This window comes from Streptomyces sp. NPDC088766 (assembly GCF_044750845.1).
Classification (GTDB): domain Bacteria; phylum Actinomycetota; class Actinomycetes; order Streptomycetales; family Streptomycetaceae; genus Streptomyces.
Genome location: NZ_JBIVKQ010000015.1, coordinates 1 through 112,960, shown reverse-complemented (window position 1 = coordinate 112,960; position 112,960 = coordinate 1). Strand labels below are relative to the sequence as shown.

Below are 112,960 nucleotides of genomic sequence, written 5' to 3'. Positions count from 1 at the left end.
CACCAGCGCCTGGGCGGCCCGCAGTCCGCCGTACGTGTCGCCGCGCCGGGCGGGGTTGACGCGGCCGACCAGGTCGACCACCTCCAGGTAACGGTCTATCAGCTCGGCCTCGGCGCGGGTCAGCGCCGGCAGCGGCGGCAGCTCGGGAAGCATCGGCGGCTCACCCCGCGTCCGGGATGTGGCGGGCGGGCGGTCGGGCCATGGGAACCCCCTCCTTCGGCATCGGTAAAAAATGTACAGGACGTACGTCACGTTAGAATGGGTTCATGGCCTACGAGATTCCGGTGACACAAGCCAGGGCTGAACTCGCCGACCTGATCAACCGGGTGGTGTACGGCGGCGAGCGCGTCGTCGTGACGCGGCACGGCAAGCCCCTCGTCGCCCTCGTCTCCGCCTCCGACCTGGAGCGGCTCGACGCGCTGGACGCGCCCGACGCCCCGGCCGGGGAGCGGGTGATCGGCTCGGTCCCGGCCGTCCGCGACGCGGCGTCCGCCTCCCGCGAGCGGCAGCGGTTCGGGATCGCGGCGGAACACCGCGGGCCCGATGCCTCCTAGTGCTGTGACCGGAAAGGTTTGCCGGAAAGCTCGCGGCGTCCGGTGCGGTGCCTCGCAAGGCGGAGCATGACCCGCGTACTGGATGTACTCGGGTCGTGCGACAACGCCGCGAGGTGGCGTGCCGGGCGTCGCGAGCCGGTGAACCTTTCCGGTCACAGCACTAGACACGCGCACCGCACGTGCTGACCGGACCCACGGACCGCAGCCACGCCGGCCCCGCGGACCCGAGGTGCACCCGGCCGCGCACCGGGCGCGCGGATCACGGCTCGGTTAACGTCCTCGAAACGCGGTCCCATTAGCCTGCCCCTCCACGCCACCAGGCACTTTGCCCGATGGCCGCGGCAACCGGACCCCGCACGGTCCGGAGCGAGGAGGTGAGGTGGGACGTGCAACTGACCCCGCACGAGCAGGAGAGACTGCTCATCCATGTGGCTGCCGACGTCGCCGAGAAGCGCAGGGCCCGGGGACTCAGGCTCAACCACCCCGAGGCCGTCGCCCTGATCACCGCACACATCCTCGAGGGGGCGCGGGACGGCCGTACCGTCGCCGAGCTGATGGCCTCCGGCCGCAGGCTGCTCACCCGTGACGACGTCATGGAGGGCATCCCCGAGATGATCCACGACGTGCAGGTCGAGGCGACCTTCCCGGACGGCACCAAGCTCGTCACCGTCCACGACCCGATCGTCTGAGGGGGGCCTCGATGATTCCCGGCGAGATCCTGTTCGCGTCCGGCCCGATCGTCTACAACGCGGGCCGCGAGATCACCCGGCTCACCGTCCTCAACGCCGCCGACCGGCCCGTCCAGGTCGGCTCCCACTACCACTTCGCCGAGGCGAACCCCGGACTGGAGTTCGACCGCGCCGCCGCGCGCGGCAAGCGGCTGAACGTCGCCGCCGGCACCGCCGTGCGCTTCGAACCCGGCATCCCCGTCGACGTCGAACTCGTACCGCTCGCCGGCGCCAGGGTCGTGCCCGGTCTGCGCGGGGAGACCGGAGGTGCCCTCGATGCCTGAGATCTCGCGTGCCGCGTACGCCGACCTGTTCGGGCCGACCACCGGGGACCGCATCCGGCTCGCCGACACCGACCTGATCGTCGAGATCGAGGAGGACCGCTGCGGCGGGCCGGGCCTCGCCGGTGACGAGGCCGTGTTCGGCGGTGGCAAGGTCATCCGGGAGTCCATGGGCCAGGCGCGCGCCACACGCGCGGACGGCACGCCGGACACCGTCGTCACCGGGGCCGTCGTCGTCGACCACTGGGGCATCGTCAAGGCCGACATCGGCATCCGCGACGGGCGCATCACCGGCATCGGCAAGGCCGGCAACCCCGACACCATGGACGGCGTCCACCCCGACCTGGTGATCGGGCCCGAGACCGAGATCATCGCCGGCAACGGACGGATCCTCACGGCCGGCGCGATCGACGCGCACGTCCACTTCATCTGCCCCCAGATCGCCGACGAGGCGCTGTCCGCGGGCGTGACCACCCTGGTCGGGGGCGGCACCGGGCCGGCCGAGGGTTCGAAGGCGACCACCGTGACGCCCGGCCCCTGGCACCTGGCCCGCATGCTGGAGGCGATGGAGCAGTATCCGCTCAACGTCGGTTTCCTCGGCAAGGGCAACACCGTCTCCCACGAGGCGATGCTCTCCCAGATCCGGGGCGGCGCGCTGGGCCTGAAGCTGCACGAGGACTGGGGCTCCACCCCGGCCGTCATCGACGCCTCCCTCACGGTCGCCGACCGCACCGGCATCCAGGTCGCCATCCACACGGACACGCTGAACGAGGCCGGATTCGTGGGCGACACGCTCGCGGCGATCGCCGGCCGCGGCATCCACGCGTACCACACCGAGGGTGCGGGCGGCGGGCACGCGCCCGACATCATGACCGTCGTCTCCGAGCCGCACGTGCTGCCGAGTTCGACGAACCCGACCCGGCCGTACACCGTCAACACCGCCGAGGAACACCTCGACATGCTGATGGTCTGCCACCACCTGAACCCCGCGGTGCCGGAGGACCTCGCCTTCGCCGAGTCCCGGATCAGGCCTTCCACGATCGGTGCGGAGGACATCCTCCACGACCTCGGCGCCATCTCGATCATCTCCTCCGACAGCCAGGCGATGGGCCGCGTCGGCGAGGTCGTCCTGCGGACCTGGCAGACGGCGCACGTGATGAAGCGACGCCGGGGCGCGCTGCCCGGGGACGGCAGCGCCGACAACCACCGCGTACGCCGCTACGTCGCCAAGTACACGATCAATCCCGCGCTCGCGCAGGGGCTGGCGAGGGAGATCGGCTCCGTCGAGACCGGCAAGCTGGCCGACCTCGTCCTGTGGGAACCGGCGTTCTTCGGTGTCAAGCCGCACCTCGTCATCAAGGGCGGGCAGATCGCGTACGCGCAGATGGGCGACGCCAACGCGTCCATCCCCACCCCGCAGCCGATCCTGCCGCGCCCCATGTACGGGGCGATCGGCCGGGCGCCGGCGTCCAACTCGTTCAACTTCGTCGCACCACTGGCGATCGAGGACGGGCTCCCGGAACGCCTGCAACTCGGCAAGAGGTTCGTCGCGATCGACTCCACGCGGGGCGTCACCAAGGCCGACATGCGGGAGAACGACGCCCGGCCGCGGGTCGAGGTCGACCCCGACAGCTTCGCCGTACGCATCGACGGCGAACTGGTCGAGGCGGCACCGGCAACCGAGCTGCCCATGTCCCAGCGCTACTTCCTCTTCTGATGAGCCCGCGATGAGCAGGGCGGCACTTCTCGTCCTCGCCGACGGGCGCTTCCCCGCCGGCGGGCACGCCCACTCCGGCGGAGCCGAGGAAGCGGTCAAGGCGGGCCGGATCACCGGCGCGGCGGACCTGGAGGACTTCTGCCGGGGCCGGCTGCACACGGCCGGGCTGGTGGCGGCGGCGCTGGCCGCGGCCGCGGCGGCCGGGGCCGACCCCGGCGAACTGGACGCCGCCGCCGACGCGCGGACACCGTCGCCCGCGCTGCGGGTGGCCGCCCGCCGACTCGGCCGGCAGTTGCTCCGGGCGGCGCGTGCCACCTGGCCCGACGCCGAACTGGACGCGTTGGCGAGGAAGTTCCCCAAGGGGGCGCACCAGCCGGTGGTGCTCGGGCTGACGGCCCGTGCGGCCGGGCTCGAGCCCCGGGACGCGGCGTACTGCGCGGCGTACGAGAGCGTGAGCGGTCCGGCTTCGGCGGTCGTGCGGCTGCTGGGCCTCGATCCGTTCGAGGCGACGGCTGTGCTGGCGCGGGTGGCCCGTGAGGTGGACGGGCTCGTCGACCGGGCGGTGGCGGCGGGCATGGCGGTGCCTGGCGAGGGGGTGGGGGTGCTGCCCGCGGTGTCCGCGCCGTTGCTCGAGATCGGGGCGCAGGCGCATGCGGGGTGGGGCGTGCGGTTGTTCGCGTCCTGAGGTTCCTCGCCCCCCGCCGCCCCTTCCCTTCCCGTCACCGGGCTGCGCCCCCGGACCCCCGGACCCCCATCGGCCCGAACGGCCCCGTCCTCACACTCCCCCGGGGAGGCACCCCGGACGGGGCTCGTGCAGCCCAGCCAGTCGAAAAAGGAGCCGTACATGCACCTCGACCACTCCCATCACGGTCCCGCCGCCGTCAGTGCCGACGCCCGGCGGCCCGACGGGGCCCGTCGCGCGCTGCGGATCGGGCTCGGCGGGCCCGTCGGGTCGGGGAAGACCGCCACCGTGGCCGCGCTCTGCCGGGCGCTGCGCGACGAGTTCTCCCTGGCGGTCGTCACCAACGACATCTACACCCGCGAGGATGCCGAGTTCCTGCTGCGGGAGGCCGTGCTGCCGCCCGAGCGGATCACGGCCGTCGAGACGGGGGCCTGCCCGCACACCGCGATCCGGGACGACATCTCCGCCAACCTCGAAGCGGTGGAGGACCTGGAGGACGAGGTGGGGCCGCTGGACCTCGTCCTGGTCGAGTCCGGCGGGGACAACCTCACCGCGACCTTCTCCAAGGGGCTCGTGGACGCCCAGATCTTCGTCATCGACGTCGCCGGAGGGGACGACATCCCCCGCAAGGGCGGACCCGGCGTCACCACCGCCGACCTCCTCGTCGTCAACAAGACCGACCTCGCGCCGTACGTCGGCTCCGACCTCACCCGGATGGCCGCCGACGCCAAGGCGCAGCGCGCCGAACTGCCCGTGGTGTTCCAGTCGTTGCGGAGCGAGGACGGCGTACGGCAGGTCGCCGCGTGGGTCCGGGAGCGGCTCGCCGCGTGGACGGCCTGACATGAGCGGTGTGCACGCCACCGCGCGGATCCGGGCCCGTGCGGACGGTCGTGGCGGCACCGCCCTGCCCGTGCTGGAGAGCGACGGGCCGCTCGCGCTGCGCCGGACCCGCGGCGAGGCCGGCGAGGCCCGCGTCGTGCTGGTCGGCGCGATGAGCGGACCGCTCGGCGGCGACCGCTTCGCCGTCACGGCGGAGGTCGGGAGCGATGCCCGGCTGCGCGTCGGCTCGGCCGCCGCCACCATCGCCCTGCCCGGCCAGGTCGAGGACGAGGCCCGTTACACGGTACGGCTGGACATCGCCGACGGCGGCGAACTGCACTGGCTCCCGGAGCCGTTGATCTCCGCGCGGGGCAGTGACCTGTACGTCACCACCCGCGCCGACCTCGCCCCGGGCGCCCGGCTCGTCCTGCGCGAGGAACAGGTGCTCGGCCGGGTCGGCGAGGAGCCCGGCCGGCTCACCAGCCGGCTCGCCGTCCGGGTCGGCGGGCGTGCCGTCCTCGTCCAGGAACTGGCCTGCGGGCCGGGAGCCCCCGGCGGCTGGGACGGACCCGCCGTCCTCGCAGGACATCGCGCCGTCGGCCAATTGGTCGTCGTGAGACCGGAGTTCGCCGACGATCCGGTCTCCGCCCGGATGCTGGGCGACAGTGCCACACTCGTGCCGTTGGCCGGGCCCGCCGCTCTGGTGACCGCGGTCGCGCCGGACGGCCTTCGACTGCGACGCGTCCTGGACGCGGCCCTCAAGTCCCTCACCTGACGGCGGCGTTCATCCGGTGAGCGGGACGTGTCTCTCCGGTTATCGGATTGGCAAAGAAGGTCAACGACACCTGTTCTCAGGTACCTCACAGCGGCAAGGATCCCGTACTGACGTTCTGAGAAGACGAACTGAGATACGGGGAGGGTCCACTTGAGGGACATACGACCGACCGGACGGACGGCGGCGCTCGGCTCGGCCGGCGCACTCGTCGCCGCGACGCTGGTGGCCGGCGCGGTCATGGCGCCGACCGCGAACGCGACCAGCTCCCGGCCGGGGCAGGACCGCGAGATGCGCGGCGCCGCGATCGCCGCGGAGCGGGCCGCGAAGGCCGGCATCGACTGGCAGGACTGTCCCGCCGACTGGGGGCTGGAGAAGCCCATCCAGTGCGGCTACGTGACCGTGCCGCTCGACTACGCCAGGCCCGACGGCAAGCAGATCAAGATCGCCGTCGACCGCATCGGCAACACCGGGACCGAGCAGGAGCGCCAGGGCGCCCTCGTCTACAACCCCGGCGGGCCCGGCGGCTCCGGCCTGCGCTTCCCGCGCCGGGTCACCACCAAGGCCCCGGTCTGGGCCAACATCGCCAAGGCCTACGACTTCGTGGGCTTCGACCCGCGCGGCGTCGGCCACTCCGCGCCCATCTCCTGCGTCGACCCGCAGGAGTTCGTCAAGGCGCCCAAGGCCGACCCCGTCCCGGACACCGAGGCCGACAAGCGCGCCCAGCGGAAGCTCGCCCGCGAGTACGCCGAGGGCTGCTACGAGCGCAGCGGCGACATGCTGCCGTACATGACCACGCCGAACACCGTGCGCGACCTCGACGTCATCCGCGCCGCCCTCGGCGAGAAGAAGCTGAACTTCCTCGGCGTCTCCTACGGCACCTACCTCGGCGCCGTCTACGGCACCCTGTTCCCGGGGCACGTGCGCCGCATGGTCGTCGACAGCGTGGTGAACCCCTCGCGGGAGAAGATCTGGTACGAGGCCAACCTCGACCAGGACGTCGCCTTCGAGGGCCGCTGGAAGGACTGGCAGGACTGGGTCGCCGCCAACGACGCGACCTTCCACCTCGGCACCACCCGTGCCGCCGTCCAGGACAAGTGGCTCGACCTGCGCGCCACGGCCAAGAAGAGCCCCCTCGGCGGCGTCGTCGGCCCCGCCGAGCTGATCTCCTTCTTCCAGAGCGCCCCGTACTACGACTCCTCCTGGGTCCCGGTCGCCACCGTCTTCAGCAAGTACGTCGCCGGTGACACCCAGGCCCTCGTCGACGCCGCCGCCCCCGACCTGTCGGACACGGCCGGCAACGCCGCCTCCGAGAACGGCAACGCCGTCTACACGGCCGTCGAGTGCACCGACGCCAAGTGGCCCACCAGCTGGACCAAGTGGGACCGCGACAACACGCGCCTGCACAAGGACCACCCGTTCATGACCTGGGCCAACGCCTGGATGAACCTGCCGTGCGCCACCTGGCCGGTCAAGCAGCAGACCCCGGTGGACGTCAAGACCCACAAGGGCCTTCCGCCGGTGCTCATCGTGCAGTCCGAGCGGGACGCGGCCACCCCCTACGAGGGCGCCGTCGAACTGCACCGGCGCTTCAAGGGCTCCCGCCTGATCACCGAGAAGGACGCGGGCTCCCACGGTGTCACCAGCCTGGCCAACTCCTGCATCAACACCCGGGTGGACACCTACCTCCTCACGGGCGAGCTGGACACCGCGGACGTGACCTGCGCCCCGCACGCCACGCCCAAGCCGTAGGCTCCACGACGGCTCGGCCGTGAGGGCCGCGACGGCTCCGTCGTAGCGGCTGACACGGCAGTGACGGTGAGGGGCGGCCGGATCATCCCGGCCGCCCCTCACCCGTACCGCCGTACCGTCCCGCCGGTGTCAACGTGTCGGCAGCCGGCGGAACCTGCGCGCCTTCTCCTTCGCCGCCGCCGCTTCCTCCGCCTTGACCTCGGCCGCGTACCGGTCGACGTACTCCTGCCCCGACAGCGTCAGGATCGCGTACATGATCTCGTCCGTGATGGCGCGCAGGACCGCTTTCTCGCCCTCCATGCCGGCGTAGCGGGAGAAGTCGAGGGGCTCGCCGAAGCGGATCGTCACGGGGCGGATGTTCGGGATCTTCTTGCCGGGCGGCTGCGCCTCGAACGTGCCGATCATCGCGCAGGGCACGACGGGCACCCCGGCCTTCAGGGCCATCACCGCGACACCGACCTTGCCCTTGTAGAGGCGGCCGTCGTGCGAGCGGGTGCCCTCCGGGTAGATGCCGAGCAGCTCGTCCTCGCCCAGGACGCCGAGGCCCTCACGGATGGCGGCCTGACCCGCGTCCTTGCCGGAGCGGTCGACCGGGATCTGCCCCGCACTGCGGAAGAACGCCGCGGTCAGCCGGCCCTTCACCCCGGAGCCCGTGAAGTACTCGGCCTTCGCGAGGAACGTGATGCGCCGCTTGAGGATCGCGGGCATCAGGAAGTGGTCCGAGAACGACAGGTGGTTGCCCGCGATGATCGCGGCTCCCGACGCCGGCACGTGCTCGAGCCCCTCGATACGGGGCCGGAACAGCAGGCGCAGGAGCGGTCCCAGCACCACGTACTTCAGGAGGTAGTAGAACAACGGGTGGCTCCTCAATCCGGCGGATCGGCTCAACCGCCGTGTCCCAGCAGGTCAACCGGCATGGTGTGGGGTGCAAGTCTAGGCGGGGCTGCGCACGGCCGTAACCCGCGCGCACCGACGTCACGAGCCGCGCGGCACAACGCTGTTGGCCGTCACAGCCGGACTATGACGAGGGCCGTGTCGTCGGTGGCGCCCCCGGGCGGCAGCAGCTCCAGCAGGACGGCGTCGGCGAGCTCCTCGGGGTCGGCGTGCCGGTGGCGGGTCATGGAGTCGGCGAGCCGGGCGAGACCGGTGTCGATGTCCTCGCGCCGTCGTTCCACCAGGCCGTCGGTGTACAGCGCCAGCAGTGCGCCCGGCGCGTAGGCGGTGGACGCCTGCGGCCGGGGCCGGGGGGCGGGGCGGGCGTCGAGCGGGGGATCGGTCGCCCGGTCGAGGAACTCCACGCGGCCGCCGGGGTGCACCAGCACCGGCGGGAGATGGCCCGCGCTGCTGTAGGTGATGGTGTGCTCGTCGCAGTCGATGAACGTCGTCACCGCCGTCGCCGACTCGGCGCCGTCCACGACGTGGGCGTAGCGGCCGAGCACGTCCAGCGCCTGGGCGGGACCCGACGCGACCCGGGAGGCGGCACTGAGCGCGCTGCGCAGCTGTCCCATCACGCCCGCGGCCGCCAGCCCGTGCCCGACGACGTCGCCCACCGACACTCCGATCCGGTTGCCGCCGACCAGGTCGACGAGGTCGTACCAGTCGCCGCAGACGTTGAGCGCGCCGGCCGCGGGACGGTAGCGGACCGCCGACCGGTGGCGACCGACCTGCCGGCGGGCGGGCAGCATCGCCTTCTGGAGAGCCAGTGCCACCTCGCGTTCGCGGGTGTGCGCCAGCCGCAGGCGCTCGTTCAGTTCCTGGAGTTCGCGCGCACGGGTGTACAGCTCGGCCTCCAGCACCTGGGACCGGTTCCCGTCGGGGCCCCCCGTGCGGCCGCCCCGGGCCCGGATCAGCTCGGTGACCTCCTCGACCCGGTGCACCAGCAGCACCACCGAGCCGTCCTCGCCGAGCACGGGCGCGTTGACGGGACTCCAGTACCGCTCCTCCCACTCGCCGGGCCGGTCCGGCGACTCCACGTCGTAGCGCTGCAGGGCCATCGCGTCGCGTTCGCCGGTCGCCAGCACCCGGTGCAGCGAGGCCTCCAGGTTGCGCATGCCGCTGGCGGCGGGGTCGTGCGGGTTGTCGGGGAAGACCTCGAAGAGGTGACGGCCGACCACCTGCTCGCGCCGACGGCCGGACATGCGCAGGAACTCCTCGTTGGCGTCGGCGTACACCAGGGCCGGGGTCAGCAGCGCCACCATGCCGGGCAGGGACTGGAACACCGCCGTGTAGTCGATCACCGTGTCGTCCATGGCAACGCCCCATCTGCCGATATTTGGGTTATTTTCGCACGGTGTGGCCGGAAGGCGGGGTGTGGCGGAGGACGTGTCAGACGCCGGGGCCGGAGAGCGACTGCTCGGCCCAGATGATCTTTCCGTCGGGGAGGAAGCGCGTGCCCCAGCGCCGGGTCATCTGGGAGACCAGCAGCAGGCCGCGACCGCCCTCGTCGGTGGTGCGGGGGTGGCGCAGATGGGGAGCGGTGGCGCCGCCGTCGTGCACCTCGCAGACCAGGGTGCGCTCGCGGATCAGGCGCAGCCGGATCGGACCGTCGGCGTACCGGATGGCATTGGTGACCAGCTCGCTGACGACCAGCTCGGTGGTGAACGACAGCTCCGCGAGGTCCCACTCCGCGAGCCGGCGGGCCGCGGCCTTGCGGGCCTTTGCGACCGCCGCCGGATCGGCGGGCAGTTCCCACTGTGCGACCCGGTCCGGGGGCAGCCGCCGGGTACGGGCCATCAGCAGGGCCACGTCGTCGTGCGGGTGGTCCGGGACCAGCAGGTCGACCACCGTCCGGCAGCGCAGGTCGAGCGACTCCGCCTGCGCCTTCAGGGCCCGCACCAGCTGCTCCCGGGCGGCGTCCGGCGTCTCCCGTCCGCCGTGGGCCAGCAGTCCGTCCGTGTGCAGCGCCAGCGTGCTGCCCTCCGGCAGCAGCAGCTCGGCCGACTCGAAGGGCGGCCCGCCCGCCCCGAGCGGCGGCCCCTGCGGCAGGTCGACGAACGCGGTCGTGCCGTCGGGCAGCGCGACCGCCGGGGCGGGGTGCCCGGCGGCGGCCATCACGCACCGCCCGTCGACGGGGTCGTACACCACGTACAGACACCCGGCCTCCACGGCCCGCGCCCCGCCCTCCGCCGCGGCCGCCGCGTCCTCTCCCGCGTCCCCTCCCGCGTCCTCCTGCGCCGTGCGCGCCACCTGGTCGTCGAGGTGGGCGAGGACCTCGTCGGGCGGCAGTTCCAGCGCGGCGAGGGTGCGGACGGCGGTGCGCAGCCGGCCCATGGCCGCGGCGGCGTCGATGCCGTGCCCCTGCACCTCGCCCACCACGAGGGCCACGCGGGCCCCCGAGAGCGGGATGAGGTCGTACCAGTCGCCGCCGAGGCCGGTCAGCTCGTCCGCCGGCCGGTAGCAGGCGGCCACCTCGACCGCCTCCTGTTCGGGCAGCCGGTGCGGGAGCAGGCTGCGCTGCAGCACCAGGGCGGCGTCCCGCTCGCGGGTGTAACGGCGGGCGTTGTCCACGCAGACGCCGGCGCGCGAGACGAGGTCCTCGGCCAGCGTCACGTCGTCCTCGCAGAAGGGCTCCTGCGTGGCGCGGCGCAGGAACGTGGCCACACCCAGGGTGGCGCCACGGGCCCGCACGGGCACGATCAGCACGCTCGCCGGCTCCCCGCCGGCCCCCGGCGCGGCGCCCAGCAGGGGGAGGTCCCGGCTCCAGTCCGCGGCGTCCGGCCAGAGCCGCTCAGCCCACCAGGCCCGCCCGGTGACCAGAGAGCGGACAGCGGGGGAACCGGCTCGGTGGGCCACGACGGCAGCGGGGCCGGACTCCGTCTCCCCGTCCGGCCGCGGGCCGTCCGCCGCCCGCCGGCCGGCCCTGCGCAGCACCATCGCCCCGTCCGGCCGCGCCGCTCCCCCCACCACGGGCTCGGCCCCCCGCAGCACCGACTCCAGGAGGTCCACGGCTACGGCGTCGGCGAAACCGGGGACCACCACCTCGGCGAGTTCCTGTGCGGTCCGGGCGATGTCCAGGCTGCGGCCGATGTGCCGGCCGGCCCGGTCCAGGAGGGCCAGACGCTGCCGGGCGCGGTGCCGGTCGGTGATGTCCACGACGGTGTAGTAGACGCCCATCGGCTGGCGGTGGTCGTCGTCCAGACGGGTGAAGGACAGCATGTGCGCCGTCTCACGGAGCGGAGCGGCCCGCAGCCGCCCGACGTGCTCGTAGCCGACGACGGGCTCGCCGGTCTCCAGCACCTGCCGCATCTGCGCCTCGACCGCCTCCGCGTCGAAGCCCGGCTGGACGTCCGCCAGCCGCAGCCCCAGCCGGCTGTCGGGCGCGCCGCCGCCGAACCGGGTCAGGGCCGTGTTCGACCACACGAACCGCAGGTCCGTGTCCACGATCGCGATACCGATCGGCGAACCGGCGACCATCTGCTCCAGCACGTCACGGCTCATGCTCCAGCCGTGCGCCTCGCCCATCTCGTTCACCAGGACCAGCCAGCGCCACGACCCGCCGGGCTCGTCCGCCGAGGTGATCCGCGCCATCACGGGCACCGGCTGCCGGTCCTTGCGGCGGGCCGACAGCAGCCCCGCCCAACCACCGGAGCGACGGCACCGCTCCAGCACGTCCGGTACCCGCGCGGCGTCCCCGACCGTCAGCAGCCCGGCCAGATTCCTGCCCACGGCCTCTGCGGCCCCGTAGCCGAACAACCGCTCGGCGTCCCTGGTCCAGCTGGTCACCACACCACGCGCATCGAGCAGCAGGGGTACGGCGTCCGCCACGTCGAACCGCCGGCGGGCAACATCGTCCAGGTCGTGACTGCCCACGGCCGACCTCTCTGTCGCTGAGAGTCCTGATGGTCCTGTGAGTCCTCTCCCGTCTCTCGACTCCATCTTCACCCCGCACCCCGCGGAAGGCCTCCGGCGGGGTGACCGTGCCACGGCCCCCGGACCCGACCGGAGCCACGACGGAAACAAGACCCCGGCCCCACGCCGGGCCCCACGCCGGGCCCCACGCCGGGCCCCACGCCGGGCCCCGCATACGGCCCCACGGGCCGGCCATACGCACGGCCCCGCACGCGGCCCGCTCCGGAGCCGGTCGGTCCGGCCCACCGCGGTCCGGCCCACCGCGGGCCGGACGCCGTACGCAGTCGCAGCACGCGCACACGGCCCTCGCCCCCGGTCCGGGTGCGGCTCCTGGGGCCTCGTGACCTCGGGGCCCCGAGAGCCCGGGGCCCCGAGAGCCCCGAGGGCCCGGGGCCCCGAGAGCCCCGAGGGCCCCGAGGGCCCCGGAGAACCAGCCGGCTACGCCCCCAGCACCCCCTCCAGCGTCCCCAGTGCCATCCGCAGCTCCTCCTCCGTGATCGTCAGGGGCGGGGCCAGCCGGATGGTGGAGCCGTGGGTGTCCTTCGCCAGGACGCCCTGCGCGAGCAGCCGTTCGCCGATCTCCCGGCCGGTGCCGATCGCCGGGTCCACGTCGACCCCCGCCCACAGCCCGCGCGCGCGGAACCCGACGACTCCCCGGCCGACCAGCCGGGTCAGACCGTCCCGCAGGACACTCCCCAGCGCGGCCGCCCGCGCCTGGAACTCCCCGGTCTCCAGCAGCGACACCACCGCCGTCCCCACCGCCGCCGCCAGCGGGTTCCCGCCGAACGTCGATCCGTGCTCACCCGGCCGCAGCACGGACAGCACGTCCCGCCGCGCCACGACGGCCGACACCGGCACGATCCCGCCGCCCAGCGCCTTGCCGAGCAGCAGCACGTCGGGGACGACCCCCTCGTGGTCGACGGCCAGCGTCCGGCCCGTGCGCCCGAGCCCGGACTGGATCTCGTCGGCGACGAAGAGGCAGCCGCGGCGCCGGGTCAGCTCCCGCACCCCGGCCAGGTAGCCGTCGTCCGGGACGATGACGCCCGCCTCGCCCTGGATGGGCTCGATCAGCACGGCCGCCGTCGTCTCGTCGACCGCCGCCTCCAGCGCCGCCAGGTCGTTGTACGGCACGATCCGGAACCCCGGCGTGAACGGCCCGAACCCGGCCCGCGCCGTCTCGTCCGTCGAGAAGCTGACGATCGTCGTCGTACGGCCGTGGAAGTTGTCCGCGGCGACCACGACGGTCGCCCGGTCGGCCGGCACCCCCTTCACGTCGTACGCCCACTTGCGGGCCACCTTGATCCCGCTCTCGACGGCCTCGGCGCCGGTGTTCATCGGCAGCACCATGTCCAGCCCGGTCAGCCGGGCGAGCCGTTCCGCGAACTCGGCGAGCCTGTCGTTGTGGAAGGCGCGGGAGGTGAGCGTGAGCCGGTCCAGCTGGCGGTGCGCGGCCTCGATCAGCACCGGGTGGCGGTGCCCGAAGTTCAGCGCCGAGTACCCGGCCAGCATGTCGAGGTAGCGGCGGCCCTCGACGTCCTCCACCCAGGCCCCCTCGGCACGCGCGACGACCACGGGCAGCGGATGGTAGTTGTGCGCGAGGACGGGCTCCTCGGCCCGGATCAGGTCGGCGGACGAACGCGTGCGGGCGGGTGCGGTCATGGACGGATCTCCTGGGTGCAGCACTTGATGCCACCTCCGGCCTTCTGGAACTCCGAGAGGTCGACGGGGACGGGGACGTAGCCGTGGTCGGCGAGGCGGCCGGCGAGCGCCTCGGCACGCGGCGCGATGAAGACGTTGCGGCCGTCGGAGACGGAGTTCAGCCCGAACGTCATCGCGTCGTCGCGGGTGGCGAGCACCGCGTCCGGGTAGAGCCGGGCGAGCACCTCACGGCTTCCCGGCGAGAAGGCCTCCGGGTAGTACGCGATGTTCCCGTCGGGCCCGCCGTCGAGCACGAACAGCGCCGTGTCCAGGTGGTAGAAGTGCGGGTCCACCAGCGTCAGGCTGACCACCGGGTGCCCGAAGAACTCCTGCACCTCCCGGTGCGCCTCCCGGGTGGTGCGGAACCCGGTACCGGCCAGCATGTACCGGCCGGTCCACACCAGGTCGCCCTCGCCCTCGCAGACGGACGCGGGCCGGTGGACGTCGAAGCCGGCCGTCCTGAACCACGTGTCGTAGTGGGTGGACTCGGCGCGCCGCTCCGGCGCGTGGAAGAGGGAGCCGAAGACGCGGCCGTCGACGACGACCGCCGAGTTCGCGGCGAAGACCATGTCGGGCAGCCCGGGGGCGGGCTCGACCGTGTCGACGGTGTGGCCGTGCGCACGATAGGCGCTGATCAGCGCCTGCCACTGCTCGTGCGCGAGGTCGACGTCGACGGGGGAGTCGGGGTGCATCCAGGGATTGATCGCGTACTGCACCGCGAAATGTCTGGGTTCACAGACGAGGAAGCGCCGAAGGCGCGGCACACGGCTGACGGTCACAGAGGGGTTCCTCCGCTTTTCCTGCGCGGTCGACTGGGGGTGACACCACGGTAGAAAGCGAGCGGGACGCCCGACAAGGAAGATGAGTTGCGTGTTCGCGCAGGAACGCTGCGTCTTCGCCCTGCTCAGCGCACGTCTGCTGCGTCGCCGGGTTCGGCGCGCGGGGCCTCGTGGGTCGCGCCCGCCTCCGGGCTCTCCGGCAGCAGGTGCGACAGCACCAGCACGCTGATCGTCTTGCGGATGAACGGCTCCACCCGGATGCGCTCCAGCACCTCCTCGAAGTGCTCCACGTCCCGCGCCCGCACGTGCAGCAGGGCGTCCGCGCCGCCCGTCACCGTCATCGCAGCGGTGATCTCCGGGTGGTTGCGCACCACCTCCGCGAGCCGCCGCGGCGGCGCCGCCCCCTCGCAGTACACCTCCACGTACGCCTCCGTGCGCCAGCCCAGCGCCGACGGCTGCACCGTCGCCGTGAACCCGGTGATCACCCCGCTGTCCCGCAGCCGGTCCACCCGGCGCTTGACCGCCGTGGCCGACAGCCCGATCGCCGTGCCGATCTCGGCGAAGCTCGTCCTGGCGTTCGCCATCAGCGCGGTGAGGATCTTCCGGTCGAGTCCGTCGAAAGGGGCGGGGCCGCTGTTCATGCGGGCACTGTATCCAGCGGACACGTCCGTCCCCCGGCACGTGTCCAGCCGTCCGGATCGCCCCTACACTCCACCTTCATGCTGCGCGCCCTCGCCGTCGACGACGAACGCCCCTCGCTGGAGGAGCTGCTCTACCTGCTCTCCGCGGATCCCCGGATCGGCAGCGCGGAGGGCGCCGGTGACGCGACGGAGGCGCTGCGCCGGATCAACCGGGCCCTGGAATCGGGCCCGGACGGCCCGGACGCCGTCGACGTCGTCTTCCTCGACATCCAGATGCCCGGCCTCGACGGCCTCGACCTGGCCCGGCTGCTCACCGGCTTCGCCCGCCCGCCCCTGGTCGTGTTCGTCACCGCCCACGAGGACTTCGCCGTCCAGGCCTTCGACCTCAAGGCCGTCGACTACGTCCTCAAGCCGGTCCGCAAGGAACGGCTCGCCGAGGCCGTCCGCCGCGCCGCCGAACTGCGCGGCACCGCCCCGCGCATCCCCGTGCACGAGCCCGACCCCGACCACATACCCGTCGAGCTGGGCGGCGTGACCCGGTTCGTGTCCGTCGACGACATCACCCACGTGGAGGCCCAGGGCGACTACGCCCGCCTGCACACCGACCGCGGCAGCCACCTCGTCCGCATCCCGCTGTCCACCCTGGAGGAGCGCTGGCGGGCCCGGGGCTTCGTCCGCATCCACCGCCGCCACCTCGTCGGCCTGCGCCACGTAGCCGAACTGCGCCTGGACGCCGGCACCGTCAGCGTCGTCGTCGGCGGCGAGGAACTCCAGGTCAGCCGCCGCCACGCCCGCGAACTGCGGGACCTGCTGATGAGGAGGCCGTGATCGTGCCCCAGCAGGACCCCGCCGAGCGCCGCGTGGTCGTCACCGGCCCGCCCCGACGCACCCTCCCGCACGCCCGGCCCCGCTCGCGCGGGCGCCACCCCCACGCCTCCGGCTACTACCGCCCGCGCACCGAGATCGACGAGCAGACGACCCTCGGCCACACCTACGTCCGCTCCCTGATGCGCACCCAGCTGCGGGCCGCGCTCACCGTGTTCGCCGTCCTCGTGCTGCTGGTGGGCCCGCTGCCGCTGCTGTTCGCGGCGATGCCCGACGCCCGCCGCCTGGAGTGGGCGGTCCTCGGCTTCGGCCTGTACGCCCCGCTGGTCCTGCTCGCCCGCTGGTACGTCCGCCGCGCCGAACGCAACGAACGCGACCTCGTACGCCTGGTCGAGGACCGGTGAACTCCGCGTTCGCCGTCCCCGCCGTCGCCCTGGTCGTCGTGGCGACCGTCCTCGTCGGCGCCTTCGGCCTGCGCATCTCCCGCACGACCTCCGACTTCTACGTCGCCTCCCGCACCGTGGGCCCCCGCCTCAACGCGGCCGCCATCAGCGGCGAGTACCTCTCCGCGGCCTCCTTCCTCGGCATCGCCGGACTGGTCCTCGTGCAGGGCCCGGACATGCTCTGGTACCCGGTCGGCTACACCGCCGGCTACCTGGTGCTGCTCCTGTTCGTCGCCGCCCCGCTGCGCCGCTCCGGCGCCTACACCCTCCCCGACTTCGCCGAGGCCCGCCTCGCCTCCCAGGCGGTACGGCGACTCGCGGGCGCCTTCGTCGTGGGCGTCGGCTGGCTCTACCTGCTGCCCCAGCTCCAGGGCGCCGGACTGACCCTGACCGTGCTCACCGGGGCGCCCGACTCGCTCGGCGGGCTGATCGTGGCCGTGGTCGTCACCGCGACCGTCGCCGCCGGAGGCATGCGCAGCATCACCTTCGTGCAGGCCTTCCAGTACTGGCTCAAGCTGACCGCCCTGCTCGTCCCCGCCCTGTTCCTGGTCCTCGCCTGGCAGGGCGACGGCGCACCCCGGCAGGTCTTCGAGGAGCCGCCCGCCTTCCGCGACCAGCGGGCCGTCCGGGTCGGCTCCACCCTCGACCTGACACTGGACCGGCCCCTGACCGTGACGGTGACCGGCACCGTCGACGGCCGACGGCACGAGCGGGCCGCACTGAGCCTGCCCGCCGGCACCCACCGCGTCGAGCGGGGCACCCGCCTCACCTTCACCCCGGGCACCCCCGTCCCCACCGCCGAGCGCGGCAGCAACGGCGGCATGTCCACCAGCCTCGCCGCCGGCCGCGAGGAACGCCCCCTGTACGCGACGTACGGCCTGATCCTCGCGACCTTCCTCGGCACGATGGGCCTGCCGCACGTCGTCGTCCGCTTCTACACCAGCCCGCACGGTGTCGCCGCCCGCCGCACCACCGTCGTCGTCCTCGTCCTGATCGGCGCCTTCTACCTGCTGCCGCCCGTCTACGGGGCCCTCGGCCGCCTGTACGCACCGGAACTGGCCCTCGTCGGCGACGCCGACGCGGCCGTCCTGCTGCTGCCCGACCGGGTCATCGGCGGCCTCGGCGGCGACCTGCTCGGCGCGCTGGTCGCGGGCGGCGCCTTCGCGGCGTTCCTGTCCACCGCGTCGGGCCTGACCATGGCCGTGGCGGGCGTTCTCACCCAGGACGTCCTGCCCACCCGCGGCGTACGGCACTTCCGGCTCGGCACCGGCCTCGCCATGGCCGTCCCGCTCGCCGCGAGCCTGCTGGTGGGCGGACTGCCGGTGGCCGACGCGGTGGGCCTGGCCTTCGCGGTGTCCGCGTCCTCGTTCTGCCCGCTGCTCGTCCTCGGCATCTGGTGGCGGCGGCTGACCCCGCCGGGCGCGGCCGCCGGGATGCTCGTGGGCGGTGGCTCGGCCTTCGCCGCCGTCGCCGCGACCATGGCGGGCCTGCCCGTGACGGGCGGGCTGCACGCCCTGCTGGCCTGGCCCGCCCTGTGGTCGGTCCCGCTGGGCTTCCTCACCATGGTCCTGGTCTCGCTGGCGACCCCGGGCCGCGTCCCGGCCGGTACGGCGTCCATCCTGGCCCGCTTCCACCTCCCCGAGGAGCTGCGGGCCGCGGAGGTCAAGGCATGAGCGGCTTCCTGGCGGGCCTGTGCATCGCGATCCTGCCCTTCCTCGCGGCCGGTTTCTGGCTGGGCCGCCGCACCGCCCGCCCCCAGAGCCTCGGCGACCTCGGCACCCCCGTCGAGCACGCCACCTTCCAGACCCTGCACACCGCCTCCCTCGCCGCCCCGCCCCTGCGCGCCGGCCTCACGGAGGAGACGGCCCGCAGGTCCGCCGGCCGGCTGCGCACCCTGCTCGGCACGGACGCCCTCTGCCTGACCGACCGCGAACACCTGCTGGCCTGGGACGGCTTGGGCGCCCACCACCGCACGGAGATCATGGCCCGGCTGGCCGGCCCGCTGGAAACCGGCCGCGGCGAGGCCTTCCCGCTCACCTGCGACGCCCCCGACTGTCCGGTCCGCTGGGCCGTCCTCACCCCGCTCACCGTCGACGACCGGGTGCACGGCGCCCTCGTCGTCTGCGCGCCCCGTGAGTCCGCCGTCCTGGTCCGGGCCGCGGGGGAGGTGGCCCGCTGGGTGAGCGTCCAGCTGGAGCTCGCCGACCTCGACGACTCCCGCACCCGCCTCATCGAGGCCGAGATCAAGGCCCTGCGCGCCCAGATCTCCCCGCACTTCGTCTTCAACTCGCTCGCGGTGATCGCCTCGTTCGTCCGGACCGACCCCGAGCGGGCCCGCGAGCTGCTCCTGGAGTTCGCCGACTTCACCCGCTACTCGTTCCGCCGGCACGGCGACTTCACCACCCTCGCCGACGAGCTGCACGCCATCGACCAGTACCTGGCGCTGGTGCGGGCCCGCTTCGGCGACCGCCTCTCCGTCACCCTCCAGATAGCCCCGGAGGTCCTTCCGGTGGCCCTGCCCTTCCTCTGCCTCCAGCCCCTGGTGGAGAACGCCGTCAAGCACGGCCTGGAGGGCAAGGCCGACAAATGCCACATCCAGATCACCGCGCGGGACGCCGGCGCCGAGGCCCTGGTCGTCATCGAGGACGACGGCGCGGGCATGGACCCCGTCCTGCTGAGCCGCATCCTGGCCGCCGGGGTCAGCCCGTCCGGCGGCATCGGGCTGTGCAACGTCGACGACCGTCTCCGCCAGGTGTACGGCGACGACCACGGCCTCGTGATCGAGACCGCGCCCGGCGCGGGCATGAAGGTCAGCGCCCGGCTGCCGAAGTACCAGCCGGGCGTCCACCAGGCCCTGCCGTCACCTTCCCGTCGTCCGCCCGCAGGGCAGGCGGGAAGGTGACGGCAGGGCCTGGCCCGCGCACCCCGGCGCGAGCCGTCCGGTGCTCACGTCGTGCGCGTGGCGACCATCGCGAGCGTGATCAGCCCCAGCACGACCCAGCCGAACCACAGCCAGCCGTTGCTGCCGAGCGCCACCGTGTAGGCCGTCACCACGACGAGGCCGCCGATGGTGAGCACCCCCATGGTCTTCGTGGAACCGTCCGCCGGACCGTTCATGGAACCGGGCATCGCGACACCCTCCTCCGGCACACCCCCACAGGGTGTGTCTGCCTCCATGGTGCCCCGGTTCTGGCCCTTCAGCCCCGGCGACGGCTCAACCGCGGCCGTTCAGCGAGGCCAGGTAGGCGTTGTACGCCTCCAGCTCCTTGTCACCGTCCCGGTCGGCCGCCCGGTCCTGGCGCTTGGCCTGCCGCTGCTCGGAGCCGTACCACTGGAACAGCAGCGCGATCAGCACCAGCACGGACGGGATCTCGCTGAACGCCCAGGCGATGCCGCCGGCCGCGTTCTGGTCGGCGAGGGCGTCGATGCCGAGGGAGGCGGGCGGGTTGCGGAACGTCCCGACCATCGGCGTGGACGCCATCATCAGCGCGATGCCGAAGAACGCGTGGAAGGGCATCCCGGCGAACAGCTCCAGCATGCGCATCAGATAGCCCGGCCGGTTCGGGCCCGGGTCGACGCCCATGATCGGCCAGAAGAACACCACGCCGACGGCGAGGAAGTGCACCATCATCGCGACGTGCCCCGTCCTCGACCCCATCAGGAAGTCGAAGAGCGGCGTGAAGTACAGCGCGTACAGGCTCGCGATGAACATCGGGATGGTGAACGCGGGATGCGTGACGATCCGCATGTACCGGCTGTGCAGCAGCATCAGCAGCAGCTCACGCGGCCCCTTGCGGCCCCTGCCCGCGGTGGGCAGGGCGCGCAGCGCCAGGGTGACCGGGGCGCCGAGCAGGATCAGGATCGGCGACAGCATGCTGATCACCATGTGCTGCACCATGTGCACGCTGAACATGACCATGCCGTAGTCGTTCAGCCCGGTGCACATCACCAGCATGATCGTCAGCACACCGGTGACGTACGCCACCGTCCGCCCCGCGGACCACGTGTCCCCGCGCCGCCGCAGCCGGACGACCCCCCAGGCGTACAGCCCGAGGGCGGCCAGACAGGCGACGAGGAAGAACGGGTCCGCCGACCACTGGAGACCCCGCCCCAGCGTGAACGGCGGCAGATCCATCGTCATGCCGTGCCCGCTGTGATCCATCCGCCGGCTCCTGATTCGTGGGGGGTTGTACGTTTCCTGCCGCCCCAAGAGTAGAACTGCCCCCGGTCACGATCGCGACCGGGGGCAGGACAGCAGGCTCGGGAGGGGCGTGAACCCCCGCGGGACGGCTACAGCACGCACTCCGCTTCGGCGTACCGGTCCGAGGGGACCGTCTTCAGCGTCTCGACGGCCTCCGACAGCGCCACCATCACGATGTCCGTCCCCCGCAGGGCCGTCATCATGCCGAACTCGCCCCGGTGCACGGCCTCCACGGCGTGCCATCCGAACCGGGTGGCCAGGACGCGGTCGTACGCGGTGGGCGTGCCGCCCCGCTGCACGTGCCCGAGGATCACCGGCCGGGCCTCCTTGCCGAGGCGCTGTTCCAGCTCGACGGACAGCTGGCGTGCGATCCCGGCGAACCGCTCGTGCCCGTAGATGTCCTTGCCGCCCTCGTCGAAGGCCATGGAGCCGGGCGCGGGCTTGGCGCCCTCCGCGGCCACGACGATCGCGAACCGCTTCCCCGCCGCGAACCGCTCGCCGACCCGCCGGGCCAGCTCCTCGATGTCGAAGGGGCGTTCCGGTACGACGATGGCGTGGGCGCCGGCCGCCATGCCGGAGTGCAGCGCTATCCAGCCGGTGTGCCGCCCCATGACCTCGACGACCAGGACCCGCTGGTGGGACTCGGCGGTGGTCTTGAGCCGGTCGAGCGCCTCGGTGGCGACGCCCACCGCCGTGTCGAAGCCGAAGGTGACGTCGGTGACGGCGATGTCGTTGTCGATGGTCTTCGGCACGCCGACGACGGGCAGGCCGCTGTCCGACATCAGGCGGGCGGCCTTGAGCGTGCCCTCACCGCCGATCGGGATGACGGCGTCGAGGCCGAGCTCCTCGACGTGTCCGCGGGCCCGCTCCACGCCGTCCCTGAGCTGCGAGGGCTGGACGCGGGAGGAGCCGAGGATGGTGCCGCCGCGGGCGAGGATGCCGCCCACCGCGTCGAGGTCGAGCTTGAGGTAGTCGCACTCCAGGAGGCCCTTCCAGCCGTCCCGGAAGCCGATGACCTCGTCGCCGTGGTCGACGACGGCACGGTGCACGACGGACCGGATGACGGCGTTCAGGCCGGGGCAGTCGCCGCCGGACGTGAGGACACCAATGCGCATAGCCCGAACAACCTTCTCCACGTGGGCCGGATCCGGACCGCGTCGTCCGGCTCGATCCCCGCCACCCTAGCGGCAGGAGGGGGCGGGGCCGAAGCACACGTCCGCCTGCTGGACGCACCCGCTCACCTGTGCGGACGTACCGTCATCCGGGCTGCTGACGGCACCCCGAAGATCGGGTGAACACACAGGTCACGCGGGCTCCCGCGGGCGCCTGCGGGAGCGCCCGCGGAGCGCTGCTAGGCGGGCTGCTGCGCGGCCGCGATGCGCTCGTTGCGCAGGGCCTCGTACCAGCGGTCGTCGGTCGGCGGGAGCGCGTTCACGTCGAGCGCCAGCTTCAGCAGCAGGTCCGCGATGAGCGGATTGCGGGCCAGCACCGGACCGTGCATGTAGGTGCCGAAGACGGTGTCGTTGTACGCGCCCTCGGTGCCGTCGCCGGTGCCGTTGCCCTTGCCGATCTGGACGCGGGCGAGCGGGCGGGCGGTCGGGCCGAGGTGGGTGATGCCCTGGTGGTTCTCGAAGCCGGTGAGCGGGGGCAGTCCGAGGCGCGGGTCGATGTCCGCGAGGACGTCGCCGACGCACCGCTCGCCCTCACCACGGGTGGTGGTGACGTCCAGCAGACCGAGACCCGGCTCGCGCTGACCGAGGTCGTTGATGAACTCGTGGCCCAGGATCTGGTAGCCGGCGCACACCGCGAACACGATCGCGCCGTTCTGCACCGCCTGGTACAGGTGCCCGTCACGGCGCAGCCGCTCGGCCGCGAGCCGCTGCGGCCGGTCCTCACCGCCGCCGATGAGGTAGATGTCGCCGGAGGTGGGGATCGGCTGGTCGCTGCGCACGTCCAGTCGCGCCACGTCCAGGCCGCGTTGCCGCGCCCGCCGCTCCACGACCAGGGCGTTGCCCTGGTCGCCGTAGGTGCTGAGCAGGTCCGGGTACACCCAGACGACCCGCAGTTGATTGTCGCTCATCACGATGATGTATCCCTCGGGGCTCAGTTGCCGACGCGGCGGCGCAGGTCCTGGAACGCGGTGTAGTTCGCGATGACCTCGATACGGCCGGGCGGCGCCAGCTGCACGGCCTGGTCGACGTTCTCGCACACCTGGAAGTGCTGGTTGGCCACCTCCAGACGTACCGCGAGGTCCAGCTTGCGGTCACCGACGACGAAGATCGGGTGGCCGGTGAGGCGGGTGTAGTCGACGTCCCACAGCCAGGACGTGTCGGTGCCGTCGGCGCCGCGCGCGTTCACCGAGAGGATGACCGGCGTGGGCGGCGGGTCGATCAGGCTGAACGTCTCGAGCCAGCCCGCCGGGTTCTTCGCCAGCAGCAGGCGCAGGTCGCGCTGCATGAACTGGACGACGTCGTAGCGCCCGGCGACGGCCTGCACCTGGTACATCCGCTCCAGCGCGACCTGCGGCGGCACGCCGAAGACGGCGGCGACGGCGGCCGAGGAGGCTGCGTTGGCCTTGTTGGCGCGGCCCGGCAGCTGGAGGTGGATCGGCCAGGCGGAACCGTGCGGGTCGAGGACGTGGTCGCCGGAGAGCGCCCAGCTCGGCGTCGGCCGCCGGAACCCGCACTCGCCGCAGAACCAGTCGTCGCCCGGACGCTGCATCACGCCGCCGCAGGACGGGCACGACCAGGCGTCGTCCTTCCACATCTGCCCGGCGGCGACCCAGATCACGTTGGGGGAGGAGGACGCGGCCCACACCACCAGCGGGTCGTCGGCGTTGGCGACGACGACGGCCTTCGAACCGGCCAGCCCCTCGCGCCAGTTCTCCGCGAGCATGCGGGTCTCGGCGGCACGGTCCAGCTGGTCGCGGGAGAGGTTCAGCAGCGCGATGCACTTGGGCGCGGTGTCGCGGGCGACACCGGCCAGGTACTTCTCGTCGACCTCGATCACGCCGTACTTGGCGTCGGAACCGCCGGCGAGCGCCGAGGTGATGCCGGCCGGCATGTTCGCGCCCAGCGCGTTGGAGACGACCGGGCCCGCGGCCCGCAGGGCCTCCGCGATGAGCCGGGTGGTCGTGGTCTTGCCGTTGGTCGCCGAGACGAGGGTGACGTCCAGGTTCTGGGCGAGCCGTGCGAGGAGGTCGGGGTCGAGTTTCAGCGCCACCTTGCCGCCGATCACCGAACCACTGCCGCGCCCCGCGGCACGCGACGCCGCAGCGACCGCCTTGCCCGCGGTCACGGCGATCTTGGCCCGCGGCGTGAGCGGGTCCGAGTTGCCTGCCATCAGTTCTCGATCCTCCTTGCGTACGCGCCGCGCCTGAAGCCTGACGGCAACGTGGTAGGTGGTCAGCCTATCGAGATCCATTCACAGTCCCGAATCCCGGCACCGTCTCACGCTGCGCACGGCATGCGCGTGTCAGAAAGGACCGTACCCTTGCCGCCATGCGACAAGGTTCCATCCCGGGTGCCCGCGGGCGCGTCCGGCCCCTCACCCTGCTCGGCGATCCGGTCCTGCGGCAACCCTGCGCGGAGGTCACCGAGTTCGGTCCGGCCCTGGCCCGCCTGGTCGAGGACCTGTTCGCCACGATGTACGCGGCACAGGGCGTGGGCCTCGCCGCCAACCAGGTCGGCGAGTCCCTGCGGGTGTTCGTCTACGACTGCCCGGACGACGAGGACGTCCGCCACCTCGGCCACGTGGTGAACCCACGCCTGGTGGACGCGGACGGCGTGGTGATCCGCGGCCCCGAGGGCTGCCTGTCCCTGCCGGGCCTGGAGGCGGGGACGGAACGCCACGACCACGCGGTGGTCGAGGGTTTCACGGTGACGGGCGAGCCGGTCACCGTCCACGGCACGGGATTCTTCGCCAGATGCCTGCAGCACGAGTGCGACCACCTGGAGGGGCGGGTGTACGCGGACCGTGTGACGGGGTGGCGCAGGAGACGGCTGACGCGCCAGGTGGCGCGGGCCTCCTGGGGCGGGTGAGCGTGGCGTACGGCCGTCAGAACCCCGGTCCGCCGGCCCTGTCCCCGGCCGCCGCGAGGCGGCCCCACAGCAGGTCGGCGAGGCTGCGCACCAGCTCGGCCCGGGAGCACGGCCGCTCGCCCAGCCACCAGTCGCCCGCCGCGTGCATCATGCCGACGATCCCGTGTCCCCAGACGCGGGCGAGCTGCTGGGTCCCGGGCCCGAGGTCCAGCCGCTCCTCGATGACCTGGGCCAGTTCCTCGCCCATCCGCCGCAGCAGGGGAGCCGAGTGCTTGCCGACGTCGAAGCCCTGTTCGCCGGAGGCCCCGTCCGCAGGGTGCATCAGGAAGCGGTAGACCTGGGGGCGGGCCTCGATGGCCGCGAGGTAGGTCTCCAGCGTGGCCTCGACGCGCTCCCGGCGTTCGGCGGGGGCGTCCAGTGCGGCGCGCAGGGAGGCGAGCAGCGCGTCGGTGTGCCGCTTGGCGAGAGCGGCGTACAGGCCGCCCTTGTCGCCGAAGTGGCGGTAGAGGATGGGCTTGGTGATGCCGGCCTCCGCCGCGATGGCGTTCATGGAGGCCTGGGGGCCGTCCCGGAGCACCACTCGGTCGGCGGCCTCCAGCAGCTCGCGCCTTCGGCGGTCGGCGGACCGCTGCTGCTCGGTCCGCTGCGTGGTGTCCATGTGCTCTCCCCACCCGTGCTGATTCGGTGACGCCTGCGCAAACTAACACCTGAAGACGGCCTCGCATCGAACGGGCTGCCGGGCTGTCCTCGGGAGTTGACTTTTCCTACCGACCGGTAACAGACTCGCGTTACCGCTAGTAACACGCACGTTCCGCCGCTGGAGGGGACATGGCCGAGTTCACCATGGAGCTCAACGACGAACAGAAGGAGGTCCGGGACTGGCTGCACGGCTTCGCGGCCGACGTGATCCGCCCCGCGGCCGCCGAATGGGACGAGCGTGAGGAGACTCCCTGGCCGGTCATCCAGGAGGCCGCGAAGGTCGGCATCTACTCCCTCGACTTCTACGCCCAGCAGTACTTCGACGCCACCGGCCTCGGCATCCCCATGGCCATGGAGGAACTGTTCTGGGGGGACGCGGGCATCGCCCTGTCCATCGTCGGCACCGGCCTCGCCGCCGTGGGCGTCCTCGCCAACGGCACCGAGGAGCAGATCGGCACCTGGATCCCCCAGATGTACGGCGACGCCGATGACGTCAAGGTGGCCGCCTTCTGCTCGTCCGAGCCCGACGCGGGCTCCGACGTGGCCTCCCTGCGCACCCGCGCCGTGTACGACGAGGCCAAGGACGAGTGGGTGATCAACGGCACGAAGACCTGGGCCACCAACGGCGGCATCGCCAATGTCCACGTGGTCGTCGCCGTCGTCGACCCCGACCTGGGCTCCAAGGGACACGCCTCCTTCATCGTCCCGCCGGGCACGCCGGGTCTCGCCCAGGGCCAGAAGTTCAAGAAGCACGGCATCCGCGCCTCGCACACCGCCGAGGTGATCCTCGACGACGTGCGCGTCCCCGGCTCCTGCCTGCTCGGCGGCAAGGAGAAGCTCGACGAACGGCTGGCGCGGGCGCGCGAGCGGGCCGAGGCGGGCGGCGAGCGCGTGAAGAACGCGGCCATGGCGACCTTCGAGGCCTCCCGCCCGGCGGTCGGCGCGATGGCCGTCGGCACGGCCCGCGCGGCCTACGAGGTCGCCCTCGACTACGCGATGACGCGCGAGCAGTTCGGCCGCCCGATCATCGACAACCAGGGCGTCGCCTTCCAGCTCGCCGACATGCGCACGCAGATCGACGCGGCGCGGCTGCTGGTCTGGCGCGCCTCGTGGATGGCGGTCAACGGCAAGCCGTTCACGGCCGCCGAGGGCTCCATGTCGAAGCTGTACGCCAGCGAGACGGCGAAGAAGGTGACCGCGCAGGCCGTCCAGATCCTCGGCGGCAACGGCTACACGCGGGAGTACCCGGTGGAGCGGATGCACCGCGACAGCGCGATCTACACCATTTTTGAGGGGACGAGCGAGATCCAGCGGCTGGTGATCGCCCGCACCCTGTCCGGGATGCCGATCCGGTAGCCGTCGGCGGCGGGACCGCGCGACCGGCCACGACGCGCCGTCGCCCACGGCGGCGCACCGGCGTCCCAGGGCCTTTCGCCCGGATCGTGCCGGACCCGCGAGCCCGGCATGATCCACACGAGAGAGGCCCTACGGCGCCCCGCCGCTGCTGTGGGCGATGCACGCCACGTCGATCCGGTCGGCCAGCTTCGCCAGCTCGATCGTCAGCGCGGCGACGGTGTCCTCGTCCAGACCCTCCGCCCCGGCCTCGACGAGATGCAGCCACCGGCCTCCCAGCGTGCGGAGCAGCTTGCTCACGTCGGCCGCGGCCACCTGGAGGGTCCCGCGGTCATCGACGATCAGAGGCAGAGTCACTTCGCGGTTCACAACCGGGATCGTAGCCGCGCGGCGCTCACGCACCGTGCCAAACCGTGGTGATGTTGCAGAACTCGCGGATTCCGTGCCCGGACAGCTCACGCCCGTAACCGGACCGCTTGACCCCGCCGAACGGGAGCGCCGGATGGGAGGCGGTCATCCCGTTGACGAACACCCCGCCCGCCTCCAGATCCCGGACGAACCGGTCCACCTCGGCCTCCTGCCGGGTCCACACGTTGGAACTCAGCCCGAAGGGGGAGTCGTTGGCGATGAGGACCGCCTCGTCCAGGTCGGCCGCCCGGTAGAGCGTCGCCACCGGTCCGAAGGCCTCCTCGCGGTGGATGCGCATCTCGCGGTCGATGCCGGCCAGGACGGTCGGCGGGTAGTACCAGCCGGGCCGGTCCGGGCGTTCACCACCGCACAGCACCGTGGCGCCGCTGCGCCGGGCGTCGTCCACCAGCTCCTCCAGGTCGGCGCGGCCCTGCTCGCTGGCGAGGGGACCGACGTCCGTCTCCTCCTCCAGCGGGTCGCCGACCCGCAGTGCCCGCATGCCCTCGGTGAAGCGTTCGGCGAAGCGGTCGTACACGTCCGCGTGGACGATGAACCGCTTGGCGGCGATGCACGACTGCCCGTTGTTCTGCACCCTCGCGGTCACCGCCACCTCGGCGGCCCGGTCGACGTCCGCGGACGGCATGACGACGAAGGGATCGCTGCCGCCCAGCTCCAGCACCGTCTTCTTGACCATCTCGCCTGCGGTGGAGGCGACCGCGCGGCCCGCGGGCTCGCTGCCGGTCAGGGTGGCCGCCCTGATCCGCTCGTCCCGCAGGATCTCGTCGACCGCGGCGGAGCCGATCAGCAGGGTCTGGAAGCAGCCCTCGGTGAAGCCGGCCCGGTGGAAGAGGTCCTCCAGGTAGAGGGCGGTCTGCGGGACGTTCGAGGCGTGCTTGAGCAGGCCGACGTTGCCCGCCATCAGCGCGGGCGCGGCGAAGCGGACGACCTGCCACAGCGGGAAGTTCCACGGCATCACCGCGAGCACCGGGCCCAGCGGGCGGTACCGCACCAGGGCGTGGGAGGCGCCGGAGTCCCGCACGTCGGACTCGGCCGGCCGCTCGTCGGCGAGGAGCCCCGCCGCGTGCTCGGCGTACCAGCGCATGGCCTTCGCGCACTTGGCGGCCTCCGCGCGCGCCTGCTTCACCGGCTTGCCCATCTCGGTGGTCATCACACGGGCGATCTCCGCCCGGTCCTCGTCGAGGAGGTCGGCGGCCCGGTTCAGCAGCCGGGCGCGGTCGGCGAACGCCGTCGTGCGGTACGTGCGGAACGTGGCCCCGGCGAGCTGGAGCCGGCGCTCGAGCTCCTCCTCGTCCATGGCCTGGTACGTCTTGAGCGTCTCGCCGTTCGCCGGGTTCACCGTCGCGATGGGCATGACCGACCTCCCTCGGTGCTGGATGTGCTTCGACCTTCGCGCGTCCCGGAGGGCCCCGCAACGCGTGCGCGTCCGCTCAGCCCGAGTGCTCCGTCAGCCGGTCGAGAAACGCGGCCTGTGCCTTCACGATCACCTCGCGGGCCCGGTCCAGGCCGTACCAGGCGACCCGGTCCAGCTCGGGGAACTCCCGCATCCGCCCGGAGCGCGGCGGCCACTCCATGACGAAGGTGCCGGGTTCGACCGCGGCCGGGTCGAGGTCCGCCTCGATCGCCCAGGCCGTCACAATCTTGCCGTTCGTCTGCCGGACCTCCCCGAGCGGCAACGCCTCGCCGTCCGGCGGCGCCACCCCCAGTTCCTCCCGGAACTCGCGGCGGGCGGCCTCCCAGGCCGGCTCGCCCGGCTCGTACTCGCCTTTCACGACGGTCCAGGCACCGGCGTCCTTCTTCGCGAACCAGGGGCCGCCCATGTGTCCCAGCAGCACCTGCGGTCCGTCCCCGGTGCGCCGGAACAGCAGCAGACCGGCGCTGCGCCGCGCCGTCACGGCCGTACCCGCGGGTGCGCCGCCAGCAGGGTCTCCACCGTGTCCGCCTGCTCCGGGCGCTTGTCCTCGCGGTAGCGGACCACGCGGGCGAAGCGCAGGGTGACGCCGGCCGGGTAGCGGCTGGAGCGCTGGATGCCGTCGTACGCGATCTCGACGACGAGTTCGGGGCGTACGGTCACCACCTGGCCGTCGTCCTCGACGGCCAGGTTCCGCAGGCGGTCGGTCTGCCAGGTGAGCAGGGCGTCGGTCAGGCCCTTGAAGGTCTTGCCGAGCATCGCGAAGCCGCCGTCGGCGGTGCGGGCGCCGAGGTGGAGGTTGGAGAGCCTGCCGGTGCGCCGGCCGTGGCCCCACTCGGCGGCCAGCACCACCAGGTCGAGCGTGTGCACGGGCTTGACCTTCAGCCAGGACGCGCCGCGCCGGCCCGCGCCGTAGGGCGCGTCGAGGGACTTCACCACCACGCCCTCGTGGCCCCGGGCCAGCGTCTCCTCGAGGAAGTCCTCGGCCGCCCGCAGGTCCGCCTCGCCCGCCAGGACGGTCCGGCGCACCCGCATCGGCTCGGGCACCAGCCGGGCCAGCTCCGCGTGCCGCTCGAAGAAGGGCAGGTCGAGGAGGTCCCTGCCGTCGACCGACAGCGCGTCGAAGAAGACGGGGGAGACCGGGACCGCCGCGGCGGCCGTGGCCACGTCCACCCGGGAGCCGACGCGGCCCGCCGTCTCCTGGAAGGAGCGGGGCCGGCCGGTCTCGTCGAGGGCGATGACCTCACCGTCCAGGACGAACCGCTCACCGTGCAGCTCCAGCGCCGCGGCGGTGAGTTCGGGCAGCCGGTCGGTGATGTCGTCGAGGGTGCGGGTGTGCACCCGTACGGTGTCGCCGTCCCGGTGGACCTGGACACGGATGCCGTCCAGCTTCTCCTCCACCGCGCAGGCGCCCAGCCTGCCGACCGCCTCGGCCACGGAGGACGCGGTGTGCGCGAGCATCGGCAGCACCGGGCGGCCGACGGTGAGCCGGAACCGTTCCAGCGCCGCCGGCCCGTCCGTGAGCAGGGCGCGGGCCACCGTCCGGAGCGAACCTGCCAGCATCACCGCCCGCCGCACGTCCGCCGGGGGAGCGCCGGTCGCCTCCGCGAGTCCCTCCACCGCCACCGCGTCCAGGGCGCCCTGCCGGACCTCGCCGCTGATCAGGGCGATCAGGAAACGCTGCTCGTCCTCCGTGGCAGCGCCCATCAACTCCCCGACCAGCCGGACCCGTTCGGCCTGCGAGCCGGGGCCCGACACCTGGCCCAGGCCGGTGAGCCGGGCGTCCACCTCACGCACGGTCAGCGTCGGCGCGGCGGCCGGGGGCACCGGGCGGCCCAGCACCTTCCGGCCGACGCCGAGCCGCCCCTGGGGGAGCCGTCCGGCCAGATACGGGATCACCACCGGCACGTCCTTTGCCTCCGCCTCCCGGAACAGGGCGGCGAGCAGAGCGATCTTGCGGGAGCGCGCCGAGGCGGCGGCGACCTCCCGGGACACGTCGGCGAGCCGGATCAGCAGCATGCAGCCATGGTGCAACGCCGATGTGGCGACTACACCCGGACGGCGGCGTCGAGATCGCCCATCAGCAGCTCCCCGTTGATCGCGGCGCCCGCCCGGTAGCCGCGGCTCGCCGCGTTGACGACCTGCTCGGCGAAGCCGGAGGCGTTGCCCGCCGCCCACAGGCCCGGCACGGTGGTCAGGCCCCGGCCGTCGACCACGGGGTAGCGGCCGAACGGCGTCTCGGTCATCTCGGCGCCGAGCCGGGCCAGCAGGCCGGTCCGCGGGACCGCCCTGGGGGCGACGAACAGCGCCTCGCGGGCGTGCACGGTCCCTGCCCCGGTGACGTCGTCCCCGGCCAGGCGGACCCCGGTGAGCCGGTCGTCCTCGACGACCAGCCCGGCCACCTCGCCGGGGACGACGTCCACACCGGCCGCGGCGAGCCGCCGCAGGTCCTCGTCGGACAGTTCCGCCTCGCCGACGGTGTGCAGGAACAGCTTCACGTCCTTCGACCACTGGGTCACGATCAGCGCCTGGTGCACGCTCATCGGGCTGGTGGCGAGCACGCCGAAGGCCTGGTCGCGGACCTCCCAGCCGTGGCAGTACGGGCAGTGCAGCACGTCCCGCCCGAACCGCCCGGCGAGGCCCTCGACCGACGGCAGCTCGTCCTTCAGGCCGGTGGCGACGACGAGCTGCCGGGCCCGTACGGTCCGTCCGCCCGCCAGCGTCACGGCGAAGTCCCCCTCCCGCGTGGCGTCCACCGCCCGGTCCCGGACCAGCTCCACGCCGTACCGGGCGATCTCCTCGCGTCCGATCGCCAGGAACTCGGCCGGGGACATCCCGTCCCGCGACAGGTAGCCCTGCATGTGCGCGGCGGGCGCGTTGCGCGGCTCGCCCGCGTCCACGACCAGGGTGCGGCGCCGGGCCCGGCCCAGGACCAGGGCGGCGGACAGCCCCGCCGCGCCGCCGCCGATGACGACCACTTCGTAGGCGTCGGTGCTTCCCGGGGTGTTCCCGGGGCTCGCGGTGTGCCCGGTGTGCTCGGTGTGCCCGGTGTTCGTGATGTGCTCGGTCATGTGTGACCACCTCCACTGCCGACCGTCGCGCCACTGCTGCCGTATTGACAAACAAGTTTGCCGAAACTGCAATGGCCTCATGAGCGACGACAGAGATGACGGCAGGGACGGCGGCAGAGACGGCGACAGGGACGGCGGCGGCGCCGGGGCGGGTGGCGAGGGCGTCGACGCGGTGCTCGCCGAGGTCGGGCCGCGGCTGCGGCGGATCCGCAAGGAGCGGGGCGCGACGCTGGCGGGGCTGTCCGAGGCGACGGGCATCTCGGTGAGCACGCTGTCCCGGCTGGAGTCGGGGCTGCGCAAACCCAGCCTGGAACTGCTGCTGCCGATCGCGCGGGCCCACGAGGTGGCGCTGGACGAACTGGTCGGCGCCCCGGCGGTGCGTGACCCGCGGGTGCGGGCGCAGCCGATCGTCCGCTACGGCCGCACCCACTGGCCGCTGACCCGTCAGCCCGGCGGCCTCCAGGCGTTCAAGGTGCTGGAACCGCAGCGCAGGCTCGACCCGGACCCCCGTACGCACGAGGGGTACGAGTGGCTGTACGTGCTGTCCGGGCGGCTGCGGCTGGTGCTGGGCGAGCACGACGTGGTGCTGTCGGCGGGGGAGGCCGCCGAGTTCGACACGCGCGTGCCGCACTGGTTCGGGTCGACGGGGGAGGGGCCGGTGGAGTTCCTCAGCCTCTTCGGGCCGCAGGGGGAGCGGATGCACGTACGGGCGCGGGCCAAGGGAGCGTGACGCCAGGAGGCCCCCCGCGCGCGGCGCCTCCCGCGCGCTGTCGCCCGCCAGCTGTTCCCTGATCGGCAAGCGACCGCTTAGTATGCGATCGAACCCGGTCAGACGACGCAGTCCCGTGGAGGCTCCGCATGCAGGCATGGCAGGTGCACGAGAACGGCGAGCCGAGCGAGGTGATGCGGCTCGCGGACATCGAGCGGCCCACGCCCGGCGACGGCCAGGTCCTGCTCAGGGTGCGCGCCGCGAACATCAACTTCCCCGACGTGCTGATGGCCCGCGGCCACTACCAGGTCAGGCCGCCGCTGCCGTTCACCCCGGGCGTGGAGATCTGCGGCGAGACCGAGGACGGCCGCCGCGTCCTCGCCAACCCCGCGCCGCCGCACGGCGGCTTCGCCGAGTACGCCGTCGCGGACGCCGCCGCCCTGCTGCCCGCGCCGGACTCGCTGGACGACGCGGAGGCCGCCGCGCTGCACATCGGCTACCAGACCGGCTGGTTCGGCCTGCACCGCCGGGCCGGCCTCCAGGCCGGTGAGACGCTCCTCGTGCACGCCGCGGCGGGCGGGGTCGGCAGCGCGGCCGTACAGCTCGGCAAGGCGGCCGGCGCCACCGTCATCGGGGTCGTCGGCGGACCCGACAAGGCGGCCGTCGCCCGCGAGCTGGGCTGCGACGTGGTGATCGACCGGCGCGCCGAGGACGTGATCGCCGCCGTCAAGGAGGCCACCGGCGGCCGGGGCGCCGACGTCGTCTACGACCCGGTCGGCGGCGAGGCCTACGCCCAGTCCGCCAAGGTCGTCGCCTTCGAGGGCCGGATCGTGGTCGTGGGCTTCGCGAGCGGGACGATTCCCGGCCCCTCGCTCAACCACGCGCTGGTGAAGAACTACGCGATCCTCGGCCTGCACTGGGGCCTGTACAACACCAAGAACCCGAAGCTGGTCCAGCACTGCCACGAGCAGCTCACCGACCTGGCCGCCCGTGGCGCGATCAAGCCGCTGGTGAGCGAGCGCGTGCCGCTGGAGGAGGCCGCCGCCGCCGTCCAGCGGGTCGCCGACGGTGTCACCACCGGCCGGGTCGCCGTCGTCCCGCAGAACGGAGCCGCCGTATGACCGACGCAGCCGAACTCAGGCGCCGCACAGCCGAACTGCTGGCCGCGCACCCCCCGGCCGGCACCGACCGGCTCGACTTCCTCAAGGCCCGCTTCGACGCCGGTCTCGCCTGGGTGCACTACCCCGAGGGACTCGGCGGACTCGGTGCCCCGCGCTCCCTCCAGGCCGTCGTGGACGCCGAACTGGAGGCCGCGGGCGCCCCCGACAACGACCCGCGGCGCATCGGCATCGGCCTCGGCATGGCCGCGCCGACGATCCTCCAGTACGGCACCGAGGAGCAGAAGCGGCGCTTCCTGCGGCCCCTGTGGACCGGCGAGGAGGTCTGGTGCCAGCTGTTCAGCGAGCCCGGCGCCGGCTCCGACCTGGCCGCCCTCGGTACCCGGGCCGTCCGCGAGAGCGGGGGAGACTGGGTCGTCGACGGGCAGAAGGTGTGGACGTCCAGCGCCCATGTCGCCCGCTGGGCCATCCTCATCGCCCGCACCGACCCGGACGTGCCCAAGCACCGCGGCATCACGTACTTCGTGTGCGACATGACCGACCCCGGCGTCGAGGTCCGGCCGCTGCGGCAGATCACCGGCGAGGCCGAGTTCAACGAGGTCTTCCTCACCGGCGTCCGCATCCCCGACGCCCACCGCCTCGGCGAGGTCGGCGACGGCTGGCGGGTCGCGCAGACCACGCTGAACAACGAGCGGGTCGCGATCGGCGGCATGCGGCTGCCCCGCGAGGGCGGCATGATCGGGCCCGCCGCCAGGACCTGGCGCGAGCGCCCCGAACTGCGCACCCACGACCTGCACCAGCGGCTGCTGAAGCTGTGGGTGGAGGCCGAGGTCTCCCGGCTCACCGCCGAGCGGCTGCGCCAGCAGCTCGTCGCCGGCCAGCCCGGCCCCGAGGGCGCCGGGATGAAGCTCGCCTTCGCCCGCCTCAACCAGGAGATCAGCGGCCTGGAGGTGGAACTCCTCGGTGAAGAGGGCCTGTTGTACGACGACTGGACCATGCGCCGGCCCGAACACGTCGACTTCACCGGCCGCGGGGCGGGCTACCGCTACCTCCGCTCCAAGGGCAACAGCATCGAGGGCGGGACCACCGAGGTCCTGCTGAACATCGTCGCCGAGCGCGTCCTGGGCCTGCCCACCGAGCCGCGCACCGACAAGGACGTCGCCTGGAAGGACCTCGCACGATGACGGATCTGCTCTACACCGAGGAGGAGGAGGCGCTGCGCGCCGCGGTCCGCGATCTGCTCGGCGACCACTGCGACGCGGCCGGCGTGATCGCCCGCACCGAGTCGGACGCCCCGCACGACCTCCGGCTGTGGAAGGCGCTCGCCGGCACGATGGGTCTCGCGGGGCTGCTGGTGCCCGAGGAACTGGGCGGCCAGGGCGCCACCCACCGGGAGGCCGCCGTCGTCCTGGAGGAACTGGGGCGCGCCGTCGCCCCCGTCCCGTACCTCACGAGCGCGGTCGTCGCCACCGAGGCGCTGCTCGCCTTCCCCCACTCCCGGCTTCGCCCGAGCGGGGGCACCCCCGTCACCGCCGACCTGCTCGGCCGGCTGTCGCAGGCCACCACGGTCGCGGTGCTCGCCGTCGGGCTGCACACCGCACCGGGCGCCGCCTTCCCGGCCGTACGGCTGGAGAACGGCGCCCTGCACGGGGAGTTGACGGGCATCGCCGACGCCGCCTGTGCCGACCTGCTGCTCGTCCCCGCGGACGACGGCGGGCTGTACGCGGTCGACGCCGCCGCCGTCACCGTCACCCCCCAGGTGTCCCTCGACCTGACCCGCCCGCTCGCCACGGTCACCCTCGCCGGGGCCTCCGGCCGTCGGCTCGGGGACGCCGCCCCCGCCGTGCGGCGGGCCCTGCGCGCCGGTGCCGGGCTGCTGGCGTCCGAGCAGCTCGGGGTCGCCGATTGGGCGCTGAGCGAGACGGTGCGCCACCTCAAGGACCGCAGGCAGTTCAACCGGCCCGTCGGCGGCTTCCAGGCGCTCAAGCACCGGCTCGCCCAGCTGTGGCTGGAGGTCGTCAATCTGCGGGCCGCGGCCCGGGGCGCGGCGGACGCCCTGGCGACCGGCGAGGACGCCGAGGTGGCCGTCGCCGTGGCGCAGGCGTACGCGGCGTCCGTCGCCGTCCGTGCCGCCGAGGAGGCGGTCCAGTTGCACGGCGGCATCGGGATGACGTGGGAACACCCGGCCCATCTCCGCCTGAAGCGCGCGAAGGCCGACTCGATCGCCTACGGCACGGCGGGCGCCCACCGCGCCGCCCTGGCCGAACTCGTCGACCTGCCCACCCCCTGACGGTCCCTCGGTGAAGCCCGCCCCACCCGGGGCGGGCTTCTTCGTGCGCTCGTGCGGAAGGGGTGAACACCCGACGGCGGTCCGGCCAACTCCTGCCAGGTGCAGGTTCATTGCGGCCCGGCCGGGCCCATACTCCCTGTGGTCCGGACCGTCCCACAGGGAGGCAGAGCATGGCCCTCATCACCCGCCGCGGAGCCCTCACCACGTTCGGCGCCGCCCTCACGGCAGTGCTGGCGCCGCCCGCCGGCAGCGCCTTCGCCGCCGAACAGCGGCACCGGCCAAGCCCGTTGTGGCACGCCCACGCGCACAACGACTACGAGCACCCACGGCCCCTGCTCGACGCCCTCGACCACCGCTTCGGCAGCGTCGAGGCCGACGTCTTCCTCGTCGACGGCCAACTGCTCGTCGCCCACGACCCGGTGGACCTCGACCCGGGCCGCACGCTCGAATCCCTCTACCTCGCCCCGCTCGCCGCCCGCGTGGAGGCCAACCACGGCTCTGTCCACCGCGGCTCGCGCACCCCCCTGCAACTGCTCGTCGACATCAAGACCGAGGGCGCGTCGGCATACCTCGAACTCGACCGCCGACTGCGCCGTTACGGAAAGCTGTTCACCACCTACGACCACGGCCGGGTGCGGCGCGGCCCGGTCACCGCCGTCGTCTCGGGCGACCGCGCGGCCCGGGCACCGATGGCGGCACAGACGGTGCGCCGCGCCTTCTACGACGGCCGCCTCGCCGACCTGGGCGGCACCGACGCCTCCTTCGCCTCCCTGATCAGCGACAACTGGACGCTCCACTTCACCTGGCTCGGTGTCGGCGCCTTCCCCGACGCGGAGCGGCGCAAGCTGCGCGCCCTCGTCCGGGCCGCGCACGACCGCGGGCAGAAGGTGCGCTTCTGGGCGACGCCGGACCTGGCGGGACCCGCACGGCAGGCGCTGTGGGGCGAACTGCTCGACGCCGGCGTCGACTACCTGAACACCGACGACCTGGCCGGCCTGGAAGCCTTCCTCGACGCCCGCGGGAAGGCGTGACCCCGCACGGCTGGCCGGCCGGTCGCCCGGCCGCCCCGTGAACCACTCGTTCGGCGGACAGGTCAGCCGCACGGACGAACCCTCCGCTACGCCACACTTGCGGCCGAATGCCGCGAAAGCGGACGTAGTGGAGGAGGTCGGTGTGGTCGTTTCCCTTTCCGTGGTGGTGTTGTTGCTGATCCTGGCGGTGATCTTCCTGCGCAACGGCGGACTGAAGGTCTCGCACGGGCTGGTCTGCCTGCTGCTCGGCTTCTTCCTGGCCGGCACCAGCATGGCCCCCACCATCCACAGCGGCCTCACGGCGACCGCCGACATCATCGGCGGCATCCGGCCGTGAGGGCATGTGCGCGCACCGGCCGAACCGGCCCTCACGCGGGCCGGTTCACCGGGTGAACACCCCGATGCCGTTCGGCACGGGACGCTCCGCCCCGGCCGAGGGGTGGTTGCGCACCGACACCTTGGCCGCCCCCGGCTCCCGCGCCACCAGGGTCGAGGAACCGCCGCCGTCCAGGCTGAAACCCTCGGTCGCCCCGAGGCTCCTGAGGGCGGCCGCCACCTCGGCGATCGTCAGGCCCCCGCGGTACGCCGGCGCACCGTCGACCGCGAACAGCAGCACCCGCCGCCCGCCGTCCGCGATGCCCACCGCGGTGCGGACCGCCGAGGTCCGCGTGTCCAGGCCCGCCGACGGCCGCCCGCCGGTGAGCACCGGGTAACCGCCGAGGGCGAAGCGGTAGGCGCGCCGCGAGGCGGCCGCGAGACCGTACCGCACCGCCACCCGCTGTCCCGCGACCAGCGTCCTGAGACGCTCCGCGCCCGTCTCCCGGCCGACGAGCACCGTCGTGCCCGCCGCGATGGCGCCGCCGCCCGGCGTGGCCGAGGCGGACACCACCCGGCCCTGCCGCACCGTCACCTCGTAGGTGTCGGTGCCGCACGGCGCGGCCCGGTCGGTGTCGGTGCCGCAGGCGGCCCGCACCCGGGAGGCGCTGCCCCAGTCGGAGGTGTAGGCGCCGATGGAGTCCTCCGGCAGCGCGTACTGGTTGAGGCCGCCCAGCGGCCACCGCCGGCCGGGCGCGACGAGCGTGCCGTCGAGCGTCAGGCGGTCCAGCCGGGCCCGTCCGTCGCCGCTCACGCCGAGCACGTCGTCGGTGTCCGTGCCGGGCGGCAGCGCGGGGCCGAACCGCTGTCCCCTCGGCACGGCGGCCTTGAGCACCCTGCCGTTCGCGACGGCGGGGCCCACGCTCGCGCCGGTCGCGGCGACGCCCGGATGCTGCGTCTCGGTGATGTGGAAGAAGTCCCCGTTGATGCCGGCGACGGCCTTCTGGGCGGTGGCCTGCCGGGAGACGGTGGCGCGGGCCGCGACCTTCCCCGGGTGCAGCAGGCCCAGGCTCACACGGGTGTCGGTCAGGTCGACGCCGAGCACGTGCACGTGCGTCACGCCGGCTGCCGCCTCGAGGTCGTACTGCCGGTACACCACGCCGGCCGCGATGGTGGTCCCCGTCGCCGCGCCGGCCGGTGCCGCCCCCGTCAGTGCGGCACCGGCCAGCGTGCCGAGTGCCGTCAGGAGCGTCAGCGCGGTTCTGCGCGCGCGGGACCCGTTCTGACTGGATGTCACCCGACCTCCTGCCTCGTGTGGGCGGCAACCTTCTCATGAGGACGGGGTGTTGCCGCGGCAGCACGGACGTGAACGGCTCGGACGGGTGACACGAGGAGCGGGTCCGGGCGCCGTCCCCCTGCCCGGGCGCGGGTGGTGCGGGCGTTCCGTGCCGCACGCCGTCGTCACCTCTGCGATGCGGCGCGGCCCGGTCCCGGGGCGATGTCCGGGGTGACGGCCCCGAGGGGGAGTGGTGGGCTTCAGCCGGCCCGTTCCACGGGCGCCGGCGCCGCGTAACAGCGCAGGGGAACCACCTGGTCAGGGCCCCACCTCTGGTCCACGCGGCCGAGGTCCCGCCAGCCGAGCCGGGCGTAGAAGGCCGCCGCCGGGTCGGTGGCCACCACGTCGAGCACGGGGTGCAGGCCGCGGGAGCGCGCCTCCCCGACGGCCCGTTCCATCAGGGCCGCTCCCGCGCCGAGTCCGCGCGCCTCGGGCGCCACGAACAGCCGGTTCACACCGACCGCCGGCACCCCGTTCCCGTGCGCCGCCCACAACGCCGTTGCCGGATCGCCGTCGTCGCCCCGGCACAGCGCGATGTGCCCGACGGTCCGTCCGTCGTGCTCGGCCACCCAGGCGGCCAGGAGCGTGGCGGGGGTGAGCCAGGCGGCGGGCTCGGCGGGCCAGTTGACCGGGTACCGGCTGTGCGCGTGCACCAGTGCCAGCGCGCTCACGCAGTCGTCCAGGTCGGCCGGCGTCCGGGGCCGGACGGAGAGGGCCGGGGTTTCGACGGGGTCGGGGATCACCGCCGTATGCAAGCACGTCGACACGTCACGGGGCACGTGATCACGGGTGACGGGGGGGGGGCGGGCCGCTGCTGACGTCTCGTCATGTCATCCGCTCGTCAGCTCATCCGCGCGCGGAGGTACGCCTCCGGTTCGGCTGCCCCGGCCGCCATGGCCCGGCCGCGCGCGGACAGCCGGGCGCGCCAGTCGGCCGGCGGCCTCCAGCGGCTCGAGTCCGCCGGCCGACCGCACCTGGGCGATCAGCGGGGCGATCCGCTCCAGCGGGTAGCCACCGCGGCGGAGCTGGTGGGCCAGCCGCGCGTCGCGCACGTCGGCCTCGTCGCAGACGCGGTACCCGGTCCGCGGGTCGCGGCGGGGGCTCACCGGTCCCGCGCGCTCCCACTTGCGGAGGGTGGCGGAACGGATGCCGAGCCGGCCCGCCGGCGGCCCGATGAACGTGCCGCCGGCGCCGGACGGCCCGGACGGCGGGGTGCCGGGATCCAGGTCGCGGAGGGCTTTCTCCACGGCGCCGAGCGTCCGCCGGTCCTCGAGGAGCTCGGCGTGGCTCTCGTCGACGAGGCGGAACGCCTCGTCGGCCGCGCCCTGGTTCACCGCCCGCATGATCGACGCCGCCGTCCGGTGGCCGTGGCCGGGCACCAGGGCAAGGAACGCGCTCAACGCCCGCGCGTGGAGCGGCGTGTAGGTGCGGTGGCCGCCGGAGGAGCGGGACCGCGCCCGCCTGTGCGGCCGTACGGCGACCGGCCTGTTGCGCTACCACTTCTGGATGGCCGACACCTCGCCGGCCCGCATGACCCGGATGGTGGGCGTGCGGGACCTGATGATGGCCGACAACCTCCTCGCCCTCGCCGAACGGGGCCCGGTGCTGGTCCACGCCCACAACGGCCACCTCCAGCGGGAGAGCAGCACCATGCGCATGGACGGGCAGCCGCTGGAGTGGTGGAGCGCCGGTGCGCTGGTGGGCGCCCGGCTCGGCGAGGAGTACGCCTCCCTGCCCACGGCCCTCGGCACGATCCGGCACCAGGGGGTGGACACCCCGCCCCCGGACACCGTCGAAGGACTCCTGTACGCCCTCCCGGAGGACCGCTGCCTCGTCGACGCCGCCCGGCTGGTGGCCGCCCTGGCCGGCACGCGGCCCGCGCCTCGCGTGTCCTCCTGGTTCGGCTGCTCCCCCCTCGACCCCGCCCACCTGGCGGACAGCGACGGGATCGTGTTCGTCAAGGACGTCCCGCGCCGCTGGTGCTGTGACCGGAAAGGTTCACCGGCTCGTGACGCCCGGCACGGTACCTCGCCGCGTTGTCGCATCACCCGAGTGCACCCAGTACGCGGGCAATGCTCCGCCCTGCGATGCACCGCACCGGACGCCGCGAGCTTTCCGGCAAACCTTTCCGGCCACAGCACCAGCCGGAGCCCGCGGCCGGGTTTCAGGAACGCACGAGAGGCGTGTCCACCAGGTGCTCGGCCAGGAACCAGGCCTGGAGTTCGCCGGTGCGGACCACCTGGGAGACCAGGAGGTCGTTGGTGCCGTCGTCGCCCAGTTCGGCGGTGCGGGAGGCCGCGTCGTGGGCGTCGGTCAGAATCGTCTCGTGAGCCGCCAGCAGCCGCGACAGCATCGCGGGGACCTCCTCCACGCCGTCCGGAGGACGGGGGATCGAGGTGATCTCCGCGACGTGCCGGGTGTCGCCCACCGCGACCCCGCCCAGGGTCTGCACCCGTTCGGCGAGGGTGTCGACGAGGGCCAGTTGTTCGTCCGCGTGCTTGTCCAGCAGCAGATGCAGCTGGTAGAAGGTCGCACCGCGCAGCAGCCAGTGGTGCTTCTTGTAGAGGCCGTAGAGGATCTGCGTGTCCGCGAGGATGCGGTTCAGACGCTGGCAGGAATACATCCGCGCGTCGTGGGTCAGACCCAGCGGGAACTGCTTGACGGTCCCGAACTCCTGGATGACCTCCCCCTTCTGGTGCAGCCACGGCTGACTGCTCAGGGGATGCGACTCGGTGCTCATGGGTGCCTCCTGCGGTGCGGTGCCGAACGTACGCGCCGACGTTAGGCGGGCCGGGGACGCGTGAGTTGTCCGTCGGCGCACACACCGGCGTCCCTGAGCGCACCGCGCCGTGCGGTGCGCTCAGCCGCGCGCTGTGGGGCCGCCGTCCGTACCGGCCTCGGTGACCCGCGGCCGGTACGGCGCTCGTGGCCACGAAAGGGAGGGCGCGGGCGTGGAAAGGCGGTGGAACGCGGTCGTCGTCGGTCCGGTCAGCGCACCGGGTGCCCACTCAGGACGGAGACCCGGTTGAAGGCGTTGATGGCGACCGCCACCCAGATCACCGCTGAGATCTGGTCCTCGGTGAGAGCCTCCCGGGCGTCGGCGTGCGCGGCCTCCTGCAGCGCGGTGTCGGCCGGGAAGGTCGTCGCCTCCGCCAGCGCCAGGGCCGCGCGCTCCAGGGGGCTGAACAGTTCGGTGTCCCGCCATGCGGCCAGCACGCCGAGCCGCCGGGTCGACTCCCCGGCGCGCAGGGCGGCCCTGGTGTGCAGGTCGAGGCAGAAGGCGCAGCCGTTGAGCTGCGAGACGCGCAGGTTGACCAGTTCCACGACGGTGCGCTCCAGGCCCGCCTCGGCGGCGGCCGCCCGCACTGCCTCGGCGGTCTGGACGAGTGCGTGGTAGGCCTTGGGGCTCTGCTTGTCGATGAAGATCCGTCGAGTCATAGTTGAATATAGAACATTCTTGAGAGAGGCTGGGACGCCTCGGACGAGAGGTGGCGCACAGTGAGCAAGGTCGAGATCCTCACCCCGCGTGACGTGCCGCTGGGCGGCCCCCGGGCGATGACCGTACGGCGGACGCTGCCGCAGCGTACCCGGTCCCTGATCGGCGCCTGGTGCTTCGCCGACCACTACGGCCCCGACGACGTCGCCGAGTCCGGCGGCATGGACGTCGCCCCGCACCCGCACACCGGTCTCCAGACGGTGAGCTGGCTGTTCAGCGGCGAGATCGAGCACCGCGACAGCCTCGGCAGCCACGCCCTCGTACGCCCCGGCGAACTGAACCTCATGACCGGCGGCCTCGGCATCGCCCACTCCGAGGTCTCCACCCCGCGCACCACACTCCTGCACGGCGTCCAGCTGTGGGTGGCCCTGCCCGGTGAACACCGCGACACCGCGCGCGACTTCCAGCACCACGCCCCGTCCCCGGTCCGCATCGACGGCGCCGTGATCCGCGTCTTCCTGGGCTCCCTCGCAGGCTCCGCCTCACCGGTACGGACGTTTTCACCCCGCTGCTCGGCGCGGAGATCGTCCTGGACCCGGAGGCGGAGATCACCCTGACCGTCGACGCCGCCTTCGAGCACGGTCTGCTGGTCGACTCGGGCGAGGTGCGCTTCGCCGACACGCCCCTGCGCCCGGCGGAACTGGGGTACCTGGAGCCCGGCGCCACCCGGCTGACCCTGAGGAACGACTCCGACGCCCCGGCCCGGACGGTCCTGCTCGGCGGGCCTCCCTTCGAGGAGGAGATCGTCATGTGGTGGAACTTCATCGGCCGGACCCACCAGGACATCGCACGGGCCCGGCAGGACTGGACGGCGGAGCTTCAGGGGCCGGGAGGTTCCCGGTTCGGCGAGGTGCACGGATACGGCGGGGCTCCACTGCCTGCACCAGAGCTGCCGAACGTTCCTTTGAAGCCGCGCGGAGGGCTGCGCTGACCTGCGGAAACATGCGTTCTGAGGCAAGGGGCCCAAGATTGCTGCCGTACCTGCCGCGCCTGCCGTGCGACGTGGGGATCCCATGGCGCAGGCCTTCGGCTCCTGCCTCCCAGGTACCCCTGAAGCCGTCCGCGATTCGACGACCGGACTGTGCACGCCGTCCGCCAGGATGTGCAGACGGCCATGTCCACGCCACACACGTCGATGGACGACGAGGTGGTGACGTACCGATCTGGACATCGGGTGCAGCGGAGCGCCTGTGGGCGGAGGGCGGCTGCCGTTCATCGCGCCGACACCCGTCCTGCGCAGGCCCGCGCGGCGGACGAGGCCTCTGTCCGGGCCAGGCTCCGAAGCGGCGGGGTTTCGTAAGTGCGCCGTCGGTCTCTGGCGTGTACGCCGTGGCCCGGACAACCGTTGGCCCGCGAGTCCCCGGACTGTGCGGTCCCCGCACGTGATGCCGAGCTCGGGTCCCTGCGTCGCCGGTGAGTACCCGGCCGAAGACGTCGTGGACGCCGACGCGGGTCCGCTGCGGTTTTCACGCAGGGTGGTCGGTGGTCACCGAGGTTGGACCGGAGAGTGTGGCCGGAAGCGAGGGCCGGACGGGAGCTTCACCGCGGTCGGGCCCTTCCCCCGCCCGCGGACCGGCCCGAGGCGACGCCCCCGAAGAGCCGCGGGCACCGCCGCGGTCCTCGCCGCGAGGGGCGTTGTCAGTGGTGGGAGGCAGGATGACCGGCATGACGACACCTGCCGCACAGATCGTGGACGCCGCCGCCTACGCCCAGGCGGTCGAGGACGCCGTGAAGGCGTCCGCCGCCTACCACACCGGGGGCACCTCGGTGCTGGACGACGACACCTACGACCGGCTGGTGCGGGGCATCGAGGCCTGGGAGGCCGTCCACCCCGAGCAGATACTGCCCGACTCGCCGACCGGAAAGGTGGCCGGCGGCGCCGTCGAGGGCGACGTCCCGCACACGGTCGCGATGCTCAGCCTGGACAACGTGTTCTCGCCGGAGGAGTTCACCGCCTGGGCCGCCTCACTGGCGCGGCGCGTCGGCCACGAGAGCGAGCGGTACAGCGTCGAGCCCAAGCTGGACGGCCTGGCGATCGCGGCCCGTTACACCGAGGGCCGCCTGACACGGCTGATCACGCGGGGCGACGGGACGGCGGGCGAGGACGTCACGCACGCCGCCGGCACCGTCGAGGGCCTGCCCGAGCGCCTGACCGAGCCGGTCACCCTGGAGGTGCGCGGTGAAGTCCTGATGACGACGGCCCAGTTCGAGCACGCCAATGAGGTCCGCACCGCGCACGGCGGCCAGCCGTTCGCCAATCCGCGCAACGCCGCCGCCGGCACCCTGCGCGCCAGGGACCGCGCCTACACCGTGCCGATGACCTTCTTCGGCTACGGCCTGCTGCCCCTCGCCGGCACCGAGGCCGGCCTCGCCGCCGCCCTCGTCGAGGCCGCCCACAGCGACCTGATGGCCCGGGCCGCGACGCTCGGCGTGAACACGACGGCCACGACGGCCGTACCCGGCGTCACCGCGGACAGCGTGGAGGACGTCCTGGCCCGGGTGCGGGAGATCGCCGCCCTGCGGCCGGAACTGCCCTTCGGCATCGACGGGATCGTCGTCAAGGCCGACCTGGCCGCCGACCGGCGGGCCGCCGGGTCGGGCTCCAGAGCCCCGCGCTGGGCGATCGCCTACAAGCTGCCGGCCGTCGAGAAGATCACCCGCCTGCTGGAGGTGCAGTGGAACGTGGGCCGCACCGGCATCATCGCGCCCCGCGCCGTCCTCGCCCCGGTGGAGATCGACGGCTCCACCATCACCTACGCCACCCTCCACAACCCGGCCGACATCACCCGCCGCGACCTGCGCCTGGGCGACCATGTCATGGTCCACCGGGCGGGCGACGTCATCCCCCGCGTCGAGGCGCCCGTCGCCCACCTGCGCACCGGTGAGGAAAAGCCGATCGTCTTCCCCCGGGCGTGCCCGCGCTGCGGATCGGGCATCGACACGAGCGAGCAGCGCTGGCGCTGCGAGAACGGCCGCAACTGCCACCTGGTCGCCTCCCTCGCCTACGCCGCCGGACGCGACCAGCTCGACATCGAGGGCCTCGGCCACACCCGCGTCGTGCAGCTCGTCGAGGCGGGCCTGGTGGCCGATCTCGCCGACCTGTTCACCCTCACCCGCGAGCAGCTCCTCGGCCTGGACCGGATGGGCGGGACCAGCACCGACAACCTCCTCGCCGCCATCGCCACGGCCAAGGGCAGGACGCTGGCGCGGGTGCTGTGCGCCCTCGGCGTGCGCGGCACCGGACGCTCCATGTCCCGCCGTATCGCCCGGTACTTCGCCACCATGGACCAGCTGCGCGCCGCCGACGCGGAGACGATCCAGCGGGTGGAGGGCATCGGCACCGAGAAGGCCCCGTCCATCGTGGCCGAACTCGCCGAACTCGGCCCGCTCATCGACAAGCTCGCCGCGGCCGGCGTCAACATGACCGAGCCCGGCGCCACCCCGCCCGCCCCGCCGGCCGACGAGACCGACGGCGGCACCGGGACGCCGGACGCCGCGCACGCCACCGACACCACTGACGCCACCGACGTCACCGCGCCGGCCGGCGGGCCGCTGGCCGGTATGACGGTGGTGGTCACCGGCGCGATGACCGGCCCGCTGGAGAAGCTCAGCCGCAACGAGATGAACGAACTCGTGGAACGGGCCGGCGGTCGCTCCTCCTCCAGCGTCTCCAGGAGGACGAGCCTGGTCGTCGCCGGGGAGGGCGCCGGTTCCAAGCGGGCCAAGGCGGAGTCCCTGGGCGTGCGGCTGGCCACCCCCGACGAGTTCGCCGTCCTCGTCGCCGACCTCGTCGGCTGACCCCGACCGCCCCGGGCGGAGCCGGCCCCGCTCCGGTTCCGCCCGGCGGGATCAGTAGTTCTTCCACTCGTCGAGCACGTACTCCAGCACCGTCGGTTCCATCAGCGTGCTCGGCCGTACGTCCTCGCGGCGGCGGTCGACGGGGAACACCGTGGCCGCCTTCAGGACCGAGTCGTCCAGGTAGCGCAAGCGGGGGGCGTCCGGGGCCAGTCGCAGCGGCGGGGGAGTGGTGCCGCCGCGGGTGGCCAGCACGAATCCCCAGTTGCCGAAGCTCGGCACGTCGATCTGGAACTCGGTCGTGGCGTACCCGGCCGCCTCCACGGTCGCCGCGATCGACCAGAACGTCTTCGGCGCGAAGAACGGCGACCCGCTCTGCACCATGACCTGGCTCCGCGGCGTGAGGACCTGGCCGAGCAGGGTGTAGAACTCCACCGAGTACAGCTTGGCCAGCGCCGCCGTGTCCGGGTCCGGGAAGTCGATGACGACCGCGTCGTACCGCTGCCGGGCGCCGCGCAGCCAGGTGAAGGCGTCGGCGTTGACCACCTGGACCCTGGGATCGGCGAACGACTCGCCGTTCAGCTCGCGCAGCGGTGCGAAGTCACGGGCCAGCTTCGTCATCGCCGGGTCGAGCTCGACGAGCGTCACGTGCCGCACGTCGTCGTAGCGCAGCACCTCGCGCAGGGCGAGTCCGTCGCCACCGCCCAGGATCAGCACCTCGCCGCGTCCCCGCGACAGCACGGGGTGCACGAGCGACTCGTGGTAGCGGTACTCGTCGACGGAGCTGAACTGGAGGTCCCCGTTGAGGAAGAGGCGCATGTCCGCACCGCCGGTGAAGGCGGTGGAGCGGGTGACGACGATCTCCTGGTACGGCGTCGTCTCGGCGTGCACGATCGGGTCCTGGTACATCTGCTGACGCGCGGTGACCTCCAGGTCGTCCGCCAGCACGTACGCCGTACCGAGCACGGCCAGGACCGCCGTCACGCCGGAGAGGAGGCCGACCTGGACGAAACGCCGGGTCTGCCGGCGGAAGATGAACAGCACCACGACGACGCCGGCCACCGCGTTCACCGCGCCGACCACCAGCGCGCCCCGCAGCTGTCCGAACGTCGGCAGGAGCAGCAGCGGGAAGCACAGCCCGCCCACCAGCGCCCCGATGTAGTCGACGGCGAACATGTCGGCGACGGCGCTGCCCGCCTCCTGCCGCCGGATCCGCTGCAGCAGCGTCATCAGCAGCGGGATCTCGGCCCCGATGAGGAGGCCGACCACCAGCGTGATCACGATCATCGCCGGGGTGTACAGCTGGAGCCAGGCGAACGCCGCGTACAGCACGAGCACGGACAGCCCGCCGACCAGTGCCAGCGCCCCCTCGACGACGGCGAACGCGCCGACCGCGCGGCGGCGCAGCGGTTTGGCGGCGAGCGAGCCCAGACCCATCGCGAAGACCATCACGGAGATGACCACGGAGGTCTGGAGCACGGAGTTGCCGATGAGGTAGCTGCCCAGTGCGGTGAGCGCCAGCTCGTAGACGAGGCCGCAGGCGGCGCAGAGGAAGACGGCGAGCAGCAGGAGGAAGCGCGCCCCCCGGGTGTAGCGGACGGCCGGGGGGCGGGAGGGGGCCGCGGCGCCGCGGCCCCGAAGTGCGGTGGTGCTCACGGGTGCGGTGCCTATGACAGTGCCGCGCCGACCATGAAGGCGGTGCCGAGGTACATCCCCGCCTGGACCCAGGCGGCCGGGTGCGGACGGCCGTCGCTGCTGTCGTCGAGCGCGACCGCGCCCATCTGGCCCGGCGTGAGGTGGCCGATCACGATGCCGACCAGCGTCATCACCAGCACCCCGGCGAGGCCGTACAGGAGCGTGCTCAACAGGCCGTAGCCCAGGCCCTCCTCGGACTCGCTGGCCCGGATGGCCTCCATGATGACCAGACCCACGGCGATCGACTGACTGCCCAGCAGCACCGCCGCGCCGCGGTTGCGGTCCGTCCAGACCACGTGGAAGAGCTTGCCGGGCGTGACGAGGTCGAGGGCGATGAAGCCGACGGCCATCACCGCGAGGCCCACGACTCCGTAGAGCAGGGCCTGGCCCGTCGACTCGAAGATCTCGGTCACTGTGTTGCCTTTCTTGACGGCGTCGTCGGGGTCTGGTGGTGCGTCACGCGGGGAGCCGGTCCACCGGTGTCACTTGCCTTCGCCGGGGCCGCCGCCGCGGAAGCTGGCGCTGTCCGGGTTCGGCCAGTAGGTGAGGTGCGTGCTGTGCCGGTGGTAGCCGTTGCGGTAGTCCTCGATCTCGATCAGGCTGCCGCCGCTGTACGGCGACACGGTGACCATGTCGTCGCCGTAGCGCAGGAACTCCATGCTCCCGCCGGACGCGCGGTCGAGGGCCGCGCGGTGCCCGTGGATGGCGTCGGCCACCTGCGTCGGGGACTTGCTCGGAACGACCCAGTCCGCGCCGCTCTCGGTGTACGTGTCGCGTATCCAGCCGCGCGGCACCCCGTTGCCGCCGTCGGAGGAGCAGGCGGCCAGCAGGGCGACGGCCAGCACGGCCGCCACCGCTGCGCGGACGAGTCGGGCGCTCTTCATCGGGCCTCCAGCCGCGTGTACGTCGATACGATCTGGCCGTGCTGCGGATACGTGTGCCAGGTGCGCCAGACCAGCCCGCCGCCGGGCGGTCCGTCGGCCGCCTCGACGACGACGGCCGTCAGCGCCTCCGGCGACCCGGGGAAGATCCCGCACAGGCTGTCGGGGTTGCCGGCGACCCGGCGACGGATCCCCGCCACCCGGTCGCTGAAGCCCGCGGGGTCCAGCTGTCGGGTGTCGGCCGTGAAGTCATAGCTCCAGCCGGGCAGTTGACGGGTGTACGTCCCGGGCAGGCCCTTCACGGACCCCAACAGGCACGCCACGGTCTCCCGTACGGGACCGGCGAAGACCTGGTGCGAGGCGCCGAGCAGCCGCAGACGGACGTCGAGCCCGCCCACGGTCGTCTCGTGCTCGGCGAGGGCCGGCCGTTCGTCCAGGTCCAGCGAGAAGCAGAGCTGGTCCGCGTCCGTGTCCAGGTAGGGGGCGTCCAAGGCTATGGCGTGCAGGTGGACCCCCCCGGTCAGATCTTGCTATGAGCGGCGCCGAGTATGACACATATGGCGCAGGGGGTTTCACGTGCGGGGGAGGAACGATCGGTTCCCCGTCCCGGCGCTGCTCGCCGAGGCGCCCGCCGGTGTCCCCGCCCCACCCGCCCGGTGGGACGACGAACTTCCTTACCGGTGAGTGGAGTTCGAGCAGACGGCAGCCCGGTCCTCGGAGCGGCCGGTGCCGGTGCTCACCGAGGGGCCGGCCGGTCGCGGACCCAGCCGAGCAGCAGCACCGAGCACACCGCCGCGAAGGCGCACCAGGTGGAGACGAACTCCAGCCGCCACAGCGCCCAGCAGGCCGGCGCGCCCGCGGCGACGAAGATCCCCAGCACCAGCAGCCGCCGGTCGCCGGACAGCAGCAGGGAACCCACCGTGGCCAGCAGATAGCCGACGACGAGAAGGGTGGGGTGGGACAGATCGGTCGCATAGCCGATCGTGTGCCACCGGATCTCGGCCGTGACGGGGCCGACGGCCAGCCCGTACGCGAGGCCGGCGGCGGTCGCGACGCCGACCGCGAGGACGCAGCCGAGTCCGCGCCGGGTGCGCTGCGGGGCGGCGCACCACACTCCCGCGGGTACCCACACCGCCAGCACCGGCAGCGCGATGACGGCCCAGGCGACGGTGGCGGGTCCGTCGCCACCGCCCGCGTCCCAGACCATCGCCTCGACGATCTGATGGGCCCCGAGCAGGAGGGGCAGCGCGGCGAGCGGCAGGTCCCGCACCCGGCGCACCCGCGCCACACAGGCCACGCCGACGGCGGTGACCCCGGCGCCCGCCACCAGATCGGCCGTCGCACTCCAACACATGACGCCACCATCGAGTCGACCGTCGCGCGCCTCGGCACGCCCTGGTTGTGCGGGCCACGCTACGTCGCGTCCCGGCGAGGACGGGGCGGACCGCGCCGGGACGCCCGGGACGGCCGCGGGCCGGCCCGCGGCGGCCGCGGGACCGTCGGCGGACGGCTCCTCCTCGTGGTCCCGCAGTTCGGCGTCGTCGTCACCGCCGGGGCCGACGCAGAGGTCGCCGCCCGGCGTGACCTTCGTACCGGGTGGGGCCTGCGCGTCCGTCAGGGTGAACCCGCTCGCGGTCTTTGACGTCCCGTTCGTGATCTGACCTGCTCCGGCGTGTTTTGCCGTCCCGGCTCCCGCAGGGGCGTCCGGGCGGGGCCCGGGCGCGGTCGGCCGCCCCGCGACACGCCGCCCGCGACGCGCCGCCCCGCAACACGCCAACGTACGGCCGATACCGCCGGGCCACCGACCCGTCGAGCATATTGTCCGGAATATGAAGAAATACCATCTCGTGTACCTTGCGTGCACCGTCGCGGTCGTGGGGACGGGCCTCGGCGCCGCCCCGGCGTCCGCCGGCCACCTGACCCATGTGGTCCACCCGGGACAGTCGATCCAGAAGGCGGTGGGCGCCGCCGCGCCCGGTGACACGGTGCTGATCGCCCCGGGCACCTACCGGGAGAGCGTCACGGTGACCACCCCCGGACTGACCCTGCGCGGCATGGGCCGGGGCGTGGTGATCCAGCCGGCCGCCACCAAGACCGCCGCCAAGACGGCCGCCCGGACCACCGGCAAGTCCGCGGGCAGGGCCACCGGCAAGGACGCCGCCAAGGCCACGGACACCTGCGCCGCGGCCGGCAACGGCATCTGCGTGGTCGGGACGAAGGACCGCAAGCTCGAGGACGTCACCCTCGCCTCCCTGACCGTCACCGGCTTCACCCGCAGCGGCGTGTACGCCGTCGACACCGACAGGCTGACGGTGCGCAAGGTGACCGCGGTGAAGAACGGGGTGTGGGGCATCGCCCAGGAGGCCTCGGTGCGCGGTGTGTTCCGCGGCAACACCGCCCGGGACAACGGCGACGCGGGCCTCTTCCTCGCCAACTCGATCACCACCGAGCAGGGTGCCACCGACACCGGCGGCACGCTCGTCGAGCGCAACCGGCTGGAGGGCAACCGGATCGGCGTCACCGTCCGTCGGCTGCGTAACCTCACCGTCGCCGAGAACCACGTCACCGGCAACTGCGCGGGCGTGTTCGTCGTCGGCGACGAGAACAAGCCCAAGGCCGGGGCGGTGACCGTCGCCGCGAACCGCATCGTGCGCAACAACAAGTCCTGCCCGAAGACCGCGCGGCTGGACGCCCTGCAGGGCTCCGGCATCGTCATGACCGGCACCGAGGACACCCTGGTGACCCAGAACGTCATCCGGGACAACGCCGGGAAATCCCCGCTGTCCGGCGGCGTCGTCCTGTTCAAGAGCTTCGTCGGCACCACCAGCGAGCGGAACCGGATCAGCGACAACGAGCTGAGCGGCAACCTCCCGGCCGACCTCGTCGACCAGGAGACCGCCAAGGCCAACACCTTCGAGGCCAACTCCTGCCAGATCTCCAGGCCCGCCGGCCTGTGCTGACCGGCAGGCCGTGACCACCCGTGAACACGACGAAAAGGAAAGGCGGCACATGACGACCGCAGAAACTGCCCCGGCACCGTCCATGCGGCTGCGGGAGCTGGCGTTCGGGGCGGCCTGTGCCGCCGCCCTGCGCGCCACGGCCCGCCTGGGCGTCGCCGACGTCCTCGGCGACAGCCCCATGGCCGTGGAGGACCTCGCAGCCGCGGTGAAGACCGAACCCAAGCCCCTGCGAAGGCTGTTGCGGGCCGTCTCCTGCTACGGCGTCTTCGCCGAGCAGGGCGACGGGACCTTCGCGCACACCGAGATGTCCCGCCTGCTGCGCGAGGACGATCCGCACAGCCTGCGCTACATCACCCTGTGGTGCACCGAGCCGTGGACCTGGGACGCCTGGCCGAAGCTCGACGAGGCCGTGCGCACCGGCCACAACGTCGTCGAGGACCTGTACGGCAAGGAGTTCTTCACCTACCTCAACGAGGACGCTCCCGAATCCGCCCTCGTCTTCAACCGGGCCATGACGACCTCCAGCGCGCAGTCCGCACGGGAGGTCGCACAGCTCCTCGACCTGTCGGGGAGCGCCTCGGTCGCCGACATCGGGGGCGGCCAGGGGCATGTGGTGGCGAGCCTGCTGGAGAAGTACCCGGCACTGCACGGCACGCTCCTCGACCTGCCCCGCGTGGTGGAGAACGCCGACCCGCGGCTGCGTCCCGGCGGCGCGCTCGCGGACCGGATGCGCATCGTGCCCGGCGACTGCCGCGAGGCCGTCCCCGTCCAGGCCGATGTGTACATCATCAAGAACATCCTGGAGTGGGACGACGACAGCACCGCCCGCACCCTGCGCAACGTCATGGCGGCGGGCGGGCCGGGCGCACGGGTCGTCGTCATCGAGAACCTCGTCGACGACTCGCCCTCGATGCGCTTCAGCACCGCCATGGACCTGCTGCTGCTCCTCAACGTGGGCGGCGCGAAGCACACCACCGAGAGCATGGTGAGCCGGCTGACCGGGGCGGGCCTGGTCATCGACGACATCCGGCCGGTCAACCCCTACCTGCACGCGTTCGACTGCACCGTGCCCGCGTGACACCCCCCGGACCGACGGCGGCCGGCCCCGCGACGTGCGCGGGGCCGGCCGCCGTCGGTCACCGGCGTCTCACGCCGTGGAATCGCGCTCCCAGCGGTAGAAGCAGTGCGCCATCGCGTCCTTCGGCGAACGCCAGGTGGCGGGGTCGTAGGCGCTGACGTACGAGCTCAGCCGCTCACTGATGGCCCGGAACTCCGGGTGCCCGGCCAGCTCGGAGATGGCGGGCGTCGGGTCCTGCTCGGCCTCGACGAGATGCATGTACACGTCGTCGAACTGGAAGAGGCTTCGCCGCGAGACGCCGATGAGGTGCGGCAGCTCCCCGCGGTCCGACTCCGCGAACAGCTTGGCGATGTCCGGGGCGGACCCCGGGGCCATCCGGGCGACGATCAGGGTCTGGTGCGTCATCCTGTCCTCCGTCCGGTTCAGTCGGCCAGGCTGGGCACGGGCCGGTGCTCCGTGGCCGCCTGCTCGATGCGGTCCCGGATCAGCGCCATCTGCACCTTGGAGTTCCGGTTGATGTTGTCCGTCATCCAGGCGTCGTCGACGGGGGCCTCGGGCTTCATCTCGAAGTCCTGGGTCCACACCATCCGGGTGCCCTGCGGCACCTCCTCGTAGCGCCACCGGATGTTCATGTAGGCGAACGGTCCGGTCTCGACGCGGCGGGCCCGCACGGTGAGCGCGGGGCGGTCGGTCTCCCGCTCGGAGACCCAGCTCCACACCTTGCCGTTCTCGTCGGGGTGCATGGTGAGCCGGAAGGTGGTCTTCTCGCCCTCCTGCTTCAGGATCTCGGCCGAGGCGTACTCGCTGAACAGCTGCGGCCAGTTCGCCACGTCGTTGGTCATGTCCCAGACCAGGTCCAGCGGAGCGGCGATGACGATCTCGTTCTCGGTGTGTCCGGACATGTCACGCCCCCGCCGGCAGAGCACTGTTGACCTGGTCGAGGAACTGCCGGGGCGTCTTGCTGCGCTCCGCGTCCTGGGGCATCGGCGTGCCGTAGCGGTTCTCCAGCTCGCCCACGATGCCGAGCAGCCCGAGCGAGTCGATGCCGAGGGCGTCGAAGCCGACGTCGTACTGCCGCTGGAGGTCGTCCGGGGCGACCGTGACGCCGACGGACTTCTTCATCAGTTCGGCCAGTTCCTCGACCGTGATGCGGTCACTCATGCGGTTCCTCTCCTTCTGCTCTGTGCTTCCTGGACGCGCCTCGTCACGAGGCGCCGGTGGCGCCGTGCCGCAGCACCAGCGCCGAGTTCGACCCCATCAGGCCCCGGCTGAGCACCAGCGCCGTGCGCAGTTCGGCGGGGCGGGCCCGGCCGGTCACCAGGTCGAGGTCGTGACAGACGTCGAAGACGTGCGGGGTGGGCGGGATCAGGCCGTGCTCCATGGCGAGCACCGCCGCCGCGGTGTCCAGCACCGGCGCCGCGCAGTAGCCGCGGCCGGTCCCGGTCTTCGGCGCGGTGACCGGCACCCGCCTGCCGTGCGCGCCGAGGGCGTCGGCGATGGCCAGCGCCTCGGCACGGTCCGCCTCCGGCACGCCGAGCGCGTCGGCGAAGACCACGTCGATCTCCTCCGGCGCGCACCCGGCGTCCGCCAGGGCCGCACGGACGGCTTCCGCGAGACCCTCCCGGGACTGCGCCCACCGGGAGGCGCCGGTGAACGTCGCCGCGTGCCCCGCGAGGGTGGCCCGCACCCGCGCCCCGCGTTCCCGGGCAGCGGACTCCTCCTCGACGACGAACATGGCGCCGCCCTCGGCCGGCACGAACCCGCAGGCCCCCTCCGTGAACGGACGGTAGGCCCGCTCGGGGTCGTCGCCGGTGCTCAGCTCCTCGTAACCGAGCTGGCACACCACCGAGTACGGGGCGAGCGGCGCCTCGGTCGCGCCGGCCACGATCACCCCGGTGCCGCGTCGCACCGCCCGTGCCGCGTGCGCCAGGGCGTCCAGTCCGCCGGCCTCGTCGGAGGCGACGACCGAGCACGGCCCCTTGAAGCCGCGCCGGATGGAGACCTGGCCGGTGCTGGCGGCGTAGAACCAGGCGATCGACTGGTACGGCCCGACGAAGCGGCTGCCCTTGCCCCACAGCTGCTGGAGCTCCCGCTGGCCGAACTCACCGCCGCCGGAACCGGCCGCGGTGACCACGCCCACCGAGTACGGTGCGTCACCGGTGTCGGCCTGGCCGAGACGGGCGTCCTCCAGCGCGAGGTCGGCCGCGGCCAGCGCGAAGTGCGTGAACCGGTCGGTCTGGACGAGGTAGCGCTCCTCGACCGCCGCCGCCGGCTCGAACTCCCGCACCTCGCCCGCCACACGCAGCGGGAGGTGTTCACAGCCCTCGCGGGTGACCCGGCCGAGGGCGCTGATGCCCTCCTGGGTGGCTTTCCAGAAGGACTCGGTGCTGGCTCCGTTGGGCGCGACCACACCGATACCGGTGACGGCGGCACGCCGCGGACGGGGTTCGGTCATCGTTCCCTCTCCCTCGGCCGGTTGAGGACCACCGCCGACTGGAAACCGCCGAACCCGCTGCCCACGGAGAGCACGCTGTTCAGCTTCCGCTCGCGCGCCTCACGCGGCACGTAGTCCAGATCGCACTCGGGGTCCGGGGTCTCGTAGTTCGCGGTGGGAGGCACCACCTGGTGGGCCAGGGCCAGCACACAGGCGACGACCTCGATCGCGCCGATCGCGCCCAGGGAGTGCCCCACCATCGACTTGATGGAACTCATGGGCGTGCCGTAGGCGTGCTCGCCCAGGACCCGCTTCACGGCGGCGGTCTCGTGCCGGTCGTTCTGCTTGGTGCCCGAGCCGTGCGCGTTGACGTAGTCGACCTCCGTGGGGTCGACCCGGGCGTGGCCGAGGGCCTCCTCGATGGCCCGCGCCATCTCCAGGCCCTCGCTGGTCAGACCGGTCATGTGGTAGGCGTTGCCGAAGGTCGCGTAGCCGCCCAGCTCGCAGTAGACGTGCGCACCGCGGGCCCTGGCGTGCTCCAGCTCCTCCAGGACGAGCACCGCACCGCCCTCGCCCATGACGAAGCCGTCACGGTTGGCGTCGAAGGGACGCGAGGCGTGCGCCGGGTCGTCGTTGTTGCACGACGTGGCCTTGATGGCGTCGAAGCAGGCCATGGTGATCGGGGAGATCGGCGAGTCCGAGGCGCCGGCGATGCAGATGTCGGCCCGGCCCTCCTCGATCGTGTGGAAGGCGTACCCGACCGCGTCGAGCCCGGAGGTGCAGCCCGTCGACACCGTCTGCACCGGCCCGCGCGCCTCGAACCGCTCCGCCACCGTGGAGGCCAGCGTGCTGGGCGAGAACGCGCGGTGCAGGTGCGGCCGGGCCCGGCCGTGGTCCACGTCCCAGCGCTGTCCGCCGTGGCTGACCAGCACGTAGTCGTTTTCCAGGCGGGTGGTGCCGCCGACCGCGGTGCCCAGCGAGACCCCCACCCGCCAGGGGTTCTCCCGGCCCAGGTCGAGACCGGAGTCCCGCACCGCCTCCTCCCCGGCGACCAGGGCGAACTGGATGTACCGGTCGCACCGGGCGACCTGCTCCGCGTCCAGCCCGTGCGTCGCCGGGTCGAAGTCGCACTCGGCCGCGATGCGCGACCGCAGGCCCGCCGGGTCGAAGAAGGTGATGCCCCGCGTCGCGGTGCGTCCGTGGGACAGCAGGTCCCAGAACGCCGGCACCCCGATGCCGCCCGGAGCGACGACGCCTATGCCGGTGACCGCCACCCGCCTGTTCATGAACCGGCCTGCCGGCGTCCGGCCGTGCGGACCGCACCGCCGTGGGCGCCCTCCGCCGCCACGGCGACGGGCTCGGTCTCCTCCGTGTCGACGTGGCCGAGCGGCGGGCTCGGCGCCAGCGGGCCCAGGTGGAAGACCAGGCGCGCCTCGACCTTGCCCACATTGCGGAAGCGGTGCCGCATGTGCATCGGGATCATCAGCCCCTGCTCGGGCTGGAGCGGGTGCGGTTCGCCGTCGAGGTCGACCTCCAGCTGCCCGCACACCACGTACACGAACTCCTCGGAGTAGGGGTGGTAGTGCTCGCCGATGCGGTCACCCGGCTGGATGATGGCCACACCCATGAAACCGCTGGTGGCGCCGGAGGTGGTGGGCGTGAGCATGGCGCGCAGGTCACCGCCGCGCCGGGTGTTGGGCTCGACCTCGCTGAGGTCCACGATTCTGGGACGGGATGTGATCACGACGTTGCTCCGTTTCGTGTGCTGTGTCGGCGTGGGCGGCCTGCGCCCCGCCTGCCGGACGGCTCAGGCGTCGGGCGAGCGGCGGTCGGTGACGAGTTCCATGCGGGCGAGGGTGAGGAGACGGTCGGCGGCCCCGTCCCGCAGCGCGGAGGCGTCCACGCCGACCGCGGAGGCGTCCAGCAGGGCCGTCAGCTCCGCCGTCCGGGCCGGGTCCGTCAGACCGAGCACCTGACCGGCGTCGATGTCTCCGCCGCGTACGTCGACCAGGCGCACCACGACGTCGTCGCGCTGGAAGATCGTGCTGCGCAGCACCGGGCTGCGCGGGTCGTCCGCCGCCTCCTCGTCCTGCTGGGCGAGGAGTTCGGCCATCCGCAGACCGCCGCCTTCCCGCGCCGGGTAGTACAGCGCGTGCCGTACGGTGTCCTGCCGCTCCTCGCCCGCCGACACGTGGTGGACGGCCGGCAGCGCCGCACGGGTGAAGAAGACCCGGGCCGACTCGGGGTCGTCGAGGTCGCGGTCCTGCTCCAGGTAGGGGTTGATGGCCTCCTCGACGGCCCGCACCTCGGGCTGCCGGGCGACGTGCCGCAGCGCGGCGAGCAGGTCGCCCCGTACCTCGATGGCCCGCACCACCCGGTTGCCGTGCATGAAGAGGGAGGTGCGGATCAGGCGGGTGGTCTCGTCGACCTGCGGCTCCGGCGAGGCGTAGTCGCTGAGGATCTTCGCGACGGCCTCCTCGCTGCCCGGCTTCACCGTGAAGGTGAGCGCGTGCCGGATCACGCCGTCGCCGATCCGGGGCGACGACTGGAGCCGGCGCTCGCCGGGCTCGGCCAGTGCGGCCGGGCCGCCCGTCTCGCGCACGACGTGGAACCGCAGCGACCTGGTGTCCCGCACGCAGCTGTGCAGCGGCTGCACCATCCGGACGTGCTCCTCGCTGTTGACCCAGGTCAGGAACGGCGGGGCACTCTCCCACTCACTGGTGATGAGCCACTGGGAGGGGTTCTCGATCGACTGGCACAGCTGGTCGCTGACGTGGCCGGGGACCGCCGCGATCTGGTTGCAGAGCTGCTCGTACGCCTCCAGGAACTGCTGCTGGGCCCCGTCGTAGACGTCCACCAGCAGGATGACCCGCAGGTGGGAGCCGTCGAAGACGGACTGGGAGACGCGCTGCGACACCTGGCGCGTCAGCTGTTCGGAAGCGGGGGCGGACGTGGTGGTCATCGTGGGGATCTCCTTCGGGGAGCGAGGCGGAACCTCGGCCGCGGTGAGGCGACGTGAGCGTGTCTTGATCCTGTGGCGGTCCGGACCGGTGCGCGACCGGGAGGGACTGGGCGGGTGACCGGCTCCCCTCGTCCGTGTGAGGTTCCGTCACCTGAGGTGCGCGAAGACGACGAGGTTCTCCGTGTAGTCCTTGACCGTGCGGTCGTAGTCGCCCGCGCAGGTGATGAGCCGCACCTGGGCGTCGGCGGTGTCCCCGTAGACCCGCCGGCTGGGGAAGCGGTCCTTGTCGAACTTCTCGACGCTGTCGACCACGAAGACGGGCGTACGCCCGTCGGCCCGCCGCACGCGGAAGACGTCGCCCTTCTTGAGTTCGTCCAGTTCGGCGAAGACGGCCGCGGAGGTGGCGGTGTCGACGTGCCCGGCGATGATCGCGGTGCCCGTCTCACCGGGTGAGGCGCCCTTGGCGTACCACCCGACCAGGTTGGTGTCGTGCGGCGGTGGGGCCTGGAGCTGCCCGCCCGCGCCGATGGCGAGGTCGGTGAAGGGGGCGTCGACGGAGATCTTCGGGATGAGCAGCCGCACGGGGCTGGACCGCGGCAGGGGCTTTCCCACCGGCCCGGCGCCGGGTGAGGCCGGTGCGGCGGCCCGCGGGGCGGACTGCGGGTCGAACGGCGGACTGGGAGCGCCCGCCTGCGGGGTGTCGTCGCCGAGCAGGCGCACCGCCAGCAGCAGCAGCCCCCCGGCGCACAGCATGATCAGGCCCCGGCGGGGCTGACGGGCCGGTGCCGGCCCGTCGGAGGAGGCGGAGGAGTGGACAGCCATCCGAGGTGACCTCACTAGCTGGTTCGCGGCAGCGGGACGGGCGGGGGCGGAAAGCGAGCCGGGCCGCCACGTCCAGCTCAGGTGGCGGCCACGGCTGCTATGTCGCCCGGCACGGGTCAGGCCAGGCCGGCGGCCGACTTCTTACGGCGCGCGGCGTACAGGCCGGTCGCGGCGACGGCCAGCACGGCCATGCCGCCCGCGGTCGTGGCGGGCGTGTCGAGCGCGCCGCCGCCGGTGTGCATTCCGCCGCGCGGCTTCTCCTCGCCGTCCTTGGTCCAGGAGGAGTCCTTGCCGTGCTCGCTGTCCTTCTTGTACGTCTCCGGGTCCTGCTTGGGGTCGCGCGAGGTGCCCCAGTCGTCGGCCGTGACCGCGGTCAGCGCGCCGCCGCCGGTGTGCATCCCGCCGTGCGGCTTCTCCTCGCCTTCCTTGGTCCAGGACTCCTTCTCCTCGCCGTCCTTGGTCGAGGAGGAGTCCTTGCCGTGCTCGCTGTCCTTCTTCTGCGTCTCCGGGTCCTGCTTGGGGTCGCGCGAGGTGCCCCAGTCGTCGGCCGTGACCGCGGTCAGCGCGCCGCCACCCGTGTGCATGCCGCCGCGCGGCGCGTCGTGCTTGCTCCCGTGGTCCTGCTCCTTCTCCTTGCCGTACGAGGAGTCGTCCTTGCTCCCGTGGTCCTGCTCCTTGCTGTAGGAGGAGTCGTCGCTCTCCCAGTCACCACCCGCCGCGTACGCACCGGGCGCGGCGAGGGCGAGGGCGGCCGAGGCCGCCGCGGTGGCCAGGATCATGCGTGCTGAGCGCATATGAGGGTCCTTCCGTCGGCCGGGCAGCTGGCAGTTCGTCAGCTGAGAGAACCCGGCCCCGACGTGATCCACCGTCAGCCACTGCGCCGGGTCCCACCACTCGAGGCGCTCAGCCGGGTGAGGGCGGGCGGCATCCGGGGGAACGACGAAGGGCCTGGGCCGGCCTCCCCGGGGAGGCCGGCCCAGGCCCGCGGACGCCGCTACGGCATCCGACGACCGGTCAGGCGAGGGCGAGCACCGTGGTCAGGACGCGCCGCAGCACCGGTTCGGGCTCCGGGACCGGGCCGGGCGAGCGCCAGGCGACGAACCCGTCCGGCCGCACCAGGACGGCACCTCCGCCCGCCGTGCCGTGGCGCTCCCGCCAGTCCGCGCCGTCCTCGGGCACCAGCGCGGCGTCGGGTCCCGTTCCCACGCGGTACGACACGAGGGGGACGGACAGTTCATCGGCCAGCCGGACGGCGGCCTCGTGCCAGTCGTTCGGCCCGTCGGTCCCGGCGTCGCCGTCGCTCAGCAGGACCAGGGACCGCTCGTACAGGTCGAGCGTGGACAGCCGCCTGCCCTCGTGCCGGACCCACAGGTGGGGTGCCCGGGTGCCGGGGGCGCCGTCGAGGGCGAGCTTCTCCGGGACCACCGGCGAGGTGGGGTCGGTGCCGACGACGGCGCCCTGCGGGTAGCGGTAGCCGAGCGCCACGTTGAGGATGCCGCGCTGCGGCCCGCCCCCGCCTGCGCCCCCGCCTCCGCCCGCACCCGCCGGCGGGGCGAAACCGGGGTGGCTGTGCTCGGCCGACCGGACCGCGGCACGGGCACTGGTCGCCTCCGCCACGGGGCGGCGCTCGAGGTCGTAGGAGTCCAGCAGGCGGTGACCCGCCCAGCCGCCGAGCACCGCCGCCAGCTTCCAGGCCAGGTTGTGCGCGTCCTGGATACCGGTGTTGGAACCGAAGGCCCCGGTGGGGGACATCTCGTGGGCCGAGTCGCCCGCCAGCAGGACGCGGCCCGAGCGGTAGCCGCGGGCCACGCGCTGGGCGGCGTGCCAGGGCGCCCGCCCGGTGATCTCGATGTCGAGGTCCGCCCGGCCGACCGCGCGCCGGATGTGCTCGGCGCAGCGCTCGTCGGTGAAGTCCTCCAGCGTCTCGCCGCGTTCGGGGTGCCAGGGGGCGTGGAAGACCCAGTTCTCCCGGTTGTCCACCGGCAGCAGCGCGCCGTCGCCGTCCGGGCTGGTGAGGTAGCAGACGATGAACCGGCGCTCGCCCACCACGTCGGCGAGGAGACGGGACCGGAAGGTGATGCTGACGTTGCTGAACAGCTCGCCGGGGCCGCTCTGGCCGATGCCGAGCTGCTCGCGGACGGGGCTGCGGGGACCGTCGGCGGCGACCAGGTAGTCGGCGCGGATCCTGGTGTGCTCACCGGTCTCCCGGTTCTTGACCAGCGCGGTGACACCGTCGGAGTCGGCGTCGAACGACAGCAGTTCGGTGGAGTACCGCAGGTCGCCGCCGAGCGTCGTGGCGTGGTCGAGGAGGACCGGCTCCAGGTCGTTCTGGCTGCACAGGCACCAGGAGCTCGGGCTGAAGCGGGCCAGCCCGCCGCCCGGGTCGATGTCCTTGACCAGCCACTCGCCCGCGTCGTCGACCAGGTCGCGCGCCTGGAGGATGCCGTGGTTGTCGGCCAGGGTGGCCGCGGCCCGGTGGATCGCCGGCTCGACGCCGGCCACCCGGAACAGCTCCATCGTGCGGACGTTGTTGCCGCGTCCGCGGGGGTGGTGGGAGGTACCGGAATGGCGCTCCACCAGGGTGTGGCCCACCCCCAGTCGGCCCAGGAAGAGTGAGGTCGACAGGCCCACGAGGGAGCCGCCGACGATCAGGACGGGGACGCGGTGGATCGCGCCGCCCGGTTGGTCGGTTCTTTGGTTCATGATGTGTCTCCAGCACGTCGTGTCCGCCGACACGGCCGTTTGCGGCCGGACGGCCGGGACTGTCATGCATGCCCCGCCCGGCGAACGGCGGCCCAGGCTTCACCCGCCTGACGGTGCGTGACCGCGGTGGCCGGAGCCCCGGCGTGCGCGAGGGCCGCCGCGCGCGCCGGGGGAGACGGGCCCGGCGGCGGCGACGGCCCTCGCGGGGTCCGTCCGGGCCGTTCACGACGGCCCTCCGGAGACTGGTACAGGTCGCTCAGATGCCCGATCCGAGGGAGTTCGTCGTGTAGGCGCACTCCGTGTAGATGTAGCCGGACTCCAGCTTCGCGGTGTCCGTGGCGGGCGTGGAGGAGGTGGAGGAGCTGCTCGACGCCGACTTGTGCACGAAGTAGGTGGTGCCGGGTGGCAGGCTGATCGTGCGCTGCGGGTAGTTCTTGCCGCCGCTGCACGGCTCGAAGCCGGGGGTGAGGGTGCTGCCCAGGGAGTACGCCTTGCAGCTGCCGCAGGCCTTGAGGGTGAGGCTGCCCGTCACCGGGCCGGTGTAGAGGACGGTGACCTCGTCGGGGCTGTCGTTCTTCACCGTGACCGAGATGCTGCCGCCGGACCGTGTCGTGGGCAGGGTCCTGCCCGCGGCCGGCAGGGTCTGGGCGATCTCCGCCCCGATCGCGATCTTCTTCGCCCGGGCCGCGTTCTTGGCGGTCCTGTGCGCCGAGACGTACTCGTCCATCGTCGTCTGCGCGGCCTCGAAGTCGCCGTCCCGGTACTGGTCCACCCCGCAGGTGTACGTGCCCGAGTCGGCGCTGCTGGTGGCGCGTCCGGCGTCCTTGGTGAGGGCGGCCTCGATGCCCGCCTCGTCGCCCGGCAGGTCCGCGATGTCGGCGCCCAGGTCGCGCAGCCGCTCGACCGCCGTGCAGGGTTCGGCGCCGGAGAGGCCCTTGACCTCGCGGGTGACGGCGGCGGCCACGGCAGGCTGGACCTTGGCGGCCTGGTCGGAGTCGGGGAAGGTGGTCAGCAGTTCGCCGAACTGGGACGCCCAGGTGGACCGGTCGGAGGCCAGGCCCCGCGAGGCGCATTCGTACAGGGAGGTGGCCAGCCGGTCGTCGGGCCACTTCTCCAGGTTGCCGAGGTCGGTCGAGGGCATCGCCTCGGGGACCGTGCGCAGGTAGGTGAGGGGCGCTATCGCGGTGCAGTAGTCGGCGTCCTCGTACGGGGCGGCGACCGTGGTGTAGAAGGTCTTCATCCGGGTGGGCACCCGCTGGGCGGCGCGCGAGCCGGGGTGGCCGGATCCGAGGTCCTCGTAGGCCTCCAGCGCTTTGCGGTAGCCGGCCCGGCCGCTGCCGAAGTCCTTCTTGCCGGACGCCGTGACCAGTTCGTCGGCCTCGTCGAGGCGGTCGAGGAGCATCTGCTCCGTGGCCTCCTCCCGCGCGTCGTCGTACAGCACGACGCCACCGGCCGGTACGGCGAGCAGGACCAGGCCCACCAGCAGGGCGAGAGGTGCCCGCTGCACGATCGCCGCGCGGGAGCGCAGGCCGACGAGCGCGCCGTGCGCCGCGACCCCGGCGAGGAACACGGCGTACAGCAGGAGGGCCGCGACCGGGACGCCGTCCGGGTCGGCCGGGAGTGCCACGAGCAGCAGCACGGCGGTGGCGGTCCAGCACAGCAGCATGAGCACCCACCGGCGCAGCAGCGCGTATCCGAGGCCCAGGCCGCCGAGGTTGAGCACCGCGACCGCGACGGCCCGCGCGCCGTCCGGTGGCGCGGGCGGCGCCGGCGGCGGCGCCGACGGCATGGGTGGCACGTGGAAACCGCGGTCGTGCATGCCGTACTGATCTCCGGACATGGCTGTCCTCCCCCATCAACAGCGCCCGAACTTCGATGACTTGTCAGTCTACGGGTGCCGTTGCCCGGCTGACAGAGGTGACGGGCGCCCTCCGCGCCCGCAAAGACCGACGTGCTGCAGCGGATGGAGGGTCGTCCGCGCGACGCCCGGCTCGACGCGGGTGACCGGGCGTCGACAGGACTAGAAAATGAAAATGGTTATCGATAGCGTGTGGGTGCGCGCGGCTCGGCGTCCTCCCCTCCGGTGAGGCTTCGCCGGGCTGCCCCGACGTCCGAACCCGTCGCTGGAAAAGGGGAACTGTGGCTCATCTGCTGATGGTCGAGAGCTGGGTCGGATCGATGAGCAGGCTGTTGCCCCGGGCGATCGGGGAGGGCGGGCACACCTTCACCTTCCTCACCCGCGACCTGCACCACTACCTGCGCTCGGCCCCCGAGGGCACGGCGCACCCGCTGCTCGGCGCCCGCAACGTCATCACGGCGGACACCAACGACGTCGAGACCCTGCTCCCCGAGGCCGAACGGCTCCACGCGGCCCTGCGCTTCGACGGCGTCCTCACCTCCTGCGACTACTACCTGCCGGCCGTGGCCCGCATCGCCGACCGCCTCGGCCTGCCCGGCCCCGGCCCCGAAGCGGTCGGCAACGCCTGCCGCAAGGACGCCACCCGCCGCGTCCTCGCCGAGGCCGCGGTGCCCGGCCCGCGCTTCGCCCTGCACGAGGAGTGGGCCGACCTCGCCCGGTCGGCACGGCAGATCGGCTACCCGCTGGTCGTCAAACCGGTCGACCTGTGCGCCGGCATGTACGTGCGCCGCGTGGACGACGAGCGCGAACTCGCCGACGCCGTAAGGGCCCTGGCCGGATTCCCGGTGAACGCCCGCGGGCAGCGGCGGTCGCCAGCCGTCCTGCTGGAGGAACTGCTGGACGGACCCGAGGTGAGCGTCGAGACGGTGTCGTACGCGGGCGCGGTCCAGGTGGTCGGCGTCACCGACAAGAGCGTCGGCGGAGCACCCGCCTTCATCGAGACCGGCCACATGTTCCCCGCCGACCTGCCGCCCGCCGACACCGAGGCCGCCGAACAGACCGCCCTGGGCGCGCTCAAGGCCCTCGGCCTGACCGACGGGCTCGTGGCGCACACCGAGATCAAGCTGACCCCCGACGGACCCCGCGTGGTCGAGGTCAACCCCCGCCCGGCCGGCAACCGCATCACCGAACTCGTCCGCCACGTCACCGGCGTCGACCTCGCCGCCGCGTGCGTGGACGTAGCCCTCGGCCGCGCCCCCGACCTGCGGCCGCGCGACACCGGAGTGCGCAGCGCCGCCATCGGCTTCCTGGTGCCGGACCGCGCCGGCACCCTGGAGGCGCTCGACGCGACCGCCGTCCGGGACGCGGACGGCGTCCTCGAGGTGGAACTCGCCGAGCCCGGCCGGGCGGTGCGGGCGGCGGGCAGCAACAACGAGTACCTGGGGCACGTCATGGCCGCCGACACCCGCGGCCCCGGCGCCCGCGCCCGCGTCGAGGACCTGCTGACCGGGCTGCGCGTGGGACTGGTGGTCCGATGACCACCGCGGCCTTCCCCGCCTACGACGACCTCGTCGACCGCGTCCGCGGCGGCGTCCTCGGCCCCGACCCGGCCACGCTGCGGATCGCCGTCGCCTTCACCACCCGGCAGGCGGTACGCCACGACGGGCGCGGCACCGGCTACCGCAACGAGGTGCTCAGCCTCCGCCTCGACGAAGCCGTCGGCTCCTGCGCCGTCGAGCCGGGAGAACTGCCGGACGGCGTCCTCGACGACTGCGTCGGCGCCGACGTGGCCCGGCTCCTGCGTCACCCCCTGCCGCCGGTGCGGGTCGCCGCCCTCGACGCCTACCTCATGCGGGTCACCCCGCACACCCCCGAGCACGGCGCCCGGCCGGTCCCGCTGCCCGCCGGATCCTCCCTGGCGAAGTCCCGCGCCCGTGCCCGCGCCGTCGTCGACCTGCTCGACCTACCCGCCGGGGCGACGGTCCTCGTCGTCGGTGTCGTCAACTCCCTGCTCGAAGCGCTCCGTTCCCGCGGACTGCGGTACCTGCCGAGCGACCTCAAGGGCGGCACCACCGAGTGGGGCGAACCGGTCCTCACCGACGCGCTCGCCGCGGCCGGCCGCTGCGACGCCCTGCTGGTCTCCGGAATGACGCTCGGCAACGGCACCTTCGACCCCCTGCGCCGGCACGCGCTGGCGCACGGCAAGCAACTGGTGGCGTTCGCCCAGACCGGCAGCGCCGTCCTGCCCCGCTTCCTCGGCCACGGGGTGAGCGCGGTGTGCGCCGAGCCCTACCCCTTCTTCTGGCTCGACGGCGGGCCGGGCACCGTCCACCGCTACGGCTGTCCGGGAGGCGCGCGATGACGACGACCGCCGTCCTGCCCGATGCGCGCCGGGAACTCCTGGCGCTGCTCGGCCGTACGCCCGTGGTGCGCGTCACCGCCGACCTGCCCGGCGCCCACCCCGGCTTCTGGGCCAAACTGGAGGCGCTCTCGGCCGGCGGGATGAAGGCGCGGGCCGCGGTGTCCATGCTCCTCGGCGCCCGCGAACGCGGCGAACTGCGCCCCGGAGCACCGGTGGTGGAGTCCACCTCCGGCACGCTCGGCATCGGCCTCGCCTTCGCCGGACAGGCCCTCGGCCATCCCGTCGTCCTGGTCGGCGACCGCGAACTGGAGCCGTCCATGCGGCAGTTGCTGCGCGCCCACGGCGTCCGCCTGGAGATCGCCGACCGGCCCGCCCCTCGGGGCGGCTGGCAGGCCGCCCGCCTGGCCCGGCTGCGCGAACTCCTCACCGAACTGCCCGGCGCCTACTGGCCGGACCAGTACAACAACCCCGACAACACCGCCGGTTACGCCTCCCTCGCCGCCGAACTCGCCACCCAGCTCGACCATCTGGACATCCTGGTGTGCAGCGTCGGCACCGGCGGCCACAGCGCGGGCGTCGTCGGGCCGCTGCGCCGCCACTGGCCCGCGCTGCGGCTGATCGGCGTCGACGCCACCGGCTCCACCATCTTCGGCCAGCCCGCCCGCCCCCGCCTGATGCGCGGCCTCGGCAGCAGCATCCACCCGCGCAACGTCGCCTACGACGCCTTCGACGAGGTCCACTGGATCGGCCCCGCCGAGGCCGTCGACAGCTGCCGCAGACTCGCCCGCGGCAGCTTCGTCACCGGCGGCTGGAGCACCGGCGCGGTCGCCCGCGTCGCCGCCTGGGCGGCCCGCGTGCACCCCGGCGCGGTCGTCGCGACCGTCTTCCCCGACGGACCGCACCGCTACCTCGGCACCGTCTACGACGACGACTTCACCGCCGCGCACGGCCTCGACCCCGCCACCGCCGCCACCCGGCCCGTGGAGATACCGCACCCGCACACCGCCGAGGCGACCGGCTGGGCACGCTGCACCCGGGTCACCGACCCCCTCCACGCCCTCCCCGCCCAGGAGGGGAGCCGGTGAAGACCCACCTGCGGACCGTACGCCTCGTGCTCGCCGAGCCGCTGCGGATCTCCCGCTCCACCATGGCCGCCCGCGACGCCGTGTGGCTGACCGTGGAGCACGACGGAGTGCGCGGCCACGGCGAGGCCGTCACCAGCGTGTACTACGGTCTCGACACCGGCACCCTGCTGCGTCTCCTCTCCGCCGTCGACCTGGACCGCTTCGCCGACCCGGAGAGCGCCCTGGAGGCCCTGCCCCTCGTCGTACCCGACTCGCCGCCGGCGGTGACCGCCGCCGTCGAGGCCGCGCTCCTCGACCTCGTGGGCAAGCGCGCGGACACTCCCGTCCACCGGCTCCTCGGGACGCCCGCGCCACCCGTGGCCGCCACCGCCCGCACCCTCGGCATCACCTCCCTCCCGCACGCGGCGGCCGAGGCCCGGCGGCTCGCCGCGAGCGGCTTCGAGATCATCAAGGTCAAGGCCGGCGCCCCCGACCCCGAGGACGACATCGAACGCGTCCGCGTCGTCCGGGACGCGGCGCCCGGCGTGCGGCTGCTCCTCGACCCCAACGGGGCCTGGACGCTCGGCCAGGCCGAGGCGCTCCTGCCCCGCTTCGCCGACCTCGGCGTCGAGGCCGTCGAACAGCCCCTCGCCCCCGGCGACCCCGAGACACTGGCCGCCCTCGCCGAACGCTCGCCCCTGCCCGTCATCGCCGACGAGGACGCCGTCGGCATCGAGGACGCCCGCCGCCTCGCCGGACGCGTGCACGGCGTCAACGTCAAGCTCGCCAAGTGCGGCGGCGTCCGGGCGGCCCTGCGCGTCGCCGAGACCGTCGAGGGCAGCGGCACCGCGCTGATGCTGGGCTGCCTCACCGCCAGCAGCCTCGGCCTCGCGCCCGCCGTCCACCTCGCCGACCGGGCCCGCTGGGCCGACCTCGACGGACACCTGCTGCTCGCCCACGACCCGTGGAGCGGCATCGGCGGCACGGACGGCTTCGTCCGCGCGAGCGACCTGCCGGGACTGGGGGTGACCCGTGCGGACCTGGCGTGAGATACGTCGCTTCCCCTTCGCCGTCCGGCTCCTGCTGGTCAACCAGCTCGGCGTGAACACCGGCTTCTACCTCCTCGTCCCCTACCTCGCCGTCCACCTCGGCGAGAACCTGGGCCTGTCGGCGGCCGTCGTCGGCATCGTCCTGGGCATGCGCAACCTCAGCCAGCAGGGCCTGTTCCTCATCGGCGGCTCCGCAGCCGACCGGCTCGGCGCGCGGGGCGTCATCATCGCCGGCTGCGCCCTGCGCACGGTCGGGTTCGCGCTGTTCGCGCTGGGCGACGGGCTGCCGGTGCTGCTCGCCGCGTCGGTGCTCAGCGGACTCGCCGGCGCCCTGTTCAACCCGGCCGTGCGCACCTACCTCGCACAGGAGGCGGGGGAGCGCAAGGCGGAGGCGTTCGCCCTGTTCAACGTGTTCGCCACCACCGGCGCCCTGATCGGCCCACTGCTGGGCAGCGCGCTGCTCCTGGTCGACTTCCGCACCTGCGCGCTGACCGCCGCCGGCATCTTCGCCGTCCTCACCCTGGCGCAGGCGCTCGTACTGCCCGCGCGCACGGTGCCGCCCAGCGGGGGCGGCGTCCTCGCGGACTGGCGCGAGGCGGCCGGCAACCGGGCCTTCCTCGGCTTCGCCCTCGCCATGGTCGGCATGTTCACCCTGGAGAACCAGCTCTACCTGCTGCTGCCCGACGGCGCCCGGCAGGCCACCGGCTGGGACGGTGCCGCGGGCCTCGTCCTCCTCGTCGGCACGGTCACCGGCCTGACGCTCCAGCTGCGCGTCACCCGGACCCTCAAGTCGCGCGGCCACGGGGGCCGTTGGATCGCCGTCGGGCTGACCCTGATGGGCCTTGCGTTCCTGCCCCCGGCGGCGGTGTCCGGCCCCTCGTCCGACGGGTGGCTCGACGCCGTGCCCGTCCTGCTCGGCGCCCTCCTGCTCCACCTCGGCATCATGATCGCCTCGCCGTTCGTCATGGAGCTGATACCCGGCTTCGGCCGCCCCGAGCTGACCGGCACCTACTTCGGGATCTTCTACGTCGTCTCGGGCGTCGCCGCCGCCATCGGCAACACCGTCGTCGGCTGGGCCATGGACGCGGGTGAGCGGACCGGCGCCGGGTGGCTGCCGTGGATGTGCTGCGCCCTTCTCGGCCCGGCGTCGGCGGCCGGGGTGGCACGGCTGTACCGGCGCGGTGCGCTGCCCGGAAGCCCCGGAAGCCCCGGAGCCGTTGCCGCGGCGTCGGCTGCTCCGGCGGCGGCCCCGGCGGCCTCCGCGGATCCGGCGGGTCCGTCCGAGGAGAGGAGCAACGCGTGACGGTCCCCACGGACACGAACCTCCTCACCGACCGGCCCGCGCTCTACGAGGCCCGTTTCCCCGACCCCGACCGGCTGGCCGGGCGCTGGGCCGAGGACCGCCTGCGCCGCCACCACGCCGGTCCGCGGGTCCTCGACATCGGCTGCGGAACCGGCCGCGACGCCGCCCATCTGCACCGGGCCGGCCGCACCGTGACCGGCGCCGACCTCTCCGAGGCGATGCTCGGCCATGCCCGCGCCCACCACCCGGGTCCGGCCTACCGCCGGGCCGACCTGCACGGCTTCGACCTCGGCCGGGCCGCCTTCGACGCGGTGATCTGCCTGGACAGCTCCCTGCTGTACTGCCACACCAACGAGCAGCTCGACGGCTTCCTCGCCTCCTGCCGGCACGCCCTCGGGCCCGGCGGGCTGCTGGTCGCGGAGATGCGCAACGGCGCGTACCTCCTGGGCCGTACGGACCTCCTCGACACACCCAGGGCCGACGCTTTCACCTGGCGAGGCGTCACCCACCGCTCCGTCACGACCCTGTCCGTCGACCGTCGCGCCCAACTCCTGCGCCGGGTACGCGTGTGGGACGCCGACGACGGCACACCGCCCGTCGAGCAGCACTCCGCCTGGCGGCTCCTGTTCCCGCAGGAACTGCGGTACTTCCTCGCCGCGCACGGCTTCGAGGTCCTCGAACTCCACGACGGTCCGGGCCCGCGCACCGAACCCCCTTGGTGCGAGGGGGAGATGCCCGGCGCCACGGCCGACGGGGACCGTCTGCACCTCGTGGCCCGCCTGAGCAGCGCCTCCTGAGCCGCCCGCGTCCCGTTCGACGCCGCTCGATCCCACCCGACCCCACCCCAAGGAACAGCCATGCATGACGAACGTTTCCCCGGCCTGCACCGACGCGGCCTCCTCGCCGCCGGCACGGGGGCCGCCGCCCTCGCTCTCGTCGGCTGCGGCAACGGCGCCGGTGACGACCGGGCCGGCAGCGGTGACGGCAAACCCCGCAGGGGCGGGCGGCTGCGCGCCGCGTTCGCCGGCGGCGGCGCGAGCGAGACCCTCGACCCGCACCTGGCCAACCTGTTCGCCGACGTCGCCCGCGCCAAGGCCCTCTACGACAAGCTCGCCGACCACGGCCCCGACCTCTCCGCACGACCCCGCCTCGCCGCGTCCTGGGAACCCGACCGGACGCTCGCCCGCTGGCAGGTCACCCTGCGCGAGGCCACCTTCCACGACGGCAGGCCGGTCACCGCCGAGGACGTCCTGTACAGCTACCGCCGTATCGCCGACCCGAAGCAGGCGTACCGGGCGAAGGCGTCCCTGGAACCCATCGACCTCGACGCGAGCCGCGCCACCGGCGCACGGGGCATCGAGTTCGTCCTCAAACGGCCGACTGCCGAATTCCCCAACGTACTGGCCGCGTTCGGCGCCTACATCGTCCCCGCGAACGCCACCGGTCTCGACAGCGCGCCCGTCGGCTCCGGTCCCTTCCGGTTCGCGTCCTTCGCGCCGGGCCGCTCGGCCGTCTTCCGCCGCAACGCCGCCTACTGGGACGGTGCCCCGCACCTCGACGAGCTGGAACTCGTCGTCGCCAACGAGGAGTCGGCCCGCGTCAACGCCCTGCTCGGCGGCCAGGTCGAGTACGCCCACGAACTCAGCCCCACCACCGCCCGCGCCCACGAGGGCAAGGGCCGGATCGACATCGTGCGGCTGCGGGGCAGCGCCATGCAGGCCTTCTGCATGAAGACCGACCGCGCCCCCTTCGACGACAAGCGGGTGCGCGAGGCGTTCTTCCTGATCGCCGACCGCCAGGAACTCGTCGACGGTGCCCTGTCCGGCGCGGGCGTCGTCGGCAACGACCTGTTCGGCAAGGGCTACGAGTACTACGCCCACGGCCTCCCGCAGCGCACCCAGGACCTCGACCGGGCCCGCGCCCTGCTGAAACAGGCCGGCGCCGAGAAGCTCGAGGTCACCCTGGACACCTCGGCCGTCGCCGCCGGATTCACCGAGGCCGCCGGCATCTTCCGCGACCAGGCCGCCCGGGCCGGAGTCACCGTCGACGTGCGGACGGGCAGCAAGGACTCCTACTGGAGCGACATCCTCGACAACGGCACCCTGTGCTGCTATCGCTCCGGCGCCATGCCCATCGAGGCCCACATCTCGCAGCGCCTGCTCACCGGCTCCACCACCAACGCCACCAAGTGGAAGCACGAGGACTTCGACGCCCTGTACCAGCAGGCGCAGTCCACCCGCGACAGGACCGAACGGGCCGCCGTCTACGAGCGCATGCAGCGCCGTCTGTACGCCGAGGGCGGCTTCCTCGTCTGGGGGTTCGCCGACTGGATCATCGGAACCGCCCGCAATGTCAAGGGCGTCGAGACCACGGCACCCGCCAACACGCTCGACTGGGCCCGCTTCGACAAGGTCTGGCTGGCGTGACGAAAAGCTTGAAGGCGAGCGGCCTGCGCTCGTTCGTCGCCCGGCGGCTGCTCCTCGGCGCCGCGCAGACGGTGGCCGTCGTGCTGCTGGTCCTCGCGCTCACCGAGGCACTGCCGGGCGACGCGGCCGTCGTCCTCGCCGGCGACCAGCCCGACCCCGCGCGCATCGCCGCGATCCGCGAGGCCATGGACCTGGACCGCCCGGCGTACGAGCGCCTCGCGGACTGGGCGGCCGGCCTGCCGCACGGCGACCTCGGCACCTCCCTGACCTCCGGCCGCCCGGTGTCCGGCCACCTCGCCGACGGCTTCGGCCCGACCCTGCTGCTGGCCTGCCTCACCCTGGCCCTGCTCGTCCCGCTCGGCCTCGGCCTGGGCGTGCTCGCCGCCCGCCACGAGGGCCGGTTCGTGGACCGGCTGGTCAGCTCCGTCACCCTCGCGGTGTACGCGGTCCCCGAGTTCGCCCTCGGGATCCTGCTGGTGACGGTCGTCGCGCTGGAACTGGCCTGGCTGCCACCGACCGCCGTCGGCTACGGCACCGACCTGCTCGCCCACCCGGCCGCCCTGGTCCTGCCGGTGCTCGTCCTGCTCGCCCGGCCGGTCTGCTCCCTGTCCCGCCTGGTCCGCGCCGGCATGGTCGACGCCCTCGCCGCGCCGTATGCCGCCCACGCCCGCCGCTGCGGCGTCCCCGGCGCCCGGGTCCGCTACGGCCACGCCCTGCCCAACGCCCTCGCCCCGGCCGTGCAGCAACTGGCCCGTACCGCCGACTGGCTGCTGTGCGGGGTCATCGTCGTCGAGGCGCTGTTCGTCGTACCGGGCCTCGGCACGGTCCTGCTCAACGCCGTCGCCGAACGGGACGTACCGGTGGTGCAGGGGCTGGCCGTGGTCTTCGGGGTGCTGACCGTCCTGCTCAACCTGGGCGCGGACCTGGTGGCCCACCGGCTGACGCCCCGCGGGGAGGTGGCGGCGTGACCCGCGGCCGCTTCGTCCTCGGCCTCGCCGTCGTCGCCGTCCCGCTCGGCCTCGCCCTGCTGGGCCCCGCCCTCGCCGGCGAGCCGGGCCCCCGCTCCCTGTCCTTCGCCCTGGGCGAAGGACACCCGCTGGGCACCGACTTCGTCGGCCGCGACGTGTGGCGGCAGGTCCTGCACGGCGGCCGTACGGTCGTCCTCAGCGCGCTCGCCGCGACCGCCCTGGCCTACCTGGTCGCCCTGCCCGTCGGACTGGCCGCCGCGCTCACCCACGTGCGGCGCCTGGAGGAACTGCTGATGCGGCCGCTGGACGTGCTGCTCGCCGTACCGTCCCTGCTGCTGATCCTGCTCGTGGCGTCCGTGTTCCCGCCGGGCGCGGCCGGGCTCGCGCTGCTCGTCGCGGTGGTGAACGTGCCCGACGCGGCCCGGATCGTGCGGGCGGCGGCGGGCGAGGCCGCCGCCCGTCCGGCGGTCGAGGCGCTGCGCATGCAGGGCGAGACCCGGTGGCGCATCGCCGTGGGCTACGTCGGCCGGGCCGTCCTGCGCACCCTCGCCGCCGACGCCGGGATCCGGCTGACCGGTGTGCTGTATCTGGTGTCCACGGCCGCCTTCCTCGGCGTGGGCGTCGCACCGGACGCCGCCGACTGGGCGGTCATGGTCGACCGCAACCGCACCGGACTGTTCGTGCAGCCCTGGGCTGTCGTGGTGCCCGCCCTGCTGATCGTGGCGCTGACGACGGGCACGAACCTGCTCTTCGACGCCGCCCTGGAGAAGACCCCGCGACGGAAGGGACGACGTCCGTGAGCCACGACAGCGCCGCCGCGGCGGAGATCCGCGAGCTGCGCGTCGAGATCGACGGACGGGCCGTCGTCGACGGCGTCAGCCTGCGGGTGCCGCCCGGCCGGGTGACCGCGCTGGTCGGGGCCTCCGGCAGCGGCAAGACCACCACCGGCCTCGCGCTGCTGGGGGAGTACCCGCCCGGCGCCCGCGTCACGGGCGAGGTGCTCCGCTTCGGAGACGGACCCGTCGGATACGTGCCCCAGCACCCCGCGGCCGTCCTCAACCCGGCCCGCCGCATCAGCGCCCTCCTGCACGACATCGCCCGCTCCCGGGTCCGTCACCTGCCGCGCGCCGAACGCCGCACGGCAGCCCGCGAGCTGGTCCTGCGCGCTCTGGACGACGCCCAACTCCCCGACGGTGAACAGCTGTTGCGACGCCATCCGCACCAGCTCTCCGGCGGCCAGCAGCAACGGGTCGTGCTCGCCCAGGCCCTCCTGCTCGGCGCCCGCGTCGTCGTCGCCGACGAACCCACCACCGGCCAGGACGCGTTGACCAAGGAACGGATCGTCGCGCAACTGGCGGCGGTCGCGGCCCGGGGCATCGCGGTCGTGCTGCTCAGCCACGACCTGGACGTGGTGCGCGCCCTCGCCGACGAGGTCCTGGTGATGCGGGCGGGCCGGGTCGTGGAGTCGGGCCCGGCCGAACGGCTGTGGCTCGCGCCCCGGCACGAGTGGACCCGCCGGCTCCTCGACGAGAACCGGGCGGAACCACCGCGGGACACCGGCGCCGAGGCCGCCCGGCCCGTCCTGACGGTCCGCGGCCTGACCGCCGTCCACGGCGCCACCACGGTGCTGCGCGTCCCACGGCTCACGCTGGGCGCCGGCGAGTGCCTGGCCGTCGTCGGCCGGTCGGGCAGCGGCAAGACCACGCTCGCCCGCTGCCTGGCCGGACTGCACCGCGACCACACCGGCGAGATCCTGCTCGACGGGACGCGGCTCCCGCACAGCCTGCGGCGCCGCGACCGGGACCGGCTCGCCGCCGTGCAGTACGTGTTCCAGGACGCCCGCGCCGCGTTCGACGAGTTCCGGCCCGTCCTCACGCAGGTCGCCCGCACGGCGGTCCGGCTGCGCGGCACCGACGAACACACCGCCCACGCGGAGGCGTCGGCGACCCTGGCCCGCCTCGGCCTGCCGGCGGACCTCGCCCACCGCCCGCCCGGCGCCCTCTCCGGCGGCGAACTCCAGCGGGCCGCCCTCGCCCGCGCCCTGCTCGCCCGGCCCCGGGTCCTGGTCTGCGACGAGATCACCTCCGGCCTCGACCCGGTCACCCGGCGCGGCATCCTCGACCTCCTGGCCGGCCTCGTGCACGACGGTGACGACCTCGCCCTGGTCCTCGTCACGCACGACCTGGACACCGCGCGCCTCGCCCACCGCATCGCCGTACTGGAGGCGGGAGAACTGGTCGAACAGGGCCCGGCGCAGCGGATACTGACGGCACCCCGGCATCCGTTCACCGTCTCGCTGACGGAGACCGCGGCACGTCCGTGGACGCGAACGCGTCCGTGACGGGGCAGGGGGTCAGGGGCCGGGATGCCGGCCGGGCGGGCCGGCCGGCCCGTGACACCCGGCGGTACCACAGACCGGGCGACACCCGGCGGCACCGAAGAGGGGCGCCTGCCCGGCGGTACCGGGACCCGGCGTCCCGCCGCGGGCTCAGCCCCCGGCCAGCAGCGCCGCCAGTTCCTCCGGGCTGCGCGGTCCGGCGTTCCCTTCGGACAACAGGCCCTGACCGGCGAGCAGTCGGGCGACCGCGATGCCCCAGGGCAGGCGCAGACCCGCCTCGCGGAGCAGGTCCGTGCGGGCCAGCGAGGTGTCCGCCGGACCGGTGTGCGCGCCGGACGGGGTGAGCAGGGCCGCGTCGTCGGCCCAGCGCAGGGCGAGATCGACGTCGTGGGTGGCCATCACCACCGTCGTACCGGACGCGCGCAGCCCGTCCAGCGTGGCGAGCAGCCGTTCCTGGCCGTCCGGATCGAGCCCGGCGGTCGGCTCGTCGAGGATCAGCACGCGCGGCCGCATCGCGACGGCGCCCGCGATCGCGGTCCGCTTGCGCTGCCCGTAGGACAGCAGGTGGGTGGGCCGGTCGGCCAGGGCGGTGATGTCCAGCGCGGCGAGCGCCTCGTCCACCCGGGCCCGCACCTCGGCGTCGGGCAGCCCCAGGTTCAGCGGCCCGAACGACACGTCCTGGGCGACGGACGCGGCGAACAGCTGGTCGTCGGGGTCCTGCACCACCAGCTGCACGGTCGTCCGCAGCCGGGTCAGCCCCTTGCGGTCGTACCCCACCGGCCGTCCCTCGACCTCCAACGTACCCGTGCGCGGCCGCAGTCCGCCGCTGAGCAGCCGCATCAGGGTCGTCTTCCCGCTGCCGTTGCGGCCGAGCAGGGCGAGGGCCCGCCCCGCGCGTACCGTGAAGTCGAGGTCCTCGAGCACGGTCGGGCCGTCCTCGTACCCGAAGGAGACACCCCGCAGGGCGACCAGTTCGCTCATGACAGGGGCCTTTCCAGGACGAGGGTGAGGGCGGCCAGAGCCGCCAGGAGGGCGGCCGCGGCCACCGTGAAGCGCGCGGAGACGCGGGCCTCGGGCACCAGGACGCGCAGGGTGCCCTCGTAACCGCGCCCGGCGAGCCCGGCCTGCAGCCGCGCCGCCCGGTCGAAGGCCCGCACGAACGCGGTGGCGCCGAGCCCGGCCAGCGAACGCCACTCGGCGGCCCGCCCGGTGTGCCCGAGCCGGGCCGCCTGCGCCTCCCGGATCCGGCGCATCGAGTCCAGCAGCAGGAAGCTCATGCGGTACGTCACCAGGGCGACGTCGACGACCGGTGCGGGCACGCCTGCCCTCACCAGGCGGGGCAGCAGGTCCGACATGGGCGTGGTGAACGCGAACAGCAGCACGCCGAGCGAGGCGGCCGAGGTGCGCAGCATCAGCTCCCCGGCCCGCACCGGGCCACCGTCGGCCAGGGACACGAACCCGTCGGGCCCGCCCACCTGGAAGAGGAGGGTGAGCGCGCCCGTCGCGCAGAAGCCCAGCGGGACCCGGTAGGCGCGCCACAGCCGGCGGGGAGGCACCCCCGCCGGACCCAGCAGCAGGGTGAGCGCCGTCACCAGCACCAGGGCCGCGCCCGGCCAGGGCGGCAGGGAGATCGCGAGCAGGGTGAGGCCGAGCCCCAGCACGGCCTTGTCCACGGGATGGCGGTGGCGCCAGCGACTGCTGTGCGCCGCCGCGTCGATCGGCAGCACGTCCGATCAGACCCGTCCCCGCGGAGACTTCCCGGCGTCGGGCACGCTCACGTCGTCCCGTGCCTCGGCCCCGTCCCGTGCCTCGGCCCCGTCCTGTTTCTCCTCCAGTCGGGCCAGCGCCCGCAGTTCGCCTTGGCGGCGGCCACGGCGCACCCCGAAGTAGTAGGCGAGGACGCCCGCGCCCAGGGCCGCCTGGACGGCGAACAGCGCCGACTCGATCTCCCCGGACGGCGGCTCGTACAGGGGCGAGAACCACGGCTCGTAGTCCGGCTCCAGCTCGGTGATCGCCGTTTCCGCCTCGCTGTCGGAGCCGGTGAACGGCTGCTCCTTGTGGTCGCCGAGACCCAGGGCCAGCGGCAGCACCGCGAGCGCGAGCACGGCGAGCAGCAGCAGGAGGTTGATCCTCGTGTTCCGCTTCACCGGGCCACCGCCCCGGTCGTGTCCGGCTTCCGGCCCCCGGCCACCAGCACGCCCAGCCGGGTCAGTTCGCCCTTGCTGGACTGCACGAGGAGACGCATCACCAGGACGGTGAGGAGCCCCTCGCTCACGGCCAGCGGGATCTGCGTGACGGCGAAGATGGACCCGAACTTGCCGAGCGCGCCCAGGAACCCGCTGCTCGGGTCGGGGAACGCCAGCGCCAGCTGCACGCTGGTCACGCAGTAGGTGGACAGGTCGGCGACGAAGGCACCGGCGAACACCGTGACCATCAGCGGCACACCGTAGTGCCGCAGCAGGCGGTACACGCCGTATCCGGCCCACGGTCCGACGATCGCCATCGAGAACACGTTGGCGCCGAGCGTGGTCAGGCCACCGTGCGCGAGCAGCAGGGCCTGGAAGAGCAGGGTGATCGTGCCCAGCACGGCCATGATCGGCGGCCGGAACAGGACGGCGCCCAGGCCGGTGCCGGTGGGGTGCGAGCAACTCCCGGTCACCGAAGGGAGCTTGAGCGCGGACAGGACGAACGTGAAGGCGCCGGAGGCACCGAGCAGCAGTGTGCTCTCGGGATGCTCCCTGACTTCACGGGTGAGTGACCGGGCTCCGTGGACGACGAACGGCGCCGACGCGACGCTCCAGGCGACCGCGTGCACCGGAGGCAGAAAACCCTCGGCTATGTGCATGGCTCAGCAGACCCTCTCCAGCACCTCGTGGATGGTTGACGCGCCTTGGCCGGTCTCCTGGCTGACGGGTACCACCGCCCGTGCTCCGCCTTCCCGGGTCCGTGAGGACCCAGTGGCTGCCCGCGAGGGCCGGAGCCGGACTTCCCGATCACAGTGGCGAGGGCCGCACCGGCATCACACCGGATTTCCCGTTCACCAAGGCGTGGTGACAGTAGTGCGAGGACAGGGGCGGTGACAAGCGGGAACGGGGGCGCACGGACGGCGGACGCGGGATGCCGGCCCGGCGCACACCGGCCACGCCGACCACACCGGTCGGTGGCGGTACCGTTCGGGGCGCACCGGCCGGTCTGGGCCGGGCTGGTCGGTGCAGGGTCGGTCGGGATGCACCCGCCGGTCGTCGGCCGGGTCGGTTCCGGCACACCGGCCGCTCGGCAGCCGTGCCGGTCCGGGAATCCGGAAGTTCAGCGGCCGTGCCAGTCCAGGCACACCACGAGCGCGTCGTCCTCCGCCGCGGACCCGCCGCGGTGCCCCGCCAGTTCGCGCAGCACGGCACGCGGTACCTCGGCCGCCGGCAGCAGCCTGGTGGCGGTGATCGCGCGGGCCAGGGCGGCGTCCCCGTACGTCACTCCGCCGGGCGAGGCGAGCGCGTGGACGCCGTCACTGACGAACACCAGCCGGTCGCCGGGCTCCACCTGGAACGGCTGCGCCACGTAGTCGGTCTCCTCGAACATGCCCAGCGGCAACTGGGCTTCCAGGTCGACGGGTTCGACGGTGCTCGCCCGCAGCCGCAGCAGCCGCGGTGAGCCGGCGTCCACCACCTGGGCCCGCCCCGTGGTGACCTCGACCTCCAGCATCAGCACCGACAGGTGGCGGCGGCCCCGGTAGTGGGCGTGCACCGCCTGGTCGGCCAGCGCCGCCTGATCGGCGATCGGGAGGCCGGCCCGTCGCGCGTTGCGCAGCGCGTTGACCGCCAGGCTCGTCAGCAGCGACGCCTCCGTGCCGTCGCCGGTGCCGTCGCCCGCGCCGTTGTTGACGTACAGGGTGAGGCGGTCGTCCGTCGCGGACCAGTCGAAGTTGTCGCCGCGGACGGCGTAGGCGGGCTCCAGCTGGGCGCCGAGCGCGTATCCGGGACCGGTGCCGGAGCGGGCCGGGAGGAGCTGCCACTGCATCTCCGCGGCCAGGGTGAGCCGTTCCCTGCGCCGGGCCCGCAGGTACAGGTCGGTGGCCCGCTCGGCCACGACCACCTCGTGCCCGAGCACCTGCGCGACCTCCGCCAGCTCGCCCAGCTCGCCCGGCGCCCCGCCGTCCTCGGGCAGTGTGACCGACAGCACCCCGAGCCGGTCACCGCGCACCGAGACCGGCAGGTGGGCCCGCACCCGCCCGCTCCCGGCCGGTTCGACGTACGGCTCCTGCGCACCGAACGCCCGGCCCGCGGCGCTGTCGTACACCGACAGGGGCTCCCGGTCCTGAGGTCCGGCCACCGGCTGCAGCGACGTCAGGCCGTAGTCGGCCATGAGCAGCTCGACGCAGAGGGCCGCGTACTGCTCGACCAGCGCGCGGCGGACGGCCTCGACCAGTTCATGAGGTGCCGCCGTCCGCAGGGCACGCTCGGCGGTGACGAATCTGTTCGTGACAGGGGATACCACGACGGGAGTAACACCGATCCTTCGCTCGGGGGCCGGGTCGCCGGCCACGGGTGTCCCGCGCGCCCGGGCGGCGCGGCGGGTTCGAGGGGTGCCGGGGGCGGGGGAGCTGCCAGGGCGTGTTTCGAAAGTCCCTCCCCCAGAGGGGGTGCCCCCAGCGCGGCGGCGTCCGGCACGCACTCCCCCGGAGGGGGCACCCCCAGCCGCGTTGTCGGGATCGCCCCGATACAACCAGTGTCGGGGCGACCCTCCGCCTTGCGATCGCACGCACCAGACGCCGCCGGGCCTGCCCTTCGGGCAGACGACGCCACTTTCGAAACACGCCCTAGTACGCTGGCGGCCGTCCCAGTGCCTGCGAGAGTGTGACCGTGACTGCCTTCCGCCATCGCCCGGACCCCGACGAGGTCGCACGGGTGACCGCGACGGCCGCGGAGCTGCTGGAAGTGCTGTGGGGACGGGCCTCGACGGCGCCCGCCTCCGCTTCCCAGCTGCGTGTGCTGTTCGTCCTGGAGCACCAGGAGGGCATCAACCTGCGCACCCTCGCCGACTCGCTGGCCTCCACCCCGCCGTCGACGAGCCGCCTGTGCGACCGGCTCCAGGCCGCCGGGCTGGTGGAGCGGGTGGTGAGTCCCTCCGACCGGCGTGAGCTGCGGCTGCGCCTCAGTGGCCGGGGGCGGGCCTTCCTGGCCGACCTCCGCGGGCGCCGGGAGCGGGAACTGCGCGCGGTGCTCGCGGGTATGCCCGCGGGGAAGCGGAGTGCGCTGCTGGAGGGGCTCGACGCGTTCTGCGAAGCGGCGGCGGCCCGGGCGCACGACGAGGTACCGGACGCCGGCAGCCGTACGGCCTGACCGGCGGACCGCGGCCGCTCCGGCGCCGGGAGCCGGCGTACGGGGCGGCGCCCCACCCGGAACCTGCACACAAAGCACACATATGAGCACTGCTACCCCGAGCCGCCGCGAACCTGTACGGGCTGTGGCCGAGATCTCGGGGGAGGGCATGGACCGGCCCGCGCGGGTTACTCCGTCCCTCATGGCACGGACATCGAGAACCCGACCCGACGAGCGGGCGGAGCGCCCGGGACCGGACGAGCAGGTGGAGCGCCGGGCACCGGACGATCCCGGCGGGCTGCCCAAGCGGTCCTGGTCGGCGGTGCTGAAGGGCACGGTCAAGGAGTTCAAGGACGACGAGCTCACCGACCGGGCCGCCGCGCTGACCTACTACGGGGTGCTGGCGCTGTTCCCCGCCCTGCTGGTCCTGGTGTCGCTGCTGGGGGTCGCCGGCAAGTCGGCGACCGACCAGGTGCTGGAGAACCTCCGCAAGCTCGCCCCGGGGTCGGCCCGGGACATCATCAGCGACGCGGTCACCCAGCTCCAGGGACGGGGCGGCGTCGGCTCCGTCATGGCGCTCGTCGGCATCGTGCTGGCGGTGTGGTCGGCCTCCGGCTACGTCGCCGCCTTCATCCGCAGCGCGAACGCCGTGTACGACATGCCGGAGGGCCGGCCGGTGTGGAAGGTGCTGCCGGTCCGGGTCGGAGTGACGGTGGTGCTCCTCGTGCTGGCCGTGATCAGCGCCCTGATCGTGGTGTTCACCGGGGGCATCGCCCAACGGGCCGGCGCGGCGCTGGGCATCGGCGACACCGCGCTGACCGTGTGGTCGATCGCCAAGTGGCCGGTTCTGGTCGTCCTGGTCACCATGATGATCGCGCTGCTGTACTGGGCGACCCCCAACGTCAAGGGCCGCGGTTTCCGGTGGATCACGCCGGGCAGCGTGCTGGCCCTGCTGGTCTGGCTCGTCGCCTCGGCGGGCTTCGCCTTCTACGTGGCCAACTTCGGCTCGTACAACAAGACCTACGGCACGCTCGCCGGCGTCATCGTGTTCCTGGTGTGGCTGTGGATCAGCAACATCGCCATCCTGCTCGGCCTCGAGTTCGACGCGGAACTGGCCCGCCAGCGGGCGGTCGTCGGCGGACTGCCCGAGGACGAGGAGCCGTACGTGCCGCCCCGGGACACCCGTGCCTGGAGCGAGGAGGACCAGCGCCGGATGGAGTGACGGGCGCCCCGCGAGCTGCCGTTAGGGATCGCCCGACGCGGGAAGTCGCAGCTCATGGGTGCTTGGGAGGATCTGAGGGACGGTGACCACCGACTGACGCGGAGGGTGGCGTCGTGGCGGTCGCCCGTCGCGCGGCAGGTGCTTCCGGCGGTGGAGGAGGCGGCGCAGCACACCAAACTCTGGTGGGGCGCCGCCTTCGTGATGGCCACGGCCGGGGGCCTGCGGGGACGCCGGGCCGCCGCGGCGGGCGTGGTCGGCATGGCCGTGGCGGAGCTGGTGGCCAACGGCGTGGTCAAGCAGCTCTGGGACCGGCGCCGGCCACCGAAGGAGTGGATCCCGCACGAGGGGGTCGACGACCGGCCCGACTCCTCCTCGTTCCCCTCCGGGCACACGGCGGCCGCCGTGGGCTTCACCGCCGCCGTCGCTGGGGTCTGGCCGTCGGCCGGCGCCCTGTGCGCGGTGCCGGCGGTGATGGTGGCCGGTGAACGCGTCCACACCGGCGCCCACTACCCCTCCGACGTCGCCGTCGGCGCGCTGATCGGCCTGGCCGCCGCCGCGCTGACCCGCCGCGCTCCCCGCCTGGCCGTCCGCGCGGCACTGTCGTGAGGCGCCCCGGAAACGGCACCGCCGCCGCCCGCCCGCGGAGGCGCCGGCGTGAAGCGCGCCCCCGAAGCCGGGTGGTCGTGCCCGCGTGGCTGAGCAGCCGTACCCATGGCGATCCCCGCCGGCTCGCGCGGGCTGGTTCCGTCAGCCGTCGAGAGGGAGTCGGCCGTCGAGAGGGAGTCGGCCGTGCGTACGAACCACCGGCCGCAGAGCCCGTCCGCCATCCGCCGCGGGATCACGCGATCCGCCCTGGCCCGGGCGGGGCTGACCGCGGCGCTCCTGACCGGCTGCTCCTTCCGGATCGAGGAGGCGATGTGCGGCGCCGGCGAGTACCCGGTGCTCGCGGTGGGCGGCACGGGCGGCTCCTGCGTCCCGAACGGTGAGGAGCACCCGGCGGGCTGCGCCCGCTGCCCGGAGGGAAAGGTCCCCGAGCACGTCGGCGACGAGTGGGACCCCCACGGGAGCACCCGCACCCTCGACGGGCACGGGCACGGGCACGGGCACGGGCACAGACATGGGGACGTCGTCGCCGCCCCGGACGCCGCGTGAACCTCAGCCGGCGAGCGTGCGGTGCGGCGGGCGGCCGTAGGCGGAGCGGTACAGGGTGGCGAAGCGGCCCGGATGGAAGAAGCCCCAGCGGGCCGCCACGTCGGTGACCGTGGTGCCGTCGAGCGGGTTCGCGGCCCGCAGGTCGTCGTGCGCGTGGGCGAGCCGGACCCGGCGCAGGTGCGCCAGCGGCGTGGTGTCGAGGTGCCGCCGGAAGACGTACTGGAGGGCCCGCACGGTGACGTGCGCGGCCGCCGCGATGTCCGCGACCGTGACCGGTTCGGCGGCGTGGTCGTCGATGTAGGCCAGCGCGCGGCGCAGCGTCGCCGGCCGGGCGTCGTTGCGGTCGGTGGCGGTCGGCTCGGTGAGCGCCGTGTTGGGGAACGCGGCGAGGACGCCCGCCGCGAGGTGCTGGGCGGCGGTGGCGGCGACCAGCGGCTGGTCGGCGATGCCGGGCGCGGCCAGCACGTGGTCGCGCACGTAGCCGATCGTCTGCCGCAGCTGCCGGGCGGCGGCCGGGGAGTGCGGGCGGTGCCCGGTCAGCCGGACCGGCCCCGGCCTGCGGCCCGGGGCGGTGGCGGCCACCTGCGTGAGCAGATCGGTGTCGAGCATGGTGATGTTGTAGCGGGCCGCGCAGATCCGCCCCGAGTACGGCAGCTCCGGCGGGGCGAAGGACACCACGTCGCCCGGTCCGAAGGCGTCCTCCACCCCGTCGAAGGTGTGGTCCCGGATGGTGCCCTCGTGCACGAGGCACAGACAGATCCGGCCCAGCGGGGTGACGGAGTAGCTCATCTCGAGGCCGAGGTCGAGCTCGTCGACGGTCACCGAGGGCATCGCGGCGCGGCTGACCCGCGTCCGGCCGGCCTCCGGCCCGCCGCTGCCGATGCGCATCCTGGCGTAGGCCCGGCTGAGGAAGTCCTCGGTCAGGCCGAGGTCGTCACTGTCGAAGAACAGCGTGTCCATGAATCCTTCGTCCGATGGGTCGAGCTGCCCCGCACGCGGTGCGCCGGGCGGCAGCCGGCCGGCGTCCGCCCCTCCGCACATTTTCCCCGCATCCCGGTGCGCATTCGTTTTCCGGATCGACACCGGCGATGTTGTTCGCCTGCTGTGCGGCCGGACCGGCCGGCGCTGTGCAGGCTGGACAGGGACGGCGCGGTGACGCCGCACTGGCCGCCCGCGCCTTCGCGGGCTCCTGACGAGGGGAAACACACGTGGAATGCGGCATGGCTGCGGAGGAGGAAGTCGAGGCGCGGGTCGCCGCCCTGCAGGAGGAGGTGGCCCAGCTGCGGCAGGCCGTGGCCTCCCACGCCGTGGTCGACCAGGCGATCGGAGTGGTCGTCGCCGTGGGACGGCTGCGCCCCGAGCAGGGCTGGGAGGTGTTGCGGGAGGTCTCCCAGCGCACCAACACCAAGCTGCGCGAGGTGGCCGAGTACGTGGTGCAGGGCGCCCACTGCCGCTGGCTCCCCGACGAGATCCACCGGGCGCTGACGGACGTGCTGGCCCGCGTGCGGTCGGCATCCACCGGGCGCTGACGGACGCGCCCGCCCGGCGCCCGCCCGACGTGCGGCCGGCGTGCGGCCGGCGTGGGCGGGCATCCGGCACGGCGCCCGCGACCTGCGGTTTCCCGGCTCCCGGACGAACCCTCGGTAACCCCGACCGTGACGTAGGGTCGGCCTCCGGGGAGTGACACCGGAGGGGGAAGACGTGCCGCTGGAATCCGTGCGGTTCGCCGTCCTGGGACCCGTGCGCGTGCGTCGGGGCAAGACCGAGCTGGAGCTGGGCGGGCGGCAGGAGCGGGCCTTCCTGGCCTTGCTGCTGGCCGGAGCGGGTCAGCCGGTCGGCATGGACGAGATCATCGACACCCTGTGGGCGACCGCCCCGCCCCGCAGCGCGGTCAACGTGGTCCGCCGGCACGTGGGGTCGCTGCGGCGCCTGCTGGAGCCCGGCCTCGCCGCCCGCGCGGAGGGCCGCTGGCTGCTGCGGGACGCCTGCGGCTACCGGCTCGCGACCGACGCCGACTCACTGGACCTGGCCCGCTTCCGCGCCCTGCGCCAGGCCGCGGAGCGGACGGCACGGGAGTCGCCCGAGCGGGCCCTCGGTCCGTTCACCGAGGCGCTCGCCCTGTGGCGCGGGCCGGTCGCCGCCGGCCTGCCCGCGGCGGTTCGCGCCCGTCCGGCCTTCGACGCGGTGGACCGCGAACGCCTGGCCGCCGTGCGCGAGGCGGCCGACGCCGCCCTGCGCGCAGGACGTCCCGCGGCCGTCCTGCCCCACCTGCACCGGGCCGCCGCCGCCCATCCCCTGGACGAACCCGTGCGGGCCGCGCTGATCCTCACCCTGGCGGCGGCGGGCCGCCGGTCCGAGGCCCTCGCCGTGTACGACGCCGTACGGACCCGGCTCGCCGACGAACTGGGGATCGATCCCGGTGCGGAACTGCGCCGGGCCCGCGAGACCGTGCTGCGGTCGGGGCCCGGCGCGGGCGGGGCGGCGGTGCCCGGACCGGCCGACGCGCGGCCGGGCGCGGACGCGTCCGGCACTTTCCCCACGGGGCTGTGCGAACCCCCCGCCCCGGCCCTCGGGGAGGCCCCCGCCGGTCTCTCCGCCTCCCCGGTCTTCCCGGTCCTTCCGGTCCCCGCCCAGCTCCCGCACGACATTCCGGCGTTCACCGGCCGCAGCGGCGAACTCGACGAGATCCTCGCCCTCGCGCCCCGCGACGCGACCGCGCCCGACACCGTGCTGATCAGCGCCATCGGCGGCATGGCCGGCGTCGGCAAGACCACCCTCGCCGTGCACTGGGCGCACCGCGTCGCCCACCGCTTCCCCGACGGCCAGCTCTACGTCAACCTGCGCGGCTACGACCCCTCCGGCACGGTCATGGAGGCCGGCGAGGCCGTGCGCGGCTTCCTGGACGCCCTCGGCGTACCGCCCGACCGGATACCGCACGGCGTGGACGCGCAGGCCGCCCTCTACCGCAGTGTGCTGGCCGGGCGGCGGATCCTCGTCGTCCTGGACAACGCCCGCGACAGCGACCACGTACGGCCCCTGCTGCCCGGCTCGCCCCACTGCCTCACCGTCGTCACCAGCCGCGACGCCCTCTCCGGGCTGGTCGCCACGCACGGCGCCCACTCCCTGACACTGCGGCCCTTCGACACCGGGCAGGCGCGCGCCCTCCTCGTCCGCCGCCTGGGCGCCGAACGGGTCGAGGCCGAACCGCGCGCCGCCGACGAGATCACCGAACTGTGCGCGGGACTGCCCCTGGCCCTCGCCTGCGTCGCCGCGCGCGCCGCCGCACACCCGCACTTCCCGCTGTCGGCCGTGGCCGCCGAACTGCGCGAGGCGCACGGCAGCCTCGACGCGTTCGCCCGCTCCGACGCCTCCGCGGACGTCGGCACCGTCTTCTCCTGGTCCTCCCGCCAGATCTCCGACGCGGCAGCCCGGCTGTTCCGGCTGCTCGCCCTGCACCCCGGACCCGACTTCACCCTGCCGGCGGCCGCCGCCCTGGCCGGACTGCCGGTCCGCCCCACCCGGCCGCTGCTGGCCGAACTGACCGGCCTGCACCTCGTCACCGAGCACAGCCCCGGCCGGTACGCCTTCCACGACCTGCTGCGCGCCCACGCCGGCGAACTCGCCGAGGAGCGGCACACCCACGCCGAACGGCTGGCGGCCCTGCACCGGCTGTACCACCACTACCTGCACACCGCCCACGCCGCCGACCGGTTGCTCGCCCCCAACGCCGACCCGCCGCCCCCACCGCCCGCACCCGAGGGCGTACACCCCGAACCGCTCGCCGACGACGACCGGGCCCTGGCCTGGCTCACCGCCGAACACGCGGTGCTCCTCGCCGTCGTCGACCACGCCGCCACCACCGGGCAGAAACGTCTCGCCTGCCATCTGGCCTGGTCCCTGGAACCGTTCTTCGACCGCCGGGGCCACTGGCACGACGCGCTCACCGTCCAGCGCACCGCCCTCGACGCCGCCCGACGGCTCGCCGAACCCGCCATGGAGGCCCGCGGGCTGCGCGGACTCGCCCGCATCGAGGGCCGGCTCGGCCTGCACGACCGGTGCCTGCCCCGCCTCGAAGAGGCCCTCGAACTGTTCACCGGCCTGGGCGACGACACCGGCCGTGCCCACACCCACCGCAGCCTCGGCTGGGTGAGCGAACAACGCGGCGACCTGCCCGGCGCCCTGCGTCACAACCAGCTCGCCCTCGCCCTGTTCCGGGCCGTCGGCGACCGGGCCGCGCAGGCCAGCGTCCTCAACTCGGTCGGCTGGTACCACGCGCTGCTGGGCGAGCACCGGCAGGCGCTGACGCACTGCTTCGAGGCGCTGACCACCCTCCAGGACCTCGGCGACCGCTACGGCCAGGCCGCCACCTGGGACAGCATCGGCTACGCCCACCAGCACCTCGGCCGCCACCCGCACGCCCTCCTCGCCTACCGCAACGCCCTCGCCCTCCTCGGGGACCTCGGCGCGCCCTACGCCGAGGCCGACATCCTCGTCCGGGCCGGCGACACCCACCGCGCCATGGGCGACGAGGACAGCGCCCGCGCCGCCTGGACCGAGGCCCTCGCGCTCCTGAGAACCCTGGAGCACCCCGACGCCGAGCGGGTCCGGGCCCGGCTGACGGGACGGGACGGGCAGGCCGGTGCCTGCTGACCCCGCCGTGACGAGGTTCGAGGTACTGGGACCGGTGCGGGTGTGGCGCCAGGACGCGGAACTCGACCTCGGATTCCCCCAGCAGCGCGCCCTGCTCGCCCTGCTCCTGGCCTGCGCGGGCCGGCCGGTGCCCACCGGCGAGCTGCTCGCCCTGCTGTGGCCGGGACGACCGCCCGCCAGCGCGCCGAACGTGGTGCGCCGTTACATCGGCGCGCTACGACGCCTGCTGGAGCCGGAACTGCCGCCCCGGGCCCCCGGCCGACGCCTGCTGCGCCACCCCGGCGGCCACCTGCTGGAGGCGGCCCCCGACGAGGTCGACCTGCTGCGCTTCCGCGAACTCACCCGGCAGGGCAAGCGGGCGGCCGCCACCGGCCGGGCCGAGACGGCGGCCCTGCGCCTCATCGGGGCCCTGGGGGAGTGGCGCGGACCGGTGGCGATGGGCATCCCCGCCGCCGCGCGCGAGCACGTCCAGTTCACCGCCCTCGGCCGCGAACTCCTCGAGACGGCCCGGCTGGCGGCCGACGCCGCCCTGCTGTGCGGCCGGGCCGCACAGGTCCTGCCCGCCCTGCGCCGGGCCGCCGCGCTCGATCCGCTCGACGAACCGCTGCACGCCCGGCTGGTCCTGTCCCTCGCCGCCTGCGGCCTCCAGGCGGAGGCCCTCGCGGCGTACGAGGAGGTCCGCCGCCGGCTTGCCGCCGATCTCGGCACCACCCCCGGTGCCGAACTGGTGGCGGCCCACACGCGCGTGCTGCGCCAGGACGTGGGCCGGCTGACGGCGGGGCCACGTGTGCGCCTCGGCCGGCAGGCCCCGGCCGTACGGGTGGGCCCGGACCCGCGGGACGTCGACGGCAGGTCGGGCGCCGCCCCCGCCGTACCGGACCGTACGGCGTCCGCGGGGCACGCCCGGCTTCCTTCCGGTCCCGCCCGCTTCACGGGGCGCACGGCCGAGCTGGAGTGGCTGACGGCGGCGTGGGACGCGGCCGGGGGGAGCGCCGGGACCCCGGCGGCCGTACTCGTCGGGGGCATGGCGGGCGTCGGCAAGACCGCCCTCGCCGTGCACTGGGCCCACCGGGCCACCGGTCGCTTCCCCGACGGACACCTCCACGTCGCGCTGCGCGGCAGCGACCCGGCGGGGACCGCGGCGCAGCCCGAGGAGGCGCTGCGGACGGTGCTCGCGGCCCTCGGTGTCCCCACGGCCCGGATGCCGGCCGCGCCTGCCGCTCTGACCGGCCTGTACCGCACCCTGCTGGCCGGCCGGCGCGTCCTCGTCGTCCTCGACGACGCGGCCGGCACGGAACAACTGCGTCCGCTGCTGCCCGCCGCACCGGGCTGCCTGGCGCTGGTCACCAGTCGCCACGCCCTGCCCGGCCTCATCGCCTCGGGCGCCCGCCCGCTGCGCCTGGAGCCGCCCCCGGCCGAGGACGCCCGCGCGATGCTGGCCGGGATGATCGGCGACGACCGTACGGCCGCCGAGCCCCTGGCCGCCGACGAGATCGTCGCCCGGAGCGGCCGGCTGCCCCTCGCGCTGGCCGCCGTCGCCGGGCGGGCGGCCGACCGCCGGATGCCCCTCACCGGCCTCGCCGCCCACCTGCGTGCGACGCGAGGCACCCTGGAGGCCTTCGCCGACCCCGGCGGAACGGCCGACGTCCGGGCCGCTTTCCTGGGCTCCTACCGGCTGCTGAGCCCCGAGGCCGCACGGCTGTTCCGGCTCCTGCCCCGCCACCTCGGGACCGACATCACCCCGGCGTCGGCGGCGACGCTCACCGGGCTGCCGGTCCGCGGGACCCGCCGGCTCCTCGGCGAACTCGCCGAAGCCCACCTGATCACCGAACACGCCCCCGGCCACCACACCCTGCACGACCTGCTGCGCGCCTTCGCCGCCGAGCGCGCCGAAGGCGCCGGACGCGGCGGATGCGTCTGACGCGTCGAGCGCGGCGGATGCGCCGGACGCGGCGAAGCGCCTGGGGCGCCGAGTGCGCCGGGCGCGGCGGATGCACCCGACGGGTCGGATGGTGGCGGGCGCGCCGGGCGCCGGACACGGCGCACGGGCCCGACGGGCCGAGCGCGCCGAGCATGGCGGACGCAGCGGACGCAGCGGACGCAGCGGACACGGCGGACACGGCGAAGCGCCGGACACGGCGAAGCGCCGGACACGGCGAAGCGCCGGACGAGCCGAGTGCGCCGGACGAGCCGGATGCGCCGGACGAGCCGGATGCGCCGGACGAGCCGGATGCGGCGGATGCGGCGCACGCGCCGGACGAGCCGAGCGTGCGCCGCCGCTGTCACTGCGTTGTCACTCTTTTTGCACATCTCCCGGCCTACCGTCCGGACGACGCGTCAGACAGTCGCTCACTCAGGAGGCAACGGCGGAAGATGTCCACCACCAGCACCATCGACACACCCATCTGCCGGACGCCCCTGGGCGTCGAGATCATGACCGCCGAGACCGGTCCCGGCCGGCTGCCGGGCGAGCAGGGATCCCGGCCGGAGCACCGGCCGCGCGCACGGGACGCCGGCGAGTACCTCTTCGTGGGGCTCCGGGGCGCCACCCGCCTGCCCGCCCCCGACCCGGTGGGCGTGCGCCTCGCCCCCGGCGACATCTGCTTCTACGACGCACGCCGGCCGCCCGCCCTGGACTTCCCCGAACGGTTCCGCGCCACCGTCTTCCTCGTGCCGACCGACCTGCTGGGACTCACCTCCGCCGACGCGGGACGGATCACGCGCACCCCGGTCGCCCGGACCTCCCGGCTCGGCGCGCTGCTCTCACCGCTGCTGTCCGACCTGGCCCGCACCGCGGCCGAGGCCCGGCCGCCGGTGGGCGAGATGCTCGCCGGGAACGCCGTGAACCTCCTGGCGACCCTCGCCGCCGAACAGCTCGGCACCCTCACCCCGGGACCGGGCTCCCCGGCGTCGCCGATGACGGCCCGCATCATGGAGTACGTCGAACTGCACCTGACGGAGCCGGAACTGTCCCCGGAGACCCTCGCTCGCGCCCATCACATCTCCGTGCGCTACCTGCACAAGCTGTTCCAGGACGAGGGCACCACGGTCGGCCGCTGGATCCTGCGCCGCCGCCTGGAGGAGTGCCGCCGCGACCTGACGCGCCACGGCCACGGCAGCCGCACCATCGCCGCCGTGGCGGGCCGCTGGGGCTTCACGAGCGCCACGCACTTCAGCCGCGTCTTCCGCACCGCCTACGGCATGTCCCCCCGCGAGTGGCGGGACCGCGCGGGCCGGGGCTGACGACGTCGCGGCGCGCTTCGGCGGCGGCACCGTCGTCGGCTTCCCCCTGACTCCGCCGTCGGCACCGTCATCGGCGGGTTCCGGCCGCGGACGGTCGATTTCCCCGCGCCGTCGAGGCGGGGTCGGCCGGACGTCACGCGCTGTGCGCTTTGAGCACACTGCCGTTGCACCTGCGGACAACTCCCTTCCGTGGAGCGTCTCCAGCGTGAACGGGCAGGGCAGACGCACACGGTCAGCAGCAGGAGAATCCCATGTCCGACGTCGTCGAGCCGGCCGCGCCGGTGCTGGAACCCGCCGCCCAGGCGTTCGTGGAGGCGACCACGAACCCGCCGTACCTGTTCGACCCGGCGCCGACGGAGGGACGCAAGGCCGTCGACGAGGCGCAGTCCGGCGAGACCGACAGCCCGCCGTGGACGAGGAGTGGATCACCGCCTCCGGCGGCCCCACGGGCAGTGTCCGCGCCCGGATCACCGCCTCCCCGCTGCGCGCCACCGTCGACCAGCTCACCGGTCTGCCACCGGCCCTGGTCATCACCGGCGAGGCCGACGTCCTGCGCGACGAGGGCGAGGCCTACGCCGACAAGCCGCGCCAGGCCGGGGTCCCCGGCACCGTCGTCCGCCACCAGGGCATCGTCCACGACTTCGTCATGCTCAACGCCCTGCGGGAGACCTACGCCGCCGAGGCCGCGATCACCCGGGCGGCCGGCACCCTCCGCACCGCCCCGCACACCGCCCTACCCGAGGAGACAGCCGCCATGAGCACCACTCCCACCGTCCTCCTCGTCCACGGCGCGTTCGCCGACGCCGGCAGCTGGTCCGGTGTCATCACCGAACTCCAGCGCGACCGCATCCCCGTGATCGCCCCGCCGAACCCGCCGCCCCGCCTCCGCCGCCGCACCAGGTCCTGCGCCGCTCCCGGCCACTCGGGGTGGTCGAAGGCGAAGCCCGCTCTGAGGAGGCGGCCGGGGGTGACGCGGCGGCTCTTCAGCAGGAGTTCGGTGCCCGACCGCAGGGCGAGGGCGCCGAGTCCGGCCATCCACCGGGTCGCCGGGAGGCCCACCGGGACGCCCCACGCCTTCGGCCGGTCGCCAGGGCCTGCCGGAGCCGGCTGTGCCGAGCCGGTGCGCACCGTGCCCGACGGGGGCTGCCCCCGCAACCGGGTCACCGCCCGGCCGGACGGGCTGTCTCCGCGCGGAGGGCCGGTACCGGCCGTGGTGGAACGGGCCGCGGTGCCGCGGCCGCCGGAACCTGCGGATGGGCGCCCCGTTCGGCACGGGGCGCCCGGACACGTCACGCCGGTCGGTGCTGATCGTCAGTGGTGGGCGTGGACGACGGCATGGCCCTTGCCGCGGCCGATCATCCACTTGTTGACCGGGGTGGTGATCAGGAAGGCGACCGCGAAGCCGCCGAGCAGGGCCGACCAGAACAGCGCCTCGGAGAGGTGGGCGTCCATCGCGCCGGGGACGAGGGCGATGATGCCGTTGTCGACGAGCTCCATCACGGCGATGGACACGGTGTCGGCGGCGAGCGCCACCTTGATCGCGCTCCTGAGGTCGAGTCCGGCCCGGACGACGGCGAACAGGGTGAACGAGTAGCCGAAGAGGAACGCCAGCGCGATCGCCAGGACCATGGTGGCCACGTTGCCCCACATCAGGGCGGTGCCGATGACCATGCCGAGGATCTCGCCGATGGCGCAGCCGGTGAGGCAGTGCAGGGTCGCCTTGACCGCCGTGCCCCAGGATGCCCCCGAACCCGTGTGCGTCCCACGGCCGGCGTGGCCGCGCTGGTCCTCGTGCGTCGTGTGGTGATGCCCGGTTGTCGTGTGGTGAGCGGTGTGGTCCATGACCGTCATCCCCATTCCCGTCGAGTGCGGCCCGTCCTCCTGAGCCCCACAGCCACCGACCATATACCCCCGGGGGGTATATGGCAAGGGTGTGCCGGACCCTGTCGCCGGCCTTCGCCGACTGCCTTCACCCACTGCCTTCACCGACTGCCGTCGGCGACCGCCTTCGCGCCCCGGCGGACCAGGGAGCGGCTGGTCACCCCCGCCCTGCAGGCCGTGATCGTCCGGCTCCACGCGCTGCTGGTCCTTCCCCTCCCGCATGGTCTTCAGCGCCCACGGCACCCGTGTCGACGACGGCCTCACGGACCACCTCGCCGTCAGCGGGGCGGACGTGTTCCCCGGCTGCCACGGTCCGCGGCGGGACAGCTGAACTCCGCGCCGGAACCGGCCCCGGCGGGGTCGGCTAGCGTGTCCGCGTGATCAGGATGGAGTGGGACGGCCTCACCGACCGCGAACGTTTCGGCGACTGGTACCTGGAGGAGCGGGACCGGTTCGCGGACATGGTCCGGGACGCCGACTGGAACGGCCTCTTCGAGGAGCTGGGAAGTCATCCGGAGTGGGTCAATCTCCCGCGGCCCGGGAACCGGAGCGGCTTCGCCCCGCTGCACCAGGCGGCCTGGCACGGCGCGGACTTCGCGGTCGTGTCCCGGCTGATCGCGCACGGCGCCTGGCGCACCCGGCGCACCCGGGACGGGCGCCGCGCCCTGGACATCGCGCGCGAGCGGGGGCACACGCGTCTGCTGGAACTGCTGGAGCCGGCCGTGGTACGGCGACTCCCCGCCCCTGCCGAGGCACTGGAGCGGCACTTCCACGCGCTGCTGCGGGACCGCACGGGCAACTGCTTCGAGAGGACCGAGCATCTGCTGCCGCCGCTGTCTCCCCTGACGGAGGCCCCGGCCATGGAGATCGTCTTCCGCGTGGTCGGCATGATGGGCGGCTTCACCTACCGCCTCGGAGAGGACGTCCTGCACGTGCACGGCCACTCGCGGATGGACGCCGACGACGGCGACCACTACCGGGTGACCCCCGAGGGCTGGTCCAGGACCGACCGCGGGCGCGTGCCGCCGACCGGCCCCGACCGGCGCCGCTGACGCCCTGCCGCCGGCGACCTGCCGGTGAGGTGCGGGTACCGGACCGAGTCGCCCACCGCCCGGCCCGCGTCCGCCCCGATACACCGCGGCCCGGCCCCTGTCCTTGCGGACAGCGACCGGGCGGCGGTGAGTGCGGCGCGGGCGGCTACCTGAAGGAGCGCAGCCGCAGGCTGTTGGTGACGACGAAGACCGACGAGAAGGCCATCGCGGCGCCCGCGATCATCGGGTTGAGCATTCCGAGGGCCGCGAGCGGCAGGGCCGCGACGTTGTAGCCGAAGGCCCAGAACAGGTTGCCCTTGATGGTGGACAGGGTCCTGCGGGAGAGACGGATCGCGTCCGCCGCCACGCGCAGGTCGCCCCGTACGAGGGTCAGGTCGCCGGCCTCGATCGCCGCGTCCGTGCCCGTGCCCATCGCCAGACCGAGGTCGGCGGTGGCGAGGGCGGCCGCGTCGTTGACGCCGTCGCCGACCATGGCGACCGTACGGCCCTGGGCCTGGAGCCGCTTGACGACGTCGACCTTGTCCTGCGGCAGCACTTCGGCGATCACTTCGCCGATGCCGACGGCGCGGGCGACCGACTCGGCGACGCGCTGGTTGTCGCCGGTGAGCAGCACCGGCTTCAGCCCCAGCCGACGCAGCTCGGCCACGGCCTCGGCGCTGGTCTCCTTGATCGCGTCCGCGACCGTCAGGACACCGCGGGCCTCGCCGTCCCAGGCGACGGCGACCGCCGTGCGCCCCTCGGCCTCCGCGGCGGCCTTTGCCCCGGCCAGTTCGCGGGGCAGCTCGATCGCCCACTCCTCGAGGAGCTTCTCGCGGCCGACCAGTACGGCGTGTCCGTCGACGACGCCCTGGACGCCGAGACCGGCGACGTTCTGGAAGTTCTCGGGCACCGGCAGGCCTCCCGCCCGGTCCGCGGCACCGGCGGCGACCGCCCGGGCGATCGGGTGCTCGGAGGCGTGTTCCAACGCGCCCGCGAGGCGCAGCAGTTCGCCTTCGTCCACGCCCGGTGCGGTGAACACGTCGTGGAGCTGCATCCGGCCGGTCGTGACGGTGCCGGTCTTGTCGAGGACGACCGTGTCGACCCGGCGGGTGGACTCCAGGACCTCAGGTCCCTTGATCAGGATGCCGAGTTGGGCACCGCGGCCGGTGCCGACCATGAGGGCGGTCGGCGTCGCGAGACCGAGGGCGCAGGGGCAGGCGATGATCAGGACGGCCACGGCGGCGGTGAAGGCGGCCGTCGGGTCCGCGGTGAACCCGAGCCAGGCGCCCAGGGTGGCGGCAGCGATCAGCAGGACGGCGGGGACGAAGACGCCGGAGATCCGGTCGGCGAGACGTTGCACCTCGGCCTTGCCGTTCTGGGCGTCCTCGACCAGCTTCGCCATGCGGGCCAGCTGCGTGTCGGCGCCGACCCGGGTCGCCTCGACGACGAGGCGTCCACCGGCGTTCACGGTCGCCCCGGTGACCGCGTCACCGACGCTGACGTCGACGGGCACCGATTCCCCGGTCAGCATGGACGCGTCCACCGCCGACGCGCCCTCGACGACCGTCCCGTCGGTCGCGACCTTCTCGCCCGGGCGGACGACGAAGCGGTCGCCGACCGCCAACTGGTTGACGGGAATGCGCACTTCGGTGCCGTCCCGCAGCACGGAGACGTCCTTCGCGCCCAGTTCCAGCAGCGCCCTCAGCGCCGCACCGGCCTTGCGCTTGGACCTCGCCTCCAGGTAGCGCCCGGCGAGGATGAACGTCGTCACGCCGGCCGCGGCCTCCAGATAGACGGAGGACGAGCCGTCGGAGCGGGAGACGGCGAACTCGAAGCCGTGCCGCATGCCCGGCATGCCGGCGGTGCCGAAGAACAGTGCCCACAGCGACCAGCCGAGGGCGGCGAGCGTGCCGATCGACACCAGCGTGTCCATGGTCGCCGCGCCGTGCCGGGCGTTCGTCCAGGCGGCCCGGTGGAAGGGGAACGCGCCCCAGACCACGACCGGAGCTGCCAGGGTCAGCGACAGCCACTGCCAGTTCTCGAACTGGAGGGCCGGGACCATCGCCATCAGCACCACGGGCACCGAGAGGGCCAGCGACACGAGCAGACGCTGCCGCAGGGTGACCAGCTCGTGGTCGGCGGCGGGCGCAGCGCTCCTGGCCCCGCCCTCGTCGCCCGGGGGAGCGGGCGGGGGCGGCTCCGCGGCCGTGTAGCCGGTCTTCTCGACCGTGGTGATGAGGTCGGCGACCTCGATCCCGTCCGGATAGGAGATCTTCGCCTTCTCCGTGGCGTAGTTGACGGTCGCCGTGACGCCGTCCATCCGGTTGAGCTTCTTCTCGATGCGGGCCGCGCAGGAGGCGCAGGTCATGCCGCCGATGGAGAGCTCGACCTCGGAGACGGGCGCGGGTGCCCGGTCGGGAAGCGTCTTCTCGGGAGCCGTGCTGGTCATGGAGATACTCCTGGGGAGGGCCGGGACGTGCGGCGTCCGTATCAGCGGAGCGGCACGCCCCGGCGGGGAGGAATGCGCGTGCTCCGGGGCTGTCGGGCCCCGGACGGGCTCATGCCGTGCCGGCGAGCTCGTAACCGGCCTCGTCGACGGCGGTGCGGACGGCCTCCTCGTCGAGCGGGGCGGCGGAGGTGACGGTGACCTCACCGGTCCCGGCGACCGCCGTGACCGCGGTGACGCCGTCGAGTGCGGAGATCTCCCGCGAGACCGCGCCCTCGCAGTGCCCGCAGGTCATGCCGGACACCTTGTAGACGGTGGTGACGGCGCCGTCCCGGGTGCCGGCCGCGGCGCCCGAGTGGCACGAGCCGTCGGTGGAGCAGCAGGATCCGGAGTTCTTCAGGTCGGTCATGGCGTCTTCCTCGGCTTCGATGCGTGGGTCGCTTCCGGAGGGGCTCGGTCCACCCCTTCCGACGAGACCGACTATATACCCCTGGGGGGTATGGCGGAAGTCTGGGGGTCCCGCGGCGGCCGACGCCGTTGAGCCCGTGGGACGAGTGGGATGCGGCCGCCGCTCACCGGCTCCGCGCCCCGGCCCTCCACGACGTGCCGCGGCACGCGCCGTCGCGCATTCCGGAGCCTGGGAGGGAGCGGCGAGACGGAGACCGCCGCCGGGGTGTCACCGGCGGATCGGACCCGGTCGCCGTGCCCGGACGTCGCCGCCACCGGCAGCCGCCGCCGTCCGCCCCCGGGACCGGCGCGCGGCGGCAGAAGCGGCCGGGCCGCGTCGGTCCCGGGGGCGGGGGCTGCCGGTCGCGGTGGCGCCATCGGGCCGGTGAGCTGTCCGAGCGGGCCGCGGTCCTCCGCGCCGACTCGTGAGCGTCTACGCCCCGGTGCCGGTGCGGGTGCGGGGCGGGTTCCTCGCCTTTGCGAATGCCGCGTTCGGCCTCGGCGGGGAGGGGGAAGCCGGGCCGGAGCAGGCGTTCCGGTCCCCGGGCGACGATCCGCGGCAGGCGGCCGGACTCCTCGGCGGGTTCATGGTGCTGCTGTCGGCCGCCACGGTGAGCCGCGCGGCGCGGCGGCCGTGCGAGCGCGCCCGGACGACTCCCCGGTCGGGGACGCGCACGCGCATCGCTGCCTGGCGGTGGCCGGTGCGGATCGCCGTCCGGGGCGGCGTGCTGTTCCCGGCCGGACGGCGGGGCCTCCCCTCCCGGTGTTTCCGCGCGGTTCCCGCTCCCCAGGCCCCCGCCCGGCCGGAGCGGCCGGCTCGCGGTGGAGAGCACTGCCGGCCGGCAACTCCTCGTGGCGTCAGGCGTCAGGCGTCAGGCGTCCGTGGTGCGGCCGTCGTACAGCACGGCGATGTGGCCGGCGCGCCGCGCGGTGGACAGGCGGTGCGCGACGACCAGAGCCGCCGCGGCCACGACGACGGCGACCAGGAGCAGCCGCAGGAGGCCGAGCCACGCCGTGAGGACGATCGCCCCGGTGGCCACGAAGCTGCCCGTCACCGGCTCGGCGGGCGCCTGCGACACGACCTCCCGGAGCAGGGCGGTGCCGGCGGTCACCAGGGAGGCGAGGCCGCCGCGCCGGTGACGGTCGTACTCCCGCGTCTCCGGCCGGCTCCCGCGTCTCCGGCCGGAGCAGCCGTCCCACCGGTGCGTGCCGTAGCTGCCGTACGACACCTTCGCCCGTCCGTTCCAGGAGGGAGCGCCTCGCGGCTCCCGTCGCCGCCTCGGCGACGAACGGCGTGCCGGGGAGTGCCGGGGAGTGCCGGCAGTGGCCGGACGTCCTGCCCGCGGCCGCTCGCGTCCACGACGTGCTCGGCGACGAGCGGCTGGGCCCGTTCCAGGGCGGAGCCCATCAGGGTCGGCGCGGTGGCGACGGCGACCGCGCTTCGGTGCCCGGCGACGAGCCGGTACCACGTGGCCACCGCCGCCCGGGCGGATCTGTCCCCTCGGAGACCGCGGTCCGGCCGTCGTCCAGGTCCGGCGTGCCGGTCATCGGTCCGTCGGCCGGGACAGCGGGGCGACGGCCACCAGCCGCGCGAAGTAGCCCTCCGGCACGCCCTCGCCCACCGGACGGCCGTCCGCCTCGATCCAGGCGTGCGCGGTGAAGAGCGGGACGACCCGCACGCCGGTGCACCGGGTCGGCCACGTCCCGCCGAGCCGGCACAGCAGCACCGCCCCCGGGGAGCGCAGCAGGCACCCCTCCGGTCCGGCGCAGTGCAGACTGGCCGCGCACATGGCGTCGCGTGCCCTCTGGGCCTGCGCGGTGGTGGCGGGAGCGGCACCGCGTCGCGGGACGCCGAGCACGGCGCGGATGCGACGGGGCGGCAGGAGTGCGAGGACCACGGCCGGCAGCAGGACGAGGCGGGTGGACAGGCGTCGGGCCGGGGGAACACCGGTGGGCCGTTCCAGCGCGCTGGGCGTCGTCATGAGGCGGGCCCCGAGTTCCGCAGCTCGGGTACGAGCGCCTCGACGTCCATCAGGGCCTGTGCCTGGTCGATGCCGAACTCCCCGGCCAGGGCGGCGGCCGCGCGCCGTTCGCCCGGGTCCGAGCCGCCACCGATTCCGTGGACACCGTCACCGGGCTGCCGCTCCCACCGGGCCGACGCTCACCGAGGACGGTCGCGCCGACCTCCACCCCGAGGCGGGGGCGACCGACCGCCGGCCTCCCGCTTTCGGGACGGCAGCCGGAGGACTCCGCGTGTACGGGGCCGGCCGCCGGGGCGCTCCGCCGGGCGGGGGAGCGCGGGAACGCCCCCGCCTCAGATCGTCATCGCCTCCTGTATCCAGCGGTTGACGCGGTACGGCAGCCACCACTCCACCCCGCCGACCGCGAGCACGAGTCGCTCCTCGCGGAAGTCGGCGAGCGCGTCCGACGGCACCGCCGACGCGGGAGCCCCGTACGCCAGGCGTTCGATCGCCTCCTGGTAGTGCGGCTCGTCCACCGTGAACCGGCGGAGATCTCCCCAGCGGCGGTCGCGGATCTGGACGAAGCCCGGACCCTGCCGCCAGAGGCACTTGCCGAGGTAGTGGCCGTTGCGCCAGGTCCGCAGCGCGTCGTCCGCCCCTGCCGGGTCCACCCCCTCGATCCGCTGCGGCGGCTGGAGGTGGCTCAGGAGGCGGCCGATGTCCTCGGCGGCCGTCGGGCCCCCGTCCGGATCCGGCCGCAGGTCCCACTCGACGAGCACCGCGCGGGCCGTCAGGTCCCTGACCAGACTGAGGGTTCGTACGGCACGGGCCGCCGCGTCCGGCGTTCCCGTGTCCCCGAGATCCACGACGTCGGACAGCCGGACGCGGCGCGCGCCCAGTTCCCACAGCCGGTCGCACTCCTCGGCGACGGGACCGGTCAGCTCGATGTCGCCGAGGAACATCCCCGGCAGCGCGCAGGCGACGGGGTCGTAGTCGCGCCAGACGGCGGCGGACGGAGTGAGGGTGGAGCTGGGACTCATCGGACTGGCCTCCAGGTGCGCCTGAACGGTCGGACGGCGGTGGGACGGCGGTGGGACGGCGCTCGGGCGAGGGTCGGACAACGCCCGGGCGAGGGCTGAGGAAGGGGAAGTGAAGAGAGAGGAGAAAAGACGGGTCAGACTCCGGTCATCTGCGGTTCGGCCGGCGTGGCGGCCGGTACGGGCGCCGCGTGCCGGTGCCGCATGAAGTCCAGCCGCAGCAGGTCCTCGTTCACCGCCGAGGGCGCGATGTGCACGTACTGCCCGTTGTCGGTGAAGACCAGGCCGAGCCCCACCCAGCGGTCGAGCAGCTCCTGCACCTCGTCCTCCTGGAGCGCCCCGCCCGGCACCCGGCCCGCGGCCTTGCGGGTGAGGGCCGACGGCGTGTGCGGCTGGTCCAGCAGCCGGAACGCGGCGATCTCGTACGGGTCGGTCAGCTCCATCACCCGCCACTCGAAGGCCCGGCGCCTGCTGACCAGGACGATACGGTCGCCCAGGTCGGCCTGCGTGAGACGCGCGTCGGCGTGGTGCTTGCGCCAGGCGGCGAGCGCGGCGTTGAGCGCGGTGACGGTGGGTTTGCCGATGCCCCGCTCCGGCGCCTCGAAGACGTAGGCGAGGCCGTAGAGCTCTTCCTCCGGCAGGTCGTAGGTGAAGCGGTAGTGCGCCTCCGGGCGCAAGCCGGAGAAGCCCAGCTCGGGCCGGTTGAAGTAGGGGCTGAACCGTTCGATGGCGATACGGGCCGAGAGGTCGACCGGCGGGTTGAGGTGTTCCAGCGCCGGTATCTGCGCGATGACCGGGTCGTAGTCCTCCGCGCTCTCCCCCGGGAAGCCGTGCAGGTAGTTCCAGGACACCGACAGGCCGGTCTCGGCGCCGTCGCGGAGCATGCGTACGTTCTGGCAGCCGCTGACGCCCTTGTCCATCAGGTCCAGTACGCGGCTGTTCAGGCTCTCGATGCCCGGCTGCACGTAGATCAGGCCCGCGTCGGAGAGCGTACGGAGGTGGGCGCGGCGCATGTTTGCCTTGATCTCGATGTGCAGCCGCAGGTCGTAGCCGCTCTCGATGATCCGGGGCAGGACGGTGGAGAGGTAGCCCATGTCGAGGATGTTGTCGACCACGTACATGTCCAGCACACGGTGGCGGCGGGCGAGATCCATGATCTCGTCGTAGAAGGTGTCCGGGCTCTTGCTGCGGAACTGCATGAAGGAACCGTTGAGCCCGCAGAACGTGCAGTGGTGCTTCTCGCCCCACCAGCAGCCTCTGGCGCCCTCGACGACGAGCTTGGGCTCGACCCAGTTGCGGGCCACGGAGGCGCCGAGGCGTTCGAAGTAGCCGCTGTAGTCGGGCGGCAGGATGGTGGCGGGCGGCAGCGGGCTGGTGGCCATCGCGTTGGCGGTGCTCACACCGTCCGGCCCGCGGTGGCACAGCCCCGCCACGGCGGAGAGGTCCGGGTCTTCTTCACCGAGCGCGGACAGCAGCCGGGGAAACGCGGCTTCGCCCTCGCCCCGGATCACGTAGTCCACGAACGGGAAGTTGCGGTGGACCGTCGCGCCCTGCTCGCCGTCGCAGTTGGCGCCGCCCATGACGGTCACGATGTGCGGTGCGAGCTGCTTGACCTGGCGGGCGGCCGCGAGCGCGGCGGTGTTCTGCTGGAAGGTGGAGGTGAAGCCCACCACGTCGGGTGCCTCGTCGACGATCCGCCGGGCGATGTCCGCCACGAACTCCGGCACCAGCCGGTGCAGTTCGCGGGTCATCCGCATCCGGGACGCGCCGAGCTTCCCCTTCATCGCGGTGGTGAACTCCTCGTCCCGCCAGTCGGGGTCGTCGTAGAGCGCGGAGGAGAAGACCCAGTCGCCGCAGCCCATGAAGTAGGAGGCGAGTGCGTAGTACTCGTAGTCCTCGGCGGTGAACTCCATGCGCCGGGTGATCCAGTCGGTGAATTCGAGGTTGGCGTGCAGGACTTCGGCACTGCCGTCCGGCACGTGCTCGTCCACACTCCGCTTGAGGATCCCCAGGGCCAGCGACGGAAGGTCGATGGGCGACCAGGGCATGTTGACCAGCAGTACGCGCATGTCAGCTCCTCGTGGGACGGCCGGAAGACGGGGAACGGGGAACAACGGGGAACGGGGAGGACGGCGGAAAGGGAGGCAGGGCCTTCCGGCAGCCGACCGCGGTCGTGGCGGGACGTCCCCCACCCCGTCGGGACGGACGACCCCGCTGCGGCGGACGCCCCTGTGGTGACGGGGCGACCGGCCGGCCCGGCATCGGTGACCGCCGGGCCGGCCGGCGAGGATCAGTTCTCTTCCGCGTCTTCCGCGTTGCGGAACGGGATGGTGACCGTGACGCCGACGCTCGGCTTCCGGTTCTCCTCGTCACCCTCGAGCGGGTCGTTGTGGATGATGTCCTTCTGCATGGGCGGTTCTCCTCTCGGTGTGTTCGGCGTTGCCTGTCCCGGCCGCCGCCTCGGTACGGACGCGGCCGGAATCCCCCCTCCGGTCGGCGGGGGGCGTCTTGGGGGCGCGGTGCGTGCCGCGCAGCTCGCGGTCGAGGAAGACCACGGCGCGGCGCAGTACGGCGACGTGGTCACCGCCCTCGTAGCCGTCGTGCCCGCTGTCGAGCCACATCGACTCGTGGCGGGCCCCGGCGGCGCGCAGCGCGGCGAGGTAGCCGCGCACCTGGCCGGGCGGGCACTTGGCGTCCCGGGTGGCGGCCACGACCAGCAGCGGTGCCCGCACGCGCGAGGCGTACTCGATCGGTGAGCTGCGGGCGTACGCCTCGGGCACGTCGTCGGGCGTGCCTCCGTACAGGCGCTCGTCCAGGGTGCGCAGCGCGGACGTGGTGGTGCGGTAGGCGGCGACGCCGTCGGCGACGGGCTTGACGGCGACGCCCGCCTGCCACAGCCCGGGGCGGGTGCCGAGGGCCAGCAGCGTGAGGTAGCCGCCCCACGACGTGCCCCACAGTCCGACGGCGTCCGGGCGCACCAGCCCGCGCCCGATCAGATCGGCGCGCACCGCCACCAGGTCCTCGACCTGCGTGAGCCCCACGCCCGCGCCGAAGGCCCGGCGCCAGCGGGGTCCGTAGCCGGTGGAGCCGCGGTAGTTGACGCGTGCGACGGCGAAGCCCGAGGCCACGAGCGAGTGCACGACACCGTCGTAGGCGTCGCGGTCGTGGTCGGCGGGACCACCGTGCACGAGGAAGACGACGGGCGGCGGCGCGCCCCGCTCGCCGGTCACCCGGCCGTCGGAGGCCCGGCCGTCGGAGGGCTGGTCCTCGGAGGCCCGGCCGTCGGAGGTTTCGCCCCGCGGGAGTCCGGGACCCTGCGGCAGGCCGTGGCCCTCGGGAAGGCTGAGCCAGGTGTGCACGGGACCGTCCGGGGTCGGCGTCCACAGGTCGCGGTGGTCGCCCGGTACGCGTCCCGGCACGGTGCCGAGGGCCGGCAGCGCGGTACCGGCCGTGGAGTGCATACGCGGCGGATGGGCCGTGTCCGTCCACAGGTAGTGCACGTCGCCACCGGCTCGCGGCGCCGCGTCCAGCAGACTGCCGGGCGGTGTCGGCACGCGCGTGAGGGCGCCGGTGTCCAGGCGGGCCCGGTACAGGGTGCTGCGACCGTGGCGGTCCTCGCGGATCAGGACGGTGCGCCCCTCGTCCTCGTCCGGATACCAGCGGGCGGTGATCTCACTGTCGAACGCGCACCACGCGTAGGTACGGATCCCGGTCTCCGGCCGCCAACTGGCCAGCAGGTAGCGGTCGTCGTCCTCGCGCACCAGCAGCAGTTCGTCGCGTCCGGCGGTGGGCGCGAAGCCGAGCGACCAGAGTCTGCCGTGTTCCCCGGAGCCGGAGAGCACGGCGCGCGGTGTGCCGTCCGCGGCCAGGACGGTCACGGCGTGCGCGGAACCGGCGGGTCCGCTGATCGCCAGCAGACCGGCCGTGGCGGTGATCCCGGACAGCGTGGCGTGCTGGTCGACGCGCGTCACCTCGCGTGCGGAAGCGCCGCGCCGGCCCAGGTGGACGGTGGTCGTCCGGCCGTCCCCCAGCCCCATGGCGACGATCCCGTCGTCGCTCACGGCCAGGCCGCGCGGGGTGCCCGCGGGCACCCCGGTCAGCCCGGGGAGGTCGGGACCGCCGTGGAAGGGCTGGAACCGCCAGTGCCCCTCGCCGTGTGCGTCCTCGTCGAACCACCACACGTTCGCGTCCCGGTCGATCGTTCCGTGCAGGGTGCCCCGCGGCCGGTCGGTGACCTGGCGGGCGCGCCCGGTTCCGGCGTCCCAGGCGAACACCTCGCACCGGCCTTTCGCGTCCGCGGTGAACGCCATCAGCGCCGGATCGGCGGCGCAGACCTCGGGCAGGGCGGCGAGGTAGACCTGGTAGCGGGATCCGGTCATACGCCCCGCCCCCTCGCCCGAACGTCTCCCGCCGGTGTGCCCTTCGGCGGCACGCCCGGCGCCAGTACGCGTCCCGCGCCGAGGGTCGTGCGCAGAGCGAGCAGGACCAGCACTCCGGCGGAGGTGAGCGCGGGTACGGCGGCCCCCGCGTGAGCCGTCAGGAACCCGGCGAGCGCGGGCGCCACAGCGGCGGCTCCGCCGGCGGCGGTGGCGAGCACGGAGCCCGCGCGGGCCTGGAGTTCGGGCGGTGTCCCCTGGACGGCCCGGGCCTGGAGGATCACGGTGGCCGGCGGCATGATCAGGCAGAACCCGCCGAACAGCGCCCCGTACGCCCACGGCCCCCCGGCCGTCGCGAGCGCGGCGGCGAGCGGGGGCATGAGCCAGGACACCGTCACCACCGCCCGCACGGGGCCGAGCCCGCGCACCAGCCGGGGCGCGGCGAGCGAACCGGCGAGTCCGGCGGCGCCGGACAGCGCCAGGACCAGACCCATGGGCGTGCCGCCGTGGCCGCTCTCCTGCAAGGTGAAGACGGCGTCGTAGTACAGCGCGGCCAGTACGCCGTTGACGGTGGTGGTCCACACAAGTACCAGCCGCAGCAGGGGCGTCGTCCGGACGAGCCGGACTCCGGCGCTCGCCTCGGCGGCCAGAGCGGACCAGGTGCCGGGTGCGGAGCGAGGCGCGGGTGGTGGCACGGGCCGCGGCACGGAACCTTCCCGGGCCGCGTGCCCGGCCGGCTCCGACGCGCCGTCAGCCCGGTGCGCCGCGTCCACCCGGTGCGCCGCGTCAGCCCGGTGCGTCATGTCCACCGCGTCCGCGTTGTCGGTCCGGTCGGCCCGCAGGTTCGAGCGCATGGCACGGACGCACACGGCCGTGACGGCGTACGAGACGGCGTCCAGTACGAAGGGCAGCGCGCGCGAGACCTGGTACAGCACGCCGCCCAGAGCGGGCCCCGCGACCAGGGCGCCCCGGTCACCCGCCTCCAGCCCGGCCACCACGCGCGGGAGGTTCCCGGGCGTGGAGATCAGGGCCACGGTGCCGCGGGCCGCCGCCTCGTAGCAGGTGGTGGCGGTGCGTTCCACGAGTACGGCGGCGAGCAGATGGGCCAGTGAGGGCCGTCCTTCCGCGACGGCCAGGGCCACGGCCACGGAGCCCATGGCGAGCGCCGAGACCACCGCCGACCAGAACATCACCCGCTTACGCGCGCCACGGTCGGCGGGTACGGCGACGAGCGGGCCGAGCACCAGCCCGGTCGCCGTGGACACCCCCGCGACCAGCCCCACCACCGCCGGCGAGTAGCCGAGCCCGAGGAGCAGCAGCGGCAGGACGACCCCGGACGCCTGGCTGCCCAGGGAGTCGGCGGCGTTCGCGCACCAGAAGAGCCGGACGTCGCGGGTGGCGGGCCCGGTGTCCTCGGCGGGCCCGGTGTCCTCGGCCAGGACCGGCGGGGTCGAAACGGCCCGGACGCGCGAGGTCCCTGTTTCGGGAACGGAAGATCCCATGCGCAGTCCTCCCCGTTTCCGCCGTCACACTCGAAGTCGCATGCGAGATCGCATGCGAAGTAGCGCCACAGTTGGCAAAGATGTGTAGAAAAGGTGCAGGAATTGAAACAGTCGGGAGCTTAACCAGGCGCCGACGCGGAGGACAAGGACGCCTGGACGAGGGCTGGTTCGATTTCACACGAGCGGCGTGGGGCGCGCCGGGGCCCCCGTGCGGCAGCATCGGGACGAGCGGTTCTTGCCGCGCCCGCCATCCGCGATCACCGCGCCGGGGCGGCGAATCGGGGCGGCGACGGTGCGGTGCCCGGGGTTCCCGCTTCGCTTTGGCATTCGCGGCGCCGAATGAGTCTTCCGGGCGTGCGGAGCCCTTCACGGATCGTCGCCGACCGCCCCGGAGATACGCCGGAATTCGCCACTCCGTGCGGGGAACGGCATCTGAACTGCGCGGGGAACGGGGCGGGACGCCGCCGGCCGGCCCCGGCCGCACCGCGCGCCCCGACGCCCCGCCACGACCGCCGGACACGCCCGCCACACCCGTCGCCGAGGGCATGCGCGGCCTTCCCGGTGGCGAACGCGACCCCCGCCGACGACGCGCCGTACGCCGCGCACCTCACCGGAGGGGAAGGCCCCGACGGAAGCGCGCGGGCCCGTGCGATATCCGGAATCCAACTCCCCGGATATCGCCGGACCGACGGCAATGGCTCGAGTTATTGGCCGGAAACGTACGGGAGAAAAGCGGGGAAAGAGCCAGGCGGGAAAGGAAACCGGAGATCGTCTTCGCGACGCCGTGGCCTGCTCTGCCGAAGGCGGACGGCCCGTACCGGCCGCTGCGGCGTCGGCGGCAGGCCGTGCTCCGGCCGCGGTGCGGGCCGTGACCCCGGATCCCGGACACGGGTGGTGCGGCTGGCGCCAGGTCCGTGTCCACCCGTCCGTCCTCCCGTCCTCCCGTCCTCCCGTCCGTCCGTCCGGCCGGACGGCGCGACGCGAGGTCGATGACGGTCACCGGGCGGCAGGGCTTCCCGCCGCCGATGGGCAGGTGGGTGATGTCACCGACGTACTTCGTGTTCGGGGTTCCGGCGGTGAGGCGGCGGCATGCGCTTGACTGCTTCGCCACCGACGCGATCGAGAGGGCGGACACCGCCTGGATCCCCGCGGTGGGCGGATGTGCTCGGACTGGCGTGAGTGGACTTCTGTGCTCCGGACCCGTTGACGGTGGTGGTCCGCATCACTACGGTACGCCTCGAACCTCCGGCACACCGAACCTTGTTCGAGATTTCGCACAATGGGAGCGCTCCCACCTCGCCTCGGCACCAACTGCTGGTGGGGGCCTCGAACCCTCCAGGCTCGAAAGGCAGGCCGACCATGCCGGGTTCACCCGGACCCCTCAGGCGCTGGTTACGAAGGCTCAGAGGCTCAGCAGTCGTCGCCCTCGCCATGACCGGCACCGACGCCACCAGCCGGCAGCGGCGGGTGAGCGACCACGGCGGCGACCGCGTCCGCCCGTCCTGGCGCATGAGCCTGCTCACCCGGACCGACTCCACCTGCTGAACACGGGACAGCCGACACAGCCGACAACGGAACCGTGCCCGTCCCGCGGGGCGAGACAGACCCCGCGGGACGGGCACGGCGGAAGGAGCCGCAATGCCCGCTCGATCACGCAGGCGACTGGCCCGCCTGCTCGCCACCGCGGCCGCGACGCTGGCGCTCTCTTTCGCGGCGCCGCACCAGCCGGTGGCCCTGGCAGCGCCCGGAAGTCCTGCCCTCACCCCGCCGCTGGGCTGGAACAGCTGGAACAGCTTCGGGTGCAACGTGAGCGAGGGCATGGTGCGCCAGGCGGCCGACGCGATGGTCAGCTCCGGAATGCGGGACGCGGGCTATGAGTACGTCGTGGTGGACGACTGCTGGTTCGACCCGCAGCGCGATGCCCAGGGCAACCTGCGCGCGCACCCGACCAAGTTTCCCGGCGGCATGAAGGCGCTGGGCGACTACATCCACAGCCGCGGCCTGAAGTTCGGGCTCTACCAGGTGCCCACCGAGCGCACCTGCGCCCAGCGCGTCGGCACGTTCCCCGGCTCGACGGGCAGCATGGGACATGAGGTCCAGGACGCCCGCACCTTCGCCTCCTGGGGCGTGGACTACCTCAAGTACGACTGGTGCTCCCCCGCGGGCACACGCGACGAGCAGGTCGCCCGGTTCTCCCTGATGCGCGACGCTCTCCGGGCAACAGGCCGGCCCGTCGTCTACAGCATCAACCCCAACAGCTTCCATGCGATCACCGGCGCCGCGTACAACTGGGGCCAGGTCGCCGACCTGTGGCGCACCACCGAGGACCTGCTGGACATCTGGCAGAACGGCAACGTCAACAGCTATCCGATGGGCGTCGGCAACGTCGTCGACGTCAACGCCCCGCTCGCCGCGCAGGCCGGCCCGGGCCACTGGAACGACCCGGACATGCTCGTCGTGGGCCGGCCGGGGCTCACGCTGACCGAGTCGCGGTCGCACTTCACGCTGTGGGCCCTGATGGCCGCGCCGTTGATGGCGGGCAACGACATCCGCACCATGTCCGCCGACGTCAGCGCGATCCTGCGCAACCGACGGCTGCTGGCGGTGAACCAGGACTCCCTCGGCGCGGGCGGGCGACGGGTGCGCGACGACGGTGCCACCGAGGTGTTCGCCAAGCCCTTGTCCGACGGCTCGGTCGCCGTCGGGTTGTCCAACCGCGGTGAGAGCACCGCCACCGTCACCACCTCGGCCGCGCAGGTCGGTCTCACCGGCGGGCCTTTCACCCTGACCGACCTGTGGACCGGCACCACATCGACTACGGGTGGCCAGATCACCGCGAGTGTCCCGGCGCACGGTGTGACGGCGTTGCGGGTGTCCGGCGGCACTCCGCTCGCCGGCGAGACGTCCCGGATCCGTGGCGCCGGCTCAGGCCGCTGCCTGGACGTCGACAACTCCTCGACCGCGTCCGGCACCGCCGTAGTGATCTGGGACTGCCACAACGCCGCCAACCAGCTGTGGACGACGTGGACGGGTGGCGAGATCCGCGTCTTCGGCGACAAGTGCCTGGACGCCGAGGGGCAGGGAACCGCCGACGGCACCCGGGTGATCACCTGGCCCTGCAACGGCCAGAACAACCAGAAGTGGACCCTCGCAGCCGACGGATCGATCCGCAACGTCCACGCCGGCCTGTGCCTGGACGTCGCCGGTGCGGCCACCGCGAACGGCTCGCGGCTGGTCCTGCGGACCTGCGACGACCAGTCCGGCCAGCACTGGGCCCGCACCTGATCCCGACACGACAGAGGAGGCCGATCCCCCCATGCCCCACCCCCAGCACCCCTTGAGCCGCCGTAGCATGCTGGCGACCGCCACCGGCCTGGCCGCCGCGGCCGCGCTGCCCGCCGCGCACACCGCGCAGGCCCGGTCCGCCGTGACGTCCCACGGCGCGGCGGACCCGCTCCAGGCGGCGTACTCCAACCCCGTCCTCTGGCAGGACTTCGCGGACATCGACATCATCCGCGTCGCGGACACCTACTACTGCTCCGCCTCGACGATGCACTACTCGCCCGGCGCCCCCGTCCTCCGCTCCTACGACCTGGTCAACTGGGAGTTCGCCGGCCACTCGGTCCCCGTGCTCGACTTCGGCTCCAAGTACGACCTGAACGGCGGACGCGGATACGTCCGCGGCATCTGGGCGTCCTCCCTGGCCCACCGGAACAGCAACCGCACGTTCTACTGGCTCGGCCAGATCGACTTCGCCCGCACCTACCTCTACACGGCCACGTCCGTCGAAGGCCCCTGGAACCGGCACGCCACGATCGCCAACGCCTACTACGACGCAGGGCTGCTGTTCGACGACGACGACACCCCGTACGTCGCCTACGGCAACACCACCATCCACGTCGCCCAGCTCTCCGCGGACGCCCGCACCCAGGTCCGCACCCAACAGGTGTTCAGCACGCCACCGGAGGTCGGGACGCTGGAGGGCTCCCGCTTCTACAAGATCAACGGGAATTACTACATCTTCCTCACCCGCCCGGCCAACGGCCAGTACATCCTGAAGTCCACCTCCGGCCCCTTCGGCCCGTACACGATGCGGCAGGTGCTGCTCAACCTGCCCGGACCGATCGCCGGGGGCGGAGTGCCGCACCAGGGCGGGCTGGTGAGCACCCCGAACGGCCAGTGGCACTACATGGCCTTCGTCGACGCCTACCCCGGCGGCCGGGTCCCCGTGCTGGCCCCGATCAGCTGGACGGGGGACGGCTGGCCCACCCTCCAGCTCGTGGGCGGTGCATGGGGCCAGTCGTACACCGCACCGCTGCCGCTGCGCCCGGTCACGCCGATGACCGGCGTCGACACGTTCCAGGGCACCCGGCTCGGCCCGAAGTGGGAGTGGAACCACAACCCCGACACCGGCAGGTTCTCGGTGAACAACGGCCTGCTCCTGCGCACCGCGACGGTGACCCAGGACCTGTACGCCGCGCGCAACACGCTCACCCATCGCATCCAGGGGCCCACCTCCACCGCGACGATCGAACTCGACTTCTCCGGGATGACCGACGGCGACCGGGCGGGGCTGGCGATGCTGCGCGACTCCTCCGCCTGGATCGGCCTCAAACGCGACGGCGGCACGACGCGGGTGGTGATGGTCGACGGCCTCACCATGGACGGCAACTGGAACACCACCGGTACCGGCACCGAGCGGGCGAGCGCCGCCCTCACGGGCAGCCTCGTCCGGCTCCGCGTCCACGCCGACATCAGACCCGGCACCGGCCGGCAGGCCCGGTTCTCCTACAGCACCGACGGCAGCAGCTACGTCTCCCTCGGTCCCGCCTTCACCCTCAACAACGCCTGGCAGTTCTTCATGGGCTATCGGTACGCCGTCTTCAACCACGCCACCAGATCACTCGGCGGCAGCGTGCGGGTGACGCGATTCGAGTCGGCAACTCCGTAACCCTCGGCGAACCCAGCTCCAAGAGCGCACCCAGGAGCCTCCGACGAGCGGGCCGAGGGGACCGAGAAGGCGTGGATCAGGACCAGCAGCCAAGAGAGGAAGAACATGACACAAGGTCGGAATGAGCCCGCGAGCAGGGAGCAAGGGGCGCCGAGCCGGAGGACCGTCCTGGCGACGATGGGGGCCCTGCCGGTCCTCACGGCCACGGCGTCGGCCGCGGGGGCCTCGAGAGCTGCGGCCGCGACGACCGCCGCCACGGCGGTCATCGACCCGTCGGCGCGGCGGCAGACCATCCGGGGCTTCGGCGGCATGACCCACACGGCCTGGATCGGCGACCTGACAGCCGCCCAGCGGGACACGGCGTTCGGCACCGGCGAGGGCCGGCTGGGGTTCTCCGTGCTGAGGATCCCCGTCCCCGAGAAACAGGCGGACTTCAGCCGCGATCTGGCGACGGCCAAGCGCGCGATCGAGCTCGGGGCGACCGTCATCGCGTCGCCGTGGAATCCCCCCGCGAACATGGTGGAGACCTTCGTCCGCGGCAGTCAGACCGATGCGAAACGCCTCAGGTACGACATGTACGGGGCCTATGCCCAGCACCTGAACGACTTCAACGGGTTCCTGCGGAACAACGGGGTGAACCTCTACGGCATATCGGTGCAGAACGAGCCCGACTACGCCCATGACTGGACGTGGTGGACTCCCGCCGAAATGGTCCGGTTCCTGCGGGAGAACGCCGGCTCGATCGGCACCAGGGTCATCGCACCCGAGTCCTTCCAGTACCTGAAGAACATCTCCGACCCGATCCTCAACGACTCCGCGGCGCTCGCCAACGTGGACATCATCGGGGCCCACCTCTACGGCACGCCGTACGCGAACTTCCCCTACCCCCTCTTCAAGCAGAAGGGCGCGGGCAAAGAACTCTGGATGACCGAGGTCTACCACCCCAACAGCACCGATTCGGCGGACCTCTGGCCCCAGGCGCTCGACGTGGGGGAGCACATCCACCGCGCCATGGTGGACGCCGAGTTCCAGGCGTACATCTGGTGGTACATCAGGCGCAGCTACGGCCCCATGCGGGAGGACGGCCAGATCAGCAAGCGCGGCGCCAACATGGCGCACTTCGCCAGGTTCGTGCGCCCCGGACACGTGCGGATCGAGGCGACGGCGAACCCGGCGTCGAACGTCTACGTCTCGGCGTACCTGGGCGGTGACTCCAGGGTCGTCGTCGTGGCCATCAACAAGGGAGCCTCTGCGGTGAGCCAGCAGTTCACCCTGGCGAACAGCACCGCGTCCAGTGTCTCGTCCTGGCTGACCGACGCGAGCAGGAACGTCGCGCCCCAGGGCACGACCGGCGTGTCGAACGGCTCCTTCACCGTCACGCTTCCCGCTCGAAGCGTGACGACGTTCGTGACCGGCGCGACCGGGACCTCCGGCGGGATCGACACCAGTGCGTGGTACGTGCTGACGAACCGCAACAGCGGCAAGGCGCTCGACCTGTACAACCTCGCCACCAACGACGGCGCGCGCATCACCCAGTGGTCGCGCAACGACCGGACTCAGCAGCAGTGGCAGTTCGTCGACTCGGGCGGCGGTTACTACCGCCTCAGGTCCCGGCACTCGGGCAAGGTCCTCGAGGTCCTCGACCGGTCCACCGCCGACGGCGCGCGCATCGTCCAGTGGACCGACCGCAACGACGCCAACCAGCAGTTCGGGCTCGCCGGCTCGGACGGTGGCCGCGTACGCCTGATCAATCGCAACAGCGGCAAGGCGCTCGAGGTGCAGAACGCCGCCACCGCCGACGGCGCGGGCGTCGTCCAGTACACCGACTGGGGCGGCACCAACCAGCAGTGGCAGCTCGTGCGGGTCGGCTGACAGCCCTTCTTCCTGCGGGCCGCGGCCCGCTTCGCCCGGCCCGTGCCCGGCGAGGGCCAGGACCGGGACCTGCCCGCCACGCCGGGCAACCGCAAGCGTCTTTCGCCCACCAGCGTGGTGGTGGGCGAAAGACGCTTTTTCAGCAGGTGGCAGGTGCGGACGGGGAGGCCGGACGGCGCAAGGCATCCCGTCCGCGGTGCCTCCGCGCGCGGTTCTCGGAAGCGGCAGGAGACGGTCCCGCTGTCCGCGGAGGGCTCACCCGGCCCACGGCTGCGGGGCCGCGGAGCCGCCGCCCAGCAGGGCCGGATCGTCCGCCCCCAGGTGCTCGAAGGAACGCAGGGTCACCTGGCCGTGGAAGCTGACGACGCCGACCATCCGGCCGGTCATCCCGCCGGCGACCTCGGTGGACAGATAACGGCCGTCCACCTGGCCGAGCTCGGTGAACTCCCCGTCCTCCAGGACGCCCGCGACCACCTGGTCCGGGCCCCTGGCCGTGGAGAACTCGTGCCCCGCGGAAGGGAGCATCCGCATCTCCAGCACCACCTCGTCGGGCACCTCGCGCTCCCCGAGAGGGTGCCGAACGCCTCCGACCGCCCACACGGCGCGCACCGTTGCGTCGGACACGACGAGTTCGAGGGCGTGCCGGGGATCGACACGCACGGACAGTCCGCCGGCGCCCCGCACGCTCAACCGCGCCCGCACCCGTGCGTGGAGGTGCTCCTGCCGCCGGCCGAAGAACACCGGCTCGTCGCCCGCGGTCACTCGCCGGCCGTCGTCCTCATGGCTGACGACATCCGCCGGGAAGCGGGACGCCGCGACCCAGGACGGCGGCAGCGTGCCGTGGTCCAGTGCCTCGGTCACCGGCTGATCGGCTGCGGCCAAGGGCTCGACGTGCCCGGTGAGCCGGGGCCGGCCCTGCTCCCAGACCACGCCGTCACGGTGTCGGAGGGACCGACGGCCTACGCCCTGGCTCTTGTGTTCGGCATCGCCCGGGAAACCGGGCTCCGCCCCGCGCCCCGTCGCCGTACGAGCGCCGACGTCGTCGCGCGACCCGGGCGGGGGGGGGCGGCCCCCCCGCCCCCCCCCCCCCCCCCCCCCCCGGGGCCCCCCCCCCCGGGCCCCCGCACCGCGGGCGCGGCCC

General features: G+C 73.6%; 98 protein-coding genes, 7 pseudogenes and 1 riboswitch (1 of these 106 cut by a window edge). Of the genes and pseudogenes, 49 read left to right on the top strand and 56 right to left on the bottom strand.

What is annotated here, in order from left to right:
- On the bottom strand, window positions 1-153 hold the beginning of the coding sequence (locus ACIP5W_RS21765) for a hypothetical protein (RefSeq protein ID WP_401475872.1). 153 nt of this gene lie to the left of the window's left edge; only the first 153 of its 306 coding nucleotides appear in the window; it begins with the start codon at window positions 151-153; its stop codon lies off the left edge, out of view.
- Between the two features lie 113 nt (window positions 154-266).
- Between ACIP5W_RS21765 and ACIP5W_RS21760 the strand changes: the two genes are divergently transcribed.
- The 8 genes from ACIP5W_RS21760 (at window position 267) to ACIP5W_RS21725 (ending at window position 7,305) form a co-directional block, all read left to right on the top strand.
- Window positions 267-554 (top strand): type II toxin-antitoxin system Phd/YefM family antitoxin, encoded by a 288-nt coding sequence (locus tag ACIP5W_RS21760; protein ID WP_401475869.1) that lies wholly within the window; start codon window positions 267-269, stop codon window positions 552-554.
- A 386-nt stretch (window positions 555-940) separates the two neighbouring features.
- Window positions 941-1,243, top strand: coding sequence for an urease subunit gamma (locus ACIP5W_RS21755; RefSeq protein ID WP_363089819.1), 303 nt, complete (start codon window positions 941-943; stop codon window positions 1,241-1,243).
- Window positions 1,244-1,254: 11 nt separating this feature from the next.
- A complete protein-coding gene (locus tag ACIP5W_RS21750) occupies window positions 1,255-1,566 on the top strand; it encodes an urease subunit beta (protein WP_401475865.1) in 312 nt (103 codons plus the stop codon).
- Window positions 1,559-3,280: an urease subunit alpha gene (locus ACIP5W_RS21745; RefSeq protein ID WP_401475862.1), complete on the top strand. Its 1,722-nt coding sequence runs from the start codon at window positions 1,559-1,561 to the stop codon at window positions 3,278-3,280. Before ACIP5W_RS21750 ends, ACIP5W_RS21745 begins: the two co-directional genes overlap by 8 nt.
- Window positions 3,281-3,290: 10 nt before the next feature.
- The gene (locus ACIP5W_RS21740; protein ID WP_401475859.1) at window positions 3,291-3,965 is read left to right on the top strand and encodes an urease accessory protein UreF; all 675 of its coding nucleotides are present in this window, start codon (window positions 3,291-3,293) and stop codon (window positions 3,963-3,965) included.
- Between the two features lie 159 nt (window positions 3,966-4,124).
- Window positions 4,125-4,802: an urease accessory protein UreG gene (gene ureG / locus ACIP5W_RS21735; RefSeq protein WP_401475856.1), complete on the top strand. Its 678-nt coding sequence runs from the start codon at window positions 4,125-4,127 to the stop codon at window positions 4,800-4,802.
- 1 nt (window position 4,803) lies between these two features.
- On the top strand, window positions 4,804-5,556 hold the full coding sequence (locus ACIP5W_RS21730) for an urease accessory protein UreD (RefSeq protein WP_401475853.1): 753 nt from the start codon (window positions 4,804-4,806) through the stop codon (window positions 5,554-5,556).
- 150 nt (window positions 5,557-5,706) lie between these two features.
- A complete protein-coding gene (locus ACIP5W_RS21725; protein WP_401475850.1) occupies window positions 5,707-7,305 on the top strand; it encodes an alpha/beta hydrolase in 1,599 nt (532 codons plus the stop codon).
- Between the two features lie 129 nt (window positions 7,306-7,434).
- On the opposite strand, the gene ACIP5W_RS21720 is transcribed toward ACIP5W_RS21725, so the two are convergent.
- The 6 genes from ACIP5W_RS21720 to ACIP5W_RS21695 form a co-directional block, all read right to left on the bottom strand.
- Entirely contained in the window at window positions 7,435-8,160 is a 726-nt protein-coding gene (locus ACIP5W_RS21720; protein ID WP_401475847.1) for a lysophospholipid acyltransferase family protein, read from the bottom strand.
- Window positions 8,161-8,312: 152 nt separating this feature from the next.
- Window positions 8,313-9,554: a PP2C family protein-serine/threonine phosphatase gene (locus ACIP5W_RS21715; protein WP_401475844.1), complete on the bottom strand. Its 1,242-nt coding sequence runs from the start codon at window positions 9,552-9,554 to the stop codon at window positions 8,313-8,315.
- A 76-nt stretch (window positions 9,555-9,630) separates the two neighbouring features.
- On the bottom strand, window positions 9,631-12,114 hold the full coding sequence (locus ACIP5W_RS21710) for a SpoIIE family protein phosphatase (RefSeq protein WP_401475841.1): 2,484 nt from the start codon (window positions 12,112-12,114) through the stop codon (window positions 9,631-9,633).
- 477 nt (window positions 12,115-12,591) lie between these two features.
- Window positions 12,592-13,812: an ornithine--oxo-acid transaminase gene (rocD, locus tag ACIP5W_RS21705; protein ID WP_401475838.1), complete on the bottom strand. Its 1,221-nt coding sequence runs from the start codon at window positions 13,810-13,812 to the stop codon at window positions 12,592-12,594.
- A complete protein-coding gene (gene ddaH, locus ACIP5W_RS21700; RefSeq protein ID WP_401475835.1) occupies window positions 13,809-14,630 on the bottom strand; it encodes a dimethylargininase in 822 nt (273 codons plus the stop codon). Before ddaH ends, rocD begins: the two co-directional genes overlap by 4 nt.
- Window positions 14,631-14,755: 125 nt before the next feature.
- On the bottom strand, window positions 14,756-15,271 hold the full coding sequence (locus tag ACIP5W_RS21695) for an Lrp/AsnC family transcriptional regulator (protein WP_401475832.1): 516 nt from the start codon (window positions 15,269-15,271) through the stop codon (window positions 14,756-14,758).
- Window positions 15,272-15,349: 78 nt separating this feature from the next.
- Here ACIP5W_RS21695 and ACIP5W_RS21690 point away from each other — a divergent pair, with 78 nt between their 5' ends.
- From ACIP5W_RS21690 to ACIP5W_RS21675, 4 genes are read left to right on the top strand one after another with little or no spacing between them, the layout of a single operon-like run.
- Window positions 15,350-16,099: a LytR/AlgR family response regulator transcription factor gene (locus ACIP5W_RS21690; protein WP_401475829.1), complete on the top strand. Its 750-nt coding sequence runs from the start codon at window positions 15,350-15,352 to the stop codon at window positions 16,097-16,099.
- A 2-nt stretch (window positions 16,100-16,101) separates the two neighbouring features.
- A complete protein-coding gene (locus ACIP5W_RS21685) occupies window positions 16,102-16,500 on the top strand; it encodes a hypothetical protein (protein ID WP_401475826.1) in 399 nt (132 codons plus the stop codon).
- On the top strand, window positions 16,497-18,212 hold the full coding sequence (locus ACIP5W_RS21680; RefSeq protein WP_401475823.1) for a cation acetate symporter: 1,716 nt from the start codon (window positions 16,497-16,499) through the stop codon (window positions 18,210-18,212). Before ACIP5W_RS21685 ends, ACIP5W_RS21680 begins: the two co-directional genes overlap by 4 nt.
- Window positions 18,209-19,441, top strand: coding sequence for a sensor histidine kinase (locus ACIP5W_RS21675; RefSeq protein ID WP_401475820.1), 1,233 nt, complete (start codon window positions 18,209-18,211; stop codon window positions 19,439-19,441). The genes ACIP5W_RS21680 and ACIP5W_RS21675 overlap by 4 nt, the downstream gene beginning before the upstream one ends.
- Before the next feature lie 44 nt (window positions 19,442-19,485).
- On the opposite strand, the gene ACIP5W_RS21670 is transcribed toward ACIP5W_RS21675, so the two are convergent.
- The 5 genes from ACIP5W_RS21670 to ACIP5W_RS21650 all read right to left on the bottom strand — a co-directional run bounded on the left by ACIP5W_RS21670 (window position 19,486) and on the right by ACIP5W_RS21650 (window position 24,082).
- Entirely contained in the window at window positions 19,486-19,668 is a 183-nt protein-coding gene (locus tag ACIP5W_RS21670) for a hypothetical protein (RefSeq protein WP_401475817.1), read from the bottom strand.
- A gap of 85 nt (window positions 19,669-19,753) precedes the next feature.
- The gene (locus ACIP5W_RS21665; protein WP_401475814.1) at window positions 19,754-20,701 is read right to left on the bottom strand and encodes a cytochrome c oxidase assembly protein; all 948 of its coding nucleotides are present in this window, start codon (window positions 20,699-20,701) and stop codon (window positions 19,754-19,756) included.
- Window positions 20,702-20,829: 128 nt separating this feature from the next.
- Window positions 20,830-21,855, bottom strand: coding sequence for a 6-phosphofructokinase (locus tag ACIP5W_RS21660; RefSeq protein WP_401475811.1), 1,026 nt, complete (start codon window positions 21,853-21,855; stop codon window positions 20,830-20,832).
- Between the two features lie 236 nt (window positions 21,856-22,091).
- A complete protein-coding gene (locus tag ACIP5W_RS21655) occupies window positions 22,092-22,820 on the bottom strand; it encodes a type 1 glutamine amidotransferase (protein ID WP_401475808.1) in 729 nt (242 codons plus the stop codon).
- A gap of 23 nt (window positions 22,821-22,843) precedes the next feature.
- Window positions 22,844-24,082, bottom strand: a complete 1,239-nt coding sequence (locus ACIP5W_RS21650; RefSeq protein WP_363089798.1) for a MurT ligase domain-containing protein — start codon at window positions 24,080-24,082, stop codon at window positions 22,844-22,846.
- A gap of 158 nt (window positions 24,083-24,240) precedes the next feature.
- Between ACIP5W_RS21650 and def the strand changes: the two genes are divergently transcribed.
- Window positions 24,241-24,780, top strand: coding sequence for a peptide deformylase (gene def, locus ACIP5W_RS21645; RefSeq protein ID WP_401475805.1), 540 nt, complete (start codon window positions 24,241-24,243; stop codon window positions 24,778-24,780).
- Between the two features lie 16 nt (window positions 24,781-24,796).
- Here def and ACIP5W_RS21640 read toward each other — a convergent pair whose 3' ends face one another.
- Window positions 24,797-25,438, bottom strand: a complete 642-nt coding sequence (locus ACIP5W_RS21640) for a TetR family transcriptional regulator (protein WP_401475802.1) — start codon at window positions 25,436-25,438, stop codon at window positions 24,797-24,799.
- Window positions 25,439-25,608: 170 nt separating this feature from the next.
- Between ACIP5W_RS21640 and ACIP5W_RS21635 the strand changes: the two genes are divergently transcribed.
- Window positions 25,609-26,835, top strand: coding sequence for an acyl-CoA dehydrogenase family protein (locus ACIP5W_RS21635; RefSeq protein ID WP_401475799.1), 1,227 nt, complete (start codon window positions 25,609-25,611; stop codon window positions 26,833-26,835).
- A gap of 129 nt (window positions 26,836-26,964) precedes the next feature.
- On the opposite strand, the gene ACIP5W_RS21630 is transcribed toward ACIP5W_RS21635, so the two are convergent.
- From ACIP5W_RS21630 to ACIP5W_RS21610, 5 genes are all read right to left on the bottom strand, one after another.
- Window positions 26,965-27,201, bottom strand: coding sequence for a DUF6213 family protein (locus tag ACIP5W_RS21630; protein ID WP_057580803.1), 237 nt, complete (start codon window positions 27,199-27,201; stop codon window positions 26,965-26,967).
- A 25-nt stretch (window positions 27,202-27,226) separates the two neighbouring features.
- Window positions 27,227-28,612 (bottom strand): NADP-dependent succinic semialdehyde dehydrogenase, encoded by a 1,386-nt coding sequence (locus tag ACIP5W_RS21625; protein ID WP_401475795.1) that lies wholly within the window; start codon window positions 28,610-28,612, stop codon window positions 27,227-27,229.
- A 76-nt stretch (window positions 28,613-28,688) separates the two neighbouring features.
- Window positions 28,689-29,153 (bottom strand): NUDIX domain-containing protein, encoded by a 465-nt coding sequence (locus tag ACIP5W_RS21620; RefSeq protein ID WP_401475792.1) that lies wholly within the window; start codon window positions 29,151-29,153, stop codon window positions 28,689-28,691.
- Window positions 29,150-30,688, bottom strand: a complete 1,539-nt coding sequence (locus tag ACIP5W_RS21615) for an ATP-dependent DNA ligase (RefSeq protein WP_401475789.1) — start codon at window positions 30,686-30,688, stop codon at window positions 29,150-29,152. Before ACIP5W_RS21615 ends, ACIP5W_RS21620 begins: the two co-directional genes overlap by 4 nt.
- A 29-nt stretch (window positions 30,689-30,717) precedes the next feature.
- Window positions 30,718-31,740: an NAD(P)/FAD-dependent oxidoreductase gene (locus tag ACIP5W_RS21610; RefSeq protein WP_401475786.1), complete on the bottom strand. Its 1,023-nt coding sequence runs from the start codon at window positions 31,738-31,740 to the stop codon at window positions 30,718-30,720.
- 79 nt (window positions 31,741-31,819) lie between these two features.
- Here ACIP5W_RS21610 and ACIP5W_RS21605 point away from each other — a divergent pair, with 79 nt between their 5' ends.
- From ACIP5W_RS21605 to ACIP5W_RS21580, 6 genes are all read left to right on the top strand, one after another.
- Window positions 31,820-32,470, top strand: coding sequence for a helix-turn-helix domain-containing protein (locus ACIP5W_RS21605; protein WP_401475783.1), 651 nt, complete (start codon window positions 31,820-31,822; stop codon window positions 32,468-32,470).
- 128 nt (window positions 32,471-32,598) lie between these two features.
- Window positions 32,599-33,570 (top strand): NADPH:quinone oxidoreductase family protein, encoded by a 972-nt coding sequence (locus ACIP5W_RS21600; RefSeq protein ID WP_401475780.1) that lies wholly within the window; start codon window positions 32,599-32,601, stop codon window positions 33,568-33,570.
- On the top strand, window positions 33,567-34,751 hold the full coding sequence (locus tag ACIP5W_RS21595) for an acyl-CoA dehydrogenase family protein (RefSeq protein ID WP_401475777.1): 1,185 nt from the start codon (window positions 33,567-33,569) through the stop codon (window positions 34,749-34,751). Before ACIP5W_RS21600 ends, ACIP5W_RS21595 begins: the two co-directional genes overlap by 4 nt.
- The gene (locus tag ACIP5W_RS21590) at window positions 34,748-35,857 is read left to right on the top strand and encodes an acyl-CoA dehydrogenase family protein (protein ID WP_401475774.1); all 1,110 of its coding nucleotides are present in this window, start codon (window positions 34,748-34,750) and stop codon (window positions 35,855-35,857) included. The genes ACIP5W_RS21595 and ACIP5W_RS21590 overlap by 4 nt, the downstream gene beginning before the upstream one ends.
- A gap of 170 nt (window positions 35,858-36,027) precedes the next feature.
- Window positions 36,028-36,888: a phosphatidylinositol-specific phospholipase C/glycerophosphodiester phosphodiesterase family protein gene (locus tag ACIP5W_RS21585; RefSeq protein WP_401475771.1), complete on the top strand. Its 861-nt coding sequence runs from the start codon at window positions 36,028-36,030 to the stop codon at window positions 36,886-36,888.
- A 142-nt stretch (window positions 36,889-37,030) separates the two neighbouring features.
- Window positions 37,031-37,225, top strand: coding sequence for a hypothetical protein (locus ACIP5W_RS21580; RefSeq protein WP_401475768.1), 195 nt, complete (start codon window positions 37,031-37,033; stop codon window positions 37,223-37,225).
- Between the two features lie 45 nt (window positions 37,226-37,270).
- Here the strand turns inward: ACIP5W_RS21580 and ACIP5W_RS21575 are convergent, their stop codons facing one another.
- The 3 genes and pseudogenes from ACIP5W_RS21575 to ACIP5W_RS21565 all read right to left on the bottom strand — a co-directional run.
- Window positions 37,271-38,500, bottom strand: coding sequence for a phosphodiester glycosidase family protein (locus ACIP5W_RS21575; RefSeq protein WP_401475765.1), 1,230 nt, complete (start codon window positions 38,498-38,500; stop codon window positions 37,271-37,273).
- A gap of 239 nt (window positions 38,501-38,739) precedes the next feature.
- Window positions 38,740-39,282 carry a GNAT family N-acetyltransferase gene (locus ACIP5W_RS21570; protein WP_401475762.1) on the bottom strand — a complete coding sequence of 181 codons (543 nt, stop codon included), beginning with the start codon at window positions 39,280-39,282 and terminating at the stop codon, window positions 38,740-38,742.
- Window positions 39,283-39,380: 98 nt separating this feature from the next.
- Window positions 39,381-39,978 (bottom strand): annotated as a pseudogene (locus ACIP5W_RS21565) (MerR family transcriptional regulator); the annotation flags it as partial.
- Here ACIP5W_RS21565 and ACIP5W_RS21560 point away from each other — a divergent pair.
- Window positions 39,977-40,513: pseudogene (locus ACIP5W_RS21560) on the top strand (erythromycin esterase family protein); the annotation flags it as partial. The pseudogenes ACIP5W_RS21565 and ACIP5W_RS21560 overlap by 2 nt on opposite strands.
- A gap of 190 nt (window positions 40,514-40,703) precedes the next feature.
- Here the strand turns inward: ACIP5W_RS21560 and ACIP5W_RS21555 are convergent.
- Window positions 40,704-41,279 carry a Dps family protein gene (locus tag ACIP5W_RS21555; RefSeq protein ID WP_401475759.1) on the bottom strand — a complete coding sequence of 192 codons (576 nt, stop codon included), beginning with the start codon at window positions 41,277-41,279 and terminating at the stop codon, window positions 40,704-40,706.
- Window positions 41,280-41,527: 248 nt separating this feature from the next.
- Entirely contained in the window at window positions 41,528-41,977 is a 450-nt protein-coding gene (locus ACIP5W_RS21550; protein WP_401475756.1) for a carboxymuconolactone decarboxylase family protein, read from the bottom strand.
- A 117-nt stretch (window positions 41,978-42,094) separates the two neighbouring features.
- Here ACIP5W_RS21550 and ACIP5W_RS21545 point away from each other — a divergent pair.
- A pseudogene (locus ACIP5W_RS21545) lies at window positions 42,095-42,966 on the top strand (pirin family protein).
- Between the two features lie 734 nt (window positions 42,967-43,700).
- Entirely contained in the window at window positions 43,701-45,833 is a 2,133-nt protein-coding gene (gene ligA / locus ACIP5W_RS21540) for an NAD-dependent DNA ligase LigA (RefSeq protein WP_401475753.1), read from the top strand.
- Between the two features lie 51 nt (window positions 45,834-45,884).
- On the opposite strand, the gene ACIP5W_RS21535 is transcribed toward ligA, so the two are convergent.
- The 5 genes from ACIP5W_RS21535 to ACIP5W_RS21515 all read right to left on the bottom strand — a co-directional run bounded on the left by ACIP5W_RS21535 (window position 45,885) and on the right by ACIP5W_RS21515 (window position 49,760).
- On the bottom strand, window positions 45,885-47,486 hold the full coding sequence (locus ACIP5W_RS21535; protein ID WP_401475750.1) for a polyamine aminopropyltransferase: 1,602 nt from the start codon (window positions 47,484-47,486) through the stop codon (window positions 45,885-45,887).
- An 11-nt stretch (window positions 47,487-47,497) separates the two neighbouring features.
- The gene (locus ACIP5W_RS21530; protein ID WP_401475747.1) at window positions 47,498-47,938 is read right to left on the bottom strand and encodes a DUF350 domain-containing protein; all 441 of its coding nucleotides are present in this window, start codon (window positions 47,936-47,938) and stop codon (window positions 47,498-47,500) included.
- Window positions 47,939-48,007: 69 nt separating this feature from the next.
- Window positions 48,008-48,409 carry a DUF4247 domain-containing protein gene (locus tag ACIP5W_RS21525; protein WP_401475744.1) on the bottom strand — a complete coding sequence of 134 codons (402 nt, stop codon included), beginning with the start codon at window positions 48,407-48,409 and terminating at the stop codon, window positions 48,008-48,010.
- Window positions 48,406-48,897: a DUF2617 family protein gene (locus tag ACIP5W_RS21520; RefSeq protein WP_401475741.1), complete on the bottom strand. Its 492-nt coding sequence runs from the start codon at window positions 48,895-48,897 to the stop codon at window positions 48,406-48,408. Before ACIP5W_RS21520 ends, ACIP5W_RS21525 begins: the two co-directional genes overlap by 4 nt.
- A 245-nt stretch (window positions 48,898-49,142) precedes the next feature.
- A complete protein-coding gene (locus tag ACIP5W_RS21515; RefSeq protein ID WP_401475738.1) occupies window positions 49,143-49,760 on the bottom strand; it encodes a DUF6629 family protein in 618 nt (205 codons plus the stop codon).
- A gap of 475 nt (window positions 49,761-50,235) precedes the next feature.
- Between ACIP5W_RS21515 and ACIP5W_RS21510 the strand changes: the two genes are divergently transcribed.
- Together ACIP5W_RS21510 and ACIP5W_RS21505 are read left to right on the top strand one after the other, a co-directional pair.
- A complete protein-coding gene (locus ACIP5W_RS21510) occupies window positions 50,236-51,366 on the top strand; it encodes a nitrous oxide reductase family maturation protein NosD (protein ID WP_401475735.1) in 1,131 nt (376 codons plus the stop codon).
- A 49-nt stretch (window positions 51,367-51,415) separates the two neighbouring features.
- On the top strand, window positions 51,416-52,444 hold the full coding sequence (locus ACIP5W_RS21505; RefSeq protein ID WP_401475732.1) for a methyltransferase: 1,029 nt from the start codon (window positions 51,416-51,418) through the stop codon (window positions 52,442-52,444).
- Window positions 52,445-52,513: 69 nt separating this feature from the next.
- Here the strand turns inward: ACIP5W_RS21505 and ACIP5W_RS21500 are convergent, their stop codons facing one another.
- The 11 genes from ACIP5W_RS21500 to ACIP5W_RS21450 all read right to left on the bottom strand — a co-directional run bounded on the left by ACIP5W_RS21500 (window position 52,514) and on the right by ACIP5W_RS21450 (window position 63,205).
- Entirely contained in the window at window positions 52,514-52,849 is a 336-nt protein-coding gene (locus tag ACIP5W_RS21500) for a TcmI family type II polyketide cyclase (RefSeq protein WP_401475729.1), read from the bottom strand.
- A gap of 17 nt (window positions 52,850-52,866) precedes the next feature.
- Window positions 52,867-53,346, bottom strand: a complete 480-nt coding sequence (locus ACIP5W_RS21495) for an SRPBCC family protein (RefSeq protein ID WP_401475726.1) — start codon at window positions 53,344-53,346, stop codon at window positions 52,867-52,869.
- Between the two features lies 1 nt (window position 53,347).
- The gene (locus ACIP5W_RS21490) at window positions 53,348-53,605 is read right to left on the bottom strand and encodes an acyl carrier protein (protein ID WP_398104018.1); all 258 of its coding nucleotides are present in this window, start codon (window positions 53,603-53,605) and stop codon (window positions 53,348-53,350) included.
- A 43-nt stretch (window positions 53,606-53,648) separates the two neighbouring features.
- On the bottom strand, window positions 53,649-54,899 hold the full coding sequence (locus tag ACIP5W_RS21485) for a ketosynthase chain-length factor (RefSeq protein WP_401475723.1): 1,251 nt from the start codon (window positions 54,897-54,899) through the stop codon (window positions 53,649-53,651).
- Entirely contained in the window at window positions 54,896-56,164 is a 1,269-nt protein-coding gene (locus ACIP5W_RS21480; protein ID WP_401475720.1) for a beta-ketoacyl-[acyl-carrier-protein] synthase family protein, read from the bottom strand. Before ACIP5W_RS21480 ends, ACIP5W_RS21485 begins: the two co-directional genes overlap by 4 nt.
- The gene (locus tag ACIP5W_RS21475; protein WP_401475717.1) at window positions 56,161-56,622 is read right to left on the bottom strand and encodes a cupin domain-containing protein; all 462 of its coding nucleotides are present in this window, start codon (window positions 56,620-56,622) and stop codon (window positions 56,161-56,163) included. The genes ACIP5W_RS21480 and ACIP5W_RS21475 overlap by 4 nt, the downstream gene beginning before the upstream one ends.
- A 63-nt stretch (window positions 56,623-56,685) precedes the next feature.
- A complete protein-coding gene (locus tag ACIP5W_RS21470; protein ID WP_401475714.1) occupies window positions 56,686-57,840 on the bottom strand; it encodes a SchA/CurD-like domain-containing protein in 1,155 nt (384 codons plus the stop codon).
- Window positions 57,841-57,987: 147 nt separating this feature from the next.
- Entirely contained in the window at window positions 57,988-58,662 is a 675-nt protein-coding gene (locus ACIP5W_RS21465) for a class F sortase (protein WP_401475711.1), read from the bottom strand.
- A 116-nt stretch (window positions 58,663-58,778) separates the two neighbouring features.
- A complete protein-coding gene (locus tag ACIP5W_RS21460) occupies window positions 58,779-59,456 on the bottom strand; it encodes a hypothetical protein (RefSeq protein ID WP_401475708.1) in 678 nt (225 codons plus the stop codon).
- Between the two features lie 220 nt (window positions 59,457-59,676).
- Window positions 59,677-61,365 (bottom strand): FAD-dependent oxidoreductase, encoded by a 1,689-nt coding sequence (locus ACIP5W_RS21455; protein WP_401475705.1) that lies wholly within the window; start codon window positions 61,363-61,365, stop codon window positions 59,677-59,679.
- Window positions 61,366-61,621: 256 nt separating this feature from the next.
- Window positions 61,622-63,205, bottom strand: coding sequence for a hypothetical protein (locus ACIP5W_RS21450; RefSeq protein WP_401475702.1), 1,584 nt, complete (start codon window positions 63,203-63,205; stop codon window positions 61,622-61,624).
- 299 nt (window positions 63,206-63,504) lie between these two features.
- Here ACIP5W_RS21450 and ACIP5W_RS21445 point away from each other — a divergent pair, with 299 nt between their 5' ends.
- The 10 genes from ACIP5W_RS21445 to ACIP5W_RS21400 are packed head-to-tail and all read left to right on the top strand — an operon-like array spanning window position 63,505 to window position 74,736.
- Window positions 63,505-64,761 (top strand): ATP-grasp domain-containing protein, encoded by a 1,257-nt coding sequence (locus tag ACIP5W_RS21445; RefSeq protein ID WP_401475699.1) that lies wholly within the window; start codon window positions 63,505-63,507, stop codon window positions 64,759-64,761.
- Window positions 64,758-65,585 (top strand): Rossmann-like domain-containing protein, encoded by an 828-nt coding sequence (locus tag ACIP5W_RS21440; protein WP_401475696.1) that lies wholly within the window; start codon window positions 64,758-64,760, stop codon window positions 65,583-65,585. Before ACIP5W_RS21445 ends, ACIP5W_RS21440 begins: the two co-directional genes overlap by 4 nt.
- Complete coding sequence (locus ACIP5W_RS21435) at window positions 65,582-66,670, top strand: PLP-dependent cysteine synthase family protein (protein WP_401475693.1); 1,089 nt, start codon at window positions 65,582-65,584, stop codon at window positions 66,668-66,670. The genes ACIP5W_RS21440 and ACIP5W_RS21435 overlap by 4 nt, the downstream gene beginning before the upstream one ends.
- Window positions 66,667-67,698 (top strand): mandelate racemase/muconate lactonizing enzyme family protein, encoded by a 1,032-nt coding sequence (locus tag ACIP5W_RS21430; protein ID WP_401475690.1) that lies wholly within the window; start codon window positions 66,667-66,669, stop codon window positions 67,696-67,698. The genes ACIP5W_RS21435 and ACIP5W_RS21430 overlap by 4 nt, the downstream gene beginning before the upstream one ends.
- Window positions 67,682-69,001, top strand: coding sequence for an MFS transporter (locus tag ACIP5W_RS21425; RefSeq protein WP_401475687.1), 1,320 nt, complete (start codon window positions 67,682-67,684; stop codon window positions 68,999-69,001). Before ACIP5W_RS21430 ends, ACIP5W_RS21425 begins: the two co-directional genes overlap by 17 nt.
- A complete protein-coding gene (locus ACIP5W_RS21420; RefSeq protein WP_401475684.1) occupies window positions 68,998-69,798 on the top strand; it encodes a class I SAM-dependent methyltransferase in 801 nt (266 codons plus the stop codon). The genes ACIP5W_RS21425 and ACIP5W_RS21420 overlap by 4 nt, the downstream gene beginning before the upstream one ends.
- A 60-nt stretch (window positions 69,799-69,858) precedes the next feature.
- Window positions 69,859-71,427, top strand: a complete 1,569-nt coding sequence (locus ACIP5W_RS21415; RefSeq protein WP_401475681.1) for an ABC transporter substrate-binding protein — start codon at window positions 69,859-69,861, stop codon at window positions 71,425-71,427.
- Window positions 71,428-71,435: 8 nt separating this feature from the next.
- Window positions 71,436-72,395, top strand: a complete 960-nt coding sequence (locus ACIP5W_RS21410) for an ABC transporter permease (RefSeq protein WP_401476052.1) — start codon at window positions 71,436-71,438, stop codon at window positions 72,393-72,395.
- The gene (locus ACIP5W_RS21405; protein WP_401475678.1) at window positions 72,392-73,195 is read left to right on the top strand and encodes an ABC transporter permease; all 804 of its coding nucleotides are present in this window, start codon (window positions 72,392-72,394) and stop codon (window positions 73,193-73,195) included. Before ACIP5W_RS21410 ends, ACIP5W_RS21405 begins: the two co-directional genes overlap by 4 nt.
- Window positions 73,192-74,736 (top strand): ABC transporter ATP-binding protein, encoded by a 1,545-nt coding sequence (locus tag ACIP5W_RS21400; RefSeq protein WP_401475675.1) that lies wholly within the window; start codon window positions 73,192-73,194, stop codon window positions 74,734-74,736. Before ACIP5W_RS21405 ends, ACIP5W_RS21400 begins: the two co-directional genes overlap by 4 nt.
- Before the next feature lie 147 nt (window positions 74,737-74,883).
- On the opposite strand, the gene ACIP5W_RS21395 is transcribed toward ACIP5W_RS21400, so the two are convergent.
- The 5 genes from ACIP5W_RS21395 to ACIP5W_RS21375 form a co-directional block, all read right to left on the bottom strand.
- Complete coding sequence (locus tag ACIP5W_RS21395; RefSeq protein ID WP_401475672.1) at window positions 74,884-75,714, bottom strand: energy-coupling factor ABC transporter ATP-binding protein; 831 nt, start codon at window positions 75,712-75,714, stop codon at window positions 74,884-74,886.
- Window positions 75,711-76,460 carry a cobalt ECF transporter T component CbiQ gene (cbiQ, locus tag ACIP5W_RS21390; protein ID WP_401475669.1) on the bottom strand — a complete coding sequence of 250 codons (750 nt, stop codon included), beginning with the start codon at window positions 76,458-76,460 and terminating at the stop codon, window positions 75,711-75,713. The genes ACIP5W_RS21395 and cbiQ overlap by 4 nt, the downstream gene beginning before the upstream one ends.
- A 6-nt stretch (window positions 76,461-76,466) precedes the next feature.
- Complete coding sequence (locus ACIP5W_RS21385; protein ID WP_401475666.1) at window positions 76,467-76,880, bottom strand: energy-coupling factor ABC transporter substrate-binding protein; 414 nt, start codon at window positions 76,878-76,880, stop codon at window positions 76,467-76,469.
- Entirely contained in the window at window positions 76,877-77,578 is a 702-nt protein-coding gene (locus tag ACIP5W_RS21380; RefSeq protein WP_401475664.1) for an energy-coupling factor ABC transporter permease, read from the bottom strand. The genes ACIP5W_RS21385 and ACIP5W_RS21380 overlap by 4 nt, the downstream gene beginning before the upstream one ends.
- Before the next feature lie 29 nt (window positions 77,579-77,607).
- Window positions 77,608-77,793, bottom strand: a riboswitch (cobalamin riboswitch).
- A 246-nt stretch (window positions 77,794-78,039) separates the two neighbouring features.
- Complete coding sequence (locus ACIP5W_RS21375) at window positions 78,040-79,224, bottom strand: PP2C family protein-serine/threonine phosphatase (protein WP_401475661.1); 1,185 nt, start codon at window positions 79,222-79,224, stop codon at window positions 78,040-78,042.
- Between the two features lie 359 nt (window positions 79,225-79,583).
- On the opposite strand from ACIP5W_RS21375, the gene ACIP5W_RS21370 reads away from it, so the two are divergent.
- The 4 genes from ACIP5W_RS21370 to ACIP5W_RS21355 all read left to right on the top strand — a co-directional run bounded on the left by ACIP5W_RS21370 (window position 79,584) and on the right by ACIP5W_RS21355 (window position 82,422).
- Window positions 79,584-80,069, top strand: a complete 486-nt coding sequence (locus ACIP5W_RS21370) for a MarR family winged helix-turn-helix transcriptional regulator (RefSeq protein WP_401475658.1) — start codon at window positions 79,584-79,586, stop codon at window positions 80,067-80,069.
- Between the two features lie 181 nt (window positions 80,070-80,250).
- The gene (locus ACIP5W_RS21365; protein WP_401475655.1) at window positions 80,251-81,270 is read left to right on the top strand and encodes a YihY/virulence factor BrkB family protein; all 1,020 of its coding nucleotides are present in this window, start codon (window positions 80,251-80,253) and stop codon (window positions 81,268-81,270) included.
- A gap of 150 nt (window positions 81,271-81,420) precedes the next feature.
- Window positions 81,421-81,876, top strand: a complete 456-nt coding sequence (locus ACIP5W_RS21360; RefSeq protein ID WP_401475652.1) for a phosphatase PAP2 family protein — start codon at window positions 81,421-81,423, stop codon at window positions 81,874-81,876.
- A gap of 183 nt (window positions 81,877-82,059) precedes the next feature.
- Window positions 82,060-82,422, top strand: a complete 363-nt coding sequence (locus ACIP5W_RS21355; RefSeq protein ID WP_401475649.1) for an SCO0607 family lipoprotein — start codon at window positions 82,060-82,062, stop codon at window positions 82,420-82,422.
- Window positions 82,423-82,425: 3 nt separating this feature from the next.
- Here the strand turns inward: ACIP5W_RS21355 and ACIP5W_RS21350 are convergent, their stop codons facing one another.
- Window positions 82,426-83,382, bottom strand: coding sequence for a helix-turn-helix transcriptional regulator (locus ACIP5W_RS21350; protein ID WP_401475646.1), 957 nt, complete (start codon window positions 83,380-83,382; stop codon window positions 82,426-82,428).
- Window positions 83,383-83,642: 260 nt separating this feature from the next.
- On the opposite strand from ACIP5W_RS21350, the gene ACIP5W_RS21345 reads away from it, so the two are divergent.
- The 5 genes and pseudogenes from ACIP5W_RS21345 to ACIP5W_RS21325 all read left to right on the top strand — a co-directional run.
- On the top strand, window positions 83,643-83,951 hold the full coding sequence (locus ACIP5W_RS21345) for an ANTAR domain-containing protein (protein ID WP_366061527.1): 309 nt from the start codon (window positions 83,643-83,645) through the stop codon (window positions 83,949-83,951).
- Window positions 83,952-84,123: 172 nt separating this feature from the next.
- Entirely contained in the window at window positions 84,124-87,072 is a 2,949-nt protein-coding gene (locus ACIP5W_RS21340) for an AfsR/SARP family transcriptional regulator (RefSeq protein WP_401475643.1), read from the top strand.
- 7 nt (window positions 87,073-87,079) lie between these two features.
- Entirely contained in the window at window positions 87,080-88,993 is a 1,914-nt protein-coding gene (locus tag ACIP5W_RS21335; protein ID WP_401475640.1) for a BTAD domain-containing putative transcriptional regulator, read from the top strand.
- A gap of 452 nt (window positions 88,994-89,445) precedes the next feature.
- Window positions 89,446-90,315 (top strand): helix-turn-helix domain-containing protein, encoded by an 870-nt coding sequence (locus tag ACIP5W_RS21330; RefSeq protein WP_401475637.1) that lies wholly within the window; start codon window positions 89,446-89,448, stop codon window positions 90,313-90,315.
- 251 nt (window positions 90,316-90,566) lie between these two features.
- A pseudogene (locus ACIP5W_RS21325) lies at window positions 90,567-91,048 on the top strand (alpha/beta hydrolase fold domain-containing protein); the annotation flags it as partial.
- A gap of 149 nt (window positions 91,049-91,197) precedes the next feature.
- On the opposite strand, the pseudogene ACIP5W_RS21320 reads toward ACIP5W_RS21325, so the two are convergent.
- Window positions 91,198-91,389, bottom strand: a pseudogene (locus ACIP5W_RS21320) (DUF1731 domain-containing protein); the annotation flags it as partial.
- A gap of 237 nt (window positions 91,390-91,626) precedes the next feature.
- Window positions 91,627-92,157 carry a DUF4396 domain-containing protein gene (locus ACIP5W_RS21315; protein ID WP_401475634.1) on the bottom strand — a complete coding sequence of 177 codons (531 nt, stop codon included), beginning with the start codon at window positions 92,155-92,157 and terminating at the stop codon, window positions 91,627-91,629.
- Window positions 92,158-92,582: 425 nt separating this feature from the next.
- Between ACIP5W_RS21315 and ACIP5W_RS21310 the strand changes: the two genes are divergently transcribed.
- Complete coding sequence (locus tag ACIP5W_RS21310) at window positions 92,583-93,248, top strand: ankyrin repeat domain-containing protein (protein WP_401476049.1); 666 nt, start codon at window positions 92,583-92,585, stop codon at window positions 93,246-93,248.
- Window positions 93,249-93,393: 145 nt separating this feature from the next.
- Here the strand turns inward: ACIP5W_RS21310 and ACIP5W_RS21305 are convergent, their stop codons facing one another.
- The 8 genes from ACIP5W_RS21305 to ACIP5W_RS21270 form a co-directional block, all read right to left on the bottom strand.
- A complete protein-coding gene (locus tag ACIP5W_RS21305; RefSeq protein WP_401475631.1) occupies window positions 93,394-95,676 on the bottom strand; it encodes a heavy metal translocating P-type ATPase in 2,283 nt (760 codons plus the stop codon).
- A gap of 109 nt (window positions 95,677-95,785) precedes the next feature.
- Entirely contained in the window at window positions 95,786-96,082 is a 297-nt protein-coding gene (locus ACIP5W_RS21300; protein ID WP_401475628.1) for a heavy-metal-associated domain-containing protein, read from the bottom strand.
- A 910-nt stretch (window positions 96,083-96,992) separates the two neighbouring features.
- Entirely contained in the window at window positions 96,993-97,349 is a 357-nt protein-coding gene (locus tag ACIP5W_RS21295; protein ID WP_401475625.1) for a hypothetical protein, read from the bottom strand.
- A 315-nt stretch (window positions 97,350-97,664) separates the two neighbouring features.
- On the bottom strand, window positions 97,665-98,102 hold the full coding sequence (locus tag ACIP5W_RS21290; protein ID WP_401475622.1) for a lasso peptide biosynthesis B2 protein: 438 nt from the start codon (window positions 98,100-98,102) through the stop codon (window positions 97,665-97,667).
- A gap of 332 nt (window positions 98,103-98,434) precedes the next feature.
- Window positions 98,435-99,121 (bottom strand): DUF5825 family protein, encoded by a 687-nt coding sequence (locus ACIP5W_RS21285; RefSeq protein ID WP_401475619.1) that lies wholly within the window; start codon window positions 99,119-99,121, stop codon window positions 98,435-98,437.
- A gap of 134 nt (window positions 99,122-99,255) precedes the next feature.
- Window positions 99,256-101,187: a RiPP maturation radical SAM C-methyltransferase gene (locus ACIP5W_RS21280; protein ID WP_401475616.1), complete on the bottom strand. Its 1,932-nt coding sequence runs from the start codon at window positions 101,185-101,187 to the stop codon at window positions 99,256-99,258.
- A gap of 300 nt (window positions 101,188-101,487) precedes the next feature.
- Window positions 101,488-103,497: an alpha/beta hydrolase family protein gene (locus ACIP5W_RS21275; protein WP_401475613.1), complete on the bottom strand. Its 2,010-nt coding sequence runs from the start codon at window positions 103,495-103,497 to the stop codon at window positions 101,488-101,490.
- A complete protein-coding gene (locus ACIP5W_RS21270; protein ID WP_401475610.1) occupies window positions 103,494-104,996 on the bottom strand; it encodes an MFS transporter in 1,503 nt (500 codons plus the stop codon). Before ACIP5W_RS21270 ends, ACIP5W_RS21275 begins: the two co-directional genes overlap by 4 nt.
- A 1,638-nt stretch (window positions 104,997-106,634) precedes the next feature.
- On the opposite strand from ACIP5W_RS21270, the gene ACIP5W_RS21265 reads away from it, so the two are divergent.
- From ACIP5W_RS21265 to ACIP5W_RS21250, 4 genes and pseudogenes are all read left to right on the top strand, one after another.
- Complete coding sequence (locus ACIP5W_RS21265) at window positions 106,635-108,281, top strand: glycoside hydrolase family 27 protein (RefSeq protein ID WP_401475607.1); 1,647 nt, start codon at window positions 106,635-106,637, stop codon at window positions 108,279-108,281.
- A 31-nt stretch (window positions 108,282-108,312) separates the two neighbouring features.
- Window positions 108,313-109,947, top strand: coding sequence for a glycoside hydrolase 43 family protein (locus ACIP5W_RS21260; RefSeq protein ID WP_401475604.1), 1,635 nt, complete (start codon window positions 108,313-108,315; stop codon window positions 109,945-109,947).
- A gap of 105 nt (window positions 109,948-110,052) precedes the next feature.
- Window positions 110,053-111,342, top strand: a pseudogene (locus tag ACIP5W_RS21255) (glycoside hydrolase family 30 beta sandwich domain-containing protein); the annotation flags it as partial.
- A gap of 51 nt (window positions 111,343-111,393) precedes the next feature.
- A pseudogene (locus tag ACIP5W_RS21250) lies at window positions 111,394-111,816 on the top strand (RICIN domain-containing protein); the annotation flags it as partial.
- A 258-nt stretch (window positions 111,817-112,074) separates the two neighbouring features.
- On the opposite strand, the gene ACIP5W_RS21245 reads toward ACIP5W_RS21250, so the two are convergent.
- Complete coding sequence (locus tag ACIP5W_RS21245) at window positions 112,075-112,749, bottom strand: hypothetical protein (RefSeq protein WP_401475601.1); 675 nt, start codon at window positions 112,747-112,749, stop codon at window positions 112,075-112,077.
- Window positions 112,750-112,960 lie beyond the last annotated feature (211 nt).

What these genes read in the sequence shown, in the direction of transcription:
- ACIP5W_RS21640 (WP_401475802.1), bottom strand. Translation starts at nt 25,438, where the DNA reads ATGGACACCACGCAGCGGACCGAGCAGCAGCGGTCCGCCGACCGCCGA.
- ACIP5W_RS21380 (WP_401475664.1), bottom strand. Translation starts at nt 77,578, where the DNA reads ATGCACATAGCCGAGGGTTTTCTGCCTCCGGTGCACGCGGTCGCCTGG.
- ACIP5W_RS21290 (WP_401475622.1), bottom strand. Translation starts at nt 98,102, where the DNA reads ATGACGACGCCCAGCGCGCTGGAACGGCCCACCGGTGTTCCCCCGGCC.
- ACIP5W_RS21655 (WP_401475808.1), bottom strand. Translation starts at nt 22,820, where the DNA reads ATGAGCGACAATCAACTGCGGGTCGTCTGGGTGTACCCGGACCTGCTC.
- ACIP5W_RS21330 (WP_401475637.1), top strand. Translation starts at nt 89,446, where the DNA reads ATGTCCACCACCAGCACCATCGACACACCCATCTGCCGGACGCCCCTG.
- ACIP5W_RS21315 (WP_401475634.1), bottom strand. Translation starts at nt 92,157, where the DNA reads ATGGACCACACCGCTCACCACACGACAACCGGGCATCACCACACGACG.
- ACIP5W_RS21460 (WP_401475708.1), bottom strand. Translation starts at nt 59,456, where the DNA reads ATGCGCTCAGCACGCATGATCCTGGCCACCGCGGCGGCCTCGGCCGCC.
- ACIP5W_RS21625 (WP_401475795.1), bottom strand. Translation starts at nt 28,612, where the DNA reads ATGCCCATCGCGACGGTGAACCCGGCGAACGGCGAGACGCTCAAGACG.
- ACIP5W_RS21500 (WP_401475729.1), bottom strand. Translation starts at nt 52,849, where the DNA reads ATGACGCACCAGACCCTGATCGTCGCCCGGATGGCCCCGGGGTCCGCC.
- ACIP5W_RS21270 (WP_401475610.1), bottom strand. Translation starts at nt 104,996, where the DNA reads ATGGGATCTTCCGTTCCCGAAACAGGGACCTCGCGCGTCCGGGCCGTT.
- ACIP5W_RS21690 (WP_401475829.1), top strand. Translation starts at nt 15,350, where the DNA reads ATGCTGCGCGCCCTCGCCGTCGACGACGAACGCCCCTCGCTGGAGGAG.
- ACIP5W_RS21415 (WP_401475681.1), top strand. Translation starts at nt 69,859, where the DNA reads ATGCATGACGAACGTTTCCCCGGCCTGCACCGACGCGGCCTCCTCGCC.
- ACIP5W_RS21485 (WP_401475723.1), bottom strand. Translation starts at nt 54,899, where the DNA reads ATGACCGAACCCCGTCCGCGGCGTGCCGCCGTCACCGGTATCGGTGTG.
- ACIP5W_RS21285 (WP_401475619.1), bottom strand. Translation starts at nt 99,121, where the DNA reads ATGAGTCCCAGCTCCACCCTCACTCCGTCCGCCGCCGTCTGGCGCGAC.
- ACIP5W_RS21635 (WP_401475799.1), top strand. Translation starts at nt 25,609, where the DNA reads ATGGCCGAGTTCACCATGGAGCTCAACGACGAACAGAAGGAGGTCCGG.
- ACIP5W_RS21275 (WP_401475613.1), bottom strand. Translation starts at nt 103,497, where the DNA reads ATGACCGGATCCCGCTACCAGGTCTACCTCGCCGCCCTGCCCGAGGTC.
- ACIP5W_RS21260 (WP_401475604.1), top strand. Translation starts at nt 108,313, where the DNA reads ATGCCCCACCCCCAGCACCCCTTGAGCCGCCGTAGCATGCTGGCGACC.
- ACIP5W_RS21550 (WP_401475756.1), bottom strand. Translation starts at nt 41,977, where the DNA reads ATGACTCGACGGATCTTCATCGACAAGCAGAGCCCCAAGGCCTACCAC.
- ACIP5W_RS21345 (WP_366061527.1), top strand. Translation starts at nt 83,643, where the DNA reads ATGGCTGCGGAGGAGGAAGTCGAGGCGCGGGTCGCCGCCCTGCAGGAG.
- ACIP5W_RS21585 (WP_401475771.1), top strand. Translation starts at nt 36,028, where the DNA reads ATGGCCCTCATCACCCGCCGCGGAGCCCTCACCACGTTCGGCGCCGCC.
- ACIP5W_RS21605 (WP_401475783.1), top strand. Translation starts at nt 31,820, where the DNA reads ATGAGCGACGACAGAGATGACGGCAGGGACGGCGGCAGAGACGGCGAC.
- ACIP5W_RS21305 (WP_401475631.1), bottom strand. Translation starts at nt 95,676, where the DNA reads ATGACCAGCACGGCTCCCGAGAAGACGCTTCCCGACCGGGCACCCGCG.
- ACIP5W_RS21350 (WP_401475646.1), bottom strand. Translation starts at nt 83,382, where the DNA reads ATGGACACGCTGTTCTTCGACAGTGACGACCTCGGCCTGACCGAGGAC.
- ACIP5W_RS21490 (WP_398104018.1), bottom strand. Translation starts at nt 53,605, where the DNA reads ATGAGTGACCGCATCACGGTCGAGGAACTGGCCGAACTGATGAAGAAG.
- ACIP5W_RS21440 (WP_401475696.1), top strand. Translation starts at nt 64,758, where the DNA reads ATGACCACCGCGGCCTTCCCCGCCTACGACGACCTCGTCGACCGCGTC.
- def (WP_401475805.1), top strand. Translation starts at nt 24,241, where the DNA reads ATGCGACAAGGTTCCATCCCGGGTGCCCGCGGGCGCGTCCGGCCCCTC.
- ACIP5W_RS21395 (WP_401475672.1), bottom strand. Translation starts at nt 75,714, where the DNA reads ATGAGCGAACTGGTCGCCCTGCGGGGTGTCTCCTTCGGGTACGAGGAC.
- ACIP5W_RS21590 (WP_401475774.1), top strand. Translation starts at nt 34,748, where the DNA reads ATGACGGATCTGCTCTACACCGAGGAGGAGGAGGCGCTGCGCGCCGCG.
- ligA (WP_401475753.1), top strand. Translation starts at nt 43,701, where the DNA reads ATGACGACACCTGCCGCACAGATCGTGGACGCCGCCGCCTACGCCCAG.
- ACIP5W_RS21365 (WP_401475655.1), top strand. Translation starts at nt 80,251, where the DNA reads ATGGCACGGACATCGAGAACCCGACCCGACGAGCGGGCGGAGCGCCCG.
- ACIP5W_RS21465 (WP_401475711.1), bottom strand. Translation starts at nt 58,662, where the DNA reads ATGGCTGTCCACTCCTCCGCCTCCTCCGACGGGCCGGCACCGGCCCGT.
- ACIP5W_RS21555 (WP_401475759.1), bottom strand. Translation starts at nt 41,279, where the DNA reads ATGAGCACCGAGTCGCATCCCCTGAGCAGTCAGCCGTGGCTGCACCAG.
- ACIP5W_RS21300 (WP_401475628.1), bottom strand. Translation starts at nt 96,082, where the DNA reads ATGACCGACCTGAAGAACTCCGGATCCTGCTGCTCCACCGACGGCTCG.
- rocD (WP_401475838.1), bottom strand. Translation starts at nt 13,812, where the DNA reads ATGACCGCACCCGCCCGCACGCGTTCGTCCGCCGACCTGATCCGGGCC.
- ACIP5W_RS21715 (WP_401475844.1), bottom strand. Translation starts at nt 9,554, where the DNA reads ATGGACGACACGGTGATCGACTACACGGCGGTGTTCCAGTCCCTGCCC.
- ACIP5W_RS21650 (WP_363089798.1), bottom strand. Translation starts at nt 24,082, where the DNA reads ATGGCAGGCAACTCGGACCCGCTCACGCCGCGGGCCAAGATCGCCGTG.
- ACIP5W_RS21745 (WP_401475862.1), top strand. Translation starts at nt 1,559, where the DNA reads ATGCCTGAGATCTCGCGTGCCGCGTACGCCGACCTGTTCGGGCCGACC.
- ACIP5W_RS21510 (WP_401475735.1), top strand. Translation starts at nt 50,236, where the DNA reads ATGAAGAAATACCATCTCGTGTACCTTGCGTGCACCGTCGCGGTCGTG.
- ACIP5W_RS21280 (WP_401475616.1), bottom strand. Translation starts at nt 101,187, where the DNA reads ATGCGCGTACTGCTGGTCAACATGCCCTGGTCGCCCATCGACCTTCCG.
- ACIP5W_RS21740 (WP_401475859.1), top strand. Translation starts at nt 3,291, where the DNA reads ATGAGCAGGGCGGCACTTCTCGTCCTCGCCGACGGGCGCTTCCCCGCC.
- ACIP5W_RS21610 (WP_401475786.1), bottom strand. Translation starts at nt 31,740, where the DNA reads ATGACCGAGCACATCACGAACACCGGGCACACCGAGCACACCGGGCAC.
- ACIP5W_RS21615 (WP_401475789.1), bottom strand. Translation starts at nt 30,688, where the DNA reads ATGCTGCTGATCCGGCTCGCCGACGTGTCCCGGGAGGTCGCCGCCGCC.
- ACIP5W_RS21450 (WP_401475702.1), bottom strand. Translation starts at nt 63,205, where the DNA reads ATGTCCGGAGATCAGTACGGCATGCACGACCGCGGTTTCCACGTGCCA.
- ACIP5W_RS21505 (WP_401475732.1), top strand. Translation starts at nt 51,416, where the DNA reads ATGACGACCGCAGAAACTGCCCCGGCACCGTCCATGCGGCTGCGGGAG.
- ACIP5W_RS21595 (WP_401475777.1), top strand. Translation starts at nt 33,567, where the DNA reads ATGACCGACGCAGCCGAACTCAGGCGCCGCACAGCCGAACTGCTGGCC.
- ACIP5W_RS21435 (WP_401475693.1), top strand. Translation starts at nt 65,582, where the DNA reads ATGACGACGACCGCCGTCCTGCCCGATGCGCGCCGGGAACTCCTGGCG.
- ACIP5W_RS21760 (WP_401475869.1), top strand. Translation starts at nt 267, where the DNA reads ATGGCCTACGAGATTCCGGTGACACAAGCCAGGGCTGAACTCGCCGAC.
- ACIP5W_RS21480 (WP_401475720.1), bottom strand. Translation starts at nt 56,164, where the DNA reads ATGAACAGGCGGGTGGCGGTCACCGGCATAGGCGTCGTCGCTCCGGGC.
- ACIP5W_RS21495 (WP_401475726.1), bottom strand. Translation starts at nt 53,346, where the DNA reads ATGTCCGGACACACCGAGAACGAGATCGTCATCGCCGCTCCGCTGGAC.
- ACIP5W_RS21470 (WP_401475714.1), bottom strand. Translation starts at nt 57,840, where the DNA reads ATGACCACCACGTCCGCCCCCGCTTCCGAACAGCTGACGCGCCAGGTG.
- ACIP5W_RS21670 (WP_401475817.1), bottom strand. Translation starts at nt 19,668, where the DNA reads ATGCCCGGTTCCATGAACGGTCCGGCGGACGGTTCCACGAAGACCATG.
- ACIP5W_RS21515 (WP_401475738.1), bottom strand. Translation starts at nt 49,760, where the DNA reads ATGTGTTGGAGTGCGACGGCCGATCTGGTGGCGGGCGCCGGGGTCACC.
- ACIP5W_RS21660 (WP_401475811.1), bottom strand. Translation starts at nt 21,855, where the DNA reads ATGCGCATTGGTGTCCTCACGTCCGGCGGCGACTGCCCCGGCCTGAAC.
- ACIP5W_RS21750 (WP_401475865.1), top strand. Translation starts at nt 1,255, where the DNA reads ATGATTCCCGGCGAGATCCTGTTCGCGTCCGGCCCGATCGTCTACAAC.
- ACIP5W_RS21695 (WP_401475832.1), bottom strand. Translation starts at nt 15,271, where the DNA reads ATGAACAGCGGCCCCGCCCCTTTCGACGGACTCGACCGGAAGATCCTC.
- ACIP5W_RS21455 (WP_401475705.1), bottom strand. Translation starts at nt 61,365, where the DNA reads ATGAACCAAAGAACCGACCAACCGGGCGGCGCGATCCACCGCGTCCCC.
- ACIP5W_RS21675 (WP_401475820.1), top strand. Translation starts at nt 18,209, where the DNA reads ATGAGCGGCTTCCTGGCGGGCCTGTGCATCGCGATCCTGCCCTTCCTC.
- ureG (WP_401475856.1), top strand. Translation starts at nt 4,125, where the DNA reads ATGCACCTCGACCACTCCCATCACGGTCCCGCCGCCGTCAGTGCCGAC.
- ACIP5W_RS21665 (WP_401475814.1), bottom strand. Translation starts at nt 20,701, where the DNA reads ATGGATCACAGCGGGCACGGCATGACGATGGATCTGCCGCCGTTCACG.
- ACIP5W_RS21730 (WP_401475853.1), top strand. Translation starts at nt 4,804, where the DNA reads ATGAGCGGTGTGCACGCCACCGCGCGGATCCGGGCCCGTGCGGACGGT.
- ACIP5W_RS21525 (WP_401475744.1), bottom strand. Translation starts at nt 48,409, where the DNA reads ATGAAGAGCGCCCGACTCGTCCGCGCAGCGGTGGCGGCCGTGCTGGCC.
- ACIP5W_RS21600 (WP_401475780.1), top strand. Translation starts at nt 32,599, where the DNA reads ATGCAGGCATGGCAGGTGCACGAGAACGGCGAGCCGAGCGAGGTGATG.
- ACIP5W_RS21265 (WP_401475607.1), top strand. Translation starts at nt 106,635, where the DNA reads ATGCCCGCTCGATCACGCAGGCGACTGGCCCGCCTGCTCGCCACCGCG.
- ACIP5W_RS21310 (WP_401476049.1), top strand. Translation starts at nt 92,583, where the DNA reads ATGGAGTGGGACGGCCTCACCGACCGCGAACGTTTCGGCGACTGGTAC.